Origin of the sequence: Malikia spinosa (assembly GCF_002980625.1) — a bacterium.
GTDB lineage: Bacteria > Pseudomonadota > Gammaproteobacteria > Burkholderiales > Burkholderiaceae_C > Malikia > Malikia spinosa.
The window spans coordinates 1-109,772 of record NZ_PVLR01000036.1 but is presented as its reverse complement, the minus strand read 5'-3'; the positions used below and the strand labels follow the sequence as shown (position 1 = coordinate 109,772).

Annotated in this window: 106 protein-coding genes, 10 tRNA genes, 1 pseudogene and 1 riboswitch (1 of these 118 running past the window's edge); of the genes and pseudogenes, 46 read left to right on the top strand and 71 right to left on the bottom strand. The window is 66.0% G+C overall.

The window, feature by feature from the left end:
• Positions 1-1,608, bottom strand: the 5' portion of a protein-coding gene (locus C6P61_RS12640; protein ID WP_105730278.1) for a CHASE domain-containing hybrid sensor histidine kinase/response regulator. It extends 2,817 nt beyond the left edge of the window; 1,608 of the gene's 4,425 nt are visible here — the first part of the coding sequence; it begins with the start codon at positions 1,606-1,608; its stop codon lies off the left edge, out of view.
• 233 nt (positions 1,609-1,841) lie between these two features.
• Entirely contained in the window at positions 1,842-3,371 is a 1,530-nt protein-coding gene (locus tag C6P61_RS12635) for a succinyl-CoA:acetate CoA-transferase ScpC (RefSeq protein WP_105730277.1), read from the bottom strand.
• Positions 3,372-3,446: 75 nt separating this feature from the next.
• Here C6P61_RS12635 and C6P61_RS12630 point away from each other — a divergent pair, with 75 nt between their 5' ends.
• Genes C6P61_RS12630 through C6P61_RS12620 form a run of 3 tightly spaced genes read left to right on the top strand, consistent with a single transcriptional unit; the run spans position 3,447 to position 4,656 of the window.
• Positions 3,447-3,923: a MarR family winged helix-turn-helix transcriptional regulator gene (locus C6P61_RS12630; RefSeq protein WP_105730276.1), complete on the top strand. Its 477-nt coding sequence runs from the start codon at positions 3,447-3,449 to the stop codon at positions 3,921-3,923.
• Entirely contained in the window at positions 3,920-4,192 is a 273-nt protein-coding gene (locus C6P61_RS12625) for a VF530 family protein (protein ID WP_105730275.1), read from the top strand. Before C6P61_RS12630 ends, C6P61_RS12625 begins: the two co-directional genes overlap by 4 nt.
• Positions 4,189-4,656 (top strand): hypothetical protein, encoded by a 468-nt coding sequence (locus C6P61_RS12620; protein ID WP_105730274.1) that lies wholly within the window; start codon positions 4,189-4,191, stop codon positions 4,654-4,656. Before C6P61_RS12625 ends, C6P61_RS12620 begins: the two co-directional genes overlap by 4 nt.
• 51 nt (positions 4,657-4,707) lie before the next feature.
• Here C6P61_RS12620 and C6P61_RS12615 read toward each other — a convergent pair whose 3' ends face one another.
• The 16 genes from C6P61_RS12615 to C6P61_RS12540 all read right to left on the bottom strand — a co-directional run bounded on the left by C6P61_RS12615 (position 4,708) and on the right by C6P61_RS12540 (position 13,409).
• Positions 4,708-5,043, bottom strand: a complete 336-nt coding sequence (locus C6P61_RS12615; protein WP_170067387.1) for a thioredoxin family protein — start codon at positions 5,041-5,043, stop codon at positions 4,708-4,710.
• Between the two features lie 112 nt (positions 5,044-5,155).
• Positions 5,156-5,232 (bottom strand) — tRNA-Asp (locus tag C6P61_RS12610).
• 52 nt (positions 5,233-5,284) lie between these two features.
• Positions 5,285-5,360, bottom strand: a tRNA-Glu gene (locus C6P61_RS12605).
• Between the two features lie 18 nt (positions 5,361-5,378).
• Positions 5,379-5,455, bottom strand: a tRNA-Asp gene (locus C6P61_RS12600).
• A gap of 53 nt (positions 5,456-5,508) precedes the next feature.
• A tRNA-Glu gene (locus C6P61_RS12595) sits at positions 5,509-5,584 on the bottom strand.
• A 28-nt stretch (positions 5,585-5,612) separates the two neighbouring features.
• Positions 5,613-5,688 (bottom strand) — tRNA-Ala (locus C6P61_RS12590).
• 28 nt (positions 5,689-5,716) lie between these two features.
• Positions 5,717-5,793 (bottom strand) — tRNA-Asp (locus tag C6P61_RS12585).
• A gap of 56 nt (positions 5,794-5,849) precedes the next feature.
• Positions 5,850-5,925 (bottom strand) — tRNA-Glu (locus tag C6P61_RS12580).
• Between the two features lie 33 nt (positions 5,926-5,958).
• Positions 5,959-6,034 (bottom strand) — tRNA-Ala (locus tag C6P61_RS12575).
• A gap of 114 nt (positions 6,035-6,148) precedes the next feature.
• Positions 6,149-7,555, bottom strand: coding sequence for a glutamate--tRNA ligase (gene gltX / locus C6P61_RS12570; RefSeq protein ID WP_105730272.1), 1,407 nt, complete (start codon positions 7,553-7,555; stop codon positions 6,149-6,151).
• 10 nt (positions 7,556-7,565) lie between these two features.
• Entirely contained in the window at positions 7,566-8,777 is a 1,212-nt protein-coding gene (locus C6P61_RS12565) for an O-succinylhomoserine sulfhydrylase (RefSeq protein ID WP_105730271.1), read from the bottom strand.
• Between the two features lie 3 nt (positions 8,778-8,780).
• Positions 8,781-10,292: an amidophosphoribosyltransferase gene (purF, locus tag C6P61_RS12560; protein ID WP_105730270.1), complete on the bottom strand. Its 1,512-nt coding sequence runs from the start codon at positions 10,290-10,292 to the stop codon at positions 8,781-8,783.
• A 22-nt stretch (positions 10,293-10,314) separates the two neighbouring features.
• Entirely contained in the window at positions 10,315-10,800 is a 486-nt protein-coding gene (locus C6P61_RS12555; protein WP_105730269.1) for a CvpA family protein, read from the bottom strand.
• Complete coding sequence (locus C6P61_RS12550; protein WP_105730268.1) at positions 10,800-11,717, bottom strand: SPOR domain-containing protein; 918 nt, start codon at positions 11,715-11,717, stop codon at positions 10,800-10,802. The genes C6P61_RS12555 and C6P61_RS12550 overlap by 1 nt, the downstream gene beginning before the upstream one ends.
• Before the next feature lie 52 nt (positions 11,718-11,769).
• Entirely contained in the window at positions 11,770-13,107 is a 1,338-nt protein-coding gene (gene folC, locus C6P61_RS12545; protein WP_105730267.1) for a bifunctional tetrahydrofolate synthase/dihydrofolate synthase, read from the bottom strand.
• Positions 13,108-13,202: 95 nt separating this feature from the next.
• Complete coding sequence (locus C6P61_RS12540) at positions 13,203-13,409, bottom strand: hypothetical protein (RefSeq protein ID WP_105730266.1); 207 nt, start codon at positions 13,407-13,409, stop codon at positions 13,203-13,205.
• Positions 13,410-13,705: 296 nt separating this feature from the next.
• On the opposite strand from C6P61_RS12540, the gene C6P61_RS12535 reads away from it, so the two are divergent.
• From C6P61_RS12535 to C6P61_RS12505, 7 genes are all read left to right on the top strand, one after another.
• On the top strand, positions 13,706-14,611 hold the full coding sequence (locus C6P61_RS12535; protein WP_105730323.1) for a helix-turn-helix transcriptional regulator: 906 nt from the start codon (positions 13,706-13,708) through the stop codon (positions 14,609-14,611).
• 86 nt (positions 14,612-14,697) lie between these two features.
• Positions 14,698-14,847 (top strand): hypothetical protein, encoded by a 150-nt coding sequence (locus C6P61_RS12530; protein ID WP_211296978.1) that lies wholly within the window; start codon positions 14,698-14,700, stop codon positions 14,845-14,847.
• 47 nt (positions 14,848-14,894) lie between these two features.
• On the top strand, positions 14,895-15,902 hold the full coding sequence (locus C6P61_RS12525) for a hypothetical protein (protein ID WP_105730264.1): 1,008 nt from the start codon (positions 14,895-14,897) through the stop codon (positions 15,900-15,902).
• A 186-nt stretch (positions 15,903-16,088) separates the two neighbouring features.
• A complete protein-coding gene (locus C6P61_RS12520) occupies positions 16,089-17,537 on the top strand; it encodes a hypothetical protein (protein ID WP_146115049.1) in 1,449 nt (482 codons plus the stop codon).
• Positions 17,534-17,830 carry a YkgJ family cysteine cluster protein gene (locus C6P61_RS12515; RefSeq protein WP_105730262.1) on the top strand — a complete coding sequence of 99 codons (297 nt, stop codon included), beginning with the start codon at positions 17,534-17,536 and terminating at the stop codon, positions 17,828-17,830. The genes C6P61_RS12520 and C6P61_RS12515 overlap by 4 nt, the downstream gene beginning before the upstream one ends.
• A gap of 5 nt (positions 17,831-17,835) precedes the next feature.
• Positions 17,836-19,125, top strand: coding sequence for a DUF445 domain-containing protein (locus C6P61_RS12510; protein ID WP_105730261.1), 1,290 nt, complete (start codon positions 17,836-17,838; stop codon positions 19,123-19,125).
• 44 nt (positions 19,126-19,169) lie between these two features.
• A complete protein-coding gene (locus tag C6P61_RS12505; RefSeq protein ID WP_105730260.1) occupies positions 19,170-19,496 on the top strand; it encodes a YkvA family protein in 327 nt (108 codons plus the stop codon).
• Positions 19,497-19,522: 26 nt separating this feature from the next.
• Here the strand turns inward: C6P61_RS12505 and C6P61_RS12500 are convergent, their stop codons facing one another.
• Complete coding sequence (locus tag C6P61_RS12500) at positions 19,523-21,154, bottom strand: AAA family ATPase (protein WP_170067386.1); 1,632 nt, start codon at positions 21,152-21,154, stop codon at positions 19,523-19,525.
• A 152-nt stretch (positions 21,155-21,306) separates the two neighbouring features.
• On the opposite strand from C6P61_RS12500, the gene C6P61_RS12495 reads away from it, so the two are divergent.
• The 3 genes from C6P61_RS12495 (at position 21,307) to argG (ending at position 23,448) form a co-directional block, all read left to right on the top strand.
• Positions 21,307-21,651 carry an arsenate reductase gene (locus tag C6P61_RS12495; protein ID WP_105730258.1) on the top strand — a complete coding sequence of 115 codons (345 nt, stop codon included), beginning with the start codon at positions 21,307-21,309 and terminating at the stop codon, positions 21,649-21,651.
• A 122-nt stretch (positions 21,652-21,773) separates the two neighbouring features.
• Positions 21,774-22,091, top strand: coding sequence for a pyrimidine/purine nucleoside phosphorylase (gene ppnP / locus C6P61_RS12490; RefSeq protein ID WP_105730257.1), 318 nt, complete (start codon positions 21,774-21,776; stop codon positions 22,089-22,091).
• Positions 22,092-22,110: 19 nt separating this feature from the next.
• Complete coding sequence (argG, locus tag C6P61_RS12485; RefSeq protein WP_105730256.1) at positions 22,111-23,448, top strand: argininosuccinate synthase; 1,338 nt, start codon at positions 22,111-22,113, stop codon at positions 23,446-23,448.
• Between the two features lie 91 nt (positions 23,449-23,539).
• On the opposite strand, the gene C6P61_RS12480 is transcribed toward argG, so the two are convergent.
• Together C6P61_RS12480 and murB are read right to left on the bottom strand one after the other, a co-directional pair.
• Complete coding sequence (locus tag C6P61_RS12480) at positions 23,540-24,724, bottom strand: GGDEF domain-containing protein (RefSeq protein WP_105730255.1); 1,185 nt, start codon at positions 24,722-24,724, stop codon at positions 23,540-23,542.
• Between the two features lie 97 nt (positions 24,725-24,821).
• Complete coding sequence (gene murB, locus C6P61_RS12475) at positions 24,822-25,877, bottom strand: UDP-N-acetylmuramate dehydrogenase (protein ID WP_105730254.1); 1,056 nt, start codon at positions 25,875-25,877, stop codon at positions 24,822-24,824.
• Between the two features lie 70 nt (positions 25,878-25,947).
• Between murB and C6P61_RS12470 the strand changes: the two genes are divergently transcribed.
• Entirely contained in the window at positions 25,948-26,433 is a 486-nt protein-coding gene (locus tag C6P61_RS12470; protein WP_105730253.1) for a YajQ family cyclic di-GMP-binding protein, read from the top strand.
• Between the two features lie 55 nt (positions 26,434-26,488).
• Here C6P61_RS12470 and C6P61_RS12465 read toward each other — a convergent pair whose 3' ends face one another.
• The 5 genes from C6P61_RS12465 to C6P61_RS12445 form a co-directional block, all read right to left on the bottom strand.
• Positions 26,489-27,943 carry an ATP-binding protein gene (locus tag C6P61_RS12465; protein ID WP_105730252.1) on the bottom strand — a complete coding sequence of 485 codons (1,455 nt, stop codon included), beginning with the start codon at positions 27,941-27,943 and terminating at the stop codon, positions 26,489-26,491.
• On the bottom strand, positions 27,940-28,614 hold the full coding sequence (locus C6P61_RS12460) for a response regulator transcription factor (protein ID WP_105730251.1): 675 nt from the start codon (positions 28,612-28,614) through the stop codon (positions 27,940-27,942). Before C6P61_RS12460 ends, C6P61_RS12465 begins: the two co-directional genes overlap by 4 nt.
• Positions 28,614-28,949 (bottom strand): PepSY domain-containing protein, encoded by a 336-nt coding sequence (locus C6P61_RS12455; RefSeq protein ID WP_105730250.1) that lies wholly within the window; start codon positions 28,947-28,949, stop codon positions 28,614-28,616. The genes C6P61_RS12460 and C6P61_RS12455 overlap by 1 nt, the downstream gene beginning before the upstream one ends.
• 102 nt (positions 28,950-29,051) lie before the next feature.
• Positions 29,052-30,476, bottom strand: coding sequence for a cytochrome c oxidase accessory protein CcoG (gene ccoG, locus C6P61_RS12450; RefSeq protein ID WP_105730249.1), 1,425 nt, complete (start codon positions 30,474-30,476; stop codon positions 29,052-29,054).
• A gap of 168 nt (positions 30,477-30,644) precedes the next feature.
• On the bottom strand, positions 30,645-30,836 hold the full coding sequence (locus tag C6P61_RS12445) for a YgaP family membrane protein (protein WP_105730248.1): 192 nt from the start codon (positions 30,834-30,836) through the stop codon (positions 30,645-30,647).
• Positions 30,837-31,045: 209 nt separating this feature from the next.
• On the opposite strand from C6P61_RS12445, the gene C6P61_RS12440 reads away from it, so the two are divergent.
• Genes C6P61_RS12440 through C6P61_RS12430 form a run of 3 tightly spaced genes read left to right on the top strand, consistent with a single transcriptional unit; the run spans position 31,046 to position 32,855 of the window.
• Positions 31,046-31,474: a DUF1924 domain-containing protein gene (locus C6P61_RS12440; protein ID WP_105730247.1), complete on the top strand. Its 429-nt coding sequence runs from the start codon at positions 31,046-31,048 to the stop codon at positions 31,472-31,474.
• A 22-nt stretch (positions 31,475-31,496) separates the two neighbouring features.
• The gene (locus tag C6P61_RS12435) at positions 31,497-32,063 is read left to right on the top strand and encodes a diheme cytochrome c (RefSeq protein ID WP_105730246.1); all 567 of its coding nucleotides are present in this window, start codon (positions 31,497-31,499) and stop codon (positions 32,061-32,063) included.
• Between the two features lie 36 nt (positions 32,064-32,099).
• Positions 32,100-32,855 (top strand): cytochrome b/b6 domain-containing protein, encoded by a 756-nt coding sequence (locus C6P61_RS12430; RefSeq protein ID WP_105730245.1) that lies wholly within the window; start codon positions 32,100-32,102, stop codon positions 32,853-32,855.
• A 313-nt stretch (positions 32,856-33,168) separates the two neighbouring features.
• Here the strand turns inward: C6P61_RS12430 and C6P61_RS12425 are convergent, their stop codons facing one another.
• Complete coding sequence (locus C6P61_RS12425) at positions 33,169-33,363, bottom strand: NF038104 family lipoprotein (protein ID WP_105730244.1); 195 nt, start codon at positions 33,361-33,363, stop codon at positions 33,169-33,171.
• Between the two features lie 207 nt (positions 33,364-33,570).
• Here C6P61_RS12425 and trhP point away from each other — a divergent pair, with 207 nt between their 5' ends.
• From trhP to C6P61_RS12405, 4 genes are read left to right on the top strand one after another with little or no spacing between them, the layout of a single operon-like run.
• On the top strand, positions 33,571-34,950 hold the full coding sequence (gene trhP, locus C6P61_RS12420; protein WP_105730243.1) for a prephenate-dependent tRNA uridine(34) hydroxylase TrhP: 1,380 nt from the start codon (positions 33,571-33,573) through the stop codon (positions 34,948-34,950).
• Positions 34,951-34,956: 6 nt separating this feature from the next.
• Positions 34,957-35,889 carry an endonuclease gene (locus tag C6P61_RS12415; protein WP_105730242.1) on the top strand — a complete coding sequence of 311 codons (933 nt, stop codon included), beginning with the start codon at positions 34,957-34,959 and terminating at the stop codon, positions 35,887-35,889.
• Between the two features lie 52 nt (positions 35,890-35,941).
• Positions 35,942-37,534, top strand: a complete 1,593-nt coding sequence (locus C6P61_RS12410; RefSeq protein ID WP_105730241.1) for an MFS transporter — start codon at positions 35,942-35,944, stop codon at positions 37,532-37,534.
• Positions 37,531-38,454, top strand: a complete 924-nt coding sequence (locus C6P61_RS12405) for a ketopantoate reductase family protein (protein ID WP_105730240.1) — start codon at positions 37,531-37,533, stop codon at positions 38,452-38,454. The genes C6P61_RS12410 and C6P61_RS12405 overlap by 4 nt, the downstream gene beginning before the upstream one ends.
• A gap of 24 nt (positions 38,455-38,478) precedes the next feature.
• Here the strand turns inward: C6P61_RS12405 and C6P61_RS12400 are convergent, their stop codons facing one another.
• Positions 38,479-40,878 (bottom strand): PAS domain S-box protein, encoded by a 2,400-nt coding sequence (locus tag C6P61_RS12400; RefSeq protein ID WP_105730239.1) that lies wholly within the window; start codon positions 40,876-40,878, stop codon positions 38,479-38,481.
• Positions 40,879-41,034: 156 nt separating this feature from the next.
• On the opposite strand from C6P61_RS12400, the pseudogene C6P61_RS12395 reads away from it, so the two are divergent.
• Both C6P61_RS12395 and C6P61_RS12390 read left to right on the top strand, forming a co-directional pair.
• Positions 41,035-42,227 (top strand): annotated as a pseudogene (locus C6P61_RS12395) (Y-family DNA polymerase).
• Between the two features lie 197 nt (positions 42,228-42,424).
• Positions 42,425-44,938, top strand: coding sequence for a hybrid sensor histidine kinase/response regulator (locus C6P61_RS12390; RefSeq protein WP_105730238.1), 2,514 nt, complete (start codon positions 42,425-42,427; stop codon positions 44,936-44,938).
• 61 nt (positions 44,939-44,999) lie between these two features.
• Here the strand turns inward: C6P61_RS12390 and C6P61_RS12385 are convergent, their stop codons facing one another.
• From C6P61_RS12385 to yaaA, 3 genes are read right to left on the bottom strand one after another with little or no spacing between them, the layout of a single operon-like run.
• Positions 45,000-46,331 carry a ferredoxin reductase family protein gene (locus tag C6P61_RS12385; protein ID WP_105730237.1) on the bottom strand — a complete coding sequence of 444 codons (1,332 nt, stop codon included), beginning with the start codon at positions 46,329-46,331 and terminating at the stop codon, positions 45,000-45,002.
• Between the two features lie 60 nt (positions 46,332-46,391).
• The gene (gene queF / locus C6P61_RS12380; RefSeq protein WP_105730236.1) at positions 46,392-47,261 is read right to left on the bottom strand and encodes an NADPH-dependent 7-cyano-7-deazaguanine reductase QueF; all 870 of its coding nucleotides are present in this window, start codon (positions 47,259-47,261) and stop codon (positions 46,392-46,394) included.
• 53 nt (positions 47,262-47,314) lie between these two features.
• The gene (gene yaaA / locus C6P61_RS12375) at positions 47,315-48,091 is read right to left on the bottom strand and encodes a peroxide stress protein YaaA (RefSeq protein WP_105730235.1); all 777 of its coding nucleotides are present in this window, start codon (positions 48,089-48,091) and stop codon (positions 47,315-47,317) included.
• Here yaaA and C6P61_RS12370 point away from each other — a divergent pair.
• Positions 48,090-48,806, top strand: coding sequence for a pseudouridine synthase (locus C6P61_RS12370; protein WP_105730234.1), 717 nt, complete (start codon positions 48,090-48,092; stop codon positions 48,804-48,806). The genes yaaA and C6P61_RS12370 overlap by 2 nt on opposite strands.
• Positions 48,807-48,833: 27 nt before the next feature.
• Here C6P61_RS12370 and C6P61_RS12365 read toward each other — a convergent pair whose 3' ends face one another.
• Positions 48,834-50,390, bottom strand: a complete 1,557-nt coding sequence (locus C6P61_RS12365) for an ATP-binding protein (protein ID WP_105730233.1) — start codon at positions 50,388-50,390, stop codon at positions 48,834-48,836.
• 205 nt (positions 50,391-50,595) lie between these two features.
• Between C6P61_RS12365 and C6P61_RS12360 the strand changes: the two genes are divergently transcribed.
• Positions 50,596-53,514 carry a valine--tRNA ligase gene (locus C6P61_RS12360; protein ID WP_105730232.1) on the top strand — a complete coding sequence of 973 codons (2,919 nt, stop codon included), beginning with the start codon at positions 50,596-50,598 and terminating at the stop codon, positions 53,512-53,514.
• Positions 53,515-53,635: 121 nt separating this feature from the next.
• Here the strand turns inward: C6P61_RS12360 and C6P61_RS12355 are convergent, their stop codons facing one another.
• Positions 53,636-54,079 (bottom strand): universal stress protein, encoded by a 444-nt coding sequence (locus tag C6P61_RS12355; RefSeq protein ID WP_105730231.1) that lies wholly within the window; start codon positions 54,077-54,079, stop codon positions 53,636-53,638.
• A gap of 150 nt (positions 54,080-54,229) precedes the next feature.
• Positions 54,230-55,468 (bottom strand): benzoate/H(+) symporter BenE family transporter, encoded by a 1,239-nt coding sequence (locus C6P61_RS12350; protein WP_105730230.1) that lies wholly within the window; start codon positions 55,466-55,468, stop codon positions 54,230-54,232.
• A 160-nt stretch (positions 55,469-55,628) separates the two neighbouring features.
• Between C6P61_RS12350 and C6P61_RS12345 the strand changes: the two genes are divergently transcribed.
• Both C6P61_RS12345 and C6P61_RS12340 read left to right on the top strand, forming a co-directional pair.
• On the top strand, positions 55,629-56,543 hold the full coding sequence (locus C6P61_RS12345) for a LysR family transcriptional regulator (RefSeq protein WP_105730229.1): 915 nt from the start codon (positions 55,629-55,631) through the stop codon (positions 56,541-56,543).
• Between the two features lie 10 nt (positions 56,544-56,553).
• Positions 56,554-57,576 (top strand): tRNA dihydrouridine synthase, encoded by a 1,023-nt coding sequence (locus tag C6P61_RS12340; protein ID WP_425319751.1) that lies wholly within the window; start codon positions 56,554-56,556, stop codon positions 57,574-57,576.
• A 69-nt stretch (positions 57,577-57,645) separates the two neighbouring features.
• Here C6P61_RS12340 and C6P61_RS12335 read toward each other — a convergent pair whose 3' ends face one another.
• The 4 genes from C6P61_RS12335 to cysM are packed head-to-tail and all read right to left on the bottom strand — an operon-like array spanning position 57,646 to position 59,972.
• Positions 57,646-58,380 (bottom strand): LrgB family protein, encoded by a 735-nt coding sequence (locus tag C6P61_RS12335; protein WP_105730228.1) that lies wholly within the window; start codon positions 58,378-58,380, stop codon positions 57,646-57,648.
• A gap of 3 nt (positions 58,381-58,383) precedes the next feature.
• Positions 58,384-58,743 carry a CidA/LrgA family protein gene (locus tag C6P61_RS12330; RefSeq protein WP_105730227.1) on the bottom strand — a complete coding sequence of 120 codons (360 nt, stop codon included), beginning with the start codon at positions 58,741-58,743 and terminating at the stop codon, positions 58,384-58,386.
• A gap of 26 nt (positions 58,744-58,769) precedes the next feature.
• A complete protein-coding gene (locus C6P61_RS12325; protein ID WP_105730226.1) occupies positions 58,770-58,997 on the bottom strand; it encodes a sulfurtransferase TusA family protein in 228 nt (75 codons plus the stop codon).
• 36 nt (positions 58,998-59,033) lie between these two features.
• Positions 59,034-59,972 (bottom strand): cysteine synthase CysM, encoded by a 939-nt coding sequence (cysM, locus tag C6P61_RS12320; RefSeq protein WP_105730225.1) that lies wholly within the window; start codon positions 59,970-59,972, stop codon positions 59,034-59,036.
• A gap of 66 nt (positions 59,973-60,038) precedes the next feature.
• On the opposite strand from cysM, the gene C6P61_RS12315 reads away from it, so the two are divergent.
• A tRNA-Leu gene (locus C6P61_RS12315) sits at positions 60,039-60,123 on the top strand.
• 107 nt (positions 60,124-60,230) lie between these two features.
• On the opposite strand, the gene C6P61_RS12310 is transcribed toward C6P61_RS12315, so the two are convergent.
• Entirely contained in the window at positions 60,231-61,205 is a 975-nt protein-coding gene (locus C6P61_RS12310; protein WP_105730224.1) for an SDR family oxidoreductase, read from the bottom strand.
• A gap of 70 nt (positions 61,206-61,275) precedes the next feature.
• Here C6P61_RS12310 and C6P61_RS12305 point away from each other — a divergent pair, with 70 nt between their 5' ends.
• The gene (locus tag C6P61_RS12305) at positions 61,276-62,310 is read left to right on the top strand and encodes a CDP-6-deoxy-delta-3,4-glucoseen reductase (protein WP_105730223.1); all 1,035 of its coding nucleotides are present in this window, start codon (positions 61,276-61,278) and stop codon (positions 62,308-62,310) included.
• Between the two features lie 30 nt (positions 62,311-62,340).
• On the opposite strand, the gene C6P61_RS12300 is transcribed toward C6P61_RS12305, so the two are convergent.
• Together C6P61_RS12300 and C6P61_RS12295 are read right to left on the bottom strand one after the other, a co-directional pair.
• Complete coding sequence (locus tag C6P61_RS12300) at positions 62,341-62,967, bottom strand: SCO family protein (protein WP_170067385.1); 627 nt, start codon at positions 62,965-62,967, stop codon at positions 62,341-62,343.
• Between the two features lie 44 nt (positions 62,968-63,011).
• On the bottom strand, positions 63,012-63,932 hold the full coding sequence (locus C6P61_RS12295) for a methyltransferase domain-containing protein (protein ID WP_105730222.1): 921 nt from the start codon (positions 63,930-63,932) through the stop codon (positions 63,012-63,014).
• A gap of 71 nt (positions 63,933-64,003) precedes the next feature.
• On the opposite strand from C6P61_RS12295, the gene C6P61_RS12290 reads away from it, so the two are divergent.
• Both C6P61_RS12290 and trmL read left to right on the top strand, forming a co-directional pair.
• A complete protein-coding gene (locus C6P61_RS12290; protein ID WP_105730221.1) occupies positions 64,004-64,723 on the top strand; it encodes a ComF family protein in 720 nt (239 codons plus the stop codon).
• Positions 64,724-64,728: 5 nt separating this feature from the next.
• Complete coding sequence (gene trmL / locus C6P61_RS12285) at positions 64,729-65,199, top strand: tRNA (uridine(34)/cytosine(34)/5-carboxymethylaminomethyluridine(34)-2'-O)-methyltransferase TrmL (RefSeq protein WP_105730220.1); 471 nt, start codon at positions 64,729-64,731, stop codon at positions 65,197-65,199.
• Between the two features lie 42 nt (positions 65,200-65,241).
• Here trmL and C6P61_RS12280 read toward each other — a convergent pair whose 3' ends face one another.
• Entirely contained in the window at positions 65,242-65,997 is a 756-nt protein-coding gene (locus C6P61_RS12280) for a sulfite exporter TauE/SafE family protein (RefSeq protein WP_105730219.1), read from the bottom strand.
• 60 nt (positions 65,998-66,057) lie between these two features.
• Here C6P61_RS12280 and C6P61_RS12275 point away from each other — a divergent pair, with 60 nt between their 5' ends.
• From C6P61_RS12275 to nrdR, 4 genes are all read left to right on the top strand, one after another.
• The gene (locus C6P61_RS12275) at positions 66,058-66,492 is read left to right on the top strand and encodes a DUF1841 family protein (RefSeq protein WP_105730218.1); all 435 of its coding nucleotides are present in this window, start codon (positions 66,058-66,060) and stop codon (positions 66,490-66,492) included.
• A 643-nt stretch (positions 66,493-67,135) separates the two neighbouring features.
• Positions 67,136-67,879 carry a lytic transglycosylase domain-containing protein gene (locus tag C6P61_RS12270; protein ID WP_237491028.1) on the top strand — a complete coding sequence of 248 codons (744 nt, stop codon included), beginning with the start codon at positions 67,136-67,138 and terminating at the stop codon, positions 67,877-67,879.
• 7 nt (positions 67,880-67,886) lie between these two features.
• Positions 67,887-67,997: riboswitch (ZMP/ZTP riboswitch) on the top strand.
• A 47-nt stretch (positions 67,998-68,044) separates the two neighbouring features.
• Positions 68,045-69,289 carry a serine hydroxymethyltransferase gene (gene glyA / locus C6P61_RS12265; RefSeq protein WP_105730216.1) on the top strand — a complete coding sequence of 415 codons (1,245 nt, stop codon included), beginning with the start codon at positions 68,045-68,047 and terminating at the stop codon, positions 69,287-69,289.
• A 49-nt stretch (positions 69,290-69,338) separates the two neighbouring features.
• Positions 69,339-69,785 (top strand): transcriptional regulator NrdR, encoded by a 447-nt coding sequence (nrdR, locus tag C6P61_RS12260; RefSeq protein WP_105730215.1) that lies wholly within the window; start codon positions 69,339-69,341, stop codon positions 69,783-69,785.
• A 25-nt stretch (positions 69,786-69,810) separates the two neighbouring features.
• Here the strand turns inward: nrdR and C6P61_RS12255 are convergent, their stop codons facing one another.
• Together C6P61_RS12255 and hemN are read right to left on the bottom strand one after the other, a co-directional pair.
• A complete protein-coding gene (locus C6P61_RS12255; RefSeq protein ID WP_342352628.1) occupies positions 69,811-70,476 on the bottom strand; it encodes a sulfite exporter TauE/SafE family protein in 666 nt (221 codons plus the stop codon).
• Between the two features lie 50 nt (positions 70,477-70,526).
• Entirely contained in the window at positions 70,527-71,906 is a 1,380-nt protein-coding gene (hemN, locus tag C6P61_RS12250; RefSeq protein ID WP_105730320.1) for an oxygen-independent coproporphyrinogen III oxidase, read from the bottom strand.
• A gap of 183 nt (positions 71,907-72,089) precedes the next feature.
• On the opposite strand from hemN, the gene fnr reads away from it, so the two are divergent.
• Positions 72,090-72,809, top strand: a complete 720-nt coding sequence (fnr, locus tag C6P61_RS12245; RefSeq protein WP_105730213.1) for a fumarate/nitrate reduction transcriptional regulator Fnr — start codon at positions 72,090-72,092, stop codon at positions 72,807-72,809.
• A 12-nt stretch (positions 72,810-72,821) separates the two neighbouring features.
• On the opposite strand, the gene C6P61_RS12240 is transcribed toward fnr, so the two are convergent.
• From C6P61_RS12240 to C6P61_RS12210, 7 genes are all read right to left on the bottom strand, one after another.
• A complete protein-coding gene (locus tag C6P61_RS12240) occupies positions 72,822-73,088 on the bottom strand; it encodes a hypothetical protein (RefSeq protein ID WP_105730212.1) in 267 nt (88 codons plus the stop codon).
• A gap of 98 nt (positions 73,089-73,186) precedes the next feature.
• On the bottom strand, positions 73,187-74,086 hold the full coding sequence (gene ccoP, locus C6P61_RS12235) for a cytochrome-c oxidase, cbb3-type subunit III (RefSeq protein WP_105730211.1): 900 nt from the start codon (positions 74,084-74,086) through the stop codon (positions 73,187-73,189).
• 17 nt (positions 74,087-74,103) lie between these two features.
• A complete protein-coding gene (locus C6P61_RS12230) occupies positions 74,104-74,241 on the bottom strand; it encodes a cbb3-type cytochrome oxidase subunit 3 (protein WP_105730210.1) in 138 nt (45 codons plus the stop codon).
• Between the two features lie 15 nt (positions 74,242-74,256).
• On the bottom strand, positions 74,257-74,880 hold the full coding sequence (ccoO, locus tag C6P61_RS12225; RefSeq protein WP_105730209.1) for a cytochrome-c oxidase, cbb3-type subunit II: 624 nt from the start codon (positions 74,878-74,880) through the stop codon (positions 74,257-74,259).
• Positions 74,881-74,893: 13 nt separating this feature from the next.
• Positions 74,894-76,348: a cytochrome-c oxidase, cbb3-type subunit I gene (gene ccoN / locus C6P61_RS12220; protein WP_105730208.1), complete on the bottom strand. Its 1,455-nt coding sequence runs from the start codon at positions 76,346-76,348 to the stop codon at positions 74,894-74,896.
• A 68-nt stretch (positions 76,349-76,416) separates the two neighbouring features.
• Positions 76,417-76,554, bottom strand: coding sequence for a cbb3-type cytochrome oxidase assembly protein CcoS (ccoS, locus tag C6P61_RS12215; protein WP_105730319.1), 138 nt, complete (start codon positions 76,552-76,554; stop codon positions 76,417-76,419).
• 14 nt (positions 76,555-76,568) lie between these two features.
• On the bottom strand, positions 76,569-78,920 hold the full coding sequence (locus tag C6P61_RS12210) for a heavy metal translocating P-type ATPase (protein ID WP_105730207.1): 2,352 nt from the start codon (positions 78,918-78,920) through the stop codon (positions 76,569-76,571).
• A 125-nt stretch (positions 78,921-79,045) separates the two neighbouring features.
• On the opposite strand from C6P61_RS12210, the gene C6P61_RS12205 reads away from it, so the two are divergent.
• On the top strand, positions 79,046-79,489 hold the full coding sequence (locus tag C6P61_RS12205) for a universal stress protein (protein ID WP_105730206.1): 444 nt from the start codon (positions 79,046-79,048) through the stop codon (positions 79,487-79,489).
• Positions 79,490-79,547: 58 nt separating this feature from the next.
• Here the strand turns inward: C6P61_RS12205 and lgt are convergent, their stop codons facing one another.
• From lgt to acs, 3 genes are all read right to left on the bottom strand, one after another.
• Positions 79,548-80,357 (bottom strand): prolipoprotein diacylglyceryl transferase, encoded by an 810-nt coding sequence (lgt, locus tag C6P61_RS12200; protein WP_105730205.1) that lies wholly within the window; start codon positions 80,355-80,357, stop codon positions 79,548-79,550.
• A 58-nt stretch (positions 80,358-80,415) separates the two neighbouring features.
• Positions 80,416-80,658 (bottom strand): TIGR04438 family Trp-rich protein, encoded by a 243-nt coding sequence (locus C6P61_RS12195; protein WP_105730204.1) that lies wholly within the window; start codon positions 80,656-80,658, stop codon positions 80,416-80,418.
• A gap of 111 nt (positions 80,659-80,769) precedes the next feature.
• On the bottom strand, positions 80,770-82,764 hold the full coding sequence (acs, locus tag C6P61_RS12190) for an acetate--CoA ligase (RefSeq protein ID WP_105730203.1): 1,995 nt from the start codon (positions 82,762-82,764) through the stop codon (positions 80,770-80,772).
• Between the two features lie 136 nt (positions 82,765-82,900).
• Between acs and C6P61_RS12185 the strand changes: the two genes are divergently transcribed.
• Together C6P61_RS12185 and C6P61_RS12180 are read left to right on the top strand one after the other, a co-directional pair.
• On the top strand, positions 82,901-83,503 hold the full coding sequence (locus C6P61_RS12185) for a TIGR00645 family protein (RefSeq protein WP_105730202.1): 603 nt from the start codon (positions 82,901-82,903) through the stop codon (positions 83,501-83,503).
• A gap of 35 nt (positions 83,504-83,538) precedes the next feature.
• The gene (locus tag C6P61_RS12180; RefSeq protein WP_105730201.1) at positions 83,539-85,089 is read left to right on the top strand and encodes a fumarate hydratase; all 1,551 of its coding nucleotides are present in this window, start codon (positions 83,539-83,541) and stop codon (positions 85,087-85,089) included.
• Positions 85,090-85,203: 114 nt separating this feature from the next.
• Here the strand turns inward: C6P61_RS12180 and C6P61_RS12175 are convergent, their stop codons facing one another.
• From C6P61_RS12175 to C6P61_RS12150, 6 genes are all read right to left on the bottom strand, one after another.
• On the bottom strand, positions 85,204-85,830 hold the full coding sequence (locus C6P61_RS12175; RefSeq protein ID WP_105730200.1) for a DUF6806 family protein: 627 nt from the start codon (positions 85,828-85,830) through the stop codon (positions 85,204-85,206).
• Between the two features lie 194 nt (positions 85,831-86,024).
• Positions 86,025-86,113 (bottom strand) — tRNA-Leu (locus tag C6P61_RS12170).
• Positions 86,114-86,150: 37 nt separating this feature from the next.
• On the bottom strand, positions 86,151-87,098 hold the full coding sequence (gene ylqF / locus C6P61_RS12165; protein WP_105730199.1) for a ribosome biogenesis GTPase YlqF: 948 nt from the start codon (positions 87,096-87,098) through the stop codon (positions 86,151-86,153).
• 82 nt (positions 87,099-87,180) lie between these two features.
• The gene (locus C6P61_RS12160; protein ID WP_105730198.1) at positions 87,181-87,840 is read right to left on the bottom strand and encodes an HAD family hydrolase; all 660 of its coding nucleotides are present in this window, start codon (positions 87,838-87,840) and stop codon (positions 87,181-87,183) included.
• A gap of 72 nt (positions 87,841-87,912) precedes the next feature.
• A complete protein-coding gene (locus C6P61_RS12155; protein WP_105730197.1) occupies positions 87,913-88,224 on the bottom strand; it encodes an H-NS histone family protein in 312 nt (103 codons plus the stop codon).
• A 36-nt stretch (positions 88,225-88,260) separates the two neighbouring features.
• Positions 88,261-89,247, bottom strand: coding sequence for an RluA family pseudouridine synthase (locus tag C6P61_RS12150; RefSeq protein WP_105730196.1), 987 nt, complete (start codon positions 89,245-89,247; stop codon positions 88,261-88,263).
• Positions 89,248-89,862: 615 nt separating this feature from the next.
• Between C6P61_RS12150 and C6P61_RS12145 the strand changes: the two genes are divergently transcribed.
• Together C6P61_RS12145 and C6P61_RS12140 are read left to right on the top strand one after the other, a co-directional pair.
• Positions 89,863-92,868, top strand: coding sequence for an Rne/Rng family ribonuclease (locus tag C6P61_RS12145; protein WP_105730195.1), 3,006 nt, complete (start codon positions 89,863-89,865; stop codon positions 92,866-92,868).
• Between the two features lie 81 nt (positions 92,869-92,949).
• Entirely contained in the window at positions 92,950-93,462 is a 513-nt protein-coding gene (locus tag C6P61_RS12140) for a bacteriohemerythrin (protein WP_105730194.1), read from the top strand.
• 136 nt (positions 93,463-93,598) lie between these two features.
• Here the strand turns inward: C6P61_RS12140 and C6P61_RS12135 are convergent, their stop codons facing one another.
• The 3 genes from C6P61_RS12135 to C6P61_RS12125 form a co-directional block, all read right to left on the bottom strand.
• Complete coding sequence (locus C6P61_RS12135) at positions 93,599-93,907, bottom strand: high-potential iron-sulfur protein (RefSeq protein WP_105730318.1); 309 nt, start codon at positions 93,905-93,907, stop codon at positions 93,599-93,601.
• A gap of 195 nt (positions 93,908-94,102) precedes the next feature.
• Positions 94,103-94,792 (bottom strand): ABC transporter ATP-binding protein, encoded by a 690-nt coding sequence (locus tag C6P61_RS12130; protein WP_105730193.1) that lies wholly within the window; start codon positions 94,790-94,792, stop codon positions 94,103-94,105.
• Positions 94,785-96,041: a lipoprotein-releasing ABC transporter permease subunit gene (locus tag C6P61_RS12125; protein WP_105730192.1), complete on the bottom strand. Its 1,257-nt coding sequence runs from the start codon at positions 96,039-96,041 to the stop codon at positions 94,785-94,787. The genes C6P61_RS12130 and C6P61_RS12125 overlap by 8 nt, the downstream gene beginning before the upstream one ends.
• A 75-nt stretch (positions 96,042-96,116) precedes the next feature.
• On the opposite strand from C6P61_RS12125, the gene C6P61_RS12120 reads away from it, so the two are divergent.
• The 3 genes from C6P61_RS12120 (at position 96,117) to C6P61_RS12110 (ending at position 99,543) form a co-directional block, all read left to right on the top strand.
• Positions 96,117-97,061: a phosphoglycerate mutase gene (locus C6P61_RS12120; RefSeq protein WP_244908911.1), complete on the top strand. Its 945-nt coding sequence runs from the start codon at positions 96,117-96,119 to the stop codon at positions 97,059-97,061.
• On the top strand, positions 97,058-98,794 hold the full coding sequence (recJ, locus tag C6P61_RS12115; protein WP_105730190.1) for a single-stranded-DNA-specific exonuclease RecJ: 1,737 nt from the start codon (positions 97,058-97,060) through the stop codon (positions 98,792-98,794). The genes C6P61_RS12120 and recJ overlap by 4 nt, the downstream gene beginning before the upstream one ends.
• Before the next feature lie 104 nt (positions 98,795-98,898).
• Positions 98,899-99,543, top strand: coding sequence for an RluA family pseudouridine synthase (locus C6P61_RS12110; RefSeq protein WP_244908910.1), 645 nt, complete (start codon positions 98,899-98,901; stop codon positions 99,541-99,543).
• Here C6P61_RS12110 and C6P61_RS12105 read toward each other — a convergent pair.
• The 3 genes from C6P61_RS12105 to C6P61_RS12095 form a co-directional block, all read right to left on the bottom strand.
• Positions 99,540-100,466 (bottom strand): EamA family transporter, encoded by a 927-nt coding sequence (locus C6P61_RS12105; protein WP_105730189.1) that lies wholly within the window; start codon positions 100,464-100,466, stop codon positions 99,540-99,542. The genes C6P61_RS12110 and C6P61_RS12105 overlap by 4 nt on opposite strands.
• Before the next feature lie 125 nt (positions 100,467-100,591).
• On the bottom strand, positions 100,592-101,230 hold the full coding sequence (locus C6P61_RS12100; RefSeq protein WP_105730188.1) for a CoA transferase subunit B: 639 nt from the start codon (positions 101,228-101,230) through the stop codon (positions 100,592-100,594).
• Between the two features lie 135 nt (positions 101,231-101,365).
• Positions 101,366-102,067 carry a CoA transferase subunit A gene (locus C6P61_RS12095; protein ID WP_105730187.1) on the bottom strand — a complete coding sequence of 234 codons (702 nt, stop codon included), beginning with the start codon at positions 102,065-102,067 and terminating at the stop codon, positions 101,366-101,368.
• A 109-nt stretch (positions 102,068-102,176) separates the two neighbouring features.
• On the opposite strand from C6P61_RS12095, the gene C6P61_RS12090 reads away from it, so the two are divergent.
• Positions 102,177-102,746 (top strand): PAS and helix-turn-helix domain-containing protein, encoded by a 570-nt coding sequence (locus C6P61_RS12090; RefSeq protein ID WP_105730186.1) that lies wholly within the window; start codon positions 102,177-102,179, stop codon positions 102,744-102,746.
• A gap of 12 nt (positions 102,747-102,758) precedes the next feature.
• On the opposite strand, the gene C6P61_RS12085 is transcribed toward C6P61_RS12090, so the two are convergent.
• The 5 genes from C6P61_RS12085 to C6P61_RS12065 form a co-directional block, all read right to left on the bottom strand.
• Complete coding sequence (locus C6P61_RS12085) at positions 102,759-103,205, bottom strand: hypothetical protein (protein WP_105730185.1); 447 nt, start codon at positions 103,203-103,205, stop codon at positions 102,759-102,761.
• A 313-nt stretch (positions 103,206-103,518) separates the two neighbouring features.
• Positions 103,519-106,110: a bifunctional aconitate hydratase 2/2-methylisocitrate dehydratase gene (gene acnB, locus C6P61_RS12080; protein WP_105730184.1), complete on the bottom strand. Its 2,592-nt coding sequence runs from the start codon at positions 106,108-106,110 to the stop codon at positions 103,519-103,521.
• Between the two features lie 37 nt (positions 106,111-106,147).
• Positions 106,148-106,651: a hypothetical protein gene (locus tag C6P61_RS12075; RefSeq protein WP_237491021.1), complete on the bottom strand. Its 504-nt coding sequence runs from the start codon at positions 106,649-106,651 to the stop codon at positions 106,148-106,150.
• A gap of 26 nt (positions 106,652-106,677) precedes the next feature.
• On the bottom strand, positions 106,678-107,673 hold the full coding sequence (locus C6P61_RS12070) for an HpcH/HpaI aldolase/citrate lyase family protein (protein WP_425319752.1): 996 nt from the start codon (positions 107,671-107,673) through the stop codon (positions 106,678-106,680).
• 10 nt (positions 107,674-107,683) lie between these two features.
• Positions 107,684-108,670 carry a malate dehydrogenase gene (locus C6P61_RS12065; protein WP_105730183.1) on the bottom strand — a complete coding sequence of 329 codons (987 nt, stop codon included), beginning with the start codon at positions 108,668-108,670 and terminating at the stop codon, positions 107,684-107,686.
• A gap of 117 nt (positions 108,671-108,787) precedes the next feature.
• On the opposite strand from C6P61_RS12065, the gene C6P61_RS12060 reads away from it, so the two are divergent.
• A complete protein-coding gene (locus C6P61_RS12060; protein ID WP_105730182.1) occupies positions 108,788-109,609 on the top strand; it encodes a GntR family transcriptional regulator in 822 nt (273 codons plus the stop codon).
• Positions 109,610-109,772 lie beyond the last annotated feature (163 nt).

The window sequence follows — 109,772 nt, the reverse complement described above, 5'->3', positions numbered from 1 at the left end:
GACATTGAAGTCCTCGGCCACGACCCGTTCGCCCTGCTCGAGCACACGGCGGTCGATCTGGCGGAGCCGGTCCGCCACCGCCGGCTCGAAGAAGTCGGCATCCTGGTGACCGACGATCTGTTCGATCGGACGCTTGAACAGCGCGCAGGTCCGACGGTTGGCGTACTGGTAGCGGTAGTCGGCGCCCTTGATGTAGATATAGGCTTCGACGCTGTCGAGAATGGTGTTGAGTCGCGCATGCTGCTGGCGCAGCTCGCGCTCCAGACGGACCTGTTCGGTGACGTCGCGCGACAGCAGCACATAGTAGGGCTGGTGCTCCTGCCCCCTGAGCCCGCAGGCGATCGAAGCCTCGTACCAGCAATCGCCATCGGCCTGGGGCAGGCTGTAGCGCCGGCCATAGTCGCTGCCGTGCAGGCGCGCGGCTTGCAGCCCGGCGGCGATGACCTCGGCCGCTGCGGGCGGCAAGACCTGGGCGTAATGCTGGCCGACCAGCTCGGGCGGCGGGGTGGTGAACGGGGTTTGGCGCGCCGAGCGCGCCTCGGTGATCCGGCCTTCGGCATCGATCTCGAGCAGCATGTCGGGCACGGCCTCGAGAATCGAGGCCAGATGGTCGCGGGTGGACAACACCGAACGGCTCATCGACTCGGCCATCCGCTCGGCCCTGAGCCGCTGCTGGATCTGGGCCCGGGTCAAGGCAAACAGCAGCAGCGACACCAGCAAGCCCAGCACCAGCACCAGCGGCGGATAAGCCTGCTCGATCGGCAGCATGAAGTCGTCGCTGGCGCTGCAGATCAGGGTCCAGCGCCGCCCGCCAATCTCGAACTCGAGCTGCTGGCGCATGAGCTGCGAGGCTTGATCCGCAACAGGCTGGCTGCTGAAAGCCAGCTGGCGGCCACCGGTGCCGGCCTCGGCGGCATCGTAGAGCTCGACGGCCAGCGCTTGCCGAGCGGCCGGCAACAGCTGGCGGAACAGGTCCTGGTAGCGCAGGCTGGTGCCGACGAAGCCGACCAGCAGCGCCCGCCGCTGCTCGACGGTATCCGGCAGCGCGCCGCCGCGATAGAGCGGCTGGTAGATCAGAAAACCTGGCTGTGCATCCGGACCCTGATCCACCGCCAGCTGGACCTGGGCGCTGAGCTGGGGATTGCCGCTGTCGCGCGCTCGCTCGAGCGCATCGCGCCGCTCGGGACTGTTCCAGGAATCGATGCCGAGTGCGACCCGGTTCTTTTCGGTGACAGGCGCCAGATTCGTGACGACGACGTGGAAATCGCGCTGTCCCGCTGGCTTGAGCACGAAATCCTGCCCGCCCAGCATGCGCTGCGACTCGATCAGCTCGGTCAGCTGCTCGCCACTGGCGGCGCGCAGGTGGATCAGGTCGGTGAAACCGGGGTAACTCTCCTCCAGCCGCAGGGTGTCGCGCATGCGCTGCCAGGCCTCGGGACTGATCAGCGGGTTCTGGCCGGCATAGGCCTGGGCACCGCGCAAGACCTGGGTCAGGCCAACCAGATGGGTGTGCAAGGCGGTCTTGAACTCGCTGCTGCGCAGCAGGAAGCGGGCTTCGCCAGCCGAACGGATCCAGCGCTGGCTGAAGCCGTGCAGGCCCAGGGTCAAGGCCAGGCCTATGACCAGGACCAGCCATGAGACCCAGTTGGGGGCACGCCGCCCCCTGCCGGAACGGCCTTCACGAGAAGAAGAGACAGTCGGCAAAGCCGTTTCCTGAGCGCCTGCGATGGGTTGCTGGCTGCGCCTGGCCTGTAAGCAGGGTAAAGCCGGGCAGGTTTTCGTCTGTCATTCTAGCCAGGAGCGCCGGGCCATGCGACACCAGGCCTGCCCGGCGGTGCTGCTCAGGGCAGCATGCGCCCTTCCCTCTCGAAGCGCGAATGCCAGGACAGTGCCTCGTCGAGCAGATGCGGCGTGTGCAGCCCGCCATGGCCGCCACGCGCCGAGCGCTCGGCACGCGCCACATAGTCCCGCAGCGCCGGGCGGAAGTCCGGATGCGCGCAATGCTCGATCACGACCTGGGCCCGCTGGCGCGGTGCCAGACCGCGCAGGTCGGCCAGGCCCTGCTCGGTGACCAGGATCTGCACATCATGCTCGGTGTGGTCGACATGGCTGACCATCGGCACGATGCAGGAGATCGCGCCGTCCTTGGCGGTCGACGGCGTCACGAAGAACGAGATATACGCGTTGCGCGCGAAGTCGCCCGAGCCGCCGATGCCGTTCATGATCCGGGTGCCCATGATATGGGTCGAGTTGACGTTGCCATAGATGTCGGCCTCGATCATCGCGTTCATCGACAGCACGCCAAGGCGGCGCACCAGCTCGGGGTGATTCGAGATCTCCTGTGGCCGCAGCACGATGCGCTGGCGGTAGAAGTCGAGGTTGTCGAGGAATTCCTTGGTACCGGCGCGGCTCAACGACAGCGCGGTGGCCGACGCCATCACCATCTTGCCCGACTTGAGCATCTCGAGCATGCCGTCCTGCAGCACCTCGGTGTAGCCGGTCAGGTTCTCGAACGGGCCCTGGTTCAGGCCGGCGAGCACGGCGTTGGCGATGTTGCCGACACCCGACTGCAGCGGCAGCAGCTCGGGCGGCAGCCGCCCGACCTTGACCTCGTGCGCCAGGAAATCGAGGATATGGCCCGCGATGCGCTGCGAGTTCTCGTCGGCGGCAGCGAACTTGGTGTCGCGGTCAAGCGAGTGGGTCTCGACAATCGCGACCACCTTGCTCAGGTCCACATGCAGGTAGGGCTCGCCGATGCGGTCGCCCGGATGCGTCATCGGAATCGGCTTGCGGTGCGGCGGACGCTCGGTGCCGTAATAGACATCGTGCATGCCCTCGAGTCCGAGCGGCATCGCGCTGTTGACTTCGAGGATCACCTTGTCGGCCTGGTCGAGCCAGGTCTTGTTGTTGCCGATCGAGGAGGACGGGATCAGGCGCCCGTCTTCCAGGATGCCGGCGACCTCGACCACCGCGACATTGAGCTTGCCCAGGAAGCCGAACCAGACGAACTGCGCCACATGCGACAGGTGGATATCGATATAGTCCATCTCGCCAGCGTTGATGCGGGCGCGGCAAGTCGGATCAGACTGATAGGGCAGACGCATCTCGATGCCGCCGACCTTGGCCAGAGCGCCGTCGAGCTCGGGCGCGGTCGAGGCACCGGTCCAGACGCCGATGCGGAACTTGTTGCCACCCTGGTTGGCTTGCTCGATATGCTTGGCCAGTGCCTGCGGCACTGCCTTCGGATAACCGGCACCGGTGAAGCCGCTCATGCCGACATGGTCGCCATGCTCGATCAGCGCCGCAGCCGCATCGGCCGACATGATTTTCTGGCGCAGGCCAGGGTGAAGAATACGAGACGGTTCAGACATGGGCTATCCTCGATCTATGAACGTCAATAATATTGACCTATTTATATGCTAACGCCGAATGACAATTAAGTCAATATGATTGACGTAACCACACCACCCGACCTGATGGCCTCGATCGCGTTGTTCTATCAGGCTTACCGGACCTATACCTCGGGCTCGGACGCGCTGCTGGCGCAACGCGGGCTCGGGCGGGTGCATCACCGAGTGCTCTACTATGTGGCACGCCATCCTGACCTGACGGTCAGCGAACTGCTCGAGCGGCTCGGCGTCAGCAAGCAGGCACTGCACGCGCCACTGCGGCAACTGGTCGAGCTGGGGCTGGTGACCGTCAGCACCCCGGCACATGACCGCCGGGTCCGGCAGCTGGCGCTGACCGAGCCGGGCCGGCAACTGGAATGGCAGCTGACCTCGCCACTGGCCGAGCACCTGAGCGCGGCCCTGGATCGGGCCGGGCCACAGGCCACTGCCGGCTGGTTGACGGTCATGCACGAGATTTCGACCCAGCCGGTCGCGCCGACCGAGCCCGCTTTGGCGGCACAATCCCCGCCATGACCTCCACACCCGACATGGACTCCCCGCCGCCGGCCCCGCAACAGCGGCACAACCCGCTGCACGGCCTGACGCTCGAAGCGATCGTGACCGCGCTGCAGGCGCATTACGGCTGGGCCGGACTCGGCGAGCAGATTCCGATCCGCTGCTTCAACGTCGACCCCAGCGTCAATTCCAGCCTCAAGTTCCTGCGCAAGACGCCCTGGGCGCGCGAAAAGGTCGAAAGCCTCTACCTGTTCATGCTGCGCGAGCAGCGCCGGGCCCAGCGATGAGCAGCCAGACCCCGGCCGCCGACCTGGCACGCGAAGTCGAGCCAGCCCATAGCCATCCGCGTACCGAGGCCGCGCTGCAGCGCCTGCGCCAGGCCATGGCCCAGATCGAAGCCGAGATCGAGGCCCATGGCGGCAGCTACCCGTACAACCACGGCCGCATGACGCAGTCCGAACTGTGCCGGCGTGCCGACGTCAAGAAGGCCACGCTGCAGAACCCGGTGCACAAGGACACAACCCGGGTCGAGGTGATGAGCTGGTGCGATGCGATCAATGCGCGGCTGGCACAGACCCGCGACGCGGCGCGCCTGCAACTGGCTGCCAGCGCCGACGCGAGCAGCGCCGAGCCGCAAAGCCTGCTGGACCAGCTGGCAAGCCTGCAGCAGCGGCTCGATGCGGCCGAATCCCTGGTCGAACAGCTGCAGGTGCAGAACCGGCAGCTGCGCGCCCAGCTCGGCCTGGACTGATCTCCAGCCAGGCGGTTGCCACCCCGGCACAGGGTGGCGGCATCGATCGAATCAGCCTTGCGCCAGCAGCCGGGCCACAGCGGCGGCCTCGGTCGGGCGCACCAGGCGATCGACTTCCTGGCCGTCACGCAACAGGATCAAGGTAGGCCAGAGCTTGACCCGGAAGCTGCGGCCCAGCGGCCGACCGGGACCATCCTCAACCAGCAGGTGGCGCAAAGCGGAAGCAGAAGTGGCAGCAGAGGCCTGCAGCGCCTCGGCCACGGCCGGCGCCGCGGCCTGGCAATGTCCGCACCAGTCGGTGCCGAACTGCAACAGGGTCAGGCCCGGCAGCGCGTCGACTTCGGCGCGCTCAGGTGCCTGGGGGGAATAGGATGGGATGTCGTGCACGGCAAAGGCCTCCGCAAGGGTTGGCCTGATTCTAGACCTTGGCCGTGAAAACAGTATCCGCCGCCAGAATGCAAAAAACCCCTGCAAGCATGACTTGCAAGGGTTTGCGATCTGGCGGAGTGGACGGGACTCGAACCCGCGACCCCCGGCGTGACAGGCCGGTATTCTAACCAACTGAACTACCACTCCTGGCACACAGCTTTGTCGATTGAAGTTTTCAACCGGCCAAGCGCTGAGAACTTGGCGACCCTACGGGGATTCGAACCCCGGTACTCACCGTGAAAGGGTGATGTCCTAGGCCTCTAGACGATAGGGTCGTATGAGGACTTGAATTCTGGCGGAGTGGACGGGACTCGAACCCGCGACCCCCGGCGTGACAGGCCGGTATTCTAACCAACTGAACTACCACTCCTGGCAGGCAGCTTTTGCACACCGGCTTGCGCCGATTTGCCAAGCGCTACAACTTGGCGACCCTACGGGGATTCGAACCCCGGTACTCACCGTGAAAGGGTGATGTCCTAGGCCTCTAGACGATAGGGTCGTATGAGGACTTGAATCGTGGAACCAGATGGTGGAGGTAAACGGGATCGAACCGATGACCTCTTGCATGCCATGCAAGCGCTCTCCCAGCTGAGCTATACCCCCATGGTTGCCACGACAGCAAACAAAATCTTGGCGGAGTGGACGGGACTCGAACCCGCGACCCCCGGCGTGACAGGCCGGTATTCTAACCAACTGAACTACCACTCCTGGTAGTGCAGCTTCGCCACCTGATCTTTCGATCAAGCAGCCAAGCGCTGCAAACTTGGCGACCCTACGGGGATTCGAACCCCGGTACTCACCGTGAAAGGGTGATGTCCTAGGCCTCTAGACGATAGGGTCAAAACCTGGACTACTGATTACTGCAAACCTTGATGGTGGAGGTAAACGGGATCGAACCGATGACCTCTTGCATGCCATGCAAGCGCTCTCCCAGCTGAGCTATACCCCCTTCTGGTCTGCAGCGTTGCAGATTATACATTACTTTTTACTCTATCGATTTGCGGCGATATCGCGTTTCGTTTTGTATGTCTGCATCAGCAAGACTCGCATTGTATAGTGATTTTCAGGCCTTCTGCAAGCAGGTCAAAACTTTTTCACGCCCCTGCAAGAAAAGCACCGCATCGACCGAAGGCGTCTGCGGCGTGCCCATCACCAGCACGCGCACCGGCATCGCCAGCGCAGGCATCTTGAGGCCGAACTCGGCCAGTGTCGCCTTCATCGCGGCGGCAATCGCTTCCTTGCTCCACTCGCCTTCAGTCAGCTTGGCGGCGAAGGCGGCAATCGCGGGCTTGACGGCGTCGCTCAGGTGCTTGGCCAGGTCCTCGGGCTGCGGCGCAACTGGCGCGTAGAAGGCAGCGGCCCAGTCGGCCAGCACCAGCGTGGTGTCGCAGCGGTCCTTGAACAAGGCGCAGATCGCTTCCAGCCGCGCGTCGGCCGTGATGCCGCGCTTGGCAAGCTGCTCGGCCACCAGCGGCACCAGCTGGGCGTCGGGCGTGGTCTTCATGTGCTGGCCGTTGACCCAGCGCAGCTTGGCCTCATCGAACTGCGCCGCGCTGCGGCCCAGGTGGTCGAGGTCGAACCATTCGAGGAACTGGGCCCGGCTGAAGATCTCGTCGTCGCCATGACTCCAGCCCAGGCGAGCCAGGTAGTTGATCATGGCCTCGGGCAGGTAGCCCTCCTCGCGGTACTGCGTGACCGGCTTGGCGCCATTGCGCTTGCTCATCTTCTCGCCCTGCTCGTTGAGCACGGTCGGCAGGTGGGCATAGACCGGCACCTCGCGGCCCAGGGCCTGGAAGATGTTGATCTGGCGCGGCGTGTTGTTGATGTGGTCGTCGCCCCGGATCACATGGGTGATGCCCATGTCGAGGTCGTCGACCACGACGCAGAAGTTGTAGGTCGGCACGCCGACCGACTCGCCGGGCGCGGCCGGACGCGCGATCACCAGGTCGTCGAGCTCGGCGTTGGCGATCTCGATCCGGCCCTTGACCTTGTCGTCCCAGGCCACGACGCCTTCCTTCGGGTTCTTGAAGCGCAGCACCGGCGCCACGCCCTCAGGGATGGCAGGCAGCACCTTGCCGGGCTCCGGGCGCCAGGTGCCGTCATAGCGCGGCTTTTCCTTGGCTGCCATCTGGCGCTCGCGCAGCGCGTCGAGCTCGGCCATGCTCATGTAGCAGGGGTAGACATGGCCGGCAGCGATCAGTTCGGCCAGCACTTCCTTGTAGCGCGCCATGCGCTGCATCTGGTAGAACGGGCCCTCGTCATGGTCGAGGCCGAGCCATTTCATGCCTTCGATGATGACGTCGACCGCAGCCTGGGTCGAGCGCTCCTGGTCGGTGTCCTCGATGCGCAGGATGAAGTCGCCGCCCTTGGCGCGGGCAAAGGCCCAGGGATAGAGCGCCGAGCGGATGTTGCCGAGGTGGATGAAGCCGGTCGGTGACGGGGCGAAGCGGGTACGGACGCGTTGGGTCATGGTCGTTCGATCAGATGAGGCTGAGGCCGCGCTCGAGGTCGGCCTTGATGTCGTCGAGGTGCTCCAGGCCCACGGCGACGCGGATCAGGCCCTGGTTGATGCCAGCGGCCTGGCGCTGCGCCTCGGACAGCTTGCCGTGCGACGTGCTGGCCGGATGGGTGCAGAGGGTCTTGGTGTCGCCGAGGTTGGTACAGAGCGACAGCAGCTGCATCGAGTCAAGCACCTGGAAGGCATTGGCGCGCGCCTGCTCGGGGCTGGGGGCCTTGACGTCGAACGAGACCACCGCACCGCCGCAGCCATTCATCTGCTTCATGGCCAGCGCATGCTGCGGGTGGCTGGCCAGGCCGGGGTAATGCACCCGTGCCACGGCCGGATGGGACTCGAGCCAGAGCGCCAGCTCATGCGCCTGCGCGCTTTGCGCCTTCATGCGCAGGTCCAGCGTCTCCAGGCCCTTGAGCACGACCCAGGCGTTGAAGGGCGACAGCACCATGCCCGAGTTCTTCTGCACCGGCAGGAACTTCTCCAGCACCAGCTGCTCGCTCGCGCAGAGCGCGCCGGCGAGCACCCGGCCCTGGCCGTCGAGGTACTTGGTGCCCGAGTGCATCACGATGTCGGCGCCGAACTCGACCGGGCGCTGCAGCGCCGGCGTCGCGAAGCAGTTGTCGACCGCCAGCAGCGCGCCGACATCGTGCGCCAGCTCGGCCAGCGCCGCGATGTCACAGACCTCGCCGAGCGGATTGGTCGGCGTCTCGGCGAACAGCAGCCGGGTGATGCCAGGGCGGATCGCCGCCTTCCAGGCCGCCAGGTCGGTCTGCGGCACCACCGAGGTCTCGACGCCGAAGCGCGCGAACTCGGAGCCGATCAGCTTGAGCGTCGAACCGAACATCGACTGCGAGATGATCACATGGTCACCGGCCTTGAGCAGGCTAAAACACATCAGCATGATGGCCGACATGCCCGAGGCGGTCGCCATGCAGGCCTGCGTGCCCTCGAGCGCGGCCAGGCGCTGCTCGAAGCTGGTAACGGTCGGGTTGCTGGAGCGGCCGTAGGTATAGCCCTCCTCCTGGCCGCCGAAGCGGCGCGCCGAAACCTCGGCACTGGGCTGCACATAGCCGCTGGTCAGGTAGAGCGCCTCGGAATTTTCGCCGTATTGGCTGCGCTCGACCGCCAGGCGCACGGCCAGCGTCTCGCGCTGCAACCCGTCCCATTTCGGATCGGCCATGGCTCAGGACTCCTGAGAGGCGTTGGGCAGGGCCAGGCGCGAACCGCTGCTGCCCTCTTCGTCGTCCGAGCCGACGCGCTGCTCATTCATGCGCACGGCGTCCTCGGGGCTGACGTCGCCGGTGCAGTAGACGCCGTCGAAGCAGGACGCCTCGAAGCCGTCGAGGTCGGCGCGCAGCTTGCCCACGGCCTGCTTCATGCCATCGACATCCTGGTAGATCAGCGCATCGCAGCCGATGATCTGGCGGATTTCCTCCAACGTGCGGCCATGCGCGACCAGTTCGCCCTTGGTCGGCATGTCGATGCCGTAGACGTTCGGGTAGATCACCGGCGGCGCGGCGCTGGCCATGTAGACCTTGTTGGCGCCGGCATCGCGCGCCATCTGCACGATTTCCTTAGAGGTGGTGCCGCGCACGATCGAGTCATCAACCAGCAGCACATTGCGGCCCTTGAACTCGCTGGCGATCACGTTGAGCTTCTGGCGCACCGACTTCTTGCGCACCGCCTGGCCCGGCATGATGAAGGTACGGCCGACATAGCGGTTCTTGACGAAGCCCTCGCGGTAGGGCTTGCCCAGGCGGTCGGCCAGCTCGGTCGCGGACGGTCGGCTCGACTCGGGGATCGGGATCACGACATCGATCTGGTCGATCGGCACCATTTCGGCCACACGCGCCGCCAGGGTCTCGCCCATGTTGAGGCGGGCCTGGTAGACCGAGATGCCGTCGATGGTCGAGTCCGGGCGCGCCAGGTAGACGAACTCGAACACGCAGGGGTAGAGCTGCGTCTTGTCGGCGCATTGCTCGAAGCGCATCTGGCCGTCGAGGCCGATGAAGACCGCCTCGCCGGGCGCGATGTCGCGCACGAAATCATGGCCGGTGCCCTCGAGCGCGACCGATTCGCTGGCGACCATCACGGTGCCGTCCTTGCCCTGGCCCAGGCAGAGCGGGCGGATGCCGTAGGGGTCGCGGAAGGCCAGCAGGCCGTGACCCGCGATCATCGCCACCACCGCGTAGCTGCCCTTGATGCGCTTGTGCACCGCGCGCACGGCGGCGAACACCGCGTCGCGGCTCAGTGCACCGTGATCGGTGGCCTGGCCGAGCTCGTGCGCCAGCACGTTGAGCAGCACTTCAGAGTCGCTCTCGGTGTTGATGTGGCGGTGGTCGAGCTGGATCATCTCCTGCTTGAGCAAGGCGGCATTGGTCAGGTTGCCGTTGTGCGCCATCACGATGCCGAACGGCGCGTTGACGTAGAAGGGCTGGGCCTCTTCCTCGCTGAAGGCATTGCCCGCCGTCGGGTAGCGCACCTGACCCAGGCCACAGTTGCCCGGCAGCGCGCGCATGTTGCGGGTGCGGAACACGTCCTTGACCATGCCCTTGGCCTTGTGCATGAAGAACTTGCGTTCGAGCTGGGTTGCGATGCCGGCGGCATCCTGGCCACGGTGCTGCAACAGCAGCAGGGCGTCATAGATCAACTGGTTGACAGGTGCGTTGCTGACAACGCCGACGATTCCACACATGACGTGATTCCTCTAGTAATTTTCAGGGAAAGTAGCGGGCCAGGCTATCCGGCATGGCGTCCTTGAGCCAGTGCAGGCCACGATCGAGGCCTCTTGCTCCGACTGACGCCTGCCAGCCTTCTTGTTGTTTGAACGGAGTCATGTTGACCACCAGTGCCAGTGCCAGCAGCATGACCAGGCCACGCAGCAGGCCAAAGCCCGCGCCGAGCACACGGTCGACCGGGCCCAGCCCGACGGAGTCGACCAGACGGCCCAGCAGCCAGGACAGCAGACCGGCACCAAAGGCGGCCGCGACAAAAACAGCGATGAAGCCCGCTGCATAACGCAGCGGCTCAGTGAAATCCTTCAAGGGCAGGCGCTCGCCGGCCCAGGCAGCAAAGCTCTGCGCCAGCAGAAAGGCCGCGACCCAGCCAGCGATCGAGAGCAACTCGTAGACCAGACCACGCCACAGCCCCAGCAACACGGAAGCCAGCAGCAACAGCAGCAGGATGAGATCGACCGCCGCCATCAAAGCGCGAGAATGGCGGCAGACAGTCCCAGCGCCCTGGCCTTGGCAGCGGCCTTGTCGGCCTCGGCACGGGTCAGGAAGGGTCCCAGGCGCACGCGGGTGCGCGGGCCGTCGGGGGTATTGCTGATCTGGGTGTAGGTGACCAGGCCGGAACGCTCAAGCTTCATGCGCGCTTCCTGCGCCAGGTTGGGATCGACGAAGGCGCCGACCTGCACGATGTGGCGCGGCTTGGCCGCTGCCTTGTCCGGTTCGGCCGACGGAGCAGGTACGGGCTTGCCCTCGAGCAGGGCCTGCGCGCGCGCCGAGTCCTCGCTCGCCTTGACCGGCTTTTCAGCTGGCTTTTCAGCTGGCTTCTCGGCTGGCTTTTCTGCCGGCCTGGATTCGACCGGTTTCTTGACCGGAGGCTCGACCGCAGGCTTGGGCTGGGGCTTGATAACTGGCAGGGCCTGAGCCGCGGGTGCTGCGGGCTCTGGCGATACGGGCTTGGCGACGGGGTGCAGGGGCACCGGCGGGGCGATCAACGCCTGCTCGGCAGGCGCCTTGACCAGCGGCGCAGCAGGCGCTGCTGGAACAGCCGGCGCAACGGATGCCACCGGCGCCACCTGCGCTACTGGCGCAGCAGGCACGAACTCCTCGGACTCATCCAGGCCTCCGGTGCGCACGTCGTTCGAAGGCTCAGCCTCGCTGGCCGGCACCAGGGACTTGGCGGCCTGACGCGTCGGAATGTCGATCTCGAAATCAACCGGCACCGGGCGCGGCTGCGACTCGAACAGCAGCGGAAAACCGATCACGCCTGCCAGCACCAGCACGGTGGCACCCAGCAAGCGGTGCCGGGCGCGACGGCGCACGGTTTCGATCGTCGTGGGAGGCGGCGTCGGGCTGGAGCCGCCCTGGCCGCCGAATCGGAATTTGAACATTCGCCAGTGCTGTGATGGGTGGGCCGTGTCGGGTCGGGGACTGGCAGCTGGGTCAGCCCGGAAGGTGCTTGGCGTCCAGCCTCGGGAGGCCGTTTTGCAGCACGCCGCCCACGGTAAAGAAAGAACCGAAGACCACGATTCTATCAGCCGGGTCGGCGGCTGCAATCGCGGCGTCCAGCGCCGCCTGGGGGTTGGGGTGCAGGCTCGAGCCGGCAGCGGGGCGCGGATGGCTGCCGCGCCAGATCGCCGCCAGGTCAGCCGCGCTCGCAGCGCGCGGCAGCGGCAGGTCACAGAAATACCAGCGGTCGATCAGCGGATTGACACGCTGGAACATCGGCAACAGGTCCTTGTCGGCCATGGCACCGAAGACCGCGTGCGTGGTCGGGTAGTAACCCATGGCGTCGAGGTTTTCGGTCAGCGCGGCGACTGAATGCGGGTTGTGCGCGACGTCGAGCACCAGCGCCGGCTGGCCCGGCACGATCTGGAAGCGGCCCGGCAACTCGACCAGGGCCAGGCCGTTGCGCACCGCCTGCGCCGTGACCGGCAACACGGGATGCAACGCCTCGACCGCCGCCAGCACGCCGGCGGCATTGACGAGCTGATTGGCGCCGCGCAGTGCCGGATAAGCCAGACCAGCGTAACGCCGGCTGCGACCAGCCCAGTTCCACTGCTGCTGGTCGCCACCGCAATGGAAATCGCGCCCGGCCCGGTGCAGGTCGGCACCGATCTCGAGCGCGCGATCGAGCACGCTTTGCGGCGGCACCGGATCGCTGACGATGACCGGGCGGCCGGTACGCATGATGCCGGCCTTCTCGTAGCCGATGGCCTCGCGGTCGGTGCCGAGGAACTCGATATGGTCGACATCGATGCTGGTGATGATCGAGCAGGCCGGCTCGACGATGTTGACCGCGTCCAGCCGGCCGCCCAGGCCGACCTCGAGGATCACGAGGTCGAGCTGCGCGCGCGCCAGCGTCAGCACGATCGCCAGCGTGGTGAACTCGAAGTAGCTCAGGCTGATCTCGGGCTGGTCAGCACCATGGCCGCGCCGCGCGAGCTCGACATCGGCAAAGGCCGGCAGCAGCGCGTCGGCCGCGACGGTCTGGCCCTCAATGCGGCAGCGCTCCTCGAAATGCACCAGATGCGGCGAGGTGTAGAGGCCGGTGCGATAGCCGGCCTGCTGGTAGATGGTTTCGAGCAAGGCACAGGTCGAGCCCTTGCCGTTGGTGCCGCCGACGATGATGACCGGACAGGCCGGCTGCAGGCCACGACCCTGGTTGAGGCGCTGCGCCACCTGGCGCACCCGGTCCAGCCCCATGTCTATGGTCTTGGGATGAATGCGCTCGCAATGGGCAAGCCAGTCGGACAGGGTCTGGGGCAGGTCTTGGGTCATGACAGGGACGGAAAAAGGCAAGACCCGTATTGTCGCAGCGGGGACGTACCCGCGTTCGAGCCAAGGGCTGCCCCGCCCCGGGCACAGGCTGAGGCTCAGCGCCGGTTTCGGTAGCGGCCCCAGGTGGTGCCGGTGTTGTTCATGCGATCCAGGTTGGCGTCGCTCAGCGGGTCGTCATCCGGCGGCGGGACGTCGGCAGTTCCGCTGGCATTGCCGACGTCGGCGCTGTCGCTCGCGTTCCCGACATCCGGGGTGGCACTCGCATTATCGGTATCGGATTTAGGCTTTTTGTTGTCGGCCATGCTCGATTTCCCCTTGAATTGAAATATTCAAACATTGACAACAAGATTTTGTCAATTTTGACTCAGACAAAAAATGCGGCATCCGGCAAACGATCGGGATACCACGACATCAGCGTACTGCAGTCAAGTGGGTGTGGCAAGCGAACAGAGGCAGGATAAGAAGCAAAAGAAACGACTGAAACAGCAGAAACGACACGGTTTGTCAGGGCTACCGGTTACGATTTATCTTAATGAACACTGTCACCAGACGGGTGAAGTTTTCAATCGAGAAACTCAAACCAGGCAAGAACGACCCCATGGCAGCGCAGACCGACCCGCAGGAAACCATTGCCTACCGGCTCAGCGAGCTGCTGCGGCGCCTCAACGAGGGCCAGAAACTCGACCCCCATGCGCTGACCCAGGAGTTCGGCGTCAACCTGCGCACCGTTCAGCGCGACCTGAACGAAAGACTGGCCTTCCTGGAGCTGGAAAAGCACAACGGCCATTACAGGATCAGCGGGCCGCGGCTGGGTCTGCTGACGCAGCAGGATGTCGAACGCTTTGCCTCGGTCGCCGGCCTGCAGGGCCTGCATCCCCGGCTCGGCAGCGAACTGCTCAAGGACCTGCTCGACAGTCGACTGCAAAGCCTGCAGATACGCGGGCACCACTACGAGGACCTGAGCGGCCGGGAAGACAGCTTTCGCCAGCTCAAGCAGGCGATCGAGCAGCGCCAGACCGTGAGCTTTCGCTACCGCAAGCCCGAGGGCGAGAAGATCGTGCAAGGCGCGCAGCCGTACCGGCTCGTGAACCAGAGCGGCATCTGGTATCTGGCCGCCAACGATGGCGGCACGCTCAAGTCCTACACCTTCACGAAGATGAACGGCTTGCTGGTCGAGCGGGAGCAGCACTTTGAGCCCGACCCCGCCATGGTCGCGAGGCTGGAGCAGGAGGACAGCATCTGGCTCAACGCCCAGAAGACGGAAGTCGTGCTCAAGATCGGACGCGACGCGGCCGGCTATTTCCAGCGCCGCCAGCTGATCGCCGGCCAGAAGATCGAAAAGGAGTTGGCCGACGGCGGACTGCTCGTGTCATGCCTGATCGCACACCCGAACCAGATCCTGCCGATCGTGCGCTACTGGCTGCCCAACATCAGGATCATCAGCCCGGAGGGGCTGCAGGCGGAGCTGGAGCAGCAGCTGCGGGGGTATCTGGGCGTTGCCTGAGGAAGAAAAGGAGCAAATGAATCATGCCAATCCCACCACGCCCACATACCTGGCGCTGCCCAGCCTGCCACTGGTCCAAGACCGTCATGCCGCGCAGCGATGTACTGATGCTTGGCATCGATCACTTCGACGCTTGCCCGGACTGCGGACACCAGCCGTTGGAAACACAAGCTGCGCGGGCGCCAATCGCAGAGCTGGTGGACCAGATCAAGCGCTTGCTTGCTTCGCCGAAGTAATTTCTAGTTTTCCCTCACCACCCCCACCCACTCAAGGAGAAATCAACATGCCAATACCTTTCATTCTGGCAGGCGCTGCACTTCTAGCCGGCGGCTATGGCGTCAAAAAGGGCATCGACGCGAAGAAGGATTTCAACCGTGCCGAAGAACTTAACAGTGAAGCGAAGGAAACTTATGATGCTGCCTGCAACAGCCTAGAAACAGTGCGGGAAAACGCGCAGGATGCGATGAACAAGCTTGGTCAGCTGAAGTTCGATATTTATGAGCTGCGCCTGATCCCTTTCGTCGAAGCGTTCTCAAAAATCAAGAATGTGGACTTTCAAGACAAGGGACTGCAAGATGAGATGAACCTAAGCGGCGTGACTCGTGATGACATGCTAATGATCCAAAAGGCCGCGCTCGATATGCAGCAGGTAGTCGGCGGAGGTGTCACTGCTCTCGGCGCGGGCGGATTAGCTGGCTTGGCCGCGTACGGTGGGGTGGGTCTGCTGGGTACCGCATCGACCGGAACCGCGATTGCCTCGCTGGGTGGCGTAGCAGCGACGAATGCAACGCTAGCCTGGCTGGGCGGTGGCGCGCTGAGTGCAGGCGGATTCGGCATGGCAGGTGGCGCCGCCGTACTGGGCGGCATAGTCGCGGGACCGGTGCTGGCTGTCGGCGGCATGATGCTGGCGTCCAAAGCCGAGGAAGCCAAGCACAGCGCCTACGCGAACCGCGACAACGCGCGTGCTGCTGCCGAGCAGATGAAAACAGCCGAAGTCACGACTCAAGGCATATACAGACGCTTCGACGAAATTCATGCCTCACTCACCCAGCTCAACAAATATTTCCAGCCGCTGCTGACTGGCTTGCGCCGGATCGTTAGCAATAACACCGACTACGCCACTTACTCACGCGAAGACCGCAAAGGCGTGATGATGGCTGCCGCGCTGGCAAAAACTTTGAAAAATGTTCTCGAAGCACCACTGCTGAGTAAGGATGGCATGCTGACCACTGCATCCCGTGAGGTTCTGCTCGAGAGCCGCGAGAAGCTGCTCGAAATCGGAAGCGCCTGACACGGTGCAGTCCGCTGGCAGAGCTAGCCTCCGTCTAGGACAAGACCAAAAAGGCAGGCGCTGACTTCCAGGCCCAGAAAGGTGTACCCAACCTGGGCTTGGCAAACCAGCGAACCCTCTCCACCATGCGGCGCGCGATTCACGAAGCTTGATGTCACTCTCGACAACTGATTAGCAACAGAAGCAATGGAAAAAAGAACACAAGATAGGCTGAAGCAGTATGCGTCCGCGCTGGCTGCGGATCGGCAAACACAGCAAATCACAGAAAGAACAGCCTCCTTGCTGCTGGATGCAGACAGATTGAAACAGATCGCCCAACAGCGATCAGGGATGGCAGCCGACAAGGCGCAAGGTTGGCTGTTCGAGCAACTAGAAGTCACCAAGTTCAACCTGAACGCGCTCAAGGCAGGTAATGACCTCCAAGCATCGACCACCGACAGCCTGGGACGCATCAACGATGAGACAGTCGATGTGATCATCCGCAGGGGGCAGCGCCACATCAAGAACTTCCAACTCAAGTCGGGCAACAAGGCCAGTTTGACCGCGCACATGCTCTCGGACGCCAAGTATTCCGACGTTGGGTTGGTCGGTCCCTCGGACCAGCACGGCAAGGTCAAGGATCTCTACGAGAAGCGAATAGAAAAAGGTACGCTGAAGGCTGGCGACTACGACAGCGCGCGCCAGAGGCTACACAAGAGCGTCGAGGCCGAGGGAGTCTCATCGGGCGGGACCGAGTACTCGGAGGCACTACAGGCGACCGACCCCAATGAGGCTGCCAGGCTCGCGGGACAGTTCAAGCGTCAAGGCGTGGTCACGGAAATGCACCGCTCGGGCCTGGAAGCAGGAAAAATCGGGGCGGCGATTTCGGGCGGCGTCTCCGGCGTGAGCGGGCTGATCAATCTGTCGCGAGGCGAGGCGGATGTCGGCGAGGTGGTCGCCCAAGTCGCCGTGGACGCGGCGAAGGGATACGCGAACAGCTATGTAACCACCGCCGTCAGCAAGGGAGTGCCGCACCTGCTGGTAAAGGCCGGGATGGAGCAAAGCGCGGTGAGCCTGCTGACCAAGAGCAACGCCCATCTAGCCATCGCCGCAGGCGCCGTGCAAAGCGGCAAGTCCATCGTCAAATACCTGCAGGGCGACATCGATGGCGAACAGTTGCTGTCCGAGGTCAGCCACACGGCAATGACTGGCGCGAGTGCGTTCTACTACGGTGCGCTGGGGCAGGCGATCATTCCCATCCCTGTCGTTGGCGCCTTTGTTGGTTCGACCGTCGGCTACTTCGTCGGCAACATGTTGCACCAATCCGGCCTGATCAGCTTAGGTGAAGCAGCTGTCGTCAAGGCCGCGCGCGAGAGGCGAGAGCATATTGAAGCGCTGTGCATGGCCGCTATTCCACTGATGCGCGCTCACAGGCTCGAACTGGACAACCTGATCGCCAAGCATTTCGCCGAGCGTGGTCTTCTGCTGAACCAAGCTTTCGATGGATTAGAGCACAGTCTATTCGACTGGAATGCGGATGGATTCACCGCCCAGCTCGAACGGGTCAACCAGGCATTCGGCGCCTCGCTCCCGTTCAAGACGCTGACCGAATTCGACGCATTCATGACCGATGACGACCAGACTTTCGTTTTATGAGTAGCCTCCCGGAGTTCCCTTGCGAGCGTTGCGGCGCCTGCTGCCGCAACGTCGACAAGGCGGAGGAAACCCGGTTCCTAGACCGGGGGGATGGGAGATGCCGCCATTACGACGATCAGCTCAAGCTCTGTTCCATCTACGAATCTCGGCCTGCGATCTGCCGGGTCGATCATCAGTTCGTGATTCATTATCATCAATTCATGGACTGGCCTGAATTCATCCGATTGAACACGGCCGCCTGCACATCCTTGCAAGCCTTGGAGAAACCGGGCGCATCCAAGTCTGAAGCGTAAATGCCATGCGCACCCCCACCGAAATCCAGCAAGACCTGGACCAAACCGCCGACGAACTGCGCCGCCAGAAGCTGCGAACCATGCGGCTGTTCGCGCTCGGCCTGCTGGCGGGAGCGGCCGTGTTGCTCGTGGTCGCCCATGCGCTGCGCGCCCGGCACCCGGCCTGGGGCTATGTCGCGGCCTTTGCCGAGGCCGCAATGGTGGGTGCGATCGCCGACTGGTTCGCGGTCGTCGCGCTGTTCAAGCATCCGCTGGGCCTGCCGATCTGGCACACGGCGATCATCCCGAACAGCAAGGACGCCATCGGTCGCAACCTGGGCGCCTTCGTCGAGAACCATTTCATCACCGAGGAGGCGATCGGCAGCAAGATCCGGCAGGCCGACCCCGCGCGGTGCTTGGGCGAATGGCTGCTCGATCCGTTGCACACAGCCGGGCTGGGCCAATCGGCGGCAAGTGTCGCCCGGCAGCTGATCGAGGCGCTGGATCACGAGCAGATCCGGGACAAGCTCCGCGAGCTCGCCGGCCAGCAATTGACCGAGGTCGATCTGTCGGGGACGGCGGGCCAACTGGTGGACCGTCTGATGCAGAGCGGCCGACATCAGGAACTGCTCGATGCGCTGCTCGATGGCGCCGGTGCCTATCTGGGCGATACCGAGAAGCACCCGATCATCAGCCAGTTCCTGATCGACAGCCTGGGCATCGAGAACTCGATGATGAAGATGGCGATCAACGCCTACGCGCCTAGGTCAATCGCGTCGCTGAACCAGAAGCTCGACGAGGTCAGGCGCGATCCGGCGCACCGCTTCAGGGGCGTGTTCGACGGCTGGATCGGCGACTTCGCGCTGCGGCTGAAAGCCGACCCGCAATGGGCCGAGAAGATCCGGCGCCATCAGGCCGAACTGGTGCAGGACACGCAGGTGCAAGGGCTGCTGTCGGGTCTGTGGGACGGGATCAAGGACAAACTGCTGCATGACCTGAGCCAGGACCAGCCGGCGCTGCTGCGCCAGATCCAGGCCTGGGTCCAGAAGCTCGGTCAGATTCTGGTCGAGAAGCCCGGCCTGCGCCAATGGCTGAACCAGGCGATCGAGGACGGCAGCGTCACGCTGATCAGGAAGTACCGCGGCGAGGTCGGGCGCTTCATCGAGCTGCAACTGGCGAAATGGACCCGGGAGGAAATGAGCCAGCGCATCGAGCTCGCGATCGGGCGCGATCTGCAGTTCATTCGCATCAACGGCACGATAGTCGGCGGGCTGGTCGGCTTGCTGATCCATGCTCTGATGCAGGCGCTGGGCTGAACTCGTCCATCATTCACGCAGAGATTCACGCAGAGGAAAGAACCATGGCAAACGAATTCGACGACGGCAGTTTTTGGGACAAGGTGAAGAACTTCGCGCTCAAGGCCGGCAAGGAAGTGATCGAGAAGGCGCTGTGGCTTTACTACGCCGCCCAGCAACCCAACACCCCCGTCTGGGCCAAGACCGTGATCTATGGCGCCCTCGCCTATTTCGTGCTGCCGGTGGATGCGGTGCCCGACGCGATTCCGGTCGCGGGCTTCACCGATGACCTGGGCGCGCTGGCGGCGGCGCTCGGGACGGTGTCGATGTATGTAACCGCTCAGGTCAAGGTGATGGTATCAGAGAAGATGAGGGAGTGGTTTGGGGCCTGACTGAGCCGCAAGCGGCCAAATACGGCTCACCCCGCCAGCAACCCCCTCGCCGCCCGCTCCGACAGCACGCACTCGAGCCGGACCTGCGCGCGCGTCATGCCGACGAACAGCTTGCGCCGCTCGACGTCGCTGACCTGCTCGAAGTCGATCTCGCACAGGATCACGGCCGGCGCGCTCTGGCCCTTGAAGCGGTAGAGCGTCTCGACCAGCAGCTCGCCCCCGGTCCACAGCGGGTTGCCGGCCGAGTCGTAGCGGCCGGTGAAGCGGCGCGTACGCAGGCCGGCGATCGTTTCGCGGCCCAGGATCTCGGAGCCGCTGCGGCCGTAGGTCAGCACCGCGATCTGCTCCGGCTTGAAGCCAGCAATACGCAGCTCGCGCACGCAGGCCTCGACCTGGGCCAGCGCCCGGCCCGGTGTGGCGCGGTAATCGTGAAACCCTGGCAACTGGCCCAGGAACGCCGATCGCGGCACGACCGGGCGCTCGCTCAGGCCCAGCAGGTTGATTGCCTCGACGACCTTGCGCGGACTGCGGAAGTTGTCCATGCAGCGGATGCGCACCGCCTGTTCGAGCTCGAAGCCCTCGCGCCGGTAGATGCGCTGCTGCGCGTCGCCCAGCAGGTAGGCCCGGCCACCGTCCTTGAGCAGATCGGTCATCGACTGGGCCCATTCGGGCTCGAAGTCCTGGGTTTCGTCGAGGATCAGCAGGTCCCAGCGCGGCGGCATCTGGGGCGTGGCGGCCGTGAGCTGATCGGCCAGTTCGGCGTAGATGCCCGGCTGGCTGAAATCCGGCTCGATGCCGCCGCGCCGCGCATGCTCGACACAGGCCTCGTGGAAGGTCATGATTTGCGCCGTGTACGGCGCGATCAGCGTCATGTGGTCGGCCAGTGCGCGGTTGAAGCAGACATAGGCGCAGCGCTGCTGGGCGACATGGGCCTGGCGCATCAGCGCGAGCGCGAGCTGGGTCTTGCCCGAGCCGGCCGTGGCCTCGATCACGAACAGGCCCGACTCATGCTCGACCGCTGGAATCCAGGTCGCGAGCCCGGACGACAGCGCAGTGCTGGTGCGCACGATCTGTCCGACACGCGACGAGACGTCGGGCAGCACCTTGAAGCGGTTCGACAGGAAGTCGACCAGCCTTTGCCGGGTGTCGTCCGGCAGCGGGTCATGGGGCATGAGTTCGAGCACGCGCTGGCACAGTCCGGGATAGCCGTCGGCATCGACGATGCGATCGGACTGATGCGCCACCGACGACGAGGCGACGCGATGGTCGGGCAGCACGAGCAGCGTGCCGACCTTGACCTGGCGCAGGCCTTCGTCGGTCAGGCGCGACAGGATAGCGCCGTGCTGGCGGCGCAGTTGGCGTCCGACATCGAGCGCCTCGTCGCGCTTGGCATAGCGCTTGGACAGTCCCGATTCGCCCTCCTCGAGCGCGCCGGACTTGACCTCGATCAACAGCAAATGCCCCAGTGAAGAGACGACCGCGATGTCGATTTCGCCGATTTGCTGCCGGCCCTCGACCGTGCTGGACCAGTCCACGTTGTGGAACAGGTCGTAACCCGCTGGCAGGCCGGCTTCGAGCAGTTCGAGCACGTCGCGCTCGCGGTAGAAGCCTGGACCGAGCAAGCCAGCGGTGGGAAATGAAGGGTGGAGGGTGGCCATGGATGAGAGCGGGTCTGCGGGTTGAAGCATTAAAAATCAATTTGGAGATATTTCCTATTAAAAGCTGCGAAAAACCTTTGGCTCATGGCCGTACCCGCCGTCCCCAGCGTCATGGCTGGAGCCAGGGGCGCTGCTGCGGCACAATCTCGCCCATGATCAAGGTCTATGGCATCCCCAACTGCGACACGGTGAAGAAGGCACGCGCCTGGCTGACCGGACAGGGCGTCGCGCACGAATTTCACGACTTCAAGAAACAGGGCGTGCCCGAGGACAGGCTGGACGGCTGGATCGCTGCCGTCGGCTGGGACAAGCTGCTCAACCGCAAGGGAACGACCTGGCGCAAGCTCGACCCCGAACTACAGGCTGCCGTGGTCGATTCCGCCACGGCCCGCCCGGTGCTGATGGCACAGGCCAGCGTGATCAAGCGCCCGGTGGTCGAGTGGGACAACGCCATCACGGTCGGCTTCGATGCCGCCGACTGGGCCGGTCGGGCCTGAGGCCGCGACATTTCCCGCAAAGCCTGCCGCCCGCGCCTCTAAAATGGCGGGTTGGCGCGTCGCTGCGGGCGGCGCCAGGCTTTCTCCACCTTTTTAACCGCGATGTCTCGCGAGCAAACCCCATGAGCACCACCCAGATCGACGGCGTGTCCGTCAACACCCAGGCCAGCGTCTACTTCGATGGCAAGTGCGTCAGCCACGGCATCACCTTCCCCGACGGCACCAAGAAGTCGGTCGGCGTGGTGCTGCCCGCGACCCTGACCTTCAACACCGGCGCGCCCGAGATCATGGAATGCGTGGCCGGCTCCTGCGAGTACAAGCTCGCCGGCAGCGACCAGTGGCTGACTTCCAAGCCGGGCGAGCAGTTCAGCATCGCTGGCAACAGCAGCTTCGAGATCCGCGTGACCGAGGCCTACCACTACATCTGCCACTTCGGCTGATCCGGAGAAAGACCCGAACATGTCCGCCACCATCCTGCAAAACCTGCCCATCGGCCAGAAGGTCGGCATCGCCTTCTCGGGCGGCCTCGACACCAGCGCCGCGCTGCTGTGGATGAAGCTCAAGGGCGCCCTGCCCTACGCCTACACCGCCAACCTGGGCCAGCCCGACGAGTCCGACTACGACGAGATCCCGCGCAAGGCCATGGGCTACGGCGCGGTGCAGGCGCGTCTGATCGACTGCCGCCCGCAACTGGCCGCCGAAGGCATCGCCGCGCTGCAGGCAGGTGCCTTCCACATCAGCACCGCTGGCGTGACCTACTTCAACACCACCCCGCTGGGCCGCGCCGTGACCGGCACCATGCTGGTGGCCGCGATGAAGGAAGACGACGTCAACATCTGGGGCGACGGTTCGACCTACAAGGGCAATGACATCGAGCGCTTCTACCGCTACGGCCTGCTGACCAACCCGGCGCTCAAGATCTACAAGCCCTGGCTGGACCAGCAGTTCATCGACGAGCTCGGCGGCCGCAAGGAGATGAGCGAGTTCCTGATCGCCAACGGCTTCGACTACAAGATGTCGGTCGAGAAGGCCTACAGCACCGACTCGAACATGCTGGGCGCCACCCACGAGGCCAAGGACCTGGAGCACCTGAGCTCGGGCATCCGGATCGTGAACCCGATCATGGGCGTGGCGTTCTGGAAGGACGAGGTCGCGGTCAAGGCCGAGGAAGTGACCGTGCGCTTCGAGCAAGGCATGCCGGTCGCGCTCAACGGCAAGACCTTCGAGTCGCCGGTCGAGCTGATCCTGGAAGCCAACCGCATCGGCGGGCGTCACGGCCTGGGCATGAGCGACCAGATCGAGAACCGCATCATCGAGGCCAAGAGCCGCGGCATCTACGAGGCCCCGGGCCTGGCGCTGCTGCACATTGCCTACGAGCGCCTGGTCACCGGCATCCACAACGAGGACACGATCGAGCAGTACCGCATCAACGGTCTCAAGCTCGGCCGCCTGCTGTACCAGGGCCGCTGGTTCGACCCGCAGGCCATCATGCTGCGCGAGACGGCCCAGCGCTGGGTGGCACGCGCCATCACCGGCGAGGTGACGCTGGAGCTGCGTCGCGGCAACGACTACTCGATCCTCAACACCGACAGCCCGAACCTGACCTACGCGCCCGAGCGCCTGTCGATGGAAAAGGTCGAGGACGCGCCGTTCACGCCGCTGGACCGCATCGGCCAGCTGACGATGCGCAACCTCGACATCGTCGACACGCGCGCCAAGCTCGGCATCTACTCCGACGCCGGCCTGCTCTCGCTGGGCCAGGGCGAGGACTTCCTGAAGCTGGGCGGCAGCCAGTAAGCGGCTGCTGGCGGTTCAAGCTCCAGCAGGGCCGGCATTTGCCGGCCTTTTTGCTGTCCACTGGGCGGCCACATCCGTACGGGGCCCTGGTTCAGCCGGTGGACGTTGCCAGCCTGACCTGGTTGCGGCCACCGTGCTTGGCCAGGTAGAGCGCCCGGTCGGCCTCCTTGAGCGCCTGGTCCAGATCGAACTGGTACAGTGGCGCGACGCCGATCGAGACGGTGATCCGGATCGGCGCCTGCGGCAAGTCCGGTATCCGGAGCTCGCTGAGCTTGACGCGCAGACGTTCGGCCACGGTCCGGGCGGAATCCAGGGCAGTGTTGGGCAGCAGGGCCACGAATTCCTCGCCACCGAAGCGGGCCAGCAGGTCGGGTTCGCGCAGCATTTTTCGCGCCGTCCCGGCCAGTTCGCGCAGCACGCGATCGCCGGCATCATGGCCATGCTGGTCGTTGATGCGCTTGAAATGGTCGATATCCAGCATCAGCAGGCAGATCGGCTCTTGCTGCCGGCGGGCACGGGCCAGCTCGCGCTCGGCGCTGAGATGGAACTGGCGCCGGTTGCTGGTGCCCGTGAGCGGATCGGTATGGGCCAGGGTCTGCAGCTTGCGGTTGGCCTGCGCGAGCTCATCGCGCGTCATGGCGTCGAGCCGCGAGCGCAAGAAGATGCGGCGCCGTTCGAGCGTGTTGCTGAAGCTGATGAAGAGGCTGAAGAACAGCACCGGCAGGTAGACCAGACCGAATACCAGCAAGGTCATGCCGTCGCCTGCGGCCAGCCGGTGAACCCCCGCCAGGGTCACGGCCGAGATCAGCAGCGACAGCAGCAAGGCAGGCACAAAGCGGACCTGTATGCAGAGATTGGCCAGCACGATGAAGATCAGTGAGGCGTACTGGTAGGTCGTGACATGGGGACTGTTGCTGTCAACCAGCAGGCGGAACCAGATCATGGCAGCCAGCAGGATGCTGACAGGCAGCAGCAGGTCGAGCAAGCGGATGTCACGGCACCAGCGAAAGGCGGCCAGGGTCAGCAGCAGGATCAGTCCGATATAGGTCCCGCGCCAAGCCAGCGATGCAGCGAAGATGTCGGGCACGACGAGTCTGTCGGCCAGCGCATAGGACAGGTAGGCCGCCTGCCCGAGGAAATTGGTCACGAGCAGGTAGCGCCTGAAATGGATATCCTGGTAGCCGTAGTAGGCCGTCAGCAGTTCAGCCGGCACCGGCGACATGGCGCGCCGCAACGACTGCTCGATGCGCGCACGCAGTTCCCCATCACAGGACATCGGTACTCCTTTTTTTGGGAGCACACTAACACCGACTCGAGCCGACAGAATGCAAAATGTAAACTAAATCCAGGCAGGAAAGGTGTGGGAGCCTGGATCAAAGCACCACCGGCTCGGGCTCAAGCCGGATGCCGAAGCGCTCGTAGACGCTGGTCTGGATCGCACGCGCCAGCGTCATGACTTCGCCGCCGGTGCAGGGGTGTTCGGCGTCGCCGCGGTTCACCAGCACCAGCGCCTGCTTGTCGTAGACGCCGGCATGACCGACGGTCTTGCCCTTCCAACCGCAGGCGTCGATCAGCCAGCCGGCGGCGAGCTTGATGCTGCCATCAGGCATCGGGTAATGCACCACCTTGGGCTCGCGCGCGATGATGTCGGCGCATTGCTCGGGCGTGACGCTAGGGTTCTTGAAGAAGCTGCCGGCGTTGCCGATCACGACCGGGTCGGGCAGCTTGGCGCGCCGCACGGCACAGACCATGTCGAAGATCTGCTGCGCGCTCGGATTGACGAGGCCGAGCTCGGCCATCTTGCGCTCGAGGTCGAGATAGCCCAGCACCGGCTGCCAGGGCTTCGGCAGCAGGAAGCGCACGCGCGTGATCAGCGCCCGGCCCTTGAGGCCGAAGCCGCGCCCATCGGCGGCGCGCTCATGCTTGAAGACCGAATCGCGGTAGCCAAAGCCGCATTGCGCCGCGTTCAGGCTGAAGGACTCGCCGGTCTCGAGGTCGATCGCGTCGAGCGAATCGAAGCGGTCCTGGCACTCGACGCCGTAGGCGCCGATGTTCTGCACCGGCGAGGCGCCGACCGTGCCGGGAATCAGCGCCAGGTTCTCCAGCCCGGACCAGCCTTGCTGCAGCGTCCAGGCGACGAAGTCATGCCAGCGCTCGCCAGCGCCGGCCTCGACCAGCCAGCCCTTGTCGGTCTCGCGCAGCAGGCGCCGGCCCGGGATCTCGACCTTGAGCACCAGCTGCCTGACATCGCCGGTCAGCACGATGTTGCTGCCGCCGCCGAGCACGAAGGTCTCTTCGGCCGACCAATCGGGATGGCGGATCAGCGCCTGCAACTCGGCCTCCGAGGCGATGCGGGCCAGGCGCAGCGCGCGCGCGGCAATGCCGAAACTGTTGAAGGGCTGCAAGGCCAGGTTTTTCTCGACTAACATGCGCGAATTGTCTCACCCGGGCGCAGCGGCTGCTGCGGCCCGGTCTGTTCTACTTTTTCCGGAATCCGCCATGCCCTCTTTTGATACCGTGCTCGAACCCAACCTGGTCGAAGTCAAGAATGCCGTCGAGCAGACTGCCAAGGAAATCGGCACCCGCTTCGACTTCAAGGGCAGTTCGGCCGCAGTCGAGCTCAAGGACAAGGAAATCACGCTGTTTGGCGACAGCGATTTCCAGATCCAGCAGGTCGATGACATCCTGCGCAACAAGCTGACCAAGCGTCAGGTCGACGTGCGTTTCCTCGACGCCGGCAAGGTCGAGAAGATCGGTGGCGACAAGGTCAAGCAGGTGCTCAAGGTGCGCAACGGCATCGCGGGCGAGGACGCCAAGAAGATCCAGCAGCTGATCAAGGGCAGCAAGCTCAAGGTCCAGGCCGCGATCCAGGAAGAGAAGGTGCGCGTGACCGGTGGCAAGCGCGACGATCTGCAGCAGGCGATGGCGCTGATCCGCAAGGACATGACCGAGCTGCCGCTGTCGTTCGACAACTTCCGCGACTGAGTCGCGGCCGGCGAATGCCGGCTCGGGGGCTGAAGCGGAGCCGCTGCTGCCTGAATCAGGCCAGCGGCAGCTCCAGGCTGGCGCGCAGGCCGCCCAGCACCGAGGCGTCAAGCCTGACCTGGCCCTGGTAGAGCTGTGCGACCTCGCGCACGATCGCCAGCCCCAGCCCGCTGCCGGGCTGGCGCTCGTCGGCGCGGGTGCCGCGCTCGAAGACCCGCTCGCGCTCGGCAGCGCCGAGGCCGGGGCCATCATCCTCGACCGTCACCAGCAGGCGTCGGCCCTCGGCACGGGCTTGCACCGCCACCCGGCCATGGGCCCATTTGCAGGCGTTGTCGAGCAGGTTGCCCAGCATTTCGTGCAGGTCCTGCGACTCGCCGGCAAAGGCCAGCGCATCCGGTTCCAGGTCGCAATCGAAACGCAGTTCGCGGCCGGCGTGGACCTTGCGCATCACGCGCAACAGGCCCTCGAGCACCGGCGCGACCGGGCTGCGCAAGCCGGGCACGCCGCTGCCGCCCATGCGCGCGCGCGCCAGATGCCACTCGACCTGGGCCCGTGCGCTGCGCACCTGTTCGTCGACCAGGGTGGCGAAGGCCTGCAGGTCGCCGCGCGGTTGCTCGGCCGCGTTGGCCAGCACCGCCAGCGGCGTCTTGATCGCGTGCGCCAGGTTGCCCGCAGTCTGGCGTGCGCGCTGCACCACCTGCTCGTTTTGCAGCAGCACGCCATTGAAGTCCTGCACCAGCGGATGAAGCTCGGCCGGAAATTCGCCTTCGAGCCGCTGGGCGTCGCCCGCCCGCACCTGCTGCACCGCGCGCTGCAGCCGGCGCAGCGGCGCCAGGCCCAATGCCAGCTGTGCAACAGCCGCCGCCGCCAGGGCCAGCCCGAGCACGGCCAGGCTGGCCGCCAGCGTGAGGTCGAAGCGCTGCTGCGCGGCTTCGAGTTCACGCAGGTCCTGGGCCACGATCAGCCGCCAGCTGCCCGGCGCCGCAGCGGCGGCAGGCAGCTGGCCCGCCGAGCGCGCGCCAACGGCCGGGCTGGCGACCGGGCTAGGGCCAGGAGTCGGGCCCGCGCTCCAGATCACCTGGCGCTCGAGCACCAGCACCGGCTGGCCGGCCGGCCCGCTCAGGCGGTGCTGGTGCGTCTGGCCGCTGGGCAGGCCGTCACCGGGCAGCCGCAGCAGGCTGTCCCAGAGCGAACGCGAACGCAGCAGGCCCTGTTGACCGGGGGCATCGACCTGCCAGTACAGGCCACCGTAGGGCTGCTGCCAGCGCGGATCGGCCAGGGTCGAACCGAGCGAAGGCTGGCCGGCGGCATCGACCTCGAACGCTGCCGTGAGCTGGTCGAGCTGCAGTTGCAAGTGCGAACGGAACTGGCGCTGCGCCTGGTCGGCAAACAGGCCCGAGAGCGCAAAGCCGGCCACGACCAGCGCCAAAGTCAATCCAGCCAGAGTGCCAAGCAGCAGGCGCCAGCGCAGGCTTTGCGGCAGGCGCCAGCGCAGACCGGACCGGCTCATCGGCCGGCCCCGTCCGGGGCTTGCAAGCGGTAGCCCATGCCGCGCACGGTCTCGATCAGGCCGGCCGGCAGCTTCTTGCGCAGCCGGCCGATGAAGACCTCGATCGTGTTGGAGTCGCGCTCGCAGTCCTGGGCATAGAGATGCTCGGTCAGTTCGGTGCGCGACACCAACTGGCCGGCATGGTGGATCAGATAGGCCAGCAGCTTGAACTCCTGCGCGGTCAGCAGCAGCGGCTGGCCCTGCAGGCTGATACGCGCGCTGCGCGTGTCGAGTTCGAGCGGGCCGCAGCTCAGCAGCGCCGAGGCATGGCCGCCAGCGCGGCGGATCAGGGCGCGCAGGCGCGCGAGCAGTTCCTCCATGTGAAAGGGCTTGCTCAGGTAGTCGTCGGCGCCGGCGTCGATGCCGGCCACCTTCTCGTGCCACTGGTCGCGCGCGGTCAGCACCAGCACCGGGCTGCGCATGCCCTCGCTGCGCCAGCGCCGCAGCACGCTGAGGCCGTCGAGCACCGGCAGGCCGAGGTCGAGCAGGATCGCGTCATAGTCCTGCACCCCGCCCTGGTACCAGGCCTCGCGGCCGTCGCTGGCCAGATCGACCACATAGCCACGATCCTGCAGCGTGCGGGCAATCTGCGCGGCCAGCGCCGCCTCGTCCTCGACCACCAGCACGCGCATCAGCGACCTCCCTTGCGACGCAACAGCTCGGCGCTGCGCGCATCGACCTCGAGCTTGACCAGTCGGCCGGCCGGATCGAGCAGCTTGAGCTCGTAGACCCAGCGCCCGTCCTCGCGTTCGAGCTCGACCGCCAGCACCTGGCCCGGCTGCTCGCGCGCCACCCGCTCGAGCAACTGCGGCAGCGGCAGCACCTCGCCGGCCTGCAGCGCGGCACGGGCGCGCTCGTGGTCACCGCCAAAGCCCAGCGCCATGCTGCAGGCACCGCCAAGCAGCAAGGCACAGGCGGTCAGCCGGGAGCGGGAGAAAAAGGCAGGACGGGGAAAGCAGGTGAACATGGCGGCAGCGGATGGAAAAGAGTCGATCCGTGGATTCTCGATCCAGCCGCCTGAACGCCAGCTGAACCAGCCGGCCCGCGCGGGGCCAGCCGGCGCAGCGAATCAGCGCGGCACCAGGAAGACGGAATCTTCCTTGATGTCGATGCCGGCGTCGTTGAGCGAGCGGATCTGGAACTTGATCGGGTGCGAGCCGCTGGCGGTCGATCCGGGCGGAATCTGCAGACGCAGCACCAGCGAGCGGACCTCGGTCGGCTGCACCACCACCTGGCGCTCGGACGCGATCTCGAGGCCGGGCAGGCCCTGGACCGAGACTTCGAGCGTCTGCACCACCTCGGTCGCGTTCATCGCCTGCAGGCGGAACACGTTCTCGATCCGGCCCTGCTCGACCATGCGCGCGATCGAGCCACGGTCACGGATCACGTCGACCTTGAGCGGCGTGCGCAGGTAGAGGCTGACGGCGACCGCGATGCAGATCGAGATCAGCACGCCGGTGTAGATCAGCACGCGCGGACGCAGGGCACGCTGGACCATCTGCTGGTTCGACCATTTGTTGGCCATGCCGTTCTCGGTCGCGAACCGGATCAGGCCGCGCGGGTAATTCATCTTGTCCATCACGTCGTCGCAGGCATCGACGCAGGCACCGCAGCCGATGCACTCGTACTGCAGACCCTTGCGGATGTCGATGCCGGTCGGACAGACCTGGACGCAGAGCGTGCAGTCGATGCAGGAGCCCAGATTGAGCGCTGCCGGATCGGCCGACTTCTTGCGCGCGCCGCGCGGCTCGCCACGCGCTTCGTCGTAGGTCACGATCATGGTGTCGCGGTCGAACATCGCGCTCTGGAAGCGGGCGTAGGGGCACATGTACTTGCAGACCTGCTCGCGCATCCAGCCGGCATTGCCGTAGGTCGCGAAACCGTAGAACAGGATCCAGAAGGTCTCCCACGGGCCCAGGGTCCAGCTTGCTACCTCGCTGGCCAGCAGCGTGATCGGCGTGAAATAACCGACGAAGGTGAAACCGGTCCAGAGTCCGAACAGGACCCAGATCAGGTGCTTGAGCGCCTTGCGGCCGAACTTGACGCCCGACATCGGACCGTCGTCGAGCCGCATGCGTGCGCTGCGGTCGCCCTCGACCTTCTTCTCGATCCACATGAAGATCTCGGTGTAGACCGTCTGCGGACAGGCGAAGCCGCACCAGAGTCGCCCGGCCACCGCAGTGAAGAGGAACAGCGCCAGCGCCGCGATCACCAGCAGGCCGGTCAGGTAGATGAAGTCCTGCGGATAGAGCACCAGGCCGAACAGATAGAAGCGCCGGGTCTCGAGGTCGAACAGCACCGCCTGGCGGTTGTTCCAGACCAGCCAGGGCAGGCCGTAGAAGACGATCTGCGTGATCCAGACCAGCGCCCAGCGCCAGGTGTTGAACAGGCCCTTGACCGAGCGCGCGTAGATCTTCTTGCTTGACTGATAGAGAGATATCTCGACTTCGTCGGGCGCTTGCTCAGCGCGTGATTTGTCAGGCTTCGTCGTCATAGAAATTCCAATCGAAAAAAGGGGCGGCGCCCTGCACCCGAGCACCCCGCATTGGCACTGCTGGCGCCATGGCGCGGCGCGGCCGGCCCCCGTCAGCAGCCTCGATTATGCGCAGTCAGACTTAAGGTTCAGACCAGCGCCCGGCCGGCCTTCAGCCGCCTTGGCGTGTCATTTCTTCAGCGGGCAGGTGTTGACGCCCAGCACGCGGTACAGGCCGCACCAGCCCACCAGACCGGTCAACAAGGGCAGCAGGCCCAGGTAGCCCCAGGCGCCCACGGTACCGGTCGCCGCCAGGGCGATCAGCAACAGACCCAGGACGATGCGCAGCACCCGATCGATTCCACCGACATTGCTTTTCATGATGATCCTTGTTGGCATGAATACCCTCCTCAGTATACGAGGATTAGCAGACCAGATTACGAACTATCGCCAAGTCGGTCAAGCCTGTCAGAGGGTCCCGGGCTGACGGCCAAGCTGAACGGCGGATGAACGGCAGCTTCAGGCCCGGTACAGGCCTGGCGACGCATCATCCATGCCAACAGATTCTTTCACTCTCAGGGAACCACCAGATGACAACAGCCCACCCGCCAGCCCGGACCCCAGCGCTGCGCGCCGCCCTGCTCAGCCTGCTGCTGGCGAGCGCCGCCTGGCCGGCGCTGGCCGCCGACACCAGTGCCGCCGAACAGCTCGCGCGCTGGAACGCCGCCGCTGGCGCCAGCGGCAATGTCGAACGCGGCAGGATCTTCTTTGCCGGCCAGCATGGCAACGACCTGTCCTGCGCCTCCTGCCACCAGGCGCCGCCGACCCGGGACGGCAAGCATGCCAGCACCGGGCGTCGGATCGCGCCACTGGCACCGGCCTTCAACCCGCAGGCCTTCACCGAGACCGCCAAGGTCGACAAATGGTTCCGGCGCAACTGCAAGGATGTGCTGGCGCGCGAATGCACGCCGGCCGAGAAATCCGACCTGATGGCCTACCTGGTCAGCCTCAAGCCCTGAATCCGCGCCGGAGTACCCCGCCATGAAGCCCGATCCACTGACCACTCTGACCGCCCCCACCTCACGGCCCGGCCTGGCCTCCCGCCTGCTGCCGGCGCTGGCGACCCTGGCCGGCCTATGCCTGCTGATGCCGCCCGCGCTGGCCGACAGCGGCAGCGCGATGCCGCGCCAGATCCTGCCGGCCTACCAGCAGGAATGCGCGGCCTGCCACCTGGCCTACCCGCCCGGCATGCTGCCGGCGCCGTCCTGGAACCGGATCATGGGCGGACTCGAGCGCCATTACGGCACCGATGCCTCGCTCGACGAGGCCAGCGTGCGCCAGATCGGTGCCTGGCTGCAGACCCATGCCGGCAGCTACAAGCGGGTCACCAGCACACCGCCGCCGCAGGACCGCATCACGCGCTCGCCCTGGTTCGAGCGCAAGCACCGCGAGCTCGACCCGACGATCTGGAAGCAGGCGGCAGTCAAGAGCGCGGCCAACTGCATGGCCTGCCACAGCGGCGCCGAAAAGGGCCGCTTCGACGACGACGAACTGCGCTTTCCGGCCGGGCTGGACGCGCGCTATCGGCGTAACTGGGAACAGGACTGAGCGTATTTGAGCCATGGGCTTTTGCAAGGAACCAAGATGAACATCACTGCCCCCACCACGACGGACCGCCCGACAACCGCCAGTCGCGCCACCAAGGCCAACGCCAGCACTGGCGGCCGGCGCGTGACCGACGCCCCGACCCGCGTCTACCACTGGTTGCTGGCGCTGAGCTTCCTGGGCGCCTACCTGACCGGCGACGGCGAGCGCCTGCGCGCCCTGCATGTGACCCTGGGCTACACCATGGCCGGGCTGATTGTGTTCCGGCTGCTGTACGGACTGTTCGGCCCGCGCCAGGTCCGGCTGTCGGTGCTGCGCAACAAGCTGACGCTGGGACTGGCCTGGCTGCGCGGATTGCCGGCCAGCCTGGCCAGGGGTCAGGTCAACTGGCAACCGGGACAGAACCTGCTGATGGCGCTGGCGATCACGTTGCTGCTGCTGTGCGTGCTGCCGCTGACGCTGAGCGGCTATGCCATCTACCATGAGTGGGGCGGCGAGTGGCTGGAGGAACTGCACGAATTCTTCGGCAACGGCTACCTGATGCTGGTGCTGGCCCACCTGGGCCTGCTGTTCGGGATCAGCCTGTGGCGTCGCAAGAACCAGGCCCTGCCAATGCTGACCGGCCGCCTGCCCGGCAAGGGACCGGATCTGGTGCGTCGCAACCAGGGCTGGCTGGCCGTGTTGCTGCTGCTCGCGGTGCTGGGCTACTGGCGCTGGGAATGGCAACAGGCACCCAACGGCCTGCTGTCGACCCAGGCCTTGCAGCAGGTGCTGGCCGGCGACGACGACGATTGAACCGTCCGGGTCTTGAACGGCGCAACGGACCATGGGTTTTATGCACAAGCCAGGCGGAACTGTCACAAACCATGCCAGTCGCGACAAGCCCCTGGCAACGGCATCAATCGACTGGCGGCAATCAGGCAAGCCATTGATTTTCATCAAGATCCATGGATTGCCTGTTTTTTAGGCAAGGCAATGAATGTCTTGATTTACAAGGCCAGCCGCAGTTGCCCACCAGGATCTCAACAAAGTTATCCACAGATTTTCTGGATAAGCCAGAAAAGCCCCGAAAAATCAGGCACTTGGCAGGCTGTGCCCGCCGTCGGCATTAATCGTCGTCGCCGTCCGGGATCACGGCATCGGCCACGGCACCAACCGCCTTGGCCGTGATCGAAACCCCGGTAGCCACTACCGTGACCGCGGCATCCGCGACCGCGACCACCGCACAGCCCTGCAGGCCCAGCAACAGGACGCTCAGCGCCAGGCCCAGCAAGGGGCGGATCAGGAAATTCTGTGGGGCCATGGGAAGAGGCAGTGAAGCGTCGATCGGGAGATAACCTGCGCCAGCGGGCAGGAGCTTGGGCGCGATTCTAGCGACCGTCCGTTCCAGCGCTGACCCGGCCCTGATGCGCGGCCTGACTCGGGCAGCGAGGCGGCGCCTGACATCGGCGTGGGGGCAAAACATGACCGGGCGTGAGCAATGGGCCGGTTTCCAGGACAATCACGCCCCATGACTCTCAAAGCCCCCGAACTGCTGCTGCCCGCTGGCTCGCTCGACAAGATGCGTGCCGCCTACGACTTCGGCGCCGACGCGATCTACGCCGGCCAGCCGCGCTACAGCTTGCGCGCGCGCAACAACGAATTCCGCCTGGAGCAGATCGAGATCGGCATCCGCGAGGCGCATGCGCGCGGCAAGAAGTTCTTCGTCACCAGCAACCTGCTGCCGCACAACGACAAGGTCCGCACCTATATGCGCGACATCGCGCCGGTGATCGCGATGAAGCCCGATGCGCTGATCATGGCCGACCCGGGCCTGATCATGATGATGCGCGAGCAGTACCCCGAGATGGCTATCCACCTGTCGGTGCAGGCCAACACGGTCAACTATGCGGCGGTCAAGTTCTGGCAGAAGATGGGCGTCGCGCGCATCATCCTGAGCCGCGAATTGAGCCTGGACGAGATCGAGAAGATCCGCCAGGAATGCCCGGACATGGAGCTCGAAGTCTTCGTGCACGGCGCGCTGTGCATCGCCTACTCGGGCCGCTGCCTGCTGTCGGGCTACTTCAACCGGCGCGACCCGAACCAGGGCACCTGCACCAATGCCTGCCGCTGGAACTACGCGGCCCAGGAGACCGCGACCGATCCCAACACCGGCGAGGCGATCGCGATCAAGATGGAGCAGGGCTTCAACTTCAACCAGGCGCAGGAGGAAGCCGAGTCCTCGTTCGCGGCCTGCGGCGGCGGCGAGCGCCACCCGAAAGCCGACCAGGTCTACCTGATCGAGGAAGCGGGCCGCCCGGGCCAGCTGATGCCGATCATGGAAGACGAGCACGGCACCTACATCATGAACAGCAAAGACCTGCGCGCGATCGAGCATGTGCAGCGCCTGGCCGAGATCGGCGTCGATTCGCTCAAGATCGAGGGCCGCACCAAGAGCCTGTACTACGTCGCGCGCACGGCGCAGATCTACCGCCAGGCGATCGACGACGCCGTGGCGGGACGCCAGTTCAACCCGCTCTTGATCACCGAGCTAGAAGGCCTGGCGAACCGCGGCTACACCAGCGGCTTCCTGGAGCGCCGCCCGAGCCAGGACTACCAGAACTACGAGACCGGCCATTCGCTGGTCGGCCACAGCCACTATGTCGGCGACGTGCTCAACGCGGCTGACGGCTGGGCCGAGGTGGTGGTCAAGAACAAGTTCTCGGTCGGCGACCAGATCCAGGTCATCCACCCGAGCGGCAACCATGTGATCGAGCTGAAGGAAATGCAGAAGATGGACGGAGAGGCAATCGGCGTCGCGCCGGGCAGCCCGCTGCATGTGCGCATTCCGCTGCCCGAGCAGTACAACGGCGCACTGCTGGCGCGACTGATCCCGGCCGCGGTGGCCTGAGCCGCCATGCAGTTGCCGCGCCGGCGCCGCGCTGACTTCGAGGCCGGCCGCGAGTTCCAGTACCCCGAGCACCTGCGCGAGCAGGCAGCCGGCGCGCCAGCCGCGCCCGGGGTCTACACCTTCCACGGCCAGCCTGGCGACCTGCCGCTCTACATCGGCAAGAGCGTGAACCTGCGCGCGCGGCTGCTGTCGCACCTGCGCAACCCCGACGAGGACCGCATGCTGCGCCAGACCCGTGCGATCAGCTTCGAGCGCACCGCGGGCGAGATCGGCGCGCTGCTGCTCGAAGCCCAGCAGATCAAGCAGCAACAGCCGCTGTTCAACCAGAAGCTGCGCCGCAACAAGCAGCTCTGCGCACTCAGGCTGGCGTCAGATGGCCGGCCCGAGGTGGTCCATTCGAAGGACATCGACTTCGCGCTCACGCCCGAGCTGTTCGGTCTCTATGCAAGCCGGCATGCGGCGCTCGAAGGCCTGCGCGCGCTGGCCGACGAGCACCGGCTCTGCTATGCCGTACTGGGCCTGGAAAAGCCCGCTGGCGGGCGCGGCTGCTTTCGCTCCATGCTCAAGCAATGCGCCGGCGTCTGCTGCGGCCGCGAAAGCGAAGCCGAGCACCGCGCACGGCTGCTGAGCGCGCTGGACGGACTGCGCATCGCCTGCTGGCCTTATTCCGGTGCGATCGGACTGGTCGAGCGCTGGCCGGCCGACCCGACCATGACCGTTGCGGGCGAAGCAGGACTCAAGCCTGAAACCGCGGGCCCGGCAGATGCCATGCTGCAGATCCATGTCGTGCGCAACTGGTGCTACCTGGGCAGCGTCAGCCAGCTCGAACAGGCCAGAGCACTGGCTCAGGTCGCGGCAGGCTTCGATGCCGACGGCTACAAGGTGCTGTGCCGTCCGCTGCTGACCGGGCAGGCCGAGATCCTGCCACTGCAAGCCTGACCAGCCGGCAATCCGGACCCGCCCGGCAAACGACAGCGCTACCATAGAACAGATGGCGACAACCGATCAAGACCTCTCTCCGCTGGCGCCGTTTCGCCAACCCATATTCCGCATGCTCTGGTCCACCTGGCTGGTCGCCAACCTCTGCATGTGGATGAACGATGTCGCCGCGGCCTGGATGATGACCTCGCTGACCCAGACGCCGATCTGGGTCGCGCTGGTGCAGACCGCCGCCACGCTGCCGGTGTTCCTGCTCGGCCTGCCCAGCGGCGCGCTGGCCGATAGCCTCGACCGCAAGAAATACTTCCTGACGACCCAGCTCTGGATCGCCGCCGTCGCCACGCTGCTGAGCGCGGTCGTCTTCTTCGGCGCCATGACGCCGCCGCTGCTGCTGGCGCTGGTGTTCGCCAACGGCATCGGGCTGGCGATGCGCTGGCCGGTATTCGCCGCCATCGTGCCCGAGCTGGTGCCGCGGCCGCAGCTGCCAGCGGCGCTGGCGCTCAACGGGGTGTCGATGAATGCCTCGCGCATCATGGGGCCGCTGATGGCCGGCGCCATCATCGCTGCCGCCGGCAGCGCCTGGGTATTCGCGCTCAACGCGCTGCTGTCGCTGCTGGCGGCGGTCGTGATCAGCCGCTGGAAGCGCGAACACAAGCCGCATCCGCTCGGGCGCGAGCGCCTGGGCACCGCGATGCGGGTCGGGCTGCAGTACATCGCCCAGTCGCGCCAGCTCAAGGGCGTGCTGCTGCGGATCTGGATCTTCTTCTTCCACTCGACCGGCCTGATGGCGCTGCTGCCGCTGGTGGCGCATGGCATGCAAGGCGGCGATGCCGCGACCTTCACGCTGCTGCTGGCTTCGATGGGCGCCGGCGCCATCGGCTCGACCGCCTTGCTGCCGCGACTGCGGCGACGCTATGCGCGCGACGCGCTGGTGCTGCGCGGCGCCTGGCTGCAGGCCGGCACGATGGCCGTGATGGCCTGGACCGACCAGCTCTGGATCGCGGTGCCGGCCATGCTGCTGGGCGGAGCGGCCTGGATCACCACCGCCAACAGCCTGAGCGTGTCGATCCAGCTCGGACTGCCGGACTGGGTGCGCGCGCGCGGCATGTCGATGTACCAGATGGCCATCATGGGTGCCAGCGCCAGCGGTGCTGCGCTCTGGGGCCAGATCGCGACCTGGACCAATGTGCCGACCAGCCTGGTCATCGCCGCCGGCACCGGCGCGCTGACGATGTGGCTGACCAACCGCCTGTTGCCCGACAGCGGCCAGGCGGCCGACCTGACACCGCAGCGCATCTTCCAGGCGCCGCAGCATCCGGGACCGGCGAGCGCGGGCCGGGTCAGCGTGATGATCGAGTACCGGATCGACCCGGCCCGGGCAACTGAATTCCGCGCCCTGATGTTCAGCGAGAGCCGTCCGAGCCGGCTGCGCCAGGGCGCGCTGTCCTGGGAGCTGCTGCACGACCTCGAGGACCCGGGCCGCTTCCTGGAGCTGGTCACCGACGAATCCTGGACCGACCATCTGCGCCGCTTCGAGCGCGTCACCGCCGCCGACGCCGAACTGCACGCGCGCAAGCTGGCCTTCCAGCTCGGGCCCGAACCGCCGCGCGTCACGCGCTGCCTGATGGAGAGCACCGTCAAATGAAGATCGCCATCATGGGCGCCGGCGCCGTGGGCAGCTATTACGGCGGCCTGCTGGCGCGCGCCGGTCATGCCGTCACGCTGATCGGACGCGCCAGCCATGTCGCCGCCGTCTTGCGCGACGGCCTGCGCCTGCAGACACTGGCCTTCGATGAATGGGTGCCGATGCGCGCCAGCGTCGATCCCGCCGCAGTGGCTGATGCCGACTGGGTGCTGTGCTGCGTCAAGTCCAACGACACCGAGGCGGCGGCTGCCGCCATCTCGCCTTATCTGCGCGACCAAGCCCTGGTGCTGAGCCTGCAGAACGGCCTGGAGAATGCCGAACGGCTGCAGGCCCTGCTGCCGCGCCATCGGGTGCAGCCGGTGCTGGTCTATGCCGCGGTCGAGCTGGCCGGCCCCGGCCATCTGCGCCACCACGGCCGGGGCGAGCTCGTGATCGGCGCCGGGCCGGACAGCGAGGCTATCGCGACGAGCTTTGCCGACGCTGGCGTGCCGGTGCAGGTACTGGCCGATCTGCGCGCGGCGCAATGGTCCAAGCTGGTCGTCAACTGCGCCTACAACGCGCTGTCGGCGATCTCGCGCCTGCCCTACGGCCGCATGATCCAGGGACCGGGCATCGAGGCCACGATGCGCGAGGCGGTGGCCGAATGCCTGGCGGTCGCGCACGCCGAAGGCATCCCTCTGCCCGCCGACCTCTGGCCGCAGGTGCGCGCGCTGGCCGACGCGATGCCGACCCAGCAGTCATCGACCGCGCAGGACCTCGCGCGCGGGCGGCGCAGCGAGATCGACCAGCTCAACGGCTATGTGGTGCGCCGTGGCGCGGCGCTTGGGGTGCCGACGCCGGTCAATCGCGCGCTGCACGGCTTGGTCAAACTGCTCGAAGCCCCGCCCGGCGGCGACCCGGCCGACCACCGAGCCGACTGAGCCTTGTGAGGCCGCCCAGGCGGCTCAGGACTCAAGCCCGCCGAGCTGGCCCAATGCCGCCTCGAAATCGAAGCCCCGCACCGCCTGCATCAAGGGCGCGTAACGTGGCCCCAGCGCCTGCTGCAACAAGGCGGCATGCTGTTCGCACAGCGGGATCGAGCCCGCATCGTCCTCGCGCAGCAGCTGGGCAAGCCGGCCGTGCAGTTGCTGCCATTGCATCCGATCGACTGCAGCAGTCGCCACAGCCAGGCTATCAGCCGGTTCATCCGTCGAGCCGTCAACGGCTTGATCGCACGCCGGCTCGGCCCAGGCCGGATCAGCGGGCGGCGGCGCCGCAGCGCAGCCCGCTGCTGCCAGCGGACATCCGGCCGGATCGGCCAGCCCGAGCGGCAGGCTGAACCAGAAGCGGCTGCCCTGCCCCTTCTGGCTCTCGACGCCGATCTTCCCCCCCATCAGCTCGACCAGTTTGCGCGCGATCGCCAGCCCCAGGCCGGTACCGCCGTAACGGCGCGTCAGGCCGTCGTCGACCTGCTGGAAGCTGTCGAACAGATGGCACTGATCGGCGGCGTCGAGCCCGATGCCGGTGTCGCTGACCTCGAAGCGCAGCCAGGTGCTCGCTGCATCCTGCCCCCCCTGCGCCGGACGGGCATCGCGCAGGACCGCCAATTTGACTCCGCCGGTGTCGGTGAACTTGACCGCGTTGTCTGCCAGCTTGTGCAGGACCTGGCCGATCTGGACCGGGTCGCCTGAGAGCCGATGCGGCACATCGGGCGCCACCTCGATGGTCAGCTCGAGGCCCTTGGCGACGACGCGCTCGCGCAGGCGGGCCGCGATGGTCTCGAGCACGCCGTCGAGCTCGAAGTCCTGCTGCGCGGTATGCAGGGCGCCGCTGTCGACCCGGGTGTAGTTCAGGATGTCCTCGATCAGCGACTGCAGCTGCCGGCTGGCCAGCTGCAGCGCCTTGAGCTGCTCCTGCTGCTGCTGCCCCAGGCAGCCCTGCAGCAGCAGATAGCTCAAGCCCATGATGGCGTTCATCGGCGTGCGCAGCTCGTGGCTGATGTTCGACAGGAAGGCGCTCTTGGCCTGGTTGGCGGCCTCGGCGGCGAGCTTGGCGGCTTCGAGCTCGCGCGTGCGCTGTCCGACCAGCTCCTCGAGGTGATCCCGGTAACGTGCCAGGTCCTTGGCAATCGCGTTGATGCGCGTGACATCGCGCGCCGCGGCAAAGACGCCGCAGATCCGGTTCAGCTCGTCACGGTAGACGCTGGCGTTGTAGAGCACCTCGGTTTCCCGGCCCTCCACATGACGCAGCACCAGCGGATAGTCGCTGACCTGCCCCTGCTCAAAGGCCTGTTCGTAGCCACTGCGCGCCTTGTCGGGATCGGTGAAGTAGTCCGAGAAATCGCTGCCGATCAGTGCCGCGCGGCCCAGGCCGGTAGCGGTCTCGGTGGCCCGGTTGACGTCGGTGATCTTGCCCTGCGGGCTGATCGTGACCAGCGGGTCCAGGCTGGCCTCGAGCAAGCTGCGGGCGTAGTTAGACGCGGCGCGCAGCGCCTCTTCGGCCTGGCGGCTCTCGGTGATGTCGCGCGCCACCGCATAGAACAGGTTCTCCTGCGAGCTGAAGACCGAGTTCCAGGACAGCCAGCGTACGCTACCGTCCTGGCACAGATAGCGGTTGACAAAACCTTCCGCGCTCGTGCAGCCCTCATGCACCGCCCGGGCGGCCTGCTGCGAGGCCAGCCGGTCATCCGGGTGGATCAGCTCGAGATAGGAGCGGCCGACGAAATCGGCCGCTTCGTAGCCCAGCATCCGCTTGACGGCGGGGTTGGCGAGCTTGACGATGCCGTCGGCCCCCACGATCACCATCAGGACCGTGGCGGAATTGAAGAAGCGGAAATAGCGCTCGCGCTCGGACTCGACCATTTTCGTGGCCTGGGCGGCCTGCCGCAGCCGCTCATCGATCTCGCGCTGAGCGGCGGCGGCACGGGCCGCGTTGAGCTCGATCCGGGCCTGTCGCTGCTCGGTGATGTCCTCGAACAGCGAATAGACCCCGAGCAGACCGCCGCCCTGGCCGTCGCGGATCGGGACCGCCTGCATCCGGAGCCAGCACAGGCGGTCCTGCTGCCGGTCGCGCAGGCCCATGACGGCATGCTGGACGGTCTGGCCGGTCGCGAGCGCGAGCCGGGCCGGATACTCGGCGGGCAGGAAGGGGGATCCGTCCTCATGCACGACCTCCCAGCGCGAGTCGGCAGCCAGCCAGCCACGCAAGGGCTGGACGCCCAGCCCCAGGATGGTTTCGGCCGCCGGATTGGTGGCCATGACCTCGCCAGCCGGATTCAGGATCACGATGCCAATCGGCAGCGAAGCAAACAGCAGATTGCCATCGGGCTGCTCAAGCTGGCACGCCGCCACTATCGGGTCTGGCATGAGTTTTCTCCCTGTCCCTGTTCTGTTCCCATTTGGTGCATCTTGACGATTTATTCATGTTTTGAGAAGTCGTCCGGATCGAGCCGGCTGTAGCGGCCGCGCGACAATGCCGCTGTGAGCTCCACCGCCCTGCCCCGCCGCATCGCCCACCTCGACATGGACGCCTTTTTCGCGTCGGTCGAGCTGCTGCGCTATCCGCAGCTCAAGGGCCTGCCGCTGGTGATAGGCGGCGGACGCCGGCGCGAGGACGATGCGCTGCTGGCCACGCATGCCGGCCTGCCGCTGGCCGAGATCCCGCTGGCCGACTTCCCGCGCTTGCGCGACTATGCCGGGCGCGGCGTCATCACGACGGCGACCTATGCCGCGCGCCAGTTCGGCATCGGCTCGGCGATGGGACTGATGAAGGCTGCCAAGCTCTGTCCCGACGCCATCCTGCTGCCGGTCGACTTCGACGAGATCCGGCGCTGCTCGCGCGCCTTCAAGGCCGTGATCCGCGAGATCGCGCCGCTGATGGAGGATCGCGGCATCGACGAGGTGACTACATCGACTTCACCGCGGTGCCGGGCGGCCAGCGCGAAGGCGGACGGGTGCTGGCGCGGCTGATCCAGCGCGGCATCCTCGACGCCACCGGGCTGAGCTGCTCGATCGGCGTCGCGCCCAACAAGCTGCTGGCCAAGATGGCCAGCGAGTTCCAGAAACCGGGCGGGATCTCGATCATCCACGAGTCCGACCTGCAGCGCCTGATCTGGCCGCTGCCTTGCCGCAAGATCAACGGCATCGGCCCGAAGACCGACGAGAAGCTGCAGGCGCTGGGCATCCACACCATCGGCGAGCTGGCCGCCCAACCCTGCCAGGCCCTGATCGAGCGCTTTGGCCCCAGCCATGGTGCCTGGTTGCACGAGGCCGCCTGGGGCCGCGACGACAGTCCGGTCGTCACGCACAGCGAGCCCGTCAGCATGAGCCGCGAGACCACCTTCGAGCGCGACCTGCATGCCGTGCACGACAAGGCCGAGCTCGGCGCCATCCTGACCCGCCTGTGCCAGCAGGTCGCGGCCGACCTGAGCGCCAAGGGCTATGTCGGGCGCACGATCGGCATCAAGCTGCGCTACGACGATTTCCAGTCAGTCACGCGCGAGCTGACCGTCGAGCAGTACAGCGCCGACGCACGCGAGATCCGCCGCCTCGCGGGCCGATGCCTCAAGCGGGTCGACCTGACGCGCCGGCTGCGCCTGCTCGGGGTCAGGGTCGGGCACCTGGCGCGAGCTGACGAACTGGCGAGTGCGGGAGCAGTGGGACAAGCGGGACCAGCCGGAGAGCCCAAAGCAGGCGACAGCTTGTCTCTGTTCTAGCAGCTTGGCTGGCGATCAGGAGAACCCGAACTGCTTTGATTTTCAAGGGTTTGCACCCAGACAGCGGGTACAATATTTGCTTTTTTGGAAGGTTTGCAGCAGGACAAACGCTTCTTCCGATCAGCGATCAGGATCAACCCTCTGCCTGGTTGCCGCGACCGTTGATCTTGCTGCCAGGTGATTGCCGCCCTACGAACATGAAGGTCATCCATTCCTCCAACCTGAAACTGCGCCGGCAAACGACGCTGACCGTCATCATCATCCTGTTGATGATCTGGGCCACCGCGATCTACGAGATTCAGCGCAGCAAGCAGGCCTTCATCCAGGAATCGGAGTTGCGCACGGCAAAGAACGCCCATATCTTTTCCGAGTACAGCCTGTCGACCATCAAGCGACTGAACTCCTTCATTCTCGACGCCCGCGAGGAATGGCAAGGCGACTGGATGAAGTTCGCCGAGCATGTGCAGCATCACCAGAACATGATCGACGACCTGGTGTTCCAGGTCGCCGTCATCGACAGCCAGGGCATGATGCAGTTCTCCAACCTCAGCAAACCGCAGACCGTGGTCGACCTGAGTGAGCGCGAACATTTCCGGGTCCATGCCGATGCGCCGCATCAGGACCGCCTGTTCATCAGCAAGCCCTTGAGGGGCAAGGTTTCGGGCAAATGGTCGGTCCAGCTGACACGCCCGATCTTCAGGAACGGCCAATTCGAGGGCGTGCTGGTGCTGTCGATTGCACCGGAATTCTTCTCGAAATTCTCGGAACAGATTTTCTCCGACCACCGGAACCAGCTCAAGATCGTGCGCAACAGCGGCGAGATCATGGCCATCAATCCGGCGGACGAGTCGATGTACAACCAGCGGGTGCAGGCGGCCTATCTCGACCCGGCAGCACCGCAGACGGGCAATTTCCGGTTTTACGACCCGCAAACCCGGTTCGAAGAGATCGGCGGCTACTACAAGCTGTCCGACTATGGCGTGACCCTGGTCAGCGCGGAACCGATGGAGGATGTGCTCGAGCCCTATCGGCATTACCGCAATGTCGTGATCGGCGTCGCCTGGCTGACCAGCGCCGCGATACTGCTGTTCTTCATCCTGCTGCGGCGCTCGCAGAACAGCTTGGTCAGGGTAACCCGGGTCACGCGCGAGCTCCAGGGCATCAAGGAGCAGGCCGTCAGCGCCAACGAGGCCAAGAGCCTGTTCCTGGCCAACATGAGCCACGAGATCCGCACGCCGATGAACGCGGTGATCGGCCTGACCCACCTGCTGCTCGAAACCGAACTGAGCCCGCACCAGCGCGATCATCTGCAGAAGATTCATCTGGCCGGCACCGCCTTGCTCGGGGTGCTGAACGACATCCTCGACTACTCCAAGATCGAGGCCGGCCACATGCAGCTGGAATCGGTACCGTTGAACCTGGGCGAAGTGCTGGCCAAGTCGCGCGCCCTGTTCGAGATCCAGGCCGAGGAAAAGGATTTGAACTTGCGCTTCGAGCTCGACCCCCGGCTGCCGGCGGTGGTGCTGGGCGACCCCTTGCGGCTGCTGCAGGTCATCAACAACCTGGTCGGCAATGCGCTGAAGTTCACGCGCCAGGGCGGGATCGAGGTCAAGGTGGACTTGCTCGAGCAAACCGAGCAGGCCGCGCAGATCCAGGTGTCGGTGCGCGACAGTGGGATCGGACTCGCGCCGGAGCAGCTCGATCAGCTGTTCGAAGCCTTCACCCAGGCTGACCTGTCGACAACGCGCCAGTACGGCGGCACCGGCCTGGGTCTGAGCATCTCGAAGCGACTGGTCGAGCTGATGAAAGGCAAGATATGGGCCACCAGCGCTCCCGGCCAGGGCAGCGTCTTCTGCTTCACGGCCCGCCTGGGCCTGCAGCCGGCCGGGACGGCTGCCACAGCGCCGCCCGCGCTGGCGACCGATCCGGTCCAGATCAATTTCGCAGGTGAGCGCGTGCTGCTGGTCGACGACAACCCGACCAACCTGCTGGTGGCGCGCGCCTACCTGAGCCGGATGGGGCTGGAAGTCGAGAGCGCCGACAATGGGCAAGCTGCCGTCGAGCAGGCAGCCGGCAAGTCCTTCGCTGCCATCCTGATGGATCTGCAGATGCCTGGCATGGACGGCTTTGCCGCCGCCCGGGCCATCCGCGCCAGCGGCAACCGCAGCCCGATCATCGCGCTGACCGCCGCCGCCATGGACAAGGACCGGCAAGCGGCAGAAGCCGCCGGCATGAACGATCATGTCGCCAAGCCGATCGACCGCCAACAACTCGCCACCGTGCTGCGCCAATGGATTCCCGCGCAGCAGGTCAGCGCCACGCCCACCCCCGCCATTCCGGCAGAGCCCGTCGTCGCGCCCGCAGCCAGAACCACCCGCCTGCGGCTGGCGCACGCGGCCGAACAGCTGGGCGGCGACCATGAACTGCTGCAGCAGGTGCTGGCGCGCTTCCAGCAGGACTTCGCGTCAGCCCCCGCGCAACTGCACGCGGCCCTGGAGCAACAACAGTTCGAGCAGGCCATCCGGCTGGTCCATACCTTGAAGGGACTCGCGCCCACCCTGGGGGCCGATGCGCTGCATCAGCTGGCCCAGCAGTTCGAGCAGGACCTGCAGCGGCAGGACACCGGCTTGCAGGCCGCATTCGAACAGGAACTCGGCGCGCTGCTGAGCGAGGTGGCGACGGCGCTGGAACACGGCACGATGCAGGCCTAGGCGCTCGGCCAGCCCAGGCTTGGACTCGCTGCAGTCAATGCGGCGGCCAAGCGCCGAGCGCTCAGCGCATCTCGAACAGTTCTTGGTGGAAGCGTGCCGCCGGCAGGCCCTGGGCGCAGAGGTCGGTGCGGATCGCGTCGCCGAACGCCGCCGGGCCGCAGAACCAGAGCTCGGCTTGCTGCCAGTCGGGCACCAGCGCACGCAACCGCTCGCCGGTCAGCCGGCCGTCGCGGCCGCTGATCAGCAGATGCAGGCGCACGCCAGCGGCCTGGGCGTGCTGCTGCAGTCGCTGCAAGGCGGTCTCATCGACCTCCGAGGTGGCATGAAACAGGTCGATCTCGCGGCCGTCTGACTGCTGAGCCAGCTGCTTGAGACGCGCGACGAAGGGCGAGATGCCGATGCCGCCACCGATCCAGATCTGGCGCCGGGCTGGGCCATCGAACTGGAAACGGCCATAAGGCCCCTCGACCGTGACCGTGTCGCCCAGCTTGAGGCTGGCGGCCAGGCTGTGCGTGTAGTCACCCAGCGCCTTGATCAGGAACATCAGCCGGCCATCGTCCTGCCAGGCCGACGAGATCGTGAACGGGTGCGCCCCCTCGCGCTCGTCGAAGGTCACGAAGGCGAACTGGCCCGGCTCATGACCGGCCCATTGGCTCTTGAGCCGGATCGATACCGCGTTGACCTTGACGCCTTCCAGGTACTCGAGCTGCTCGATCTCGCCGACCGCCTTGCGCCGCACGCCGATGCGCCGCGTCAGGCTGATGAGCGCCGCGACCGTACCGCCCGCCAGCAGCAGGCCGTGCAGGACGCCGACCGGCTGCAGCCAGTAGCCAAAGCTCGTCAGCACGATCGAATGCCAGACCAGCACCAGATAGGCCAGCGCGATCCAGCGGTGGGTGCGGAAGAAATGCCGGTAGGGAAAGCGCTTGATCAAGGCCAGCGCGATCAGCGCCACCGCCAGGTAGAAGGCCTTTTCGCCCAGGTCCTCGGCCAGGCCGCGCTGGCTCTGCAGGAAGGCCAGCACCGGATCGGTCAGCAGCGGGCGCGGCCCGCGCACCGGCCGCTCGAGCAGCCCGGCCCCGATCAGCCACTTGGGCCCCTGCGAAATGAGCCAGTGCAGGAGGGCCAGCACCAGGCCCGCGATGCCGAGCCACTTGTGCAGCCGGTACATCTTGTCGAGGCCGTGCAGCCGGTGCTCGAGCCAGGCCGGGCGCACCGCGAGCAGCATCGCGGCACTCATGACGCCCATGCCGAGCAGGCCCGAGTACTGGACCAGCAGGGTGCGCCAGGGGAACAGACCCTGGGTCAGCGGCAGCGCGGCCGATTCGGCCAGCAGCCACAGGGCGGTCAGGCCCAACAACAGACCGATCAGGGTTCTCTGGATATTCTTCATGTCACGATGATAGGCATCAAAACCTGAACCCGCGATGAACCCCCAGGAACTGCCGCGTGGTTACTGCCTTGCCGTCCTCACATTGGCCGGCGGCTGCTGCGGCTGGCTGCTGCGCCAGGGGTTGATGTCGAGCCCGCCGCGCCGCGTGTAGCGCGCGTAGACGCTGAGCTTGACCGGCTTGCAGCGGGTCCAGAGGTCCATGAAGATGCGCTCGACGCATTGCTCGTGGAACTCGTTGTGGTTGCGAAAGCTCACCAGGTACTGCAGCAGCCGCTCCTGGTCGATCGGTGCGCCGGTGTAGCTGATGCGCACGCTGGCCCAGTCGGGCTGGCCCGTCACCAGGCAGTTGCTTTTCAGCAGATCGCTGACCAGGGTCTCGGTCACGGGCGGCTGGGTCGCGTCGGCGCGCAGCAGCTCAGGGGCCGGCTGGTAATGCGTGCATTCGACATCGAGCCGGTCCAGGCTCAGACCGTCGAGCTCGCGGATCTTTTCCTGCTCGAACTGCGCTGGCGTCAGCAGCTTGACGCCGATCGAGCCCCGGCGCTCGCTGCCGCGCCAGATCGCCTCTGACAGATCGGCCTTGAGGCGATCCAGCACCGCCTGGCCATCGTCGAAGCGGCTGTTGTTGAAGCTGTTGAGGTAGAGCTTGAACGACTTGCTCTCGATGATGTTGGGCGACTCGCAGGGCACGGTGACCTGCGCGATCGCGACCTGCGGCTTGCCGCGCGGATTGAGCCAGCTCAGCTCGTAGGCGGTCCAGAGATCGGCGCCCAGGAAGGGCGGCGTGGCGCTGATGCCGATCTCGTCGCGCTTGGTCTGGCGCGGCAGCGGAAACAGCAGGCTCGGGTCGTACTGGTCGGCATAGGCCGAGGTCTTGCCGAGCTGGGACTGCTCGGGCTGGTGCTGGCTGGGGTGCTGGGATTCGGTCATGTCTGGGTACCTTGGATGCAGCGGGATACGGGTGTGCGCGAATACGGGGCCGCTCAGCGCTGCGGCTCGCGGCGGAATACCAGCCGGTCCGGCTCGGAAGCAGCCGCCACATACTGGTAGCCTTCGAGATCGAAGCCCTTGAGCTGCTCGACCGAGAGCGCGCGTTGCGCGACGGCGTAGCGCACCATCAGGCCGCGCGCGCGCTTGGCCGCGAAGCTGATCACCTTGTACTTATCCCCCTTGAATTCCTCGAACACACAGCTCACGATGCGCGGCTTCAAGGCCTTCTTGTCGACCGACTTGAAGTACTCCTCGCTCGCGAGGTTGACGATCAGCGGGCTGGCGTCGGCAGCGGCGCGCTGGTTCAGATAATCTGCGATCTGGGAGCCCCAGAACTGGTACAGGTTCTTGCCCTTGGGTGTTGCCAGCCGGGTGCCCATTTCGAGCCGGTAGGGCTGCATCAGGTCGAGCGGGCGCAGCACGCCGTAGAGTCCGCTCAGGATGCAGACATGGTCCTGCAGCCAGCCGAGCTCGGCCTCATTGAGCGACTTGGCTTCCAGGCCCTCGTAGACATCGCCGTTGAAGGCCAGCACGGCCTGCTTGGCGTTCGCGGTCGTGAACTCCGGGCTCCAGGCCTGGTAGCGCGCGACGTTGAGGCTAGAGAGCGCATCGCTGAGGTCCATCAGCTCGGCGATCTGCTGCGGCGACTGCTGGCGCAACACCTCGATCAGTTCGGCCGCCTGCGGCACGAACAGCGGCTGGGTATGGGTGGCGCTGACGGGCGGGGTTTCGTAATCCAGCGCCTTGGCCGGGGACAATAGGAACAACATGCTGACCATCCTTTATCGCGACGATTATCTGGTATCGGTGGCCAAGCCGCCGGGACTGCTGGTGCACCGCACCGGGCTGGACGCTGGCGAAACACGCTTTGCGCTGCAGCTGCTGCGCGACCAGATCGGCCGACCGGTCTGGCCGGTGCACCGGCTAGACAAGGGCACCAGCGGCGTGCTGCTGTTCGCGCTCGATGCCGCCACGGCGCGCGCGCTGGGACTGGCCTTCGAGCGCGGCGAGGCCATGCGCAAGAGCTACCGCGCGGTCGTGCGCGGCTGGCCGCCAGAGTCGGGCGTGATCGACCACCCGCTCAAGCGCATGCCCGACGACATGCGGACCGAACGCGAGGAAATCCAGGACGCGCTGACGCATTACCGTACGCTGGAGCGCTACGAGTTGCCGCTGGCGCAGGGCGACTTCCCGAGCACGCGTTGCGCGCTGGTCGAGCTGCAGCCCGTCACGGGACGCCGGCACCAGCTGCGCCGCCACATGAAGCATATCGCGCATCCGATCATCGGCGACGCGACCCATGGCAAGGGGCCGCTGAACCGGGCCCTGGCCGAGCTGCTCGGGCTGCAGCGGCTGTGGCTGCACGCGGGCCGACTCGAACTCACACACCCGGTCACGGGCCAGCCGCTGCTGATGGAGGCCGCGTCGGGCGAGGAATGGGCGCGCTGGGCCAACTGGACTATCGGACCGGCAATTCGGAACTGAATTCACGCCGCCACAGGCAGACCGGGCTCAGCTCAGAAGGGTCTCGACCTCGAAGCCAACCACGCTGCGCTGCTCGCGGCTGAACTCGACACCCACCAGGTGAATGGTCTCGCCACGCGCGCGGTACTTCTCGGCATAGCCGCGGTCCCGGATCTGCTGCAAGGCCTTGCCCTGCGGCATGTCCTCGACCACCTTGAACTCGAACAGGTAGACCTGGCCATTGAACAGCACCGCCATGTCGATGCGGCCCTTGTTCGTCACGTCCTCCAGCCTGATATCGAGTCCGAGCGCGGCGAAGTGGCTGTAGAACACGCTGGCGTAATAGCCTTCGTAGTTCGCAATCCGATTGCTGCGGTACCAGTCATTCGGGATGCTGGCGAAGAAGGCTGTGAACAGGGCTCGCAGGCCGGCAAAGTCGTTCGCCTGCAGCAGCCGGTACAGGCGCCCGCTCTGGCGCGCGGTCTCGGTCGAGCGGGCGGTGAGCGCTTGCAGCAGCGCGCCGTTGAGGCTGGCCTCGACCTCCTGGTTCGGGTACTTGAGCGTGTACTCGGTGCGCGCGCCCATCTTGAACTGGCTGCCTATCGTCAGGTAGCCGCTCTGGAACAGCAAGGCCTCGCTGCTGATCTCATCGACATCGAAGGTGGACAGCAGGCTGTCCATCGTCACCCACTGCCCCAGCTCGGGCGTGAAGGTATCGCGCTGCATCAGCAGGTCGACCAGAAAGGTCGGCGTACCGGTCTCGAACCAGTAGGGCCTGAACTCGCGCTCCTGGAACAGCAGCAACAGGTCGAACGGGTTGTAGACACTGGTTCCGGTCCAGTTGTAGCCGTTGTACCAGCGCCGGATCTCGTCGCGATCCAGCCCGGGCAGCTCGGGCGCGAACACCTGGTCCACGTCCTCATCGGTGTAGCCGCAGATGGCCGAGTAATCGGCAGAAACCGTGATGTCGCGCAGGTTGTTGAGCCCCGAGAACAGCGACACCTTGCTGAACTTGGAGACGCCGGTGAGCAACGCGAACTTGATGTAGGCGTCCTGCCCCTTGAGGACCGAATACAGGTCGCGCAGGCCGTCCCGCATCTGGCGCGCCACCTCGGGCTCGGTGATGTTGTCGAGGATGGGCTTGTCGTACTCGTCGACCAGCACGACCACGCGCTGCCCGCCGCGGGCGCAGGCCAGCTGCAGCAGCTTGGCAAACAGCCCGGGAAGGTCCTGGCCCTGCGGCTGCTCCAGGCCCAGCCGCTCATAGTTGTCGGCGAGCAGCAGGCGGATGCGCTGCTGCAGGGCCGCCTGGCTGTGCAGCACGCCATCAGAAAAGCTGATGCGGATCACCGGGAAGGTGCGTGACCAGTCCCAGCGCGGCTCGGCGTGCAGGCCCGTGAACAGCGCGCGCCGACCCTCGAACAGTTCTGCGATGGTGTCGAGCAACAGGCTCTTGCCGAAGCGGCGCGGCCGGCTCAGGAAGTAATGCGAACCGTCTTCGATCAGGCGCAGGATCTGCGGCGTCTTGTCGACGTAATAGCAACCCTCCTCGCGGATCTTCGCGAAGGTCTGGATGCCGATCGGCAGTTTCTTACGGGAGGTCATGCTCTCTCTCGTTCAGCAGCTCCAAAGCCCATGTCCATCCTCAGTCTTCCCGCGGCCAGAGTCGTTCAGGGTCCATGCGCAAGGATGTTACTGCAACGGTCGAGTAGCAACCCGTAAAATCCCCAGCTCACAGAGGCTCCGCTGCCGCCTGCGCCATGCCGCCGCAGCACCGGACCTCCCCAGATTCCCAGAACCTCCTGAACCCATGACCGACGCCATCGCCCAACCCGGCCTGCAATCCCTGTCCAAGTCCTTCGAGCCCGCGGCCCTGGAAGCCCATTGGGGCCCCGAGTGGGAGCAGCGCGGCTACGGCGCAGCGGGCTTCCGTGGCACCGGCGCTGCCAACACCGAAGCGCCGGCGTTTGCGATCCAGCTGCCGCCGCCCAACGTGACCGGCACGCTGCACATGGGCCATGCCTTCAACCAGACCATCATGGACAGCCTGACGCGCTACCACCGGATGGCGGGCTTCAACACGGCCTGGATTCCTGGCACCGACCATGCCGGCATCGCGACCCAGATCGTGGTCGAGCGCCAGCTGCAAGGCCAAGGCATCAGCCGCCACGACATGGGCCCGACCCCGGCCGAGGCGCGCAAGAACTTCGTCGCCAAGGTCTGGGAGTGGAAGGAGCAGTCCGGCAACACCATCACGACCCAGATGCGCCGCATGGGCGACAGCGTCGACTGGAGCCGCGAGTACTTCACGATGGACGACAAGCTGTCCAATGCCGTGACCGAGACCTTCGTCCAGCTCTATCAGCAGGGCCTGATCTACCGCGGCAAGCGCCTGGTCAACTGGGACCCGGTGCTGATGAGCGCGGTGTCCGACCTCGAAGTCGAGAGCGAGGAAGAGGACGGCAGCCTGTGGCATATCGCCTACCCGCTGGTCAATGGCGAGGGCCAGCTGGTGGTCGCGACCACCCGTCCCGAAACCCTGCTCGGCGACGTCGCCGTCATGGTCCATCCCGAGGACGAGCGCTACGCCCACCTGATCGGCCAGTATGTGCGCCTGCCGCTGTGCGAACGCGAGATCCCGGTCATCGCCGACAGCTATGTCGACAAGGAATTCGGCACCGGCGTGGTCAAGGTCACGCCCGCGCATGACGCCAACGACTACGCGGTCGGCCAGCGGCATCAGCTGCCGATCATCGGCGTGCTGACCCTGGACGCCAAGATCAACGACCACGGCCCCGAGGCTTACCGCGGCCTGGACCGCTTCGATGCCCGCAAGCAGATCGTCGCCGACCTCGAAGCCGCCGGCCTGCTGGTCGAGGTCAAGAAGCACAAGCTGATGGTGCCGCGTTGCGCCCGCACCGGCCAGGTGGTCGAGCCGATGCTGACCGACCAGTGGTTCGTCGCCATGAGCAAGGTCTCGGAGCAGGACCCGACCGGAAAGTCGATCGCGCAGAAGGCCATCGATGCGGTGGCCAGCGGCGAAGTCAGCTTCGTGCCCGAGAACTGGGTCAACACCTACAACCAGTGGATGAACAACATCCAGGACTGGTGCATCAGCCGCCAGCTCTGGTGGGGCCACCAGATCCCGGCCTGGTATGACGCCGAAGGCCAGGTCTATGTCGCGCGCGACCTGGCCGACGCCCAGGCCCAGTTCGAGGCCCGCATTGCCGGCTTCAACGAGTCGCAGCGTGAGCCGCTGCTGGCCGCCGGCCTCAAGCGCGACGAGGACGTGCTCGACACCTGGTACTCGAGCGCGCTGGTGCCGTTCAGCACCATGGGCTGGCCGGAAAAGACCCAGGACTACGACCTCTACCTGCCCAGCAGTGTGCTGGTCACCGGCTACGACATCATCTTCTTCTGGGTGGCCCGGATGATCATGATGACGACCCACTTCACCGGCAAGGTGCCGTTCAAGCATGTCTACATCCACGGCCTGGTGCGCGACGCGCAGGGCAAGAAGATGTCGAAATCCGAAGGCAATGTGCTCGATCCGGTCGACCTGATCGACGGCATCGAGCTCGCGCCCCTGCTGGACAAACGCACCACCGGCCTGCGCAAGCCAGAGACCGCGCCCAAGGTGCGCAAGCAGACCGAGAAGGAATTCCCCGAAGGCATCCCGGCCTACGGCGCCGACGCGCTGCGCTTCACCTTCGCGGCGCTGGCCAGCCTGGGCCGCAGCATCAACTTCGACAGCAAGCGCTGCGAGGGTTACCGCAACTTCTGCAACAAGCTCTGGAACGCGACCCGCTTCGTGCTGATGAACTGCGAGGGCCAGGATTGCGGCCTGAACGAACACAGCGCCGACGCCTGCGCGACCGGCGGCTACCTCGACTTCAGCGCCTGCGACCGCTGGATCGTCTCCAGCCTGCAGCGGGTCGAGGCCGAGGTGGCCAAGGGCTTTGCCGACTACCGGCTCGACAACGTCGCCAACGCGATCTACGACTTCGTCTGGAACGAGTTCTGCGACTGGTACCTCGAGATCGCCAAGGTGCAGATCAACACCGGCACGTCTGAGCAGCAGCGCGCCACGCGTCGCACGCTGATCCGCACGCTCGAGACCCTCCTGCGGCTGGCGCACCCGATCATCCCGTTCATCACCGAGGAACTGTGGCAGAAGGTGGCTCCGGTCGCCGGTCGCGCCGGCGAGTCGGTCAGCATAGCGGCCTATCCGGTGGCGGCTCTTGAGCGCATCGACGCGGCCGCCGAAGCCCATGTGGTGCAGCTCAAGGCCATGGTGGACGCCTGCCGCAACCTGCGCGGCGAGATGAACGTGTCGCCGGCGCAGCGCCTGCCGCTGTATGCGGTCGGCGACGCCACCTTCCTGACGAGCATCGCGCCGGTGCTGCAGTCGCTGGCCAAGCTCAGCGAAGTCAAGGTGTTTGCCGACGAGGCCAGCTGGACCGAGGCCGCCCAGGCCGCACCGGTGGCCGTGGTCGGCGAATCGCGCCTGTGCCTGTTCATGGAGATCGACGTCGCCGCCGAAAAGGCCCGCCTGGGCAAGGAAGCCGCGCGCCTCTCTGGCGAGATCGCCAAGGCCAAGGGCAAGCTGTCGAACGAGGCCTTCGTCGCCAAGGCTCCGCCGGCCGTGATCGAGCAGGAACAAAAGCGCCTGGCCGACTTCGGCGCCACCCTGGCCAAGATCGAGCAGCAGCTGCAGCGCCTGGGCTGATAGCCACTGCCGCCGGCTCCGTGGGGCCTGGGCGGCGGATCGACAGCCCAAACAAAAAGGGACGCGGGGTCTGACCCGGCGTCCCTTTCTTGCATCCGGCATACCGGCCGGCGCGCGTTTTTCAGTGCAGCACGAACACCGGCAGCTTGCTGCGCGCGACGATCTTCTTGGTGTGCGAGCCGAACAGGAACTCGCCGACCGCGCCGCGGCCATGGGTGACCATCACGATCATGTCGCAGCCGGCCTTGTCGGCCTCGTCGATGATGGCGTCATCGACATTGCTGTTGGTCGCATGCTGGCCCTGGAAGGCGACCCCGGCGGCGGCGCAGCGCGCCTCGAACTGGCCCAGCAGCGACTTGGCATGAGCCTCGTTGCGGGCGTCATGTTCCTGGATATGCTGGGCAAAGATCTGGGGGTTGTGCGAGGTTTCCGACAGCGCCAGTTCGGGCTCGGCGACGAAGCCCGTGATGCGGGCGCCGAGCTGCTTGGCCAGCGCAATGCTGCCGTCGATGGCGCGCTGCGACAAGTCGGAACCGTCGACGGGGACGAACAGGTGCTGATACATGATGCTTGCCTCTCTTTTTGAATCATGTGAAATGATGAAACTCGATTCATTCTAGCGATGGCCAGGCGGGTGACGAGTGCGTATTACTACGCGCTTGCCAGCCGAGGTCTGCCGCTTTCAGACCTTCCTTGACGCAGGTCAAGCCCGCCTTCAACCGACCTTGACCGGGGGCTGGAAATCGGCTTTTTCCATCAGCCAGGAAAAGCCGAAACCCGCCACCAGACCCCAGAATGCCGCACCGATATTGAGCAGGCTGATGTCCGACACCGTCACCAGCAGGCTGATCAGCGCACCGAGCGTGAACCTGCCGCCACCAAACGACGCGACGAAGGCGCCTTGCAACACGCGCAACATCGCCAGGCCACCCAGCACCATGATGTAGGACTTGGGCGTGGCCAGCATCAGGCCGGTGAAGGTCGGCGCCATCAGGCCGAACAGCACGCCAAAGCTGCCGAAGGTCAGCGCCGCCGTGTAATGGCGACCGCGCTCACCCGACGAGGTCAGCAGCGCATTGGTCGGGCCGGTCAGGCAACTGCTGACCGCGCCGACGGCGGCACTGAAAAAGGCACCGATGCCGCAGGCGACCGCGATCGCGTTGACCGGCGGCTCGTGCCGGGCCGCCTTCAGCACCGCGACGCCCTGCCCGTTCTGCACCACCAGTACCGTGATGGCCAGCGGCACCACCAGCTCGACCAGCGCGCCGAGCGACCATACCGGCGCCTGGAGCAGCGGCTGGGCCAGGGCAAAGCCGTCCAGGCCCGAAGTATCCAGGCGCCCGAGCAGCGCGATCGCCAGCGCACCGACCAGCAGCGCACCGATCAGCGGCGGCAGCCGCCGACCCCAGACCGGCAGCGCCGACAGCGCGACGAAGGCGATCACCATCGGTGCGGCAATCGCAGCGTCGCTGTGCAGCGCACGCACCAGATCGAGGCCGAAGCGCAGGAAGACACCCGCCACCATGCCCATCACGATCGGCATCGGCAGCGCCGCCATCAGGCGCTTGACCCAACCGCTCATTCCCAGCAGCAGCACCAGCAGGCTGGTGGCATAGAAGGCGCCGATCACCTCGGCAAAGCTCAAGTGCTGCAGCGCCGGCCCGACCAGCACGGTGCCGGGAATGGTCCAGGCAAAGCCCAGCGGCATGTGGTAGCGCCAGCTCATCGCCAGCGTCAGCAGGCCGTTGACAAAGAAGACACCGAAGATCCAGGACGCCAGCTCGGCCGGACTCAGCCCGCCGCGCGTGCCGACCGACAGGATGATCGCAACCGGCCCGGTGGCCGAGAAGATGAAGCCGATCAGGCCGTTGGCAAAATAGGCCAGGCCGAAATCGGAGCGGATCTGGCGCAGTCCGGGACTGCGGCCGGCGGGGGATTCAAGGTGACTCAACATCGGGCGGTCGTCTCTGTGGCTTCTCAAGGAACGGATGCCTGCGCCAGCCCGGAAAATCGGCCCGGACGCGCGGCAGTCGGTTGGCAGCAGTATCACTGTTTCCCGAGGCTTAATAATTAGTCTCTGGACAACACACCATTCAAACCAGAATAACAATTCCATGGACCGCTTCGAGGCCATCCGGCTCTTCACCCGCATCGTCGAGCTCGGCAGCTTCAGCCGCGCCGCCGAGCAGCTCGGCATCACGCGCGCGGGCGCGACCCAGGCCATCCAGCAGCTCGAGGCCCGGCTCGGGGTGCGCCTGCTCGCGCGCACGACGCGCCAGGTCACGCCGACCCCGGACGGCAGCGACTACTACCAGCGCTGCAGCGCGATCCTGGCCGACCTCGACGACGCCGAGGCGGTGTTCTCGCAGGCGAGCCGGACGCCGCGCGGCCGGCTCCGGGTCGACCTGCCGGGCTCGCTGTGCCGGCTGGTGCTGATGCCGGCGCTGCCGGACTTCTGCCGGCGCTACCCCGAGATCCGGATCGAGCTCAGCGTCAGCGACCGCCAGATCGACCCGCTGCGCGAGGGCGTCGACTGCGTGCTGCGCATCGGCGCGCTCGACGACGACCTGCCGCTGGTGGCCAGGCGGCTTGCCACCCTACCGTTGGTGACCTGCGCCAGCCGCAGCTACCTGGAGCGCTGCAGCCGCCCGCAAAGCCTGGCGCAGCTGCAGGGACATCACGCGGTCGACAACCTGTCGGCCACCACCGGCAAGGCCTTTGCCTTCGAGTTCATGCTCGCGGGCCAGGTCGAGCGCCTGCACCTGCCGGCCAGCGTCGCGGTCAACGACGGTGGCGGCTATGTCGCGGCCTGTTGCGCCGGCTTGGGACTGATCCAGGTGCCGCTGTTCCATGTCGCGCGCCAGCTCGCCAGCGGCGAACTGGAAGAGGTACTGCCCGCGCACCGCCCGCCGGCCATGCCGCTGCACCTGCTCTACGCGCCCAACCGCCAGGCGACGGCCCGGCTGCGCGCCTTCATCGACTGGGCAGGCGAACTGTTCGCGCGCGCGCCGGAACAGCTCGCCGGCTGAAAACCCGCCGATGGCGGACAATCGCTGTCCCCGGATCTACTGCGACATCATGGCCATCCTGCTCGCGCCCATGGAAGGGCTGCTCGACTACGCGCTGCGCGACACGCTCACGCGCGTGGGCGGCATCGACCTCTGCGTCTCCGAGTTCATCCGCGTCACCGGCACGCTGCTGCCCGAACGCGCCTTTCGCCGCATCGTGCCCGAGCTCGACCAGGGCGGACGCACCGCAGCCGGCGTGCCGGTACGCGCGCAGTTGATGGGCTCGGACCCGAACTGTCTGGCCGAAAACGCCGCGCGGCTGGCCGGCCTCGGCCCGGCCGGCATCGACCTGAACTTCGGCTGCCCGGCCAAGGTCGTGAATCGCCATGGCGGTGGCGCGGCGCTGCTGCAGGACCCCGAGTTGCTGTACCGCCTGGTCGCGGCCGTGCGCCAGGCCGTACCGGCGCCGATGCCGGTATCGGCCAAGATGCGGCTCGGCTTCGACGACGACAGCCGGGCCGAGGCCTGCGCCCAGGCGATCGAGGCTGGTGGCGCCAATCAGCTGGTGGTCCATGCCCGCACCAGAGCCCAGGGCTACCGCCCGCCGGCCTACTGGAGCCGGATCGCCGACATCTGCCAGGCAGTCAGGCTGCCGGTGGTGGCCAATGGCGAGGTCTGGAGCGTGGCCGACGCGCGCCGCTGCCTGCAGGAATCGGGCTGCACCGACCTGATGCTGGGCCGCGGCATGGTCGCCGACCCCGGGCTGGCGCTGGCGATCCTGGCCGATCAGGGACTGGCTGGCGGCAGGCTAGAAACCGGCTGGGACGAGCTGCGCCCGCTGCTGGGCCATTTCTGGCGCCGCGTGCTCGAGCGCATCGAGCCGCGCGCGCGTCACGGCCGGCTCAAGCAATGGCTCAACTACCTGCGCCGCCGTCACCCCGAGGCCGAGGCCGCCTACCAGGCGCTGCGCACCGTCAACGACCCGCGCGTGCTCGAGGCCTGGCTGGACCAGCAGCTCACAGCCAGGCCCGACCCCGCGCTGGCCTGCACCTGAGCCAGGTCCGCCCGCCCCCTCGTCCACACGCAGGGCGGCCATGCAGAGCCAGCCCGTGCCGGCCCGAATTCAGCGCGCCAGCAGGCGCTCGAGCCAGGGCAGCAGCCAGGGCAAGGCAAACGAGGTCAGCAGACCGTTGAGCCCCATGCCCAGCGCGGCAAAGGCGCCCGCCTGCTCGCTGAACTGGAAGGCGCGCGCCGTGCCCAGGCCATGCGCGGCCAGTCCGAGCGCGAAGCCGCGCACCGCGTCGTCGTCGATGCGCAGCCAGCGGTAGAGCGCTTCGGCGCAGAGCCCGCCAACGATGCCGGTCACGATCACCAGCACCGCGGTCAGCGCGGGCAGTCCGCCCAGGCGCTCGGTGACCGCCATCGCGATCGGCGTCGTGATGCTCTTGATCGCGAGCGAGATGCGCGACTCCGGACCGGCGCCCAGCCAGGCACCCAGCCCCCAGGCCGATACCACCGCCACCAGGGACGCGACCAGCAGCACCAGCAGCAGCGGCCCGGCCATGCTCTTGAGCCGGGGCCAGTTCGCGTGGAGCGGAATTGCCAGCGCGACCGTCGCCGGCCCGAGCAGGAAATGGATCAGCCCGGCGCCGTTCATGTAGCTGGCGTAGGAAGTGCCACTGAGCAGCAACAGGGCGGACAGCAGCGCGACCGCGACCAGCACCGGATTGGCCAGCGCATGACCGCGCAGCCGCCGCTGCAGCCAAACTCCGAACTGATAGGCCAGCAGCGTCAGCGCCAGCCACAGCAGCGTCGAGCCCGCCAGATGCTGCCAGACCAGGGTCGCGCGCTCCAGCATCGCTCAGCCCTCTTCGGAGCCGCGACGGGAGCGGCGCAACAGGACCCGCAGCAGCAGCGCCGCCACGGCCATCGCCAGCAGCGTGCTGGCCACCAGGGCGAGCGCCAGCGACCAGCCTTCACGCGCCAGCAGCGCGCCGTAGAGCACGACACCGGCGCCAGCCGGCACGAACAGCAGCGACAGATGCTGCAGCAGCTGACTCGAGGTCTGGGCCAGCCTGCGCCCCGGACCGCCGCGCCAGAGCAAGGCCAGGAACAGCAGCGCCATGCCGGCCACCGGCCCGGGCACCGGCCAGTCCAGGCCCAGCACCAGCAATTCGCCGACCAGCTGGAACAGCAGCAGCCAGCTAAAGCCCTGGATCATCGTCCGCTCCCGTCCACGGCAACCGCTCAGCGCCGCTTGAGCCAGGTCACGAAATCCGGCCCGGTCATGTCCTGCTGCAGCAGTTCGTTGCCAGTCTGCTTGGCAAAGGCCTGGAAGTCGCGCACCGAACCGGCATCGGTGCAGATCACCTTGAGCAGCTGGCCGCTTTCCATGCCGGCCAGCGCCTTCTTGGCTTTGAGGATGGGCAGCGGACAGTTCAATCCGCGCGCGTCGAGTTCCAGATCGGCATTCATTGCTTGTCCTGACATGATTCAATCCTTGACCAGACTTCAGGCCGGAAACACGCCGGTCGACAGATAGCGGTCGCCGCGGTCGCAGACGATGAAGGCGATCGTCGCATCCTGCTCCCGGGCCGCGATCTGCTGCGCGACCCAACAGGCGCCAGCCGCCGAGATCCCGGCGAAGATGCCCTCCTCGCGCGCGAGCCGGCGGCACATCTCCTCGGCATCGGCCTGGCTCACATAGACCAGCTCGTCGACCGCCTTCGGGTCATAGATTTTGGGCAGGTATTCCTGCGGCCACTTGCGGATGCCGGGAATGCGCGAGCCCTCGCTCGGCTGCGCGCCGATGATGCGGACCTCGGGGTTCTGCTCCTTCAGGAAGCGCGACACGCCGGTGATGGTGCCGGTGGTGCCCATCGCGCTGACGAAATGGGTGATGCGACCGCGCGTCTGCTTCCAGAGCTCGGGACCGGTGGTCTCGTAATGGACGCGCGGGTTGTCGGGGTTGGCAAACTGATCGAGCACCTTGCCCTTGCCCTGCGCGACCATCTGGTCGGCCAGGTCGCGCGCGCATTCCATGCCGCCGCTCTTGGGCGTCAGGATCAGCTCGGCACCGAAGGCCTTCATGGTCTGCGCGCGCTCGATGCTGAGGTCCTCGGGCATGATCAGCACCATGCGGTAGCCGCGCACGGCAGCCGCCATCGCCAGTGCGATGCCGGTGTTGCCCGAGGTCGCCTCGATCAGCGTGTCGCCGGGCGCGATCTCGCCGCGCTCCTCGGCGCGCCGGATCATCGACAAGGCGGGCCGGTCCTTGACCGATCCGGCCGGGTTGTTGCCTTCGAGCTTGGCCAGTACCACATTGCCGCGCTCGCGGTTGGACAAGGCACCGATGCGCTGCAGCGCGATCAGCGGCGTGTTGCCGATGGTGTCTTCCAGGGTCGGGTAGATGACGGGTTTCTTCCGGCTACGGGGGGTCGCGCGTGTCATGGGACTTTTTTCTCTGGGATGCGAGGGACAGTGCCATCACTGTGCCATAATTTATATCTCATTCCTGCCCGGGTGGCGAAATCGGTAGACGCAGGGGATTCAAAATCCCCCGCCGCAAGGTGTGTCGGTTCGAGTCCGACCTCGGGCACCAAATCAGAAAAAAAGCGACTCCGCTAGGCGTCGCTTTTTTGCTTTTCAGCGCTGTCCGTTCTAGCGCAAGCGGCCGTAACAAGGCGCGCCAGCACAGACAAGCCGGATTCAAGCGGCACGCAAGCCCTGCTCCACCTGGGGGTAACGCAGCTTCAACCCGAGCTCGCGCTTCATGCGCAAGTTGCTCAGGCGCCGGGACTCACCCATGAAGCTCAGCGTCATCGGCGACAGCCGCTCCCTGGCCTGCTCGCGCGAGACGCGCTCGGGTCTTGGCAAACCGTAGAGATCGGCAGCCAGCTCGAAATAGTCGCCCATGGTCAGCTCGGTGTCGTCGCAACAATTGAAGACCCGCTGCACCGGCGCGCGCCAGAGCGCCCGCACGCAGGCGCGCGCCAGGTCATCGGCATGGATATGGTTGGTGTGCACGTCGTCCTCGCGCCGCAGCACCGGCGTGCCGCGCAACAGGCGCTCGCGCGGCGTGCCGCCCTCGCGGTCCGGCGCGTAGATGCCCGGAATCCGCAGCACGCCGACCGGCACGCCGAAAGCCCGGCCCCAGTGGCGCAGCAGGTCTTCGGCGGCCACGCGCCGGCGCGCGCGCGGCGTGCCAGGGTTGACCGCCCGGACCTCGTCGACCCAGGCACCACCGCAGTCGCCATAGACACCGCTGGTCGAACCGTAGACCAGCGCCCGCGGCGGCGTGCGCCGCGCCAGCACGCGCGCCAGCGCCAGGCTGCGCGGGTCGCCCAGGCCAGTGCCTGGCGGCGGCGCCAGATGCAGCACGCGCGTGGCCAGTCCCGCCAGGCGACGCAGGCTGGCCGGATCATCGAGATTGCCCGCCAGCGGCGTGATTCCGGCGGCGCGCAAATCGGCCACACGCGCCGGCGTCGAGGTCAGCGCGAACAGGCGGACCCGCCCACGCGCGCCTGGACTGGCTGCAGGCACGGCATCGCTTGCCCCAGGCGCAACAACCGCCACGGCCCGCGCGCCAAGCGCACGCGCACTGCGCAGCCCCACGTCGCCACAACCCACGATCAACACCCGCTCGCGCCGAAAGCGCGCGGGCAAGGCCCCCAGAAAAGCCATGTCCAGATCCAAATTTGAGAAAATCCTTGGCTGCCAGCGCCACCGCGCCCACAACCCCCTCCAAGACTGTATGACATTCCAGATCAGCGTCGAGCCCAGCGGCCGCGTTTTCTCCGCCACCCCCGATGAAACCCTCCTGGCTGCCGGCATCCGCCAGGGCATAGGCCTGCCCTACGGCTGCAAGGACGGCGCCTGCGGCTCTTGCAAATGCAAGAAGCTCTCCGGCAGCGTGGTCCATGGCGCGCACCAGGCCAAGGCCCTGAGCGCCGAGGAGGAAGCCGCCGGCCTCGTGCTGACCTGCTGCGCGACGGCCACCAGCGACCTCGTGCTCGAGTCGCGCCAGGTGACGGCGGCCGACGCGCTGCCGATCAAGAAGCTGCCGGTGCGCGTCAGCAGCCTCGAGCGCGCCTCCTCCGACGTCATGGTCGTCAAGCTGCAGCTGCCGGCCAACGACAGCTTCAACTACCACGCCGGCCAGTACATCGAGTTCCTGCTCAAGGACGGCGCGCGTCGCGCCTACTCGATGGCAACCGCGCCGCACCAGCAGGCCGTCAAGCCCGCGATGGAATTGCATATCCGCCATCTGCCGGGCGGCAAGTTCACCGACCATGTGTTCGGCGCCATGAAGGAAAAGGAGATCCTGCGCATCGAGGGCCCGTTCGGCAGCTTCTACCTGCGCGAAGACTCGGACAAGCCGATCGTGCTGCTGGCCTCGGGCACCGGCTTCGCGCCGATCAAGGCCATCATCGAGCAGATGCGCGAAAAAGGCAGCAGCCGGCCCGCCACGCTCTACTGGGGCGGCCGCCGTCCAGCCGACCTCTACCAGGCCGACTGGATCGAACAGCAATGCGCTGCCATGCCCAACCTGAAGTACGTGCCGGTGGTGTCGGACGCCCAGCCCGAGGACGGTTGGAGCGGGCGCACCGGCTTCGTGCACCAGGCCGTGCTGCAGGACTGGCCCGACCTGTCGGGCCACCAGGTCTATGCCTGCGGCGCACCGATCGTGGTCGAGTCGGCGCAGCGCGACTACCTCGCTGCCGGCCTGCCGGCTGACGAGTTCTACGCCGACGCCTTCACTTCCGAGCGCGACAAGCTGGGCAGCTGAAGCCGCCCGGCCCGCCTGGCGCGTCAGTCCTCAGCGCGCCTCGGCCAGCAGCAGCCGGACATCGGCCGCCAGCGCCTCGGCGCCACTGCCATAGCGGTGGTAGACGCGCAGGCGGCCCTGGGTATCGTAGACATAGCTGCCAGCCGAATGGTCCATCGTGTAGCTGGTCGGCGTCGCCCCCTGGACCGGCTTGTAATAGACCTTGAACGACTTGGCCAGCGCCGGCAGCTCGGCCGGAGTCGGCAGCAACGCGAGGAAACCGGCATCGAAGCTCGCCATGTAGGCACGCATGATCTCGGGCGTGTCGCGCTGCGGATCGACGCTCACGAACAGGCCCTGCAGGCGCTCGCCGTCGCTGCCGAGCAGCCGCTTGGCCTGCGCCAGCTCGGACAGCGAAGTCGGGCAGACATCGGGGCACTGGGTGTAGCCGAAGAACAGCACCACCACCCGGCCCTTGAAGTCGGTCAACTGGCGCTGGCGGCCGTCCTGGTCGGGCAGACTCAGTTCGCGCCCGTAGTCGGCGCCCGTGATGTCCACCCCCTTGAACGCCGGCTTGTCGCCACAACCCGCCAGCCAGCAGGCGCTGGCCAGGGCAGCGGCGCCCAGCAGCAGCCGGCGGCGCGGAATCGATGGACTTGAAATGGAGTCAATGGTCATGGCTGGATTGTCCGTCGATTGCAGGCCTGCTGGATTGTCCGGCGTCAGGCCCGGGGCTGGCGCAACATGGCGCGCATCTGATCGACCGAGACCTGGCTGGTCGACTCAAGCCTGACCCTGGGTGCGGGCTTGACCGCATGACCATAGTTGACCTCGAAGCTCAACAGCAGCTGACCCTGCTCGTTGCGCGGCAGGCCGGCCTCGAGCGCGCGCTCCTGCGCCTGGGCCCAGCCGCGGCCGCGCAGGCCGGCAAAACGCGCCTGGTTCAGGTTGCGGCCCCAGTCGCGCAGGTCGCGCAGCAGGCGCTTGGCATCGGGATAGGCCAGCGTGATGCGCTCCATGTCCATCACCGGCTCGGCATAGCCGACCTCGATCAGCATGTCGCCCCAGTCATGCATGTCGGTGAAGTCGTGACAGGGCGCGGGCCAGCCCTGCGCGGCATAGACGGCGCGCAACTCGCGCAGGCTGTCGGGCCCGAGGCAGGAGAACATCAGGAAACCGTTGACCGCGAGCAGGTCCAGCCAGCGGCTCAGCAGGGCACGCGGCAGCGGCTCCTGGTGCAAGGCCATGTTGGCCCAGAGCAGACCGGCCGTTCCGGCGGCGGCGCCAGACTCGTCATGCAGCGCGGGACCCGAGGCCAGCCACTTGAGCGGATTCCAGCCGCGCGGCGACAGACGGCGCAGGCTGTCGGCCGCTGCCGCAGCACCCTGACCCAGCAGCTCGACCCTTGCTTCGGGATAGCGCTCGGCCACCAGCCGGTGTGCCTGCAAGCCGCCGTTGAGCGGCGCCCAGTCCAGCCACTGCGCGGGCGCCTGCTTGATCCAGCCCAGCCGGTCGGCCATGCGCGCACCGATCTCCTCGTGCAGCCAGGGGCTTTCGCTGCGACGGCGCTCGCGCCAGCGGCGGGCCGCGACGGGATCGAGGCCGGGAACGGGCTTTTCCTGGCCGGGGGTGACTGCTTGCATGGTGGGCGATCGAATCAAGAAAAGAGGATGAGCGGGCGACAGGCCCGCAGGCGCCGCAGTATATTCGCCGCATGAAAGATCTGCTGCGCCGCTGGCTGCCAGCCTGGCCGGCCAGTTGCGCCATCTGTGCCGGCTGGCCAGCCCGCCCGATCTGCCCGGCCTGCCTCGAGCGCCATGGCCGGCCCCTGCCCCGCTGTCCGGGCTGCGCGCTCGCGCTGGCACCCGGGCTGGAGCGCTGCACGCGCTGCGCCGAGGCCGGACCCGGCCCGTTGCAGCAATGCCTGGCCAGGGTCGACTACGCCCATCCCTGGTCGGCCCTGGTCGCCAGGCTCAAGCGCGACCCGGCCTGGGCACCGCCGCTGGCACGGTTGCTGGTCGATGTGCCGGGTCTGCCGGCGCTACTGCAAGCCACCGACCTGATGCTGCCGATTCCGCTGAGCCCGGACAAGCTGCGCGCGCGCGGCTATGACCAGGCCTGGGAACTGACCAAGGCGCTGCGCCGCCAGCTGCGCGACGCGCCACCGGCCCTGCCCGGGCTGCTGCAGCGCCGGCCGCAGGCCGCGACCCAGCACGAACTGGCACGCGCGCAACGCTTCGACAATGCGCTGCAGGCCTACGCCGTCGATCCCGCCGCTGGCCCGCAGCTGCGCGGTCGCCACATCCTGCTGGTCGACGATGTCATGACCACCGGCGCCACGCTGCAGTCCGCCGCCACCTTGCTGCTGGCTGCAGGCGCCGCCCAGGTCAGCGCGCTGGTGTTCGCGCGCACCCCGGCCCCCACCCTAGACTGAAATCCATGTTCCACATCGTCCTCGTCCAACCCGAAATTCCACCCAACACCGGCAACGTGATCCGGCTCTGCGCCAACACCGGCTGTAATCTGCACCTGATCGAGCCGCTGGGCTTCTCGATGGACGACAAGCTGCTGCGACGCGCCGGGCTCGACTATCACGAGTACGCCGAACTGCGTCGCCATGCCGACTGGAGCCGCTTCCTGCAGCAGATGCAACCCGACCCTAGCCGAATGTTCGCGCTCACGACCCGCGGCTCGCGCCCGGCGCACGAAGTGGCCTTCCAGCCCGGCGACTGGCTGGTGTTCGGCTCCGAGACCGCCGGCCTGCCGGCCGAACTGCGCGAAACCTTCGCGCCGGCGCAGCGGCTGCGCCTGCCGATGCGGCCCGGCCAGCGCAGCCTCAACCTGTCGAACGCGGTCGCGGTGATCGCCTTCGAGGCCTGGCGCCAGAACGGCTTCGCCGGCAGCGCCTGAACGTCGGGCGGCGGACGGGCTGCGGTACTGGCTGGCAGCAGCTCAGAACCAGCCGTCCCAGACCAGCTTGATGCCGGTCAGGAACATGCCGATATAGACCACGCGGTAGAACAGCTCGGGCGAGATGCGGCGTGCCATGCGCACGCCGATCCAGACCCCGAGCGGCGCCAGTGGCAGCAGCAACAGGGAAGTCGCCAGGTTGCGCCAGTCCAGCAGCCCCAGCCAGGCATAGGGCACCCATTTGCTGAGGTTGACGACAAAGAACAGGAAGGCCATGGTTCCGGTGAACACCACCGGCTTGAGCTTGAGCGGGATCACATAGGCATTGAGCGGCGGGCCGCCGGCATGGGCGACAAAGCTCGTGAAGCCCGAGGTCGCGCTCAGCAGCCAGCCGAGCCAGCGCGGCGCCGGCCGGTCGCCGGCGCGCGGCGGAAACAGCAAGCGCTGGGCCAGGAACAGCAGCGTCAGCACGCCGACCACCCCGGCCACCAGACGGGCGTCGAGGGTACGAAACGACAACGCACCGATCACGATCCCGACCAGCGCCGGCGGCAACAGGAAGCGCAACAGACGCCAGTCGACATCCTTGCGGAAAGCCGCCATGCCCAGCAGATCCATCACCAGCAGCAACGGCATGCAGATGGCGGCAGCCTGCGGCACGCTGATCGCGAGCGCCATCATCGGCACGGCCAGCGAACCGAAGCCGGCGCCGAAGCCGCTCTTGCTGATGCCCAGCAGCAGCACCGCCGGCACGGCGACAAAATAGAACCAGGGATCGGTGATGGGGATCAGGGTCATGTTTTTCTCCAGCCCGCACTGTACACAGCGCCAGATCCGGGCTTGGTTCAAAATCGCCACATGTTCACACCCTCTCAAGCCGACGTGCGGCGCTTCTTCTGCGCCGTCCATGCCAAGCACCAGCAAGGCCAGCCGATGGAAGCGATCGAAGTGCTGGCCAGCGAATGGATCCAGCGCCACCCGGAATACCATGCCGACCTGGCCGATATCGACGCCGCGTTGCGCCAGATGCAACAGCCCAGCGACACGCGCGAAAACCCCTTCTTGCACCTGTCGATGCACCTGAGCATCAGCGAGCAATGCTCGATCGACCAGCCGCCCGGCATCCGGCAGGCGGTCGAGCTGCTGGCCGCCCGGCGCGACTCGCTGCACGAGGCGCACCACGAAGTCATGGAGTCGCTCGGTCGCATGATCTGGGAGAGCCAGCGCGCTGGCCGACCGCCGGATGGCCAGGCCTATATCGACGAGATCAGGCGCAAGGCGACCAGCCGCTGAAGCGCCAGCCAGCCGGCCCCGCAACATCAAACAAGGAAAGACCCCGGCAGGCTGAACCCGCCGGGGTCTTCGCATCTGCAGTCTGCAGATGCAGTGGCGGCCGCCGGAGTTTGTTGTCCTGACAACCGTGGGAGCAAGGGATTGCTCCCGTCCATGTCGCCTGGCAGAGAGGACGGACCTCGGTGCGGGCGGGGTGCCTGTTGCACACAGACAGGCTCAGATTAAGGCTTCGGAAGCTGGTCCGCAAGCAGTTTTTTTCAATTTCCCTCCCCTTTTCGATAGCCATTTTCTCGGGCATTTTCTCGGCTGAAATCGTGACGATCTAATGCTCTATATTCTTTATAGATATATAAATTTGATTCATAAGTATTGACTCATTATTTGAAGAACCCTAATATTCGCTTCGCCTGCCCTTCGGGGAGGCACTTGAGACGCTGCCGAACCCGGCTAAGTTGATGACCCTAAAGGGCATTCAATGGCGACCCCCCAATCAAGGCGCACCCCAGCTCAGGCAAAGGTGCCGCGTAGAAAGGAGTGTGCTATGACAGCGCAAAATTCCACCTGGCCTACCCCCTGCCCCGGCTTCCTGCGTCCCTCCGCAGACCGTTTGTTCAGGGTCTTGTACGCCATCACCCACAGTGGCATGGCCCTGCTCGGACTGGGACTGGCCCTGGTCACCCTGATCCTGCTGACCAACCCGCAACTGCGCGGCGATGCCGAGCAAAAACTGCTGGGCTGGCTGCAACAGCGCCAGAACAGCGAAACCACGGCAGACGACGAGCCCAAGGGCACTGCCGAAGCCACCCTGGCCACCAACCTGCCCAAGGAACAGGCCCAGGTCGCGAGCTGGATCAGCCGCAAGTACCGGGTCGCCCCTGAGGCGGTCGGTGCGCTGGTTGCCGAAGCCTTTACGCTCGGCAGCAAGATCAAGCTCGATCCGACCCTGATCCTGGCCGTGATGGCAATCGAATCGCGCTTCAACCCGTTCGCGCAGAGCCCGGTCGGCGCGCAAGGCCTGATGCAAGTGCTCACCCGCGTGCACTCGGACAAGTACGAGGACTTCGGCGGCAAGCAGGCCGCCCTGGACCCGCTGGCCAACCTGCGCGTCGGCGTCAAGGTGCTGCAGGACTGCATCCGCAATGCCGGCACGATCGAGGGCGGGCTGCGCCGCTATGTCGGCGCGGTCGAGACCGACGGCAACGACTATGTCGCCAAGGTCATGGCCGAACAGCAGCGTCTGCGCAGCGTGGCGCGCGGCGTCAAGCTGCCGATCAATGCCGGCACTCCGGTGCTGGTACGCGCCACGCCGGCCAAGCCGGCGGACGACAAGCGCGAGCTCGAAGCCGATGCAGGCACCCCTGCAGCGAGCAAGCTGCAAAGCTCCTGATAAAATCACGCCCGTGCGCGACTGGCGATAGGCCGGGGCCGGCCTAGCCGTTCCCGCCGAGGTGGGATTACCACTGGGGAGCGCACAGCCAATTCAGCCGTTCGCCTGGGCAGCCCCTGTCACTGTCACGACCGCGCAGGGAAGCGTATTTTTCCAAGGACTGCCATGTACGACCGTAACATCCTGATCGAACAAACCGACCCCGAGCTGTTCGCCGCCATCCAGGCCGAGACCGCTCGCCAGGAACACCATATCGAGCTGATCGCGAGCGAGAACTATGCCTCGCCCGCCGTCATGGCCGCCCAGGGCAGCCAGCTGACCAACAAGTACGCCGAAGGCTACCCGGGCAAGCGCTACTACGGCGGCTGCGAATTCGTCGACGTCGCCGAGCAGCTCGCCATCGACCGCATCAAGCAGATCTTTGGTGCCGATGCCGCCAACGTGCAACCGCATTGCGGCGCCTCGGCCAACGAAGCCGTCTTCCTGGCCTTCCTCAAGCCCGGCGACACCATCATGGGCATGAGCCTGGCCGAAGGCGGTCACCTGACACACGGCATGCCGCTGAACATGTCGGGCAAATGGTTCAACGTCGTCTCCTACGGCCTGAACGACAAGGAAGAGATCGACTACGACGCGATGGAAGCCAAGGCGCGCGAGCACCGCCCCAAGCTGATCGTGGCCGGTGCCTCCGCCTACAGCCTGCGCATCGATTTCGAGCGCTTTGCCAAGGTAGCCAAGGAAATCGGCGCGATCTTCCTGGTCGACATGGCCCACTACGCCGGCCTGATCGCCGCGGGCGTCTACCCGAACCCGGTGCCGTTCGCCGACGTCGTGACCTCGACCACGCACAAGAGCCTGCGCGGCCCGCGCGGCGGCATCATCCTGATGAAGGCCGAGCACGAGAAGGCGATCAACTCCGCCATCTTCCCGGGCCTGCAAGGTGGTCCGCTGATGCACGTGATCGCCGCCAAGGCTGTCGCGTTCAAGGAAGCCCAGGCGCCCGAGTTCAAGGCCTACCAGGAACAGGTGATCAAGAACGCCCAGGTCATCGCCGAGACCCTGACCCAGCGCGGCCTGCGCATCGTCTCGGGTCGTACCGAGAGCCATGTCATGCTGGTCGACCTGCGCGCCAAGGGCATCACCGGCAAGGAAGCCGAAGCCGTGCTGGGTGCTGCCCACATGACGATCAACAAGAACGCGATCCCGAACGACCCGGAAAAGCCGTTCGTGACCAGCGGCGTGCGCATCGGCACCCCGGCCATGACCACCCGCGGCTTCAAGGAAGAGGAAGCCCGCCTGACGGCCAACCTGATCGCCGACGTGCTGGACAACCCGCGTGACGAGGCCAACCTCGCTGCCGTGCGCGCCAAGGTGCATGAGCTGACCAGCCGCTTCCCGGTCTACCGCTGATCGATCTGAATGCCCCGGCCTGGTGCCGGGGTTTTTCATTTCAGAACCGATGAAATGCCCTTTCTGCGGCCATGCCGAAACCCAGGTGGTGGAAACCCGTCTGTCAGAGGACAGCGGTTTCGTGCGCCGGCGCCGCCGCTGTAGCGCCTGCGACAAGCGCTTCACCACCTACGAGCGGCCCGAGGTCAGCTTTCCGATGGTGGTCAAGAAAGATGGCCGCCGGATCGAATACGACCCGGCCAAGCTGCGTGCCAGCCTGGCGCTGGCGCTGCGCAAGCGCCCGGTCAGCACCGAACAGGTCGATGCCGCGACTGAGCGGATCGAGGAAAAGCTGCTGAACCTGGCAGCGCGCGAGGTGCCGACACACCAGCTCGGCGAACTCGTGATGCGCGAACTCAAGAAGCTCGACAAGGTGGCCTATGTGCGCTTTGCCAGCGTCTACCGCAGCTTCGAGGACATCGACGACTTCAAGACCCTGGTCGACGAAGTGCGCTGAACGGCGCGGCAACCCACCCGGCCGCTCAGGCGCACCAGAGCCCGGTCGGCTGGGTGATCCCCATCCAGAGCGCCCAACCCGAAGTCGCGGCCAGGGCCAGGCCGGCCAGGCGCATGCCCCATTGGCCGGAGCCGGCGTCCTTCAGGCGCAGCAGCAGCCAGGGACCGATCACCAGCGACACCATGGTGCCGACGGCAAAGGCCGCCATCAGCAAGGCACCGCTGAGCGCGCTGGCCGACAGCGAAGCCACCAGCAGCGCCGAATAGAGCAAGCCGCAAGGCATCAAGGCCCAGCCCAGTCCGAGCACGACCGGCGCGCGCGGCCCGAGCCGGGCCAGCACCGGCCGCGTCCGGCGCCAGACGCCCTGGCCCCAGCCGTCAACGAAGGCCGGCTGACGGCCCAGAAACAGCAGGATCAGCCCCAACAGCAGCGCCGCGACATGCAGCATGATCCAGAGCGGGCGCAGCACGGCGGTCTGGGTGCCCATCCAGGCCAGGCCCTCGACCGTGCCGCCGGCGAGCGCGCCGAGCAGGCTGTAGCCCAGCAGGCGGCTGAACTGGAAGCGCCACAGCGCCAGCGTACCCGACTGGCCGTTGCCGGCGCCGCGCGCAATGCCGGCACAGGCGGCGCCACACATGGCCACGCAATGCGGCCCTCCTACCAGCCCCATCAGCAGGGCGGAAACCATCATGGACGAAAGCATGGCTGAACTGTAGCAGCCCCCCGCTACCCTTCGGGATTTCAGATGATCTTGGAGAAGCGGGCCCGGTCCTGGTCGCTCTGCAGGTACTTGTCGAAGGTCATGGCGATCGCGCGCACGAAATACCAGCCCTGCTCGGTCACCTCGAGGCTGGAGTCGCTCAAGCGGACCAGCCCCATCGCCACCATCTCGCCGAGCCGCTCGAGTTCGCGCGCAAAATGGCTCTTGAAGTCGACCAGATGGGCATCGCCCATGGCCTCGAAGTCGAGCTCGCCCTGGCACATGATGGCCATGATCACCGAGCGGCGCAGGATGTCGTCGCGGTTCAGTGCCAGTCCGCGCACGATCGGCAGCCGGCCCTGGTCGAGCGCGTCGTAGTATTCGTCCAGCGTCTTGGCGTTCTGGCTGTAGGTCGCGCCGATGCGGCCGATGGCCGAGACGCCGAGCGCGATCAGGTCGCAATCGGGCTGGGTACTGTAGCCCTGGAAGTTGCGGTGCAACCGACCCTGGCGCTTGGCGACTGCCAGCGCATCATCGGGCAACGCAAAATGGTCCATGCCGACATAGTCGTAGCCGGCATCGCCCAGCATCGCCAGCGAGTTGGCCAGCATCGACAGCTTCTCGGACGGGCTCGGCAGCTCGGCACTCAGGATGCGGCGCTGCGGCTTGAAGCGGGTCGGCAGGTGGGCATAGGCATAGAGCGCGATCCGATCGGGCCGCAGCTGCTGGATCTGCTCCAGCGTATGGCGGAAGGACTCGGGTGTCTGCTTGGGCAGACCGTAGATCAGGTCGACGTTGATCGACTCGAAGCCGATATCGCGCGCGGCCTGCACCAGCGCAAACACCTGCTCGGCCGGCTGCACGCGGTGGACGGCCTTTTGCACCGTCGGATCGAAGTCCTGCACGCCAAAGCTCAGGCGGTTGAAGCCGAGCTGGTACAGGTGCTGCAGGCGCTCGGGCGTGACGGTGCGCGGATCGACCTCGATCGAGAACTCGCCGCCGGGCGTCAGGTTGAAATGGCGCTTGATCATGTCAAGCAGGTCGCTGAGCTCGACGTCGCTCAGGAAAGTCGGCGAGCCGCCGCCCAGATGCAACTGCGACACGTTGTAGCCACGGCCGAAATGCTCGACCTGCAGCTCGAGCTCACGCGACAGGTAGCGCAGGTATTCGGCCGATTTGCTGTGGTGCTTGGTGATGACCTTGTTGCAGGCGCAGTAGTAGCAGAGCGACTCGCAGAAAGGAATATGCACATAGAGCGACAATGGCAGCGCCATGGAACCGGCGCGGCGCTGCTCCAGCGCCTGGATATAGTCGTCACAGCCGAAGGCCTCGACGAAGCGGTCGGCGGTGGGGTAAGAGGTGTAGCGCGGCCCCGGCACATCGAAGCGCCGGAGAAGTTGCTCGTCGATTGCATGGCTCACGGGCTGGTTCTCCAAGGTTGGAAGCGACTGTGCCGCATATTGCCAAAACTGCCCTTGACCTGGGTCAAACAAGAATTTATGCCGATTGCAAAAAAAGTCCAATCCATGACGAGCAGCCAGGGACGACCGTCTCAGGCGCCCATGAGCCTGCCCGCTAGAATGCCTGATTGATTGAACATCATTATGGATATACACAGCATCAAAGTGGCCTGTTCCAGTTGCAACCTGCGCGAGCTCTGCATGCCTGTGGGCTTGAGCCCGGACGAGATGAGCCGGCTCGATAGCGTGATCAGCACGCGCAAGCGCGTCAAGCGCGGCAGCGCGCTGTTCAACAACGGCGACCGCTTCTCCTCGCTCTATGCCGTGCGCTCGGGCTTCTTCAAGACCCGAGTCACATCGGTGGATGGACGCGACCAGGTCACGGGTTTCCAGATGACGGGCGAGATCCTCGGCATGGATGGCATCGTCAACGACCATCACAGCTGCGATGCGGTGGCGCTGGAAGATGCCGAGGTCTGCGTGATGCCGTTCGACCGGATCGAATCGCTGTCGCGCGAATTCAGCGCGCTGCAGCACCATGTACACAAGATCATGAGCCGCGAGATCGTGCGCGACCATGGCGTCATGCTGCTGCTGGGCAGCATGCGGGCCGAGGAAAGGCTGGCGGCCTTCCTGCTCAACCTGGTGCAGCGCCTGCATTCACGCGGCTTCTCGCAGTCCGAATTGGTGCTGCGCATGACGCGCGAGGAGATCGGCAGCTACCTGGGCATGAAGCTCGAGACCGTCAGCCGGACTTTCTCGAAGTTCGTCGAGGAAGGCATCATCGAGGTCAAGCAGCGCCATGTCCAGATCAAGGACACCGAGGCGCTGCGCCGGCTGGTCAACCCGCCATCGGGTAGCTGAGCTACCGGCTCCTCACTTGTCGGTCACGACCAGCGGCGAAGCGACATGGTTGCGCGCCTTCATCGCGGGCTCCAGGCTGTCGCGCTGCTCGGGCGTGAGCGGCTGACCGACGCGCTGCGACTCGGTCGAGCTGTCGCGCTCCAGCACCGGATCGGGCTGATGGGCGGCAATCATGTACGTGGTGATCGAAGCGCAAACGACCAGCAGCGGGCCGCCCACCACCAGCCACATCATGGGCTCCCGATACCAGACCTGGCCCTTTGAGTTCTTGTGTTCCATGCTTGCCAATCTCGATAAATGAAGACGCCCTGGAGACCGCTAGCGGTCATCCAGGGCTGTCAAGCGAGCCCGCAGGCTCGGATCGTGCCGCTCAAGAATTACTTGGACGGGTGCGACAGGCCCCAGACATAACCGGTCAGCACATGCAGCTGGTCTTCGGTCAGCTTGGACTGCTGGGCCGGCATCACGTTGGTCTTGCCTTCGTTGATCATCTTCACGATGAAGTCGGCACCAAAGCCATGCAGCCAGATATTGTCGGTCAGGTTGGGAGCCCCCACAGCCGGGTTGCCCTTGCCGTCGGCGCCGTGGCAGGCGGCGCAAGCCGCAAACTTCTCCTTGCCAAGGGCAGCCTTGACCGGGTCGCTCGCGCTGCCCGACAGGCTCAGCACATATTCGGCCACGTTGCGCACATCGTCCGAGGTACCGACGGCAGCGGCCATCGGAGGCATGACGCCCATGCGGCCGTTGGCGATCGTGTTCTTGATATGTGCGGCGCTGCCGTCACCCAGCCAGTCGCTGTCGGTCAGGTTCGGGAAGCTCTTGCCACCACGCGCGTCGGCGCCATGGCACTGGGAGCAGAAGTTCTGGTACAGGCGGTCACCGATCAGCTGGGCCTTGGGGTCCTTGGCCAGTTCCTCGACCGACATGCCCTTGAACTTCTCGTAGACCGGCGCGATCAGCGCCTTGAGCTTCTCGCCTTCCTTGGCGTGCTGACCGGCCGAGGTCCAGCCGAGCTGGCCGCCACTGGTACCCAGGGTCGGATACAGGAAGGCATAGCCGATCGCGAACACGATCGTGATCCAGAACAGGCCGACCCACCACTTGGGCAGCGGGTTGTTCATTTCCTGCAGGTCGCCGTCCCAGACATGACCCGTGGTATTGCCGGGGTTGAACTTGACCTTACCGTTGCTCCACAGCACCCACACGCAGTAGGCAATGGAAGCCACCACAATGACGGTTACATACCATGCCCAGAAGCCGTTTACAAAGTCGCTCATGATGGTTCTCTTTCTCGTTATTCGTCTCGGAAGGGGAGACCGGACGCCTCATCGAAGTCAGACTTGTTCCGTCCGGAGCAGGCCCAGGCCATGATGGCAATGAATGCCACGAAGCTGATCAGTGTCACGCCTATGCGCACATCGGTGATGTCCATGTCGCCCCTCCTCTGTTACTTGATGGCGGTGCCGAGAACCTGCAGATAGGCAATCACGGCGTCGAGCTCGGTCTTGCCCTTGACGTCGTCGGCAGCCTTGGCGACTTCCTCGTCGCTATAGGGCACGCCCAGCGTCTTCATCGCAGCCAAGCGGCCTGGCATGACAGAGGCGTCGACCAGATCCTTTTCCAACCAGGGATAAGCCGGCATGATGGACTCAGGCACCACGTCACGCGGGTTGATCAGGTGGATGCGGTGCCACTCGTCGGAATAGCGGCCGCCCACGCGGGCCAGATCGGGACCGGTGCGCTTGGAACCCCACTGGAAGGGACGGTCATAGACCGACTCGCCAGCGCGCGAATAAGGACCGTAGCGCAGCGTCTCGGCCTGGAAGGGACGAATCATCTGCGAGTGGCAGTTGTAGCAGCCCTCACGGATGTAGACATCACGACCGGCCAGTTGCAGCGAGGTATAGGGCTTGAGGCCCTCGACCGGCTGGGTAGTCGACTTCTGGAAGAACAGCGGGACGATCTCGAGCAGACCGCCGACCGACAGCACCAGCGTGACCAGGACGATCATCAGGAAGTTGCTGGTCTCGATCCGCTCGTGACCCTTGACGGGTGCGTTGTGGTTAGCCATTTATCTTTACTCCTCAGGCGTGGGCAGCGACGGCAGGGATTTGCACTGCAGGCAAGGAGCCCACCTTGAGGCCTTGACGCGCGGTCATCACGGTGTTCCACAGCATCAGGCACATGCCGGACAGATACAGCAGACCGCCGACCAGACGGATGATGTAGAAGGGAATGGACGCCTTGACCGACTGCACGAAGGTGTAGGTCAGGGTGCCATCGTCGTTGAGGGCACGCCACATCAGACCCTGGGTCACGCCCGAGATCCACAGCGCGGCGATGTAGAGCACGATGCCGACGGTAGCGAGCCAGAAGTGCAGTTCGATGGCGGGCACCGAATACATCTTCTTCTGGCCGTACAGGCGTGGGATCAGGTAGTAGAGCGAACCCATGGTCACCAGGCCAACCCAGCCCAGGGCGCCCGAGTGCACGTGGCCCACGGTCCAGTCGGTGTAGTGCGACAGCGCGTTGACGGTCTTGATCGCCATCATCGGGCCTTCGAAGGTCGACATGCCGTAGAAGGACAGCGACACGATCAGGAAACGCAGGATCGGATCGTCACGCAGCTTGTGCCAGGCGCCCGACAGGGTCATGATGCCGTTGATCATGCCGCCCCAGGACGGAGCCAGCAGGATCAGCGAGAAGATCATGCCGACCGACTGGGTCCAGTCCGGCAGCGCGGTGTAGTGCAGGTGGTGCGGACCCGCCCACATGTAGGTGAAGATCAGCGCCCAGAAGTGGACGATCGACAGGCGATAGGAGTAGACCGGACGCTCAGCCTGCTTCGGGATGAAGTAGTACATCATGCCCAGGAAGGCGGCGGTCAGGAAGAAGCCGACCGCGTTGTGGCCGTACCACCACTGCACCATCGCATCGGCAGCACCGGCATAGGCCGAGTAGGAGTGCAGCAGGCCGGTCGGCAGCGCGGCGCTGTTGACGATGTGCAGCAGCGCGACGGCGATGATGAAGGCGCCGAAGAACCAGTTGGCCACGTAGATGTGACGCACCTTGCGGGTACCGACGGTGCCGAAGAACACGATGGCATAGGCGACCCAGACCAGGGTGATCAGCACGTCGATCGGCCAGATCAGTTCGGCATATTCCTTGCCCTGGGTGTAGCCCAGCGGCAACGAGATCACTGCCAGCAGGATGACCAGCTGCCAACCCCAGAAGGTGAAGGTGGCCAGCGGGCCGGCAAACAGACGGGTCTGGCAGGTGCGCTGCACCACGTAGTAGCTGGTGGCGAACAGGCCGCAACCGCCGAAGGCGAAGATCACTGCATTGGTATGCAGCGGGCGCAGGCGACCGAACGAAGTCCAGGGCAGACCGAGGTTGAGCTCGGGGAAAGCGAGCTGGGAGGCGATGATCACGCCGACCAGCATGCCAACCACGCCCCAGATCACGGTCATGATGGCAAACTGCCGGATGACCTTGTCGTCGTAGATTCCCGGTAGGGAATCCCTTGTTGTCACTGACATACAAACACTCCTATTAAAACACTGCTTTGAAGTTTCGACCCTGACAGCCAAATGGGTATTGACCTGCGTCAATCCCCATGAAAAATGCGCTGGCCTTCACGCTCCACGTTATCGAATTGTCCGCCTTGCAAGGCCCACCAGAACAGTCCCATGATGCCAAGCACCAGCAGGACCGACAAGGGAATGAGCAGATACATGGATTCCATCGTTGACCTCTCCATCAAACAGGGCGGGATTGTGGCGGACGCGCCAGCCGCAGCGCATTGCCGATGACCAACAGTGAGCTGGCCGCCATGCCCAGCCCGGCCAGCCAGGGCGGCATCCAGCCAGCCAGCGCCAGCGGAACAGCCACCAGGTTGTAGACCGCAGCCCACAACAGGTTCTGGCGCACGACCGCCAGGGTCTTGCGCGCCAGCACAATCGCCGCGACCAGCTCGTCGAGCTGGCCGCTTTGCACCACGAAATCGGATTGCGCCTGCGCCAGCGGTGCGCCATGGCCGAGCGCGAAGGAACTGTCGGCCCGCGCCAGCACCGGACCGTCGTTGAGACCGTCGCCGACCATGGCCAGGCGATGGCCCTGCTGTTGCAGCGCAAGCACCTCGGCGAGCTTGCGCTCGGGACTGGCCTGCGCGACCACCTGGGTGATGCCGAGCTGGCGCGCCACGCGCTCGGCCGCCTGCGACTGGTCGCCCGAGAGCAGTCGGGTCTCGAGCCCGAGCGCATGCAGCTGTGCCACCACGGCGGCGGCCTCCTCGCGCACGCCCTCGTCGAGCACGAAGGTGGCAAGCCAGCCACTGGCATCGACCAGATAGCTGCAGGGCTGACCCTCGACCGACTGGCCTGCGCCGAGCAGACCGGCTTCGTCAAGACCGCAGAAGCCGGCCGACCCGAGCTTGAGCAGGCTGTCGCCCTGCCCCGCCTGCAAGCCCAGGCCCGGCAGTTCCTGCACTTCGCTGAAGGCCGACAGCGCCAGGCCCTGCTCCTGGGCGGCACGCGCGATGGCACGCGAGACCGGATGCAGCGAAGCGCTGGCCAAGGGCGCCGCCTGTTGCAGCGCCTGTGCCGGCGCCAGGCCGGAGCGAACCAGGACCTGGCTCAGCACCAGCCGGTCGCGCGTCAGCGTGCCGGTCTTGTCAAAGACGACGGTGTCGATGCCGGCGAGCACCTCGAAGGCCTGCAGCCGCCGCACCAGCACGCCGCGCTTGGCAAGCGCGCCAGCGGCCGCCAGCATGGCGACCGGAGTCGCCAGCGACAAGGCGCAGGGACAGGTCACGATCAGCACCGCGACCGCGACCGCGATCGCCTGGTCCGGATCGATCTGCCACCACCACCAGCCCGACAGGGCCGCCGCCAGCAGCACGGCGAACAGGAAAGGCGCGGCGATCCGGTCGGCGAGCTGGGCCAGGCGCGGCTTCTCGGTCGAGGCACGCTCCATCAGCTGGACGATCTGGGCAAAGCGGGTGTCGCGGCCCAGGCGCTCGATGCGCATCAGCGCGGCGCCCGCGAGGTTGTAGCTGCCCGCCACCAGCGCCTCGCCCTGGCGACGCGTGACGGGATGGGATTCTCCAGTCAGCAAGGCCTCGTCGACCGTGGCACCGGCGCTCAGCAGCAGGCCGTCGCCCGGGAAGGCCTGGCCGGCCTGCACCCGCACCACATCGCCCGGCTGCAGCCGCTTGAGCGAGATCGACTCGAAAGCGCCATCGGCCTGCTGGCGCTCGCAGCGCTCGGGCAGGCGGTTGATCAGCGCATCGAGGGCACCGGCGGTGCGGTCGCGCGCCTTGAGTTCGAGGTAGCGCCCGCCGAGCAGGAAGAAGACGAACATGGTCAGCGAGTCGTACCAGATCTCGCTGCCCCAAGGACCGGTCGGGTCGAAGGTGGCGCCGCTGCTGGCGATGAAGGTCACCAGGATGCCGATCGAGACCGGGGTATCCATGCCGACGCGACCACGCCGGAGGTCGCGCCAGGCATTGCCAAAGAAGGGGCCGCTGGCAAACAGCAGCACCGGCACGCTCAGGATCCAGCAGGCCCAGCGCAACAGATGCAGCAGGTCGGGCGCGATATCGCCGGGCTCGGTGACATACATCGGCGTCGTGTACATCATGACCTGCATCATGCAAAAGCCCGCGACGAACAGGCGCCAGAGCGCCTTGCGCGTCTCGGCCTGGCGCTCGCTGACGCTGAGCGCCTGCTGCAGCGGCAGCAGCCGGTAGCCGGCATCGCCGACCGCGCGCGCCAGGTCGGAAATCCGGACCAGCGCCGGGTCCCAGCGCACGATCAGGCGCCGCGTCGCCGCATGGACCTGTGCCGACAGCACGCCAGGCTTGCCGGCTATCGCCGACTCGACCGCATCGGAGCAGGCCGCGCAATACATGCCCTGCACCAGCAGCACCGATTCGCAGGCCGGCCGCCCCTGGACCTCGCAGTCCTGGGTGAAGTCCTGCTGCTCGACCGGGTCGTCGAGCACGCTGAAATCATCGGTGACCGTCAGCGGTCCCCGATGCTGGCCCAACAGCCATCCACCCACGCCCTCGACGGGCGCTGGATTGCTGCCAAAAGCCTGGATATCTGCCATAGTCGCACATTATCTCAGGGTATTCTGACGCTGCCTGACCTGGGTCAAGCCTGTCTGTGCGCAGCAGGCGGTCGGCGGGCATAAACTGCAGCCATATCACCATCGTTCACGCAATAGGGGGTTTAATGTACAAGCGCATATTGGTGGCCACCGATGGCTCCAAACTGTCCGAGGCAGCCGTCGAGCACGCCTTGAACCTGGCTGACCTCACGGGCGCCGAGGTGGTCGCACTCAAGGTGGTGCCGCTCTACCCGCAGACCTATTTCGAGGGTGGCGTCGGCGTGGATGCCGAGGAGATCAAGCGCATAGAGCAGCAGTGGCAGGACGAGGCCTTGCTGGTGGTCAACGCGATCAAGTCCGAGGGCCAGAAGCGCCAGATCAAGGTCAAGGCCGCGACCGCCAAGTCCGATCTGGTGTCAGAAGCCATCATCACCACGGCCAAGCGCAACAAATGCGACCTGATCGTGATGGCCTCGCACGGCCGCAAGGGCATCAAGCGCCTGCTGCTGGGCAGCGAGACGCAGCAGGTGCTGACCCACTCGCATATTCCGGTGCTGGTGCTGCGCTAGGGACCAGGCCAAGCCGGACCCGGGCCTGGCCCGGTCATGTGCCGGCGGGTCAGGCCAATCAGGCCGCAGGCTGGCGCCGCGCCCACAGCCAGAGCAGGAAACCGGCCAGGATCATCGGTAGCGACAGCCACTGGCCCATGCTCAATCCCATCTGCAGCAGGCCGAGGTGGGCATCGGGCTCGCGGAAATATTCGGCAATGAAGCGCATCAGGCCGTAGCCGGCCAGGAAGGCGGCCGAAACCTCGCCGCGACGCCGTGGCCGGCGTGCGTAGAGCCAGAGCAGGACGAACAGCAGCAGGCCTTCGAGCGCGAACTGGTAGAGCTGCGACGGGTGACGCGGCAGGTCGCCAGCGCCACGGAACAGCATGGCCCAGGGCAACGCGGGATCGGCGACCCGGCCCCAGAGCTCGCCATTGATGAAGTTGCCAATGCGCCCGGCCGCAAGTCCGGTCGGCACGCAAGGCGCGATGAAGTCCATCACCTGCAGCCAGGGCTTGTGGCGCGAATGCGCGAACCAGACCATTGCCAGCAGCACGCCGAGCATGCCGCCGTGAAAGCTCATGCCACCCTCCCAGACCGCGAACACCTTGAGCGGATGGGCCAGGTACTCGAGCGGCTTGTAGAACAGCACATAGCCGATCCGGCCGCCGAGCACGACGCCCAGCACACCCAGGAACAGGATGTCCTCGACATCGCGCGCGCTCCAGGCGCCCCGCCCTTCGATCGGCGCAAAGGACGGATGACGCAGGCGCCGCCGGCCCAGCCAGACGAACATCAGGAAGGCTGCCAGATAGGTCAGTCCATACCAGTGGACGGACAAGGGCCCCAGGCGCAGGGCCACCGGATCGATTTGCGGATGGATCAACATGGGGCCATTGTGCCAGCGCGGCAGGCCCGGTCCGGCCTGGTCAGCGCCCCAACCCCCGTCAGCGCCGGTCCAGCGGCGGCAAGCCCAGGCGTCGGCGGCCCTCGTCCAGGCGCCGGCGCCGGCGCTCGTCCATCTTCACGCTGGCCTGGCGCTTGGTGTAGCCGAAATGGTCAGCCCACCACCACCAGAGCACGGCCGCCCCGAAGGGCGACAGCACCCACCACCAGTCCCAGGCTGCGACCGGCTCGATTTGCAGGTACTTGAGCAGCGCCAGCCCCAGCCCCAGCAGCAACAGATACATCGCAAACTCCCTGCCGCGAACGCGGCTTGTCATGGTCTTGCATGGTAGCCCCGCCGCGCCAAAAAAAACAGCCCGCCAAGGGGCGGGCTGCTGACTGAGTCAAAGGCGGACTCAGTTGGACTGGGACAGCTGGTCGAGGATATGCGGGTTTTCGAGCGTCGAGGTGTCCTGGGTCACGGCCTCGCCCTTGGCCAGCGAGCGCAGCAGACGGCGCATGATCTTGCCGGAACGGGTCTTGGGCAGGTTCTCGCCGAAGCGGATTTCCTTGGGCTTGGCGATCGGACCGATCTCCTTGGCGACCCAGTTGCGCAGCTCATTGGCCAGCTTCTTGGCGTCTTCGCCGGTCGGCACCTGGCCCTTGAGCACGACGAAGGCGACGATGGCCTCGCCGGTCAGGTCGTCCGGACGGCCGACCACGGCGGCCTCGGCCACCAGATCGGTCTTGGCGACCAGCGCGGACTCGATCTCCATCGTGCCCATGCGGTGACCCGAGACGTTGAGCACGTCGTCGATGCGGCCCGTGATGCGGAAATAGCCGCGGTCCTCGCTGCGCACCGCGCCGTCACCGGCCAGGTAGTAGCCCTTGAGTTCCTCGGGGAAGTAGCTCTTCTTGAAACGCTCGGGGTCGCCCCAGATGGTGCGGATCATCGAAGGCCAGGGCTTCTTGACCACCAGGATGCCGCCCGAGCCGTTGGGCACGTCGTTGCCCATCTCGTCGACGATGGCGGTCGTGATGCCCGGCAGCGGCAGGGTGCAGGAGCCCGGCACCAGCGGCGTCGCGCCCGGCAGCGGGGTGATCATGTGACCACCGGTCTCGGTCTGCCAGAAGGTGTCGACGATCGGGCAACGCTCGCCGCCGATGTGCTTGTAGTACCACATCCAGGCTTCGGGGTTGATCGGCTCGCCGACCGAACCCAGGATGCGCAGGCTCGACAGGTCGAAGTTCTTCGGCTGCAGCTTCTCGTCACTGTCGCAGGCCTTGATCAGCGAGCGGATCGCGGTCGGCGCGGTGTAGAAGATGGTGCACTTGTGCTTCTCGATCATCTGCCAGAAGCGGCCGGCGTTCGGATAGGTCGGCACGCCCTCGAAGATGATCTGGGTCGCGCCAGCAGCCAGCGGGCCGTAGGCGACATAGCTGTGGCCGGTGATCCAGCCGATGTCGGCGGTACACCAGAAGATGTCGCTGTCCTTCAGGTCGAAGGTCCAGTCCATGGTCATCTTGGCCCACAGCAGGTAGCCACCGGTGCTGTGCTGCACGCCCTTGGGCTTGCCGGTCGAGCCCGAGGTGTAGAGCACGAACAGCGGGTGCTCGGCGCCCACCATCTCGGCCGGGCAAACGTCGGACTGGGCCGCCATTTCCTCGTGCATGAAGCTGTCGCGGCCCTCGACCATGTTGACCGCGGTCGGCGTGCGCTGGAACACGATCACGTTGCGGATGGTCTTGCAGTCGCCCTGGGTGATGGCCTCGTCGACGATGGCCTTGAGCGGCAGCTCCTTGCCGCCGCGCATCTGGTAGTTGGCGGTGATCACGGCCACGGCGCCGGCGTCGTTGATGCGCTCTTCGAGTGCCTTGGCCGAGAAGCCGCCGAACACCACGCTGTGGGTGGCGCCGATGCGGGCGCAAGCCTGCATCGCGATCACACCCTCAACCGTCATCGGCATGTAGATCACGACCCGGTCGCCCTTCTGGACGCCCTTGGACTTGAGCACGTTGGCAAACTGCGACACCTTGGCCAGCAGTTCCTTGTAGCTAACCTGGGTGACTTCGCCGCCGTCGGCCTCGAAGATGATCGCGGTCTTGTTCTCGACCGGGGTGCCCATGTGGCGATCCAGGCAGTTGAAGGAGGCGTTGAGCTCGCCATCAGCAAACCACTGGTAGAACGGCGCGTTCGAGCTGTCGAGCGTCTGGGTAAACGGCTTGTGCCAGCTCAGGTGCTCGCGGGCACGCTTGGCCCAGAAGCCCTCGAAGTCCTGCTCGGCCTCGGCGCACAGCGCGTGGTACGAATCCATGCCCGAGATGCGGGCGGCTGCGACGGTGGCAGCGCTGGGCTCGAAAACGCGGTTCTCGACCAGGGTGGACTGGATGGCTGACGAAGGTGCTGTCATGGGGTCTCCTCTGTAATTGCTCGATGATGGCTATCGACATGAATGTGCGCGGCCTCTCTGACGAGGCTCTTACACCGCCAGCCGGGCAAGGCCGCACGCGCCCCCTACAATTGATGCGCCAACCCAAACCCACGCAATGAGCTCCATCAAGACCGACCCCACCCAGCCGATAGGCCCCTTGTCGCAACTGATCTTTGCCAGTCGTTGGCTGCAGTTACCGCTCTACCTCGGCCTGATTGCCGCCCAGGGCATTTATGTCTATCATTTCTGGGTCGAGTTGATCCACTTGATCGAGGCCGCTTTCGGCAACCAGAACGCGCTCAACGCGCTGGTCACCAGCATGGGCTACAAGACCGGCTCTGAGGTGACGGCGCTCAACGAGACCATCATCATGCTGGTGGTGCTCGCGCTGATCGACGTCGTCATGATCTCGAACCTGCTGATCATGGTGATCGTCGGCGGCTACGAGACCTTCGTCAGCCGGATGGGCCTCGAAAGCCACCCCGACCAGCCCGAGTGGCTCAGCCATGTCAATGCCTCGGTGCTCAAGGTCAAGCTGGCCACCGCCATCATCGGCATCTCGTCGATCCACCTGCTCAAGACCTTCATCAACGCCGCCAACTACGACGAGAAGGTGCTGATGTGGCAGACCATCATCCACGCCGTGTTCCTGCTCAGCGCGATGGCGATCGCCTTCACCGACCGCCTGCTGAACCTGTCCGCCGCCGAAAAGCACTGAAGCCGACCCTTTTTTGACCCCCTGAAAGACCTGCCATGACCGCCATCAAACAGGAAGACCTGATCCAGTCCATCGCGGACGCCTTCCAGTACATCAGCTTCTATCACCCGCTGGACTACATCAAGGCCCTGGGTGAAGCCTACGAGCGCGAACAAAGCCCGGCCGCCAAGGACGCTATCGCCCAGATCCTGACGAACAGCCGCATGTCGGCCGAAGGCCACCGCCCGATCTGCCAGGACACCGGCATCGGCATGGTCTTCATCAAGGTCGGCATGAACGTGACCTGGCCCGACGCGACCATGGGCATCCAGCAGATGATCGACGAAGGCGTGCGCCGCGCCTACGCCAACCCCGACAACCCGCTGCGGGCCTCGGTGCTGGCCGACCCGGCCGGCGCCCGCCGCAACACCAAGGACAACACCCCGGCCGTGGTGCATTTCGAGATCGTCCCGGGTGACCATGTGGAAGTGATCTGCGCGGCCAAGGGCGGCGGCTCGGAAGCCAAGGCCAAGTTCGCGATGCTGAACCCGTCCGACGACCTGGTCGACTGGATCCTCAAGACCGTGCCGACCATGGGCGCGGGCTGGTGCCCGCCGGGCATCCTGGGCATCGGCATCGGCGGCACGCCCGAGAAGGCGATGCTGCTGGCCAAGGAGTCGATCATGGCTCCGGTCGACATCCACGAGCTGATCGCCAAGGCCCAGGGCGGCGCCACGCTGACTCGTCCCGAGCAGCTGCGCCTGGAGCTGTACGAGAAGGTCAACGCGCTGGGCATCGGTGCCCAGGGCCTGGGCGGCCTGACCACGGTGCTCGACGTCAAGGTGCTGGACTACCCCTGCCACGCCGCCAACCTGCCGGTCGCGATCGTGCCCAACTGCGCCGCGACCCGCCACTGCCATTTCCACCTCGACGGCTCCGGCCCGGCCAAGATCGAGCCGCCCAAGCTGGAAGACTGGCCGGCCGTGACCTGGACGCCCGACACCCAGAGCGCGACCCGCGTCAACCTCGACAGCCTGACCAAGGAAGAAGTCGCGGGCTGGAAGGTCGGCCAGAAGCTGCTGCTCAACGGCAAGATGCTGACCGGACGTGACGCTGCGCACAAGCGCATCGCCGACATGCTGGCCAAGGGCGAGCCACTGCCGGTCGACTTCACCAACCGCGTGATCTACTACGTCGGCCCGGTCGACCCGGTGCGTGACGAAGTCGTTGGCCCCGCCGGCCCGACCACCGGCACCCGGATGGACAAGTTCACCCGCATGATGCTCGAGAAGACCGGCCTGATCTCGATGATCGGCAAGTCCGAGCGCGGCCCGGTCGCGATCGAGGCGATCAAGGACAACCAGTCAGCCTATCTGATGGCCGTCGGCGGCGCCGCCTACCTGGTGGCCAAGGCGATCAAGTCGGCCCAGGTGGTGGGCTTCGCCGACCTCGGCATGGAAGCGATCTACGAGTTCGACGTCAAGGACATGCCGGTGACGGTGGCGGTCGACTCGAGCGGCGCCAACGTGCACGCCAGCGGCCCGGCCGAATGGCAAAAGCGCATCGCCAGCGGCGAGTTCAAGGGCATCGCGATCTCGGCCAACTGAGGCGGGTGGCGCCCACAGCGGGCGCCCCAGGCAAAAAGCCCCTGTCGATCACCGGCAGGGGCTTTTTGCTGTCCAGACCGCTGACCAGCAGCGGTCAGGGCCGGGGCTACGGATTCAGTGCAGGTGGCGCGGCTTGCGCGGGCCGCCATGACCGCCGGCAGGGCCATTGCTGCCGCGCGGCGGACGGCCGAGCTGCATCGAGCTGATCAGGTCGTCGAAGCGGCCGGTGAACAGCTTGTCGATTGCACCGACCACCTCGCCGAGTTCAGAGCCGTCGAAATGGCGCTCCATCAGATGCACCACGTCCTGCACCAGCAAATCGCGCTGGACCTGCATGATGGCGGCTGGATTCGGGCCGACGAACAGCAGCAGGAAGTCGTCGCGCGCCTCGGTCTCGGGCGGTGCCTCTTCCTCGTCGAACTCGAGGTCGTAGAACGAGACCTCGAGCGCCGCGCCCGAAGCCGCGATTTCATTCAGTCCCATGCAGACCTCGTCGAGCGCATGGCGGAAATCCTCGTCGCCCTCGACGCTCCAGCACAGCTGCAGCAGATGCTCCTTGGCGTCGAAGCGGATGCCGGGCTCGTCCTCGTAGAAGCTCGGCGCCGCCTCGAGCAAGGTCTTGGCGCCGGTGTACTTCCACAGCGGCTTGAGCGTTTCCTGCAGGGTCTTGTAATCCACATCGTCGCGCAGGAGGATGTCACCATGGACGTGGATCTCGAAAGGCGGGGTGAATGAGGTCATGGTGTTGCTCGCGGTTGTGCGCTGGTCGGCGCGGGTCCTGCCTTCGGCTGTCGACCGAATTGTAGAGCCTGGATGCCAGCGGAAATGGGGCTGAATCGGGGGGATGGCCGCAGCCGAAGTCGGCGGGGCAGCTAGATCAAGCGCTGGCCGACTGGGCGGCTCGCGGTCATGGCAGGCGCGGCTGCGGCGCTGCCTGGTGCCCCGGACCGGAATCGAACCGGTACGCCCGATTAGAGGCGGCGGATTTTAAGTCCGATGTGTCTACCAATTTCACCACCGGGGCCAATCGTGTAGTTTACCCCAGACGGCAAAAAACCGGCTCAGGCCTCGCCGCGGTACTGGCCGCGGCGCTGGGCCAGCTTCTTTTCACGCTCGGCGGCATGCCGGGCTTCGGCCTCGAGGCCGGCGGCGAGCCAGCGCGCGAACTGCTCCGGGGTCTCAAGCGTGATCCGGCCCAGCACCCCACTACGGAAGTCAGTCAGCAAGGTCTCGGCCGCCTTTTGCGCATTGAGCTTGCCACCGGGCAGCAGCGCGCCACGCTTCTTGCCGATCGCGAACAACAGCTCCTCGTCCTTCATGGCAGCGACTGTTTCGGCCGTCCAGCCCCATTTGTAGCGTGCCTCGAGCAGCGCCGCATAAGGGCCTTGCAGCACCTTGAGCAGCTCGAGCGCGATCAGCTCCTCGTCGAAGGCGTTGCGCCCGACCGCGCCGCTGGCGGCGAGGTGATGACCGCTCTCAGGCACGACGATCTTGGGCCAGAGCATGCCGGGAGTGTCGTACAGATAGAAATCATCAGCCAGCACGATGCGCTGCTCGACCTTGGTCACGCCGGCCTCGTCGCCGGTCTTGGTCGCGCGCTTGCCCTTGAGGGTGTTGACCAGGGTCGACTTGCCGACGTTGGGAATGCCGCCGATCAGCACACGCAGCGGCTTGGCCATGCCGCCGCGCAGCGGCGCGAGCTCGCGGCAGGCCGCGATGATGGCCTTGGCCGGCGAGGTCTCGCTGGCGTCGAGCGCGATGGCCCGGGTCCCGGGCTGGGCGTTGTAATGCGCCAGCCATTGCTCGGTGCGGACCGGATCAGCGAGGTCCTGCTTGTTGAGCACCTTGAGCGTGGGCTTGCCCGCCGTCAGCTGGGCCAGCAAGGGATTGGCGCTGGAGCCAGGCAGGCGCGCGTCGAGCAGCTCGACCACGACATCGAGCTCCTTGGCGCGCTCGAGGATCGCCTTCCTGGTGGCGTGCATGTGACCGGGAAACCATTGGACCGACATCTTGTTCTCTCAGGGAAACGCAGTTAATTGGGGCCGATTGTGCCCGCGCCGGGCCGCTTCGGTACCGGGACCGGACGCGGATTCAGGCCTCGGCCAGCAACCAGTCGTGCAGTTCACGTACCGAATGCGCGACATGCAGCGGCTGCAGCGCCGCAAAGGCGGCCGGATCATGCGCGCCATAGCTGACGCCCAGGCTGGCGCAGCCGGCATTGAGCGCCATCTGCAGGTCATGGGTGGTATCGCCAATCATCAGCGTGCGCTCGGGTTCGACCCCGAACTCGCGCATCAGTTCAAACAGCATCTGCGGGCTGGGCTTGCCGGCGGTCTCGTCGGCAGTGCGGCTGCCGTCGAAGACGCCTTGCAGCTCGACATGGCGCAGTGTCTCGTCGAGGCCACGCCGGCTTTTTCCCGTGGCCACTGTCAACCAGTGATGGCGCGACTTGAGATCGGCCAGCAGCGGCAGCACGCCGTCGAACAGGCTGATGTCGTGCTGGCGCGCGAGGTAATGGTGGCGGTAACGTTCGCCCAGGCGCGGGTACTGCTCGGGCGGCACGTCGGGTGCCGCGTGGGCCAGGGCCTGCATCAGCCCCATGCCAATCACGTAGGAGGCCTGGGCGTCGCTGGGCATGCTGCCGCCGACATCGCACACCGCCTGCTGGATGCTGCGCGTGATCAGAAGGGTAGAGTCGAACAGGGTGCCATCCCAGTCGAAGGCGATCAGGTCGAAACGGCGTGGACGCATGATGAAGAGCTCAAAAAAGAAAAGGGCGCAGGATGCGCCCTTTTACACGGGGGAAAACAACCCCGCCAAGGATCAGGAATTGATCAGGAATTGATCCAGATTCTGACCGGCTGCCAGTGCAACCTTGACCCACTCAGGCTTGCGGCCCGGACCACCCGACCACAACTCGCCATTCGGCCCCTGGTATTTGGCCGGAGCCTTGGATTTTCCAGCACCACCCTTGCGAGCGGAAGATGCTGCACCGAGGTCTTCAACCGTGATGCCGTATTCCTTCATCTTGGCCTTGATATCGGCGACCACGCTGGCAAGTTCGTGCTTGCGCACCTGCTCGGCCTGTGCCATCAGAGCTTGGGCCTGGGAAACCAATTCGGAATAAGTTGCCATGTCGACGTCCTTGATTGTGAAGATTTAACGGCCCGATTATACGAAGAAATCGGCCACGTTGCTCCAGCCCTTCAATTCAGGCGGCAAATCGGCCTGCAATTGCAGCGGCGACTGCAGCACCGGATGGGTGACTCCCAATTGCCAGGCATGGAGAAACATGCGCTTGAGCCCATTCCTTTGCAAGGCCCGATTCAAATCGAAGTCGCCATACTTGTCATCGCCGGCAATCGGATGGCCGGCACTCGCCAGATGGACGCGGATCTGGTGCGTGCGGCCGGTCTTGATCGTGACCGCCAGCAGGCTCAGCACCGGCGGCATTCCGTCCGCCCAGCCGGCAGGCGGTCGCACCTGGCCCAGCACCTTGACCAGCGTGATCGAGCGCATGCCATCCGGATCATCGGCATGGGTAACCCGAACCCGCCGCTCGCCATCGGGCAACAGGTATTTGTGCAGCGGCTGATCTATCACTTTCTTGTTGGCCGGCCAGGCGCCCTTGACCAGGGCCAGATAGGTCTTGGCGGTCTCGCGTTCGCGAAACTGGTCCTGCAGCGCCTTGAGTGCGCTTCTTTTCTTGGCCACCAGCAAAATGCCGCTGGTTTCTCGATCGAGTCGATGCACCAGTTCGAGCAAAGGCAATCCAGGGCGGGCCTGGCGCAATTGCTCAATCACACCGAAAGAAACCCCACTGCCACCGTGGACGGCAACGCCAGCCGGCTTGTTGATGGCCATGAAAGCGGCATCCTCGAACAGGACGGGAAATTCACGCGCTGGCGCAGGATTTTCCTGTTTGGCCTCGATCTTTTCGGACAGCCGTATCGGCGGCACCCGAATCAGGTCATCGGCCTGCAATCGCGTGTCGGCCTGGGCCCGCCCCTTGTTGATCCGGACCTCACCGGAACGGATGATGCGGTAGACATGGGTCTTGGGCACCCCCTTGAGTTCGCGCAGCAGGAAATTGTCCAGCCTTTGGCCGGCTGACTCGGCGTCTACGGTGTAGTGTCTGACCTGGGGCGTTGATGCCATGGCTGGGTGGGGCTGTGAGGGGTGGCAAGTGAGGCAGGAAAACCTGCGAGCAGTTCACGCATTTCGCGGGCGTCGGGCACTATAATGATCTGATCCGGACCCGTGGGGTAGGTGCTCGATTTGCCTCGAAGTTTAAGGCAGAGTGCCAAGGCGGCCCAACGAAGGGCATGACCCTCCTGCCCGCCCCGCTTGCCGGATATTGGTTGCCAGCCACTGCTGAGCCGCACCCTCCCCCGTCCCGGCCCGATTTGGCCTGGCCGATCCGGTGCAGCGCCCCGGTGGCGAACCGCCGTCGATGACAGCGAACCCGATACGGAATACCCCAACCGTCCAGCCCGCAGGCCTCAGAGCCGGAGCTGGACGAGGACTGAAGTGAAACCAAAGACCTCTAGGCCAGCCGCCGTGCATCACGCCGCCCTGCCGCCTTTGATCACGCCACTCCACGCGCCCATGCCCGGACAGGGTTGAGCGCGCGCGGATTGCCGCAAGTGTCGCGGCGCCGCCCCTCACCCCTTGCACTGGCTCTCCGGCAATTCCTCCTCGTTCGTGCCATCTGCTGCGGTTCACGGCTTGAGCCCGACAGGGCTGTTAGTCAGTGACAAGAGGAACGCACACATGAAGCGCATGTTGATCAATGCCACGCAGGCCGAAGAACGCCGCCTGGCCATCGTCGACGGGCAGAAACTGCTCGACTACGAGATCGAAATCGAAGGGCGCGAGCAGCGCAAGGGCAACATCTACAAGGCCGTCGTCACCCGCGTCGAGCCTTCGCTCGAAGCCTGTTTCGTCGACTACGGCGAGGATCGCCACGGCTTCCTGCCGTTCAAGGAAATCTCGCGCCAGTATTTCCAGGGCAGCGCCTCGCCGTCGCAGGCGCGCATCCAGGACGTGATCCGGGAAGGCCAGGAACTGCTGGTCCAGGTCGAGAAGGAAGAACGCGGCAACAAGGGCGCGGCGCTGACCACCTTCGTGAGCCTGGCCGGCCGCTATGTGGTGCTGATGCCGAACAACCCGCGCGGCGGCGGCGTCAGCCGACGCATCGAGGGCGAGGACCGCGCCGAGCTCAAAGCCGCGCTCGAGCAGCTCGAGTACCCGAACGGCATGAGCATCATCGCGCGCACCGCCGGCATCGGCCGCGAAGCTGGCGAGCTGCAGTGGGACCTGAACTACCTGCTGAAATTGTGGAACGCGATCGACGGCGCTGCCAAGTCCGGCAAGGGCGCCTTCCTGATCTACCAGGAATCGAGCCTGGTGATCCGCGCCATCCGCGACTACTTCAACAACGACATCGGCGAGATCCTGATCGACACCGACGATATCTTCGAGCAGGCGCACCAGTTCATGGCGCATGTGATGCCGGAGCAGGAGCACCGCGTCAAGCGCTATCGCGACGATGCGCCCCTGTTCAGCCGCTTCCAGATCGAGCACCAGATCGAGACCGCCTACAGCCGCACCGTGACGCTGCCCAGCGGCGGCGCGATCGTGATCGACCAGACCGAGGCACTGGTGGCGGTTGACGTCAACTCGGCGCGCTCGATCAAGGGCGGCGACATCGAGGAAACCGCGACCCGCACCAACCTGGAAGCTGCCGACGAAGTGGCGCGCCAGGCCCGCCTGCGCGACCTCGGCGGCCTGATCGTGATCGATTTCATCGACATGGAAGAGTCGCGCAACCGGCGCGAGGTCGAGAACCGCCTGCGCGACGCGCTGCGCCAGGACCGCGCCCGCGTGCAGTTCGGCTCGATCAGCAAGTTCGGCCTGCTCGAGATGAGCCGCCAGCGCCTGCGCCCGGCCCTGAACGAAGGCGCCTCGATCCCCTGCCCGCGCTGCGGCGGCTCCGGCCATATCCGCGACACCGAGTCGTCGGCACTGCAGATCCTGCGCATCATCCAGGAGGAGTCGCTCAAGGAGAGCACGGCCGCCGTGCTGGTCCAGGTGCCGGTCGAGGTCGCGAGCTTCCTGCTCAACGAGAAGCGCACCGAGATCACCAAGATCGAGCTCAAGCAGCGCATCAGCGTGCTGCTGGTGCCGAACAAGTCGCTCGACACGCCGCATTACAAGCTCGAGCGCCTCAAGCATGACGACCCGCGCCTGGAGCAGCTGGACGCGAGCTACAAGATGGCCGAGGAGGTCGAGGATGTGGCCACCTTCACCCGCCGCAGCCAGGAACGCTCGAACAAGCAGGAGCCGCTGATCAAGGGCGTGCTGCCCGATGCGCCGGCCCCGGTTTCGACCCCCAAGCCCGAAGCCGCAGCGCCGCTGAAGGCGCCAGTGGCTGCCGCCGCTCCGGTGCGTGCGGTGCCGGCACCCGAAACCGGCTTCATGGCCTGGCTCAAGCGCCTGTTCGGCGTCGCGCCGGCCCTGGCGCCGGTGGCAACGCCGGTGGCGGCCAGCCCGAGCCCGGCCGCTGCTGCGCCCGCAGCGCGCGAAGCCCGCGGCGAGAACCGTGGCAACCGTGGGGAACGCGGTGAGCGCGGCAATCGCAACGGCAATGGCCGCGGCGAGCGTGGCGAACGCAGCGAGCGTCCGCTCGAGAACCGCAACGGCGAACGTCCGGCCCAGGGCCAAGGCGAACGCAGCGTCGAGGGCCGCCGCAACGAACGCAACCGTGGCGAAGGCCGGACGGCTGAGCCCCGCGAGGGCCGTGAAGGACGCGAAGGCCGTGGCGAACCCCGCCGCGAAGGTCGCCGTGACGCCCGTCCCGAATCCCGTCCTGAGATCCGCCCCGAGATCGCTGCCACGGAAGCCGTGGCGCTGAACCTCGAGAACGGCGCTACCGCCACCGACGCGGCTGAAGGCAGCGTCCCGGCCGAAGGCCGCCGCGAACGCGGCGAAGGCCGTCGTCGCGGTCCGCGCAACGAAGGTCGCCGCAACGCGCCTGCAGCTGAAGCCGAAGCCGGTCAAGCCGCCGATACCCCGGTGGCGGAAAACACCGAAGCCAGCGACGAATCGGGCAAGACCGATGCCGCACAGGCCGAGCCGCGCGCTCCGCGCGAGCGCCGCAGCCGTGACCGCTACGGCCGTGACCGCCGCTCGCGTGGCGAAGGCACCGCATCGGCTGAAGAAGCCGATGCCCAGGCGGCTGAACCGGTCGTTGCTGAAACCGACGCCGCAGCACCGCGCTCCTACTTCAAGGCTGCCGCTGCCAGCGCAGTCACCGAAGTCGAAGCACCGGTCGAGCTGGCCGTCGCGCAGCAGCCTGCGGTAGCACTGGCTGAAGAAGCCCAGCCGGTCGAGGCCAGCCAGCCGGCAGCTGTCGAAGCCGCACCTGAAGTGGCCCCGGCTCCGGTCCAGGCCCCGGTCGCGGCTGCAGCTCCGGCTGCAGTGGCAGCCCCGGCTGTTGCTGTCGTTGCGGCAGAACCGGCGGCGGCAGCTCCCTTGGCCCAGGCCTACCGCCTGGCCATCGATGAGCTGTCGACACTGGCGCAGCAAGTCGGCCTGGAATGGGTCCAGTCCGATGCCGACAAGGTGGCCCAGGTGCAGGCAGCGATCGCTGCCGAACCGCAGCCGGTGCGCGTGCCGCGCGAACCCAAGCCGGTCGTGCTGGCCGACGAAGGTCCGCTGGTGCTGGTCGAAACCCGCCGCGACCTGAGCGAGCTGAAGCTGCCCTTCGAGGCCTGATCAGCCAGCGCCGCCCCCGGCTTGCAGCCGGGGTCGGCGCCAGACCTGCATAACCTCAACTGCATAGAGTCATCCTGCATCATGGAAAACGCCCAAGCCTCCCGCCCTGACGAATTCCCGGTCGTGCCCGACCTGCACTGGTCGCCCGAGCTCGAACTGGGCGATGGGCGCATGGATCAGACGCATGAGGAAATGGTCGAGCAAGTCGCCCGCCTGCGCGCCCTGCCGCATGCCGAGCAGCTCGAGTGCTACCGCGAACTGGTCCGGCACACGGTCGAACATTTCGCGCAGGAAGAGCGCTGGATGATCGCCACCGGCTTCAATGCCGACAACTGCCACGCCAGCCACCACGAAACGATCCTCGACACCATGCGCCAGGTCGAGACACATTTCCTGCAGGGTGACGAGGAAATCATCGACCGCATGGCCGCCGCGCTGGCGGAATGGCTGCCGATGCACGCCTCGACCATGGATGCAGGCCTGGTCCAGCACATGAAGAACGTCAAGTTCGACTCCCGCACCGAAACGCTGGCAGATCCGTCGCTGGTCAAGCCCGCGACCATGAGCGGTTGCGGCAGCGTCAGCTGCAGCTAAAGCCCTTCAAGAGCAGTCTTGATTGCTGCCCCGGTCTGTCGTAAACAGGCCGGGGCATTTTCTTGCCCGACTGCGGTGACGACAGGCGAAAAAAAGCCTGCCGGCTGGCAGGCTCTTGTCCGCGTCAGGAAAAGGCTCAGGCCTTCTTGACGTAGGAGTTGCACCAGCCCTTGGCGGCGACTTGCTTGCCGGCGAAGATCGGGCAGACACCTGCAGCGGCACCGGCCTTGCCCTGGTACAGGGTGCAGTTGGCACAGTTCTGACCAGCGGCGAACTTGGGGAACTTGGTCTTGTCGACCTTGGTGGCGTCAGCCTTGTAACCCAGAGCCGCAGCCTGGGCATCGGTCTCGACGACCATGGCCTGTGCCTGGGCGGTACCGGCGAGCGCGATGGCGCCCGAAGCGGTGGCGACTTGCATCAGGAAAACGCGGCGGTTCGATTTGATCATGGTGGTATCGGGGTTTATGGTGATTAGGGGAAAAAGCGTGTAACTTGTTGCCGAGCGATTGTGCGCCTTCGGCCCGGCATTTTCAAGTTTGGCGCCAATTAACCAAGGGCGAACATCGGACATGGAATCGATCCGGATCGCCTGGCATCAAAGAGGCCGTCCAGCGACGGCAGCCGAGCGGAAAAAGCCCCGTCAATTGCCCGCCGACAACAAGCCCGCGCGCAGGTGCAGCACGCGGTCGCAGCGTCGGGCCAGCTCGGCATCATGGGTCACCAGCACGAAGGCCGTGCCCTGCTCGCGCGCGAGCTCGAGCATCAGCTCGAACACGCCGTCGGCGGTGGCGCGGTCCAGGTTGCCGGTCGGCTCGTCGGCCAGCACGCAGGCCGGCCGCGTCACGAGCGCGCGCGCGATCGCTACCCGCTGGCGCTCGCCACCCGAGAGCTCGGCCGGACGGTGCAGCAGGCGCTGGCTCAAGCCGACCCGATCGAGCCAATGCGCGGCCTCGGCGGCGGCGGCCTCGCGCGGCAGGCGGCGAATCCAGAGCGGCATCGCCACATTGTCCTGCGCGCTGAACTCGGGCAGCAGATGGTGGAACTGGTAGACGAAACCCAGGTAGCGGTTGCGCGACTCGCCCTGCAAGGCCGGGCTCAGGCTGGCCAGATTCTGGCTATGCAACAGGACCTGGCCGGCACTGGGCGCATCGAGCCCGCCGAGCAGATGCAGCAGCGTGCTCTTGCCCGAACCCGAACTGCCGACGATGGCCAGCGTCTCGCCGGCCCGGATGTCGAGGTCGACGCCCTGCAGCACGGTCACGTCGAGCCGGCCTTCGTGGAAGCGCTTGCTCAGGCCGCGTGCACTCAGGACGATGTTGGATTCACTCATAGCGCAGCGCCTCGGCCGGGTTGACGCGGCTGGCATGCCAGCTCGGGTAGAGCGTGGCCGCGAAGGCCAGCAGCAGGGAAATCAGCGCGATCGGCACGATGTCACCCTGCTGGGGCTCGCTCGGCATGCGGCTGATCAGGTAGATGTCCTGCGGCAGGAAATGGGTGCCGAGCAGCGACTCGAGCGCCGGCACCAGGGTGTCGATGTTGAACGCGATGCCCAGGCCCAGCATCAGGCCGGCCAGCGTGCCGATCACGCCGACCAGCGCGCCCTGGACCACGAAGATGGCCATGATGCTGCGCGGGCTCGCGCCCAGCGTGCGCAGGATCGCGATGTCGGCCCGCTTGTCGGTCACGGTCATGACCAGGGTCGAGACCAGGTTGAAGGCCGCGACCGCGACGATCAGCGTCAGGATGATGAACATCATGCGCTTCTCGAGCTGGACGGCGGCAAACCAGGTTCGGTTCTGCCGCGTCCAGTCGCGCAGCAGGAGGTCGCCGCTGACCATGGCGGCCAGCTGCTGCGTGACCTCGCGCGCGCGGTGCAGGTCCTTGAGCTTGAGCCGCACGCCAGTCGGCCCCTCGAGCCGGAAGATGCGCGCCGCGTCGTCGATATGCACGAAGGCCAGCGTCGAATCGTACTCGTAATGGCCCGAGTCGAAGATGCCGACCACGCTCATCTGCTTGAGGCGTGGCACCACGCCAGCCGGCGTGACCTGGCCGCTGGGCGCGACCAGCGTGACCGCATCGCCAACACGCAGGCCCAGGCTCTGCGCCAGCGCGCCGCCAAGCACGATGCCGAACGCCCCGGGCTGCAACTGCGGCAGCACGGTATGGGCCAGCTCGCCGGCCAGGCTGGTGACGGCGGGCTCCTGCGCCGGATCGATGCCGCGCAGCAGCACGCCCTTCATGTCCTCGCCACGCGCGAGCAGGCCCTGGGCCGCGATGAAGGGGGCAGCGCCGACCACCTCGGGGTGGACGCGCAGCTCGCGCAGCGTGGTCGGCAGGTCGGGCAGCGCGCCGCCATCGGGCGTGAAGACCTCGACATGAGACAGCACGCCGAGCATGCGGTCGCGCACCTCCTGCTGGAAACCGTTCATGACGCTGAGCACGACGATCAGCGCCGCCACGCCGAGCGCGATGCCCAGCATCGAGACGCCGCTGATGAAGGAAATGAAGCCGTTGCGCCGCGTGGCGCGGCCGGCGCGCGTGTAGCGCCAGCCCAGCAGGAATTCGTAGGGGATTTGCATGGATCTCCAGATTGCCGACCCGAGATTGTGGCATCCCCGACAATAAGGGGTTAAACCTCTGCCATGGCGCCGACCTTGCAACATCTGATCGTTCCCTACGCCGCCACCATTGCCCCGCTGACGGGGCAGGACAGCCAGCTGCCCGCCCTGCCCCGCCTCGCCCGCCTGCTGGCCAGGCTCGAACAGCAAGAAACCGATGCCGGCGACGAGTATTCGCTGAGCCCGCCGCATGAGCGGGTGCTGGCGCGCGCGCTGGGCCTGCCCACGACCGACGGCGCCATTCCCTGGGCCGCCTGGCAGGCCGGCGAACGGCAGCAGGCCTGCGCCTGGTTCACGCCCTGCCACTGGCAGGCCAGCATGGACCAGGTCACGCTGCAGCCGCCCGAGAGCCTGGACCTGCCCGAGGTCGAGTCGCGCGAGCTGTTCGAGGCGCTGCGGCCCTGGGCCGAAGAGGACGGCATCACGCTTCATTTCGAGTCGGCCACGCGCTGGCGCGCGGTCGGCCCGGCCTTCGCCGACCTGCCCTGGGCCAGCCTGGACCGGGTCGCGCATCGGCAACTCGACGCCTGGCTGCCCAACGGCGGCCAGCTGCCACAGGCACGCGCGCTGCTGCGGCTGCAGAACGAGGCCCAGATGCTGTTCTACACCCACCCGCTCAACGACCGGCGCGCGGCGCGCGGCCTGGCCAGCATCAACGGTTTCTGGATCAGCGGCACCGGAGCCTGGGACGGCCAGGCGCTGCCAGCGCCCCGGGTCGCCGCAAGCCTGCGTGCGCCCGCACTGCGCGGCGACTTGCCCCGCTGGGCCGAAGCCTGGGTACAGCTGGAGCAAGACGAGATCGCCCCCCTGCTCGCAGCCGCCGAGGGCGGCGCCGCAGTGCGCCTGACCCTGTGCGGCGAGCGCAACGCGATCAGCTGGGCCAGCGGCCTGCCTGCCAAGCCGGGCGCGCTGTCACGCCTGCGCGGTCTGTTCCAGCGCCAGCGTCCGCTCGACCTGACGCAACTCCTGAGCCAGCTATGAAGATCATCAACCGCGAAGTGCCACCGCGCGCCGCCTGGGCGCTTGAACAGGAAGGCGTGCACCCGCTGCTGGCTCGTCTGTTCGCGGCCCGTGGCGTGCAGGACATCGGCGAACTCGACGACGGCTTGAACCTGCTGCAGCCGCCCGAGCAGATGCTGGGCGCGCGCGCAGCGGCGCTGCTGCTGGCCGATGCGATGGCCGCTGGCCAGCGGGTCTGCATCGTAGCCGACTACGACTGCGACGGTGCCACCGCCTGCGCCACCGCGCTGCGTGGAATGAGCCTGCTCGGCGCCCCGCTGGGCTGGAATGCGGTCGACTACCTGGTACCCGACCGCGTCGCCGACGGCTACGGCCTGACGCCCTCGATCGCGACACGGGTCAAGGCGCGCGGCGCCGATGTGCTGGTCACGGTCGACAACGGCATCGCCAGCGTCGACGGCGTGGCGCACGCGCGCGCGCTCGGGCTGCAGGTGCTGATCACCGACCACCACCTGCCGGCCGTGCTCGACGGCCAGGTCCAGCTGCCGCAGGACTGCGTGATCGTCAACCCGAGCCAGCCCGGTTGCGGCTTCATCAGCAAATCAATCGCCGGCGTCGGCGTCATGTTCTATGTGCTGCTGGCCTTGCGCGCCGAACTGCGCGCACGCGGCGCCTTCGACCTGAAGACCCAGCCGCGCATCGACAGCCTGCTGCCGCTGGTCGCGCTCGGCACGGTGGCCGACGTGGTCAAACTCGATGCGCACAACCGGCGCCTGGTGGCGCAGGGCCTGAAACGCATCCGCGCCGGCGCGCTGCCGGCCGGGCTGTCGGCGCTGTTCCAGGTCGCGAACCGGCGCCAGGCTACGGCCAACAGCCTGGACCTCGGCTATGCGATCGGCCCGCGCCTGAACGCGGCCGGCCGACTGGCCGACATGACGCTGGGCATCGCCTGCCTGACCACCGACGACCGGGTACGCGCCGCCGAGCTGGCACAACAGCTCGACGCGATCAACCGCGAGCGCAAGGCGCTCGAGGGCGAGATGCGCGAGCAGGCGCTGCAGCTGGCCGAAGCACTGTGGGACGAGTCCGAGCAGCCGCCGCCCGCGCTCTGTCTCTACGACCCCGATTTCCACGAGGGCGTGGTCGGCATCGTCGCCGCGCGGCTCAAGGACAAGCTGCACCGGCCGACCTTCGTCTTCGCTTCGAGCCAGGCCTCGGGCAAGGAGCATGAGCTCAAGGGCTCGGGCCGCTCGATCCCGGGCTTCCATTTGCGCGATGCGCTCGACCTGATCGCCAAGCGCCATCCGGGCTTGCTGCTGCGCTTTGGCGGGCATTCGGCCGCGGCCGGCTGCACCATCGCCGAGGAGGATTTCGACCGCTTCGACCAGGAGCTGCAGCGGATCGCGGCCGAATGGCTGAACCTGGCCACGCTGCAGCGCCAGCTCGAAGCCGACGGCCCGCTCGACCCGCAGTACCGCCGGGTCGAGATGATCGATATCCTGCAGCAGGAGGTCTGGGGCCAGGGCTTCGCGCCGCCGCTGTTCTGCGAGGAGGTCGATGTCGTCTCGCAACGCCTGGTCGGCGGCAAGCATCTGCAGCTCAAGCTGCGCCACGGCGGCGAACCGGTCGATGGCATCTGGTTCGGCCATGCCGATCCGCTGCCGGCGCGGGTGCGACTGGCCTACCGGCTCGACGCCGACGAGTGGCAGGGCCAGCGCCGACTGCGCTTCATGGTCGAGGGCGCCGAACTGTGAGCCTGGCTGCAGCCATGCCAAGCGCAGCCCCTGCCGCAGGTACCGTCCCCATAGCGCCGCAGCCCCGACCACTGCGCCCGATCGCAGTGCCAGCAGGCCTGAGCGTGCTGCATGCGGACTCAGAGCTGCTGGTACTCGACAAGCCAGCCGGCCTGCTCTCGGTGCCCGGACGCGGCCCCGAGAACGCCGACTGTTTGAGCGCACGCGCGCAGGCGCTGTTTCCCGACGCGCTGATCGTGCATCGGCTCGACATGGGCACCTCGGGCCTGATCGTGATGGCGCGCGGTGCGCCAGCCCAGTCCACGCTCAGCAGCGCCTTCGCCAAGCGCTGGGTCCACAAGCGCTACCAGGCTATGGTCGCGGGCCGGCCCGATGAGGCACAGGCAGATGCGCAGGGCTGGAGCGATATCGAGCTGCCGCTGATCACCGACTGGCCGAACCGCCCGAAAAGCAAGATCTGCCTTGAGACCGGCAAGCCCAGCCACACGCGCTGGCGCCTGCTGTCTGCTGGCGAAGGAACTGACGGCCGAGTGGTCAGCCGGCTCGAACTCGAACCCATTACCGGCCGCTCGCACCAGCTGCGACTGCATCTGCAGGCGATCGGGCATCCGATCCTGGGCGACGAGCTCTATGCCGACGACGCGACGCTCGACGCTGCGCCGCGCCTACTGCTACACGCCTGCGCGATCGAACTGCCGCATCCCGTCACGGGCGAACGACTGGGATTCGAGAGTCCGGCACCGTTCTAGCGCAGGCAGATCAGCACCAGCCCGGCCACCATCATCGCCATGCCGGTCTTTTCCTGCCAGCGGATCTGCTCGCTGAAGACGCGGCGCGAGATCACATAGCTGAACACCACCTCGACCATGCCGAGCGTGCGCACATTGCCCACGCTCTGCAAGGCATAGCCGGTGAACCAGGCGATCGAAGCCGCTGCACCCATGGCACCCGTCAGCAGCGAGACCCGCCAGGCGCGCCACAGCGGCGCGAGTCCCTGCGGCGTGCAGTGCGACACCCAGGCCCCCATGGCCAGCGATTGCAGCCCCTGCGCCAGCAGCACGCCCCAGGCGCTCGACACCCAGGGCGACTCGGCATTGAGCGCCAGCGCGCCGCCCCGGAAACACACGGTCGCGAGCGCGAAACCGGCCCCGGCCGCCAGGCCGTAGAGCGCCGGTCGGCTCAGCCAGGCCGACAGCGACAGCCACTGGCCGCGGGCCGGCAGCGACAGCACGACCACGCCGAGCGTAGCAAGCACCATCGCGAGCAAGCCCAGCGCCGTCGGCAACTCATGCAGGAACATCAAGGCGAACAGTGCGACCTGCAGCACCTCGGTCTTGGCCAGCGTCACCGCGACGGCAAAATTGCGCTCCCTCATCGCCAGCAGCAGCGCCGCCGTGGCACCAATCTGGAACGCCGCACCAAAGCCGATCCAGGCGACATAGGCCCAGCTGAAAGCGGGCAGCAGCCGCGCCGGCGCAAAGAACAGATAGAGCGCCGCCAGATAGACCAGCGCAAACGGCAGGCCATAGAGAAAGCGCACCAGCGTCGCCGGCCAGATGCCGAGCTCGGTGGTCAGCGAGCGCTGGGCCGTGTTGCGAAAGGTCTGCGCGAGGGCCGCGAACAGCACCACGGGAACCCAGAGCCAGTCGGGTTGATTGAGGAATGAGGACATCGGGGGAGCTCGGCAACAGGAGCCCTTCAATGTAACCGACGCCACCCACCACGACCGGCAACGAAAAGCCCGGCCCGCTGGCTGGCAGCGACCGGGCTCGGAGCGGGCCAGATGCCCGGATCGGATCAGAGCAGCGGCACGCCGGTCTTGCTCTGGATTTCCTCGCGCGTGACGCCATCGGCCAGCTCGACCAGCTTGAGGCCCTCGGGCGTGACATCCATCACGCCGAGGTCGGTGATGATGCGATCAACCACGCCCTTGCCGGTCAGCGGCAGCGTGCACTCGGGCAGGATCTTGAGGTCGGTGCTGCCGTCCTTCTTGCGCGCCACATGCTCCATCAGCACGATCACGCGCTTGACGCCAGCGACCAGGTCCATCGCGCCGCCCATGCCCTTGACCATCTTGCCCGGGATCATCCAGTTGGCCAGGTCGCCGGATCCGGTCACCTGCATCGCCCCCAGGATCGACAGGTTGATCTTGCCGCCGCGGATCATCGCGAAGCTCTGGTCGCTGCCGAAGATCGCCGAGCCCTTGAGCGTGGTGACCGTCTGCTTGCCGGCGTTGATCAGGTCGGCATCGACCTCGTCGTCGTAGGGAAAGGGGCCGATGCCAAGCATGCCGTTCTCGCTCTGCAGCCAGACCTCGACATGGTCGGGCACATGGTTCGCCACCAGCGTCGGGATGCCGATGCCGAGGTTGACATAGAAGCCGTCCTGCAGCTCCTGGGCCGCACGCGCGGCCATCTGGTCTTGGGTCCAGGCCATTTCAAATTCCTCTATCTAATTGGGGACAGAACTAAAGGTCTTTCCCCAAGGTCATTCGGCTGGGGACAGAGCTGAAAATCTGTCCCCAAGATTGTTCTGGTCAGTTGGTGACAGAGCTAAAGATCTGTCACCCAGTCACTTACGATCGCGGGTGGTGCGCTTCTCGATGCGCTTTTCCGGGGTCGGGTTGTGCACGATACGGTGCACATAGATGCCAGGCAGGTGCACGTCATCGGGCGCGATCTCGCCGGTGGCGACGATGCGCTCGACCTCGACGATGCAGATCTTGCCGGCGGTCGCGGCGGCCGGGTTGAAGTTGCGCGCGGTCAGGTTGAAGCGCAGGTTACCCGACATATCGGCCACATCGGCCTTGATCAGCGCGACCTCGGGGAACAGCGCATGCTCCATGACATAGGTTTCGCCGCCGAACTCGCGCAGCTCCTTGCCCTCGGCCACCAGGGTGCCGACGCCGGTCTTGGTGAAGAAGGCCGGAATGCCAGCGCCGCCGGCACGCAGCTTCTCGGCCAGCGTGCCCTGGGGCGTGAATTCGAGCTCGAGCTCACCGGCCAGGTACTGGCGCTCGAACTCCTTGTTCTCGCCGACATAGGACGAGATCATCTTCTTGATCTGGCGCGTCTCGAGCAGCTTGCCGAGGCCAAAGCCATCGACGCCAGCGTTGTTGGAAATGGCGGTCAGGTTCTTGACGCCGCTGTCGCGCAGCGCATCGATCAGCGCCTCGGGAATGCCGCACAGGCCGAAGCCACCGACGGCGATCAGCTGACCATCGGCCACCACGCCCTCGAGGGCGGCGGCCGCGCTCGGATAAACCTTGTTCATGCTTGCACGCTCCTGTCCAATTGCTGTGGAAAGTCCTACAATACTACGTATTGGCATACGTAGTATTGCCTAAAGACCAACCCCAACACGCAAGCCTCGTGCCCATCGCATGACTATTGCCGCCACCGCCACCGACTACCAGCTCGCCTTCGAGCTCGCCCCGATCGGCCTCGTGCTGTCACGCCACCGCATCATGCTCGACTGCAATGCGGCGGTCTGCGAGATGTTCGGCGCCAGCCGCGAGCAGCTGGTCGGCCAGTCCTTTCGCCTGCTCTACCCGAGCGCGGACGAATACGAGCGCATCGGCGAACGGCTGGTGCCGATCCTGAACGCCAAGGGGCATTACGTCGACGACCGGCTGATGAAACGGGTCGATGGGCGCTTCAAGGACCAGCTGTTCTGGTGCCATGTCACGGGCCGCGCGCTCGAGCGCGAGGACCCGCATGCGGCCGGCATCTGGAGCTTCGAGGACCTGAGCGCACGCCGGCCGTTCAAGGCCGACCTGACCGCGCGCGAGCGCGAAGTCGCGGCCCTGGTACTCGAGGGCCTGACCGCCAAGGAAATCGGCAAGGTGCTCGGCATCAGCCCGCGCACGGTCGAGATCTACCGCGCCCGGCTGCTGCGCAAATACCAGGCCGGCAGCTCGGTCGAGCTGGTGCAGAAGCTGGCGGGTATCTGAGCGCTCAGCGCTTCAACGTACCCGCGCGTAGGCCGCAGGGGCCGCCGCAATGCCGGCGCCGGCCCATTGCAGTGTCGTGGCACTGGCACGATCGGGCATGTCGCCCTTGACCCATTCGCGCGCCTTGGCCATGTCGGAGAACTTCATGGTGGCCGGACTGCTCAGGCTGAACAAGGCCAGCCGGTAGGCGCGTTCGCGCAAGGCGGCGGAACTCGACACGATGGCCTGGCGAAATTCCGCATTCGGCAGCACCCAGTACGCGCACCGCACCGGCACCGAAGCCACGAGTTCGATCTCGGGCAAGGCGGTGCAGTCGAGGAAATCATCGATCAGGTAATGCACCGTGCCAAAGCGGCTGTCCTCGCGCAACTCGGCGTTCGAGAACTGATACTGCTGCGCGCTGACTGCGCCGATATGCCAACGGACGATGCCGTGTTCCAACCAGACATGCTCGATCATCTTTTCCTCCCTTGCTTGAAACTGTTTCTTGTATCGGACCGGCAACCGGGGCAGCAACAGCTTTCCCACTGCAGCGCGATCATGTTGTTGTGAGTGACAAATTCTTGCTCGATCTTAACAAAAGATAATTTTGACAACTCATGGCCGGCATGCTTTTATTGTCATGGGATACAGATGAATGGATCGATCCATAACTCCCTATCCAGCCAGCGAAATCCTGTACCAGGCGGTGTGACAGGTCGGAGCAGGCAAAAAAAGCCCCCGGGCCTGACGGCACCGGGGGCTTGACGCTTTCAGCTCAGCGACTGATCGCTCAGGCGGTCACGCCCTTGGCAGCTTCTGCGTATTCCTCGATCTGGTCGAAGTTCATGTAGCGGTAGACGCTGGCCTTGTCGTTGTCGATCACGCCCATCGCGGCCAGGTACTCTTCCTTGGTCGGCAGCTTGCCCAGCTTGGAGGCAATTGCCGCCAGTTCGGCCGAGCCCAGGAACACATTGGTGTTCTTGCCCAGACGGTTCGGGAAGTTGCGGGTCGAGGTCGAGATCACGGTCGCGCCTTCGCGCACCTGGGCCTGGTTGCCCATGCACAGCGAGCAGCCCGGCATTTCGGTGCGGGCACCGGAGGCGCCGAACGCCGAGTAATGGCCTTCCTTGATCAGCTCGGTCTGGTCCATCTTGGTCGGCGGAGCGACCCACATCTTGACCGGAATGTCGCGCTGGCCGCCGAGCAGCTTGGCTGCAGCACGGAAGTGACCGATGTTGGTCATGCAGGAGCCGATGAAGGACTCGTCGATCTTGGTGCCGGCCACTTCGGACAGGAACTTGGCATCATCCGGGTCGTTCGGGCAGCAGACGATCGGCTCCTTGATGTCGGCCAGATCGATCTCGATCACGGCAGCGTACTCGGCATCCTGGTCGGCTTCGAGCAGGTTCGGGTTGGCCAGCCAGGCCTCGACCTTCTCGATGCGGCGCGCCAGCGTCTTGGCGTCGGCGTAGCCATCGGCGATCATGTTCTTCATCAGAACGACGTTCGACTTCAGGTACTCAGCCACCGGCTCCTTGTTGAGCTTGATGGTGCAACCAGCAGCGGAACGCTCGGCCGAGGCGTCGGACAGCTCGAAAGCCTGCTCGACCTTCAGGTCCGGCAGACCTTCGATTTCGAGGATGCGGCCCGAGAAGATGTTCTTCTTGCCGGCCTTGGCCACGGTCAGCATGCCAGCCTTGATGGCGTAGAGCGGGATCGCATGCACCAGATCGCGCAGGGTCACGCCGGGCTGCATTTCGCCCTTGAAGCGCACCAGCACCGATTCGGGCATGTCCAGCGGCATCACGCCGGTGGCGGCGCCGAAGGCGACCAGGCCGGAGCCGGCCGGGAAGGAGATGCCGATCGGGAAGCGGGTGTGCGAGTCACCGCCGGTGCCGACGGTATCAGGCAGCAGCAGGCGGTTGAGCCAGCTGTGGATCACGCCGTCGCCCGGACGCAGGGCCACGCCGCCGCGGTTGCTGATGAAGGCCGGCAGCTCGCGGTGGGTCTTGACGTCGACCGGCTTCGGGTAGGCCGCGGTGTGGCAGAAGGACTGCATCACGAGGTCAGCCGAGAAGCCCAGGCAGGCCAGGTCCTTCAGCTCGTCGCGCGTCATCGGGCCGGTGGTGTCTTGCGAACCCACGGTGGTCATCTTCGGCTCGCAGTAGGTACCGGGGCGCACGCCCTGGCCTTCCGGCAGGCCGACGGCACGGCCGACCATCTTCTGTGCCAGCGTGAAGCCAGCCTTGGTCTCGGCCGGCGGGGTGGGCAGGCGGAACAGGGTGGAAGCCGGCAGGCCCAGGAACTCGCGCGCCTTGGCGGTCAGGCTGCGACCGATGATCAGGTTGATGCGGCCGCCAGCGCGCACTTCGTCAAACAGCACGTCGCTCTTGAGCGCGAACTCGGCCACGGTCTCACCGTTCTTGACCAGCTTGCCCTCGTAGGGCAGCACGTCGATCACGTCGCCCATTTCGAGCTTGGAGACATCGACTTCGATCGGCAGCGAGCCGGAGTCTTCCTGCGTGTTGAAGAAGATCGGGGCAATCTTGCCGCCCAGCGTGATGCCGCCGAAGCGCTTGTTCGGCACGAACGGGATGTCGGCGCCGGTGGCCCAGATCACGCTGTTGGTTGCCGACTTGCGCGAGGAACCGGTGCCGACCACGTCGCCGACATAGGCCACCAGGTGACCCTTGGCCTTCAGGTCGTCGATGAACTGCATCGGGCCGCGCTTGCCGTCTTCCTCGGGCTTGAAGGCCGCGTCAGGACGGGTGTTCTTCAGCATCGCCAGGTAGTGCAGCGGGATGTCCGGGCGACTCCAGGCGTCGGGTGCCGGCGACAGGTCGTCGGTGTTGGTCTCGCCCGGCACCTTGAACACGGTGACGGTGATCTTCTGCTCGACTTCGGGGCGGCTGGTGAACCACTCGGCATCGGCCCAGCTCTGCATCACTTCCTGGGCCTTGGCATTGCCGGCCTTGGCCTTCTCTGCCACGTCGTTGAAGAAGTCGAACATCAGCAGCGTCTTCTTCAGCGCTTCAGCGGCCACGCCCGCCACTTCGGCGTCGTCGAGCAGCTCGATCAGCGGATGCACGTTGTAGCCGCCGACCATGGTGCCGAGCAGCTCGGTGGCCTTGGCCTTGGAGATCAGGGCCACGGCGACATCGCCATGCGCCACGGCGGCCAGGAACGAGGCCTTGACCTTGGCGGCATCGTCGACGCCCGGGGGCACGCGGTGGGTCAGCAGGTCCAGCAGGAAGGCGTCTTCGCCAGCCGGCGGGTTCTTGATCAGCTCGATCAGGTCGGCGACCTGCTTGGCGTCCAGCGGCAGCGGCGGGATACCCAGCGCGGCGCGCTCGGCGACATGTTGACGGTAGGCTTGCAGCATCGTTATAGCTCCAGTTGAAGATTGTTGTAGTTAAGGGTCAGCGCGACTTCTGCGCCACGTCAAGCAAGTTCGGGGCCGGGTTGTGCCTCAGATGCTCGGCGTAGGCGGCCTGCAGCGGGCTCATGCATTCATCGGCCAGGCGTCGGCCCTGCTTCTGGTCCATCAGCATCGACTTGTTGGCGAGCTGGATCCAGACCGCACCGCGGGCCTGGTCCTCCAGGCGCAGGGCGCCGGTGGCACTCATGACCGGGCGCAGATGAAAGCGCTGATTCTTGAGTTGCAGGTGGAAATAGCCAGGGGCGTCGGCGTCGGCACGCAGGGTCACGCTCTGGCCGAGTTCGCACGGGATGTTGCCGACCGACACCTGGGTCGACAGCAGCAGCTCCTCGTCACCCAGCGCCACCGGGGCGGCGGCCGGCTGGACCGGCGCGGGCTTGGCCTTGCGCACGGATTCGCTGCTCGCCTGGGCGCCCAGCAGGACAAGGCTTGCGCCGGCGGCCGCCACCAGGCGGGCCAGCATCAGGTTACGGTGGATCGCCATGGTGACTCCTGCGGGAAAAACCCGGTTCAGAAAAAGACGCCCGCTTCGGGCGGAATCGGGCAGCCGGTCTGGTGCGCGCGCTCCAGCGTCTGCCAGAAGTAGCGGTAGCTGGCACGGTCGTGCAGCTGGCCGTCGAGCGCGATTGGCGCCCAGTCCGCGGCGTGGGCCGCAGCAATGATGCGGGCCGACTTCTCGACTTCCTGCGCGGTCGGCGCAAAGGCCTCGAGGATGGGCTCGATCTGATCGGGGTGGATGCTCCACATGCGCGTGTAGCCGAGCTCGCGCGCGGCGCGCTGCGCCGCCTGCTTCATCGCAGCCTGGTCCTTGAACTCGGTCACGACGCAATGCGAGGGCACCTTGCCATGGGCATGGCAGGCGCTGGCGATCTCGAGCTTGGCGCGCAGCACCAGCGGATGGCTGAACTGCCCGACCAGGCCCATGCCATCGGAAGGGATGGCGCCGCCATGGGCGGAGACAAAGTCCATCAGGCCAAAGCTCAGCGATTGCACGCGCGGGTGCGCGGCGATCTCGAAGGCGTGGTGCACCGCAGCCGGCGACTCGATCAGCACCTGCAGCGGCAGTTCGCTACCGCCAGCAAAACCCATCGAAGCGACGGCGCGCTCGACATCGGCGACCGACTCGACCTTGGGCACCATCAGGTGCGACAGGCGATGGCCCACCGCAGCGACGATCTGCGCCACGTCGGCCTCGAAGGCCGGGTGATCGACCGCGTGCACGCGCACGCCGACACGCGGCGCAATCGCGCGAGCGAAATCCAGACCCTGCACCAGTTCGGTGACGAGCTGGGCATGCTCGGCCTCGGCGCCGACAGCGGCACCGTCCTCGCAGTCCAGCGTCACGTCGAAGACGCAGGCGCCGAACCGCTCGGAAAACTCGGCCTGCAGCTGCAGGCTCTTGCGCATGCGCGCCTCGACACCGCTGTAATGGTCACAGACCGGCAGCGCGAACGCGCCAGCCTGGGCTCCCAGCAATACCGCGCGCGGATGCTTGCTCACCTGCAGTTCCTTCCGGTCAGACCAGGTGGGCGACGCCAGCTTGCTCGTCGGTCAGTTCCTTCAGGGTCTTGGCAATGCAAGCCTGGCTGAACTCGTCGATCTCCAGGCCTTCGACGACCTTGTACTCGCCGTTTTCGCAGGTGACCGGGAAGCCGAACATGACATCCTTCGGAATGCCATACCAGCCTTGCGACGGGATGCCCATCGTGACCCACTTGCCGTTGGTGCCCAGGGCCCAGTCGCGCATGTGGTCGATGGCAGCGTTGGCAGCCGAAGCGGCCGAGGACAGGCCACGCGCTTCGATGATGGCGGCGCCGCGCTTGCCGAAGGTCGGCAGGAACACGTTGGCGTTCCAGTCCTGGTCGTTGATCATGTCCTTGACCGACTCGCCGTTGATGGTGGCGAAGCGGTAGTCGGCGTACATGGTCGGCGAGTGGTTGCCCCAGACGCACAGTTGCTCGATGTCAGCCACGGCCTTGCCGGTCTTGGCAGCGATCTGCGAAGCGGCGCGGTTGTGGTCCAGGCGCAGCATGGCGGTGAAGTTGCCCGGCTTGAGGTCCGGCGCCGACTTCATCGCGATGTAGGCGTTGGTGTTGGCCGGGTTGCCGACCACCAGCACCTTGACGTCGCGGCTGGCGACGGCGTTCAGGGCCTGGCCTTGAGCCGTGAAGATGGCGCCGTTGATCGCCAGCAGTTCGGCACGCTCCATGCCCGGGCCGCGCGGACGCGAACCGACCAGCAGTGCGTAGTCGGTGTCCTTGAAGGCGGTCATCGGATCGCTGTGGGCTTCCATGCCGGCCAGCAGCGGGAAAGCACAGTCTTCCAGCTCCATCATCACGCCCTTGAGCGCTTGCTGGGCCTTCTCAACCGGCACTTCCAGCAGCTGCAGGATGACCGGCTGGTCCTTGCCCAGCATTTCGCCCGAAGCGATGCGGAACAGCAGGGCGTAACCGATTTGACCAGCAGCACCGGTGACGGCGACGCGAACGGGCTTCTTGCTCATGAGAACACTCCAGAAATGCAACAGTTGAGAGGAAAGAAATCCTGGCGAGTTTACCCTGCAAAAAAGGGCAAAGTCAATTTGTCTTATGTCTTATATAAGATATGATTACACTCGATCATGGTTCAAAACCCGCCCGCCCCCAGCCTCAAGACCCCTGAGCTCGATTACCCGAACTCAGGCAGCGACGCTGGAGCCGGCTTGTCGAGCAGCGGCACCCCGGCCTTCAGCCCGCTTTACCAGCAGATCAAGGGGCTGATCCTGCAAAGCCTGCAGGCCGGCGAATGGAAGCCGGGCGACCTGATCCCGAGCGAACTCGAGCTGGCGGGACGCTTTCGCGTCAGCCAGGGCACGGTACGCAAGGCCATCGACGAACTCTCCGCCGACAACCTGCTGGTGCGACGCCAGGGCAAGGGCACCTTCGTCGCGACCCACTCCGAGCAGCAGGTGCAGTACCGCTTCCTGCGACTCGAGCCCGACAGCTGCAACCGCGACACCCAGGGTCCGGCCGCACGCCAGATCCTCGACTTTCGCCGCCTGCGTGCGCCGGCCGAGATCGCCCGCATGCTGGGCCTGCGTTCGGGCGACCCGGTGTTCGAAGTCAGGCGCGTGCTGTCGTTCCAGGGCCTGCCGACCATCCTGGAAGACCTCTGGCTGCCGGGCAATCCCTTCAAGGGCCTCAGCCTCGAAACCCTGGCCAACCACCAAGGCGCGATGTACGCCCTGTTCGAGCGCCAGTTCGGCGTGCGCATGGTGCGCGCCGACGAGAAACTCAAGGCCGTGGCGGCCGATGCGGAATCAGCCGAGACCCTGGGCGTTGCGGCCGGTTTTCCGCTGTTGAGCGTCGAACGCGTGGCCTACACCTACAACGACACACCGATGGAATATCGCCGCGGCCTCTACCGCACCGACAAGCATCACTACCACAACGAACTGAGCTGAGGCAAGACCCGCCAACCGCTCGACAGCCCATAGCAGCTAGACGCATATTGCATTGCAATAGAATCCGAAAGTTTTCTTCAACACAGGAATCCCGCAGGGTTACCTACGGCTTACCTAACTGTTCTCAAGCCAACAGAAAGTCCACCCATGACAGAGCTGAGCA

Bases quoted from the DNA above. Each gene is read 5' to 3' on its own strand.
- C6P61_RS12335 (WP_105730228.1), bottom strand. From the start codon at position 58,380: ATGCTGGAGCGCGCGACCCTGGTCTGGCAGCATCTGGCGGGCTCGACG.
- lgt (WP_105730205.1), bottom strand. From the start codon at position 80,357: ATGTTGATCCATCCGCAAATCGATCCGGTGGCCCTGCGCCTGGGGCCC.
- C6P61_RS12425 (WP_105730244.1), bottom strand. From the start codon at position 33,363: ATGGCCCCACAGAATTTCCTGATCCGCCCCTTGCTGGGCCTGGCGCTG.
- C6P61_RS12290 (WP_105730221.1), top strand. From the start codon at position 64,004: ATGAAAGATCTGCTGCGCCGCTGGCTGCCAGCCTGGCCGGCCAGTTGC.
- C6P61_RS12195 (WP_105730204.1), bottom strand. From the start codon at position 80,658: ATGTATCTGTTGCTGCTGGGGCTGGGGCTGGCGCTGCTCAAGTACCTG.
- C6P61_RS12625 (WP_105730275.1), top strand. From the start codon at position 3,920: ATGACCTCCACACCCGACATGGACTCCCCGCCGCCGGCCCCGCAACAG.
- ppnP (WP_105730257.1), top strand. From the start codon at position 21,774: ATGAGCACCACCCAGATCGACGGCGTGTCCGTCAACACCCAGGCCAGC.
- C6P61_RS12205 (WP_105730206.1), top strand. From the start codon at position 79,046: ATGTACAAGCGCATATTGGTGGCCACCGATGGCTCCAAACTGTCCGAG.
- C6P61_RS12415 (WP_105730242.1), top strand. From the start codon at position 34,957: ATGCAGTTGCCGCGCCGGCGCCGCGCTGACTTCGAGGCCGGCCGCGAG.
- C6P61_RS12555 (WP_105730269.1), bottom strand. From the start codon at position 10,800: ATGGCGGCGGTCGATCTCATCCTGCTGCTGTTGCTGCTGGCTTCCGTG.
- C6P61_RS12305 (WP_105730223.1), top strand. From the start codon at position 61,276: ATGACATTCCAGATCAGCGTCGAGCCCAGCGGCCGCGTTTTCTCCGCC.
- C6P61_RS12440 (WP_105730247.1), top strand. From the start codon at position 31,046: ATGACAACAGCCCACCCGCCAGCCCGGACCCCAGCGCTGCGCGCCGCC.
- C6P61_RS12410 (WP_105730241.1), top strand. From the start codon at position 35,942: ATGGCGACAACCGATCAAGACCTCTCTCCGCTGGCGCCGTTTCGCCAA.
- C6P61_RS12635 (WP_105730277.1), bottom strand. From the start codon at position 3,371: ATGTCTGAACCGTCTCGTATTCTTCACCCTGGCCTGCGCCAGAAAATC.
- trmL (WP_105730220.1), top strand. From the start codon at position 64,729: ATGTTCCACATCGTCCTCGTCCAACCCGAAATTCCACCCAACACCGGC.
- C6P61_RS12240 (WP_105730212.1), bottom strand. From the start codon at position 73,088: ATGGAACACAAGAACTCAAAGGGCCAGGTCTGGTATCGGGAGCCCATG.
- C6P61_RS12500 (WP_170067386.1), bottom strand. From the start codon at position 21,154: ATGGCCACCCTCCACCCTTCATTTCCCACCGCTGGCTTGCTCGGTCCA.
- C6P61_RS12125 (WP_105730192.1), bottom strand. From the start codon at position 96,041: ATGCAAATCCCCTACGAATTCCTGCTGGGCTGGCGCTACACGCGCGCC.
- C6P61_RS12455 (WP_105730250.1), bottom strand. From the start codon at position 28,949: ATGTTCACCTGCTTTCCCCGTCCTGCCTTTTTCTCCCGCTCCCGGCTG.
- trhP (WP_105730243.1), top strand. From the start codon at position 33,571: ATGACTCTCAAAGCCCCCGAACTGCTGCTGCCCGCTGGCTCGCTCGAC.
- C6P61_RS12090 (WP_105730186.1), top strand. From the start codon at position 102,177: ATGACTATTGCCGCCACCGCCACCGACTACCAGCTCGCCTTCGAGCTC.
- C6P61_RS12385 (WP_105730237.1), bottom strand. From the start codon at position 46,331: ATGAAGAATATCCAGAGAACCCTGATCGGTCTGTTGTTGGGCCTGACC.
- C6P61_RS12530 (WP_211296978.1), top strand. From the start codon at position 14,698: ATGCCGCGCAGCGATGTACTGATGCTTGGCATCGATCACTTCGACGCT.
- C6P61_RS12460 (WP_105730251.1), bottom strand. From the start codon at position 28,614: ATGCGCGTGCTGGTGGTCGAGGACGAGGCGGCGCTGGCCGCGCAGATT.
- C6P61_RS12535 (WP_105730323.1), top strand. From the start codon at position 13,706: ATGGCAGCGCAGACCGACCCGCAGGAAACCATTGCCTACCGGCTCAGC.
- C6P61_RS12060 (WP_105730182.1), top strand. From the start codon at position 108,788: ATGGTTCAAAACCCGCCCGCCCCCAGCCTCAAGACCCCTGAGCTCGAT.
- nrdR (WP_105730215.1), top strand. From the start codon at position 69,339: ATGAAATGCCCTTTCTGCGGCCATGCCGAAACCCAGGTGGTGGAAACC.
- ccoG (WP_105730249.1), bottom strand. From the start codon at position 30,476: ATGACGACGAAGCCTGACAAATCACGCGCTGAGCAAGCGCCCGACGAA.
- C6P61_RS12310 (WP_105730224.1), bottom strand. From the start codon at position 61,205: ATGGCTTTTCTGGGGGCCTTGCCCGCGCGCTTTCGGCGCGAGCGGGTG.
- C6P61_RS12400 (WP_105730239.1), bottom strand. From the start codon at position 40,878: ATGCCAGACCCGATAGTGGCGGCGTGCCAGCTTGAGCAGCCCGATGGC.
- C6P61_RS12470 (WP_105730253.1), top strand. From the start codon at position 25,948: ATGCCCTCTTTTGATACCGTGCTCGAACCCAACCTGGTCGAAGTCAAG.
- C6P61_RS12510 (WP_105730261.1), top strand. From the start codon at position 17,836: ATGCGCACCCCCACCGAAATCCAGCAAGACCTGGACCAAACCGCCGAC.
- yaaA (WP_105730235.1), bottom strand. From the start codon at position 48,091: ATGTTGTTCCTATTGTCCCCGGCCAAGGCGCTGGATTACGAAACCCCG.
- C6P61_RS12540 (WP_105730266.1), bottom strand. From the start codon at position 13,409: ATGGCCGACAACAAAAAGCCTAAATCCGATACCGATAATGCGAGTGCC.
- acnB (WP_105730184.1), bottom strand. From the start codon at position 106,110: ATGCTGCAAGCCTACCGTCAACATGTCGCCGAGCGCGCCGCGCTGGGT.
- C6P61_RS12340 (WP_425319751.1), top strand. From the start codon at position 56,554: ATGGCGGACAATCGCTGTCCCCGGATCTACTGCGACATCATGGCCATC.
- C6P61_RS12105 (WP_105730189.1), bottom strand. From the start codon at position 100,466: ATGTCCTCATTCCTCAATCAACCCGACTGGCTCTGGGTTCCCGTGGTG.
- C6P61_RS12230 (WP_105730210.1), bottom strand. From the start codon at position 74,241: ATGGACATCACCGATGTGCGCATAGGCGTGACACTGATCAGCTTCGTG.
- C6P61_RS12175 (WP_105730200.1), bottom strand. From the start codon at position 85,830: ATGACCTCATTCACCCCGCCTTTCGAGATCCACGTCCATGGTGACATC.
- C6P61_RS12210 (WP_105730207.1), bottom strand. From the start codon at position 78,920: ATGGCAGATATCCAGGCTTTTGGCAGCAATCCAGCGCCCGTCGAGGGC.
- C6P61_RS12350 (WP_105730230.1), bottom strand. From the start codon at position 55,468: ATGTTGAGTCACCTTGAATCCCCCGCCGGCCGCAGTCCCGGACTGCGC.
- ccoN (WP_105730208.1), bottom strand. From the start codon at position 76,348: ATGTCAGTGACAACAAGGGATTCCCTACCGGGAATCTACGACGACAAG.
- C6P61_RS12275 (WP_105730218.1), top strand. From the start codon at position 66,058: ATGTTCACACCCTCTCAAGCCGACGTGCGGCGCTTCTTCTGCGCCGTC.
- C6P61_RS12525 (WP_105730264.1), top strand. From the start codon at position 14,895: ATGCCAATACCTTTCATTCTGGCAGGCGCTGCACTTCTAGCCGGCGGC.
- C6P61_RS12630 (WP_105730276.1), top strand. From the start codon at position 3,447: ATGATTGACGTAACCACACCACCCGACCTGATGGCCTCGATCGCGTTG.
- C6P61_RS12405 (WP_105730240.1), top strand. From the start codon at position 37,531: ATGAAGATCGCCATCATGGGCGCCGGCGCCGTGGGCAGCTATTACGGC.
- C6P61_RS12270 (WP_237491028.1), top strand. From the start codon at position 67,136: ATGGCCCTGCTCGGACTGGGACTGGCCCTGGTCACCCTGATCCTGCTG.
- C6P61_RS12255 (WP_342352628.1), bottom strand. From the start codon at position 70,476: ATGATGGTTTCCGCCCTGCTGATGGGGCTGGTAGGAGGGCCGCATTGC.
- recJ (WP_105730190.1), top strand. From the start codon at position 97,058: ATGAAGATCATCAACCGCGAAGTGCCACCGCGCGCCGCCTGGGCGCTT.
- C6P61_RS12390 (WP_105730238.1), top strand. From the start codon at position 42,425: ATGAAGGTCATCCATTCCTCCAACCTGAAACTGCGCCGGCAAACGACG.
- glyA (WP_105730216.1), top strand. From the start codon at position 68,045: ATGTACGACCGTAACATCCTGATCGAACAAACCGACCCCGAGCTGTTC.
- C6P61_RS12330 (WP_105730227.1), bottom strand. From the start codon at position 58,743: ATGATCCAGGGCTTTAGCTGGCTGCTGCTGTTCCAGCTGGTCGGCGAA.
- C6P61_RS12480 (WP_105730255.1), bottom strand. From the start codon at position 24,724: ATGTCCTGTGATGGGGAACTGCGTGCGCGCATCGAGCAGTCGTTGCGG.
- C6P61_RS12300 (WP_170067385.1), bottom strand. From the start codon at position 62,967: ATGACCATTGACTCCATTTCAAGTCCATCGATTCCGCGCCGCCGGCTG.
- C6P61_RS12325 (WP_105730226.1), bottom strand. From the start codon at position 58,997: ATGAATGCCGATCTGGAACTCGACGCGCGCGGATTGAACTGTCCGCTG.
- C6P61_RS12075 (WP_237491021.1), bottom strand. From the start codon at position 106,651: ATGGCGATCCACCGTAACCTGATGCTGGCCCGCCTGGTGGCGGCCGCC.
- purF (WP_105730270.1), bottom strand. From the start codon at position 10,292: ATGTGTGGAATCGTCGGCGTTGTCAGCAACGCACCTGTCAACCAGTTG.
- C6P61_RS12065 (WP_105730183.1), bottom strand. From the start codon at position 108,670: ATGAGCAAGAAGCCCGTTCGCGTCGCCGTCACCGGTGCTGCTGGTCAA.
- ylqF (WP_105730199.1), bottom strand. From the start codon at position 87,098: ATGTCGGTCCAATGGTTTCCCGGTCACATGCACGCCACCAGGAAGGCG.
- C6P61_RS12520 (WP_146115049.1), top strand. From the start codon at position 16,089: ATGGAAAAAAGAACACAAGATAGGCTGAAGCAGTATGCGTCCGCGCTG.
- C6P61_RS12360 (WP_105730232.1), top strand. From the start codon at position 50,596: ATGACCGACGCCATCGCCCAACCCGGCCTGCAATCCCTGTCCAAGTCC.
- folC (WP_105730267.1), bottom strand. From the start codon at position 13,107: ATGACCCAAGACCTGCCCCAGACCCTGTCCGACTGGCTTGCCCATTGC.
- C6P61_RS12370 (WP_105730234.1), top strand. From the start codon at position 48,090: ATGCTGACCATCCTTTATCGCGACGATTATCTGGTATCGGTGGCCAAG.
- C6P61_RS12145 (WP_105730195.1), top strand. From the start codon at position 89,863: ATGAAGCGCATGTTGATCAATGCCACGCAGGCCGAAGAACGCCGCCTG.
- gltX (WP_105730272.1), bottom strand. From the start codon at position 7,555: ATGACCCAACGCGTCCGTACCCGCTTCGCCCCGTCACCGACCGGCTTC.
- C6P61_RS12295 (WP_105730222.1), bottom strand. From the start codon at position 63,932: ATGCAAGCAGTCACCCCCGGCCAGGAAAAGCCCGTTCCCGGCCTCGAT.
- C6P61_RS12355 (WP_105730231.1), bottom strand. From the start codon at position 54,079: ATGTATCAGCACCTGTTCGTCCCCGTCGACGGTTCCGACTTGTCGCAG.
- C6P61_RS12280 (WP_105730219.1), bottom strand. From the start codon at position 65,997: ATGACCCTGATCCCCATCACCGATCCCTGGTTCTATTTTGTCGCCGTG.
- C6P61_RS12365 (WP_105730233.1), bottom strand. From the start codon at position 50,390: ATGACCTCCCGTAAGAAACTGCCGATCGGCATCCAGACCTTCGCGAAG.
- C6P61_RS12430 (WP_105730245.1), top strand. From the start codon at position 32,100: ATGAACATCACTGCCCCCACCACGACGGACCGCCCGACAACCGCCAGT.
- C6P61_RS12445 (WP_105730248.1), bottom strand. From the start codon at position 30,836: ATGAAAAGCAATGTCGGTGGAATCGATCGGGTGCTGCGCATCGTCCTG.
- C6P61_RS12100 (WP_105730188.1), bottom strand. From the start codon at position 101,230: ATGGCCTGGACCCAAGACCAGATGGCCGCGCGTGCGGCCCAGGAGCTG.
- C6P61_RS12095 (WP_105730187.1), bottom strand. From the start codon at position 102,067: ATGAACAAGGTTTATCCGAGCGCGGCCGCCGCCCTCGAGGGCGTGGTG.
- C6P61_RS12565 (WP_105730271.1), bottom strand. From the start codon at position 8,777: ATGGCCGATCCGAAATGGGACGGGTTGCAGCGCGAGACGCTGGCCGTG.
- C6P61_RS12435 (WP_105730246.1), top strand. From the start codon at position 31,497: ATGAAGCCCGATCCACTGACCACTCTGACCGCCCCCACCTCACGGCCC.
- C6P61_RS12150 (WP_105730196.1), bottom strand. From the start codon at position 89,247: ATGGCATCAACGCCCCAGGTCAGACACTACACCGTAGACGCCGAGTCA.
- C6P61_RS12180 (WP_105730201.1), top strand. From the start codon at position 83,539: ATGACCGCCATCAAACAGGAAGACCTGATCCAGTCCATCGCGGACGCC.
- C6P61_RS12495 (WP_105730258.1), top strand. From the start codon at position 21,307: ATGATCAAGGTCTATGGCATCCCCAACTGCGACACGGTGAAGAAGGCA.
- C6P61_RS12130 (WP_105730193.1), bottom strand. From the start codon at position 94,792: ATGAGTGAATCCAACATCGTCCTGAGTGCACGCGGCCTGAGCAAGCGC.
- C6P61_RS12085 (WP_105730185.1), bottom strand. From the start codon at position 103,205: ATGATCGAGCATGTCTGGTTGGAACACGGCATCGTCCGTTGGCATATC.
- C6P61_RS12550 (WP_105730268.1), bottom strand. From the start codon at position 11,717: ATGTTCAAATTCCGATTCGGCGGCCAGGGCGGCTCCAGCCCGACGCCG.
- C6P61_RS12140 (WP_105730194.1), top strand. From the start codon at position 92,950: ATGGAAAACGCCCAAGCCTCCCGCCCTGACGAATTCCCGGTCGTGCCC.
- argG (WP_105730256.1), top strand. From the start codon at position 22,111: ATGTCCGCCACCATCCTGCAAAACCTGCCCATCGGCCAGAAGGTCGGC.
- C6P61_RS12160 (WP_105730198.1), bottom strand. From the start codon at position 87,840: ATGCGTCCACGCCGTTTCGACCTGATCGCCTTCGACTGGGATGGCACC.
- C6P61_RS12620 (WP_105730274.1), top strand. From the start codon at position 4,189: ATGAGCAGCCAGACCCCGGCCGCCGACCTGGCACGCGAAGTCGAGCCA.
- murB (WP_105730254.1), bottom strand. From the start codon at position 25,877: ATGTTAGTCGAGAAAAACCTGGCCTTGCAGCCCTTCAACAGTTTCGGC.
- acs (WP_105730203.1), bottom strand. From the start codon at position 82,764: ATGACAGCACCTTCGTCAGCCATCCAGTCCACCCTGGTCGAGAACCGC.
- C6P61_RS12505 (WP_105730260.1), top strand. From the start codon at position 19,170: ATGGCAAACGAATTCGACGACGGCAGTTTTTGGGACAAGGTGAAGAAC.
- C6P61_RS12185 (WP_105730202.1), top strand. From the start codon at position 82,901: ATGAGCTCCATCAAGACCGACCCCACCCAGCCGATAGGCCCCTTGTCG.
- ccoS (WP_105730319.1), bottom strand. From the start codon at position 76,554: ATGGAATCCATGTATCTGCTCATTCCCTTGTCGGTCCTGCTGGTGCTT.
- ccoO (WP_105730209.1), bottom strand. From the start codon at position 74,880: ATGGCTAACCACAACGCACCCGTCAAGGGTCACGAGCGGATCGAGACC.
- C6P61_RS12515 (WP_105730262.1), top strand. From the start codon at position 17,534: ATGAGTAGCCTCCCGGAGTTCCCTTGCGAGCGTTGCGGCGCCTGCTGC.
- C6P61_RS12155 (WP_105730197.1), bottom strand. From the start codon at position 88,224: ATGGCAACTTATTCCGAATTGGTTTCCCAGGCCCAAGCTCTGATGGCA.
- ccoP (WP_105730211.1), bottom strand. From the start codon at position 74,086: ATGAGCGACTTTGTAAACGGCTTCTGGGCATGGTATGTAACCGTCATT.
- fnr (WP_105730213.1), top strand. From the start codon at position 72,090: ATGGATATACACAGCATCAAAGTGGCCTGTTCCAGTTGCAACCTGCGC.
- cysM (WP_105730225.1), bottom strand. From the start codon at position 59,972: ATGACACGCGCGACCCCCCGTAGCCGGAAGAAACCCGTCATCTACCCG.
- C6P61_RS12345 (WP_105730229.1), top strand. From the start codon at position 55,629: ATGGACCGCTTCGAGGCCATCCGGCTCTTCACCCGCATCGTCGAGCTC.
- queF (WP_105730236.1), bottom strand. From the start codon at position 47,261: ATGACCGAATCCCAGCACCCCAGCCAGCACCAGCCCGAGCAGTCCCAG.
- C6P61_RS12465 (WP_105730252.1), bottom strand. From the start codon at position 27,943: ATGAGCCGGTCCGGTCTGCGCTGGCGCCTGCCGCAAAGCCTGCGCTGG.